Below are 111,291 nucleotides of genomic sequence, written 5' to 3'. Positions count from 1 at the left end.
CGCCCAGCTCCTTCGCGGCAAAATCCATCGCGCGTTCCAGCACATAGATCGCCTCGGGCCGTCCGGCCCCGCGATAGGCATCGACCTGCGTGGTGTTCGTGAACACGCCCGTCGACTTCATGTAGACGTCCTGCACGTCGTAGACACCCGACAGGATCCGGCTGAACAGGTCCGACTGGATGTTCTGCGCATAGCCCGAATTATACGCTCCCATGTTCGCGATATTGGTGGACCGATAGGCGATCAGCTTGTGATCGGCATCGAAGCCAAGCTCGGCCGTCTGGATCAGGTCGCGGCCCGCGTTGTCCGACAGCATCGATTCCGACCGGTCCCCCATCCAGCGCACGGGTTGCCCCAGCTTGCGCGCCGCATGGGCCACGAGGAACGTCTCGGGGTAATCCATCGACTTCATACCAAAGCCACCACCCACGTCGGGGTTGGTGACGCGCACGCTTTCCTTGTCGATGCCGAAGATGCGCGCGGCGGAGGTCTTGGTCCCCCAGACCCCCTGCCCGTTGACGCAGATGTGCAACCGGTCATCCACGACCTCTGCGTAGCAGCCGCGCGGCTCCATCGAGGCGACGATGATGCGGTTGTCGTTCACCTCCAGCTTGACGACATGCGCCGCACCGGACAGCGCCGCGTCCACCGCCGCCGCATCGCCCTTTTCCCAGACATAGGCCACGTTGTCCGGCGCCTCGTCATAGATCGTGGCCCCGCCCGGCGCGACATCCACCTTGACCGGCAGGGCGTCGATCTCGACCACGATGGCCTCGGCCGCGTCGCGCGCCTGTGCCAGGGTGTCGGCCACCACCATCGCGATCCCCTCACCCACGAAGCGCACGCGCCCGCGTGCCAGCATCGGCCGCAACGGCGTCACCCCGCGCGCGCCGTCGATCGGGTTCTTCGCCGCGGTGGTCGTCAAGCTGTTGTCCAGCCCGTCCGCCTCGATACTCTCGCTCGTCAGGATGGCGCGGACACCGGGCATTCCCTCGGCGTCGCTTACGTCCAGAACCGTCACATCCCCATGCGCTTCCTGCGCGCGCAGGACATAGGCGTGCAGCGCCCCCACCGGCGCGCGATCATCCACATAGGACCCACCCCCCGTCAAAAGGCGGGGGTCTTCGGACCGGCGGTTGGACTGGCTCAGGCCGAACTTTTCCATGGGGGATCCTCCGCTGGGAAAACATGCGTCTCGCTGAACCTTAACCCGCCGGTCGGGCCTGTCCAGCCAAACCCACCGACCGTGACGGGGCCGCGGCGGAAGGGCGCGCGCCTGCCCTTGTGGCGGCCGGGCCGGGCCGATCGGGTGCACGGGCTTTCCCTTGCGCGCCCGCCACGTTACTTGGCCTCAAGCGACAGGTGGAGTGACCGAGATGGCAATGGACAAGACCTTCAACGCGGCCGAGGCCGAGGCCCGGATCAGCGCAAAGTGGATCGAGGGTGGCTACTTCAAGGCGGGTGCCAATGCCACGCGCCCCGAAACGTTCAGCGTCGTCATCCCGCCGCCCAACGTCACCGGGTCGCTGCACATCGGGCACGCGTTCAACAACACGTTGCAGGACATCCTCGTCCGCTGGCACCGGATGCGCGGCTTCGACACGCTGTGGCAGCCGGGCACCGACCACGCGGGCATCGCCACCCAGATGGTCACCGAACGCGACATGGCCGCGAACGGCGAACCCACGCGTCAGGAAATGGGCCGCGACGCCTTCCTGAACCGCGTCTGGCAGCAAAAGCAGAAATCCCGCGGCACCATCATCGGTCAGCTTCAGCGCCTCGGCGCCTCCTGCGACTGGTCGCGCGAGGCGTTCACCATGGGCGGCGCCCCCGGCGACCCGGATCCGACCGATCAGAACTTCCACGATGCCGTCATCAAGGTCTTCGTCGAGATGTACGACAAGGGCCTGATCTATCGTGGCAAACGCCTCGTGAACTGGGATCCCCACTTCGAGACGGCGATTTCCGATCTGGAGGTCGAGAACACCGAGACCCCCGGCCACATGTGGCACTTCAAGTATCCGCTGGCTGGCGGGGCGACCTATACCTACACCGAACGCGACGAGGACGGAGAGATCCTGTTCGAGGAGGAGCGCGACTATATCTCCATCGCGACCACGCGCCCCGAAACCATGCTGGGCGACGGCGCCGTCGCCGTGCACCCCGATGACGATCGCTACGCCCCCATCGTCGGTCAGCTATGTGAAATCCCCGTCGGCCCCAAGGATCAGCGCCGCCTGATCCCGATCATCACCGACGAATACCCCGATCGCCATTTCGGGTCCGGCGCGGTCAAGATCACCGGCGCGCATGACTTCAACGACTACGCCGTCGCCAAGCGCGCGAACATCCCCTGCTTCCGCCTGATGGACACACGCGCGTCGATGCGCGCCGACGGCGCGCCCTACGCTGACGAGGCCGCAAAGGCCCAGGCCATCCTCGACGGGGCCGAAATGTCCGAGGCCGAAATCGACGCGATCAACCTCGTCCCCGAAGCCTATCGCGGCATGGACCGGTTCGAGGCGCGCGCCGCCGTCGTGGCCGACATCACCGCCGAGGGCCTCGCAGTCATGGTCCCCGAGACCGATTCCCGCCTTGGCCCGGTCAAGGCGCCGCTTGCGCCTGAAGAGGGTGGCGAAGCGCGCACGGAAGAGGAACAGCTGGTCCCGCTGGTCGAGGCCAAGCCGATCATGCAGCCCTACGGCGACCGGTCCAAGGTCGTGATCGAGCCGATGCTGACCGACCAATGGTTCGTCGACACCGCCCAGATCGTCGGCCCCGCGCTGGATGTCGTGCGCGACGGCACGATCGAAATCGTGCCGGAATCGGACCGCAAAGTCTATTTCCACTGGCTCGAGAACATCGAGCCGTGGTGCATCTCGCGCCAGTTGTGGTGGGGCCATCAGGTTCCCGTCTGGTACACGCTCGATCCCGCAGGCGGGACCGAGTGGCTGACCATCTGTGCAGCCACCGAAGACGAGGCCCGCGCCCGCATCGCCACCCTGCATGATGGTGCCGATGTGCGCTTCGTCAGCGACGAGGCCGCGGCCATCGGCATTCTGGCGCAGGACATGACCGCGCTGGACACACAAACCGAAGGCATGATCCGCCAACGTCAAGGCACCACCGTCATCCCGGCGTTCCGCGACCCCGATGTGCTGGACACGTGGTTCTCCTCCGGCCTCTGGCCGCTGGGCACTCTCGGGTGGCCGGCCGACACCGAAGAACTGGCCAAGTACTTCCCGACCTCCACGCTGATCACCGGCACCGACATCCTGTTCTTCTGGGTCGCGCGCATGGTGATGATGCAGCTTGCCGTCCTGCCCGACGATACCCCGATCAAGGACCGCATTCCTTTCAAGAAGGTGTACCTCCACGGCCTCGTGCGCGACGCCAAGGGCAAGAAGATGTCCAAGTCGACGGGCAACGTCGTCGACCCCCTCGACGTGATCGACGAATTTGGCGCCGACGCCTTGCGGTTCACCAATGCCGCGATGGCGTCCCTTGGTGGCGCGCTGAAACTCGATCCGCAGCGGATCGCAGGCTACCGCAACTTCGGCACCAAGCTCTGGAATGCCGTTCGCTTCGCGGAGATGTACGAGGTCGACTTCGTTCGGGCCGGCACCGCAGACCTGCCTGTCGATGTCACATCCACCGTCAACCGCTGGATCATCGGCGAGTTCGCCCGATGCCGGGAGGAGGTCGATACGGCCCTTGCCGCCTATCGTTTCGACGACGCCGCCGCCGCACTCTACCGGTTCGTGTGGAACGTCGTCTGCGACTGGTACGTGGAACTGTCCAAGCCGATCCTGCAGGGCGACGCGTCGGAGGCCAAGGCGGAAACGCAGGCTGTCATGGGCTGGGTCCTGACAGGTTGCATGAAGATGCTGCATCCCTTCATGCCGTTCATCACGGAAGAATTGTGGTCCGTGACCGGGCACGACGGAATGCTCGTCCACGGCACATGGCCCGAGAATGTCACCGCGCAAGCCGTTGATGCGGAAGCAGAACGCGAAATCCGTTGGGTCATCACCTTCATCGAGGCGATCCGTTCCGCCCGTGCGCAGATGAACGTCCCCGCCTCGGCCCAGATCCCGGTCGTCGCGGTCGACTGGACGAAGGACGCCGCGCAAGCCTATGAAACCAATGCGCAAATGATCTCTGCCCTTGCCCGGATCAGCGGCCTGACCGAGGGTGAGGCCCCCAAGGGATCGATCGCCGTAACGGCAGGCGGCGGGCGCTTTGCGCTGCCCCTCGGTGACGTTATCGACGTGGCCGCCGAACGGGCCCGGCTTGAAAAGTCGATGGGCAAGCTGTCGAAGGAGATCAAGGGCTTGCAGGGCAAGGTGAACAATCCGAAGTTCGCCGCCTCTGCCCCGCCCGAGGTGGTCGAGGAAAGCCGTGCCAACCTTGCCGCCCGCCTTGGCGAGGCCGCGGTCCTTCAATCAGCACTGGACAGCCTTGCCGAACTGGGCTGACCTGATCCGATGTCGTTCAACATCATGATCGTGGGCCAGGCGGGCCGTCTCATGCATGAGGCGGCCCTGTTTGCCGCGACCTTGCGGCACAACGCCCCCCGGTGGGACGGCCGCCTGATCTTGGCGGAGCCGCAGCCCGGGGGCCGATGGCCCGACGATCCCCGCATCCCCAATGGGCCTCAGCGCGACCTGCTGCTGTCCCTGGGGGCGGAGATCGTTCCGTTTGAAAACAGCCATTTCGGCGCGTCCTACCCACAGGGAAACAAGATCGAGGGGTTGAGCGCCTTGCCGGATGGCCCCTTCGTGTTCTTCGATACGGATACCGTGATCACGGACGAACTGACGGACCTTGAGATCGACTTCACCCGTCCCGCGGCAAGCATGCGGCGCGAGGATACATGGCCGAAGATCGAGCTGTATGGGCCTGATTACAAGGCGATATGGGGCGCTCTTCATGCGCGCATGGGCACGCGGCTTGCGGATACGCTCGACCTGTCATGGCCCGAAGATCATTGGCAACGGTACCTGTATTTCAACGCAGGCTGGTTCCTTGCCGAGGATGCGGCGGCCTTTCGACATGCCTTCCTCGACGCGGCCCTCATGCTGCGCGACGATCCGCCGCCCGAGGCCGCTATCCAGACGCTGGACCCATGGCTGGATCAGGCGGCCCTGCCACTTGTCGTCGCGGCGATGGGCGGCGGGCGCCCCGGTGACAGAGGTGGCATCGCGGACGGCCATTTCGATGGAAGCCACAGTTTTCATTATCGTTTCGTGCCGCTGATGTATGCGACGGCACCTGATCACGTGATCGACGCGGTCGAAGCCGCCGCCAAGCCGAATGCGATCAAGAAGGTTCTCAAGGAACACGAGCCGTTCAAGCGCTTCATCTTTCAGCCTAAGGGCGCGAAGGCGCGTGCCCTGTTCGACCGCAATGACCTGCCACGCAAGGAACAGGCCATTCGCAACCGGTTGAAGCGCGAGAACCTCTGGGCGCGCTAGCGTTCTATATTAATCACTTGCGACTAGAAGTTCGACAAGCTGGACGCGGCCGAGGCTGCAAAGCGCTCCATCAGGACCAGATCCCACATATCCGCCATTTCGGGTGTGTCCGCGTCGTGGGTCAACGTCAGGCGTGTGCCTGCCCCCTCCGGTTGAAACCGGACCGTGACGACGGATCCGTCTTCGGCCCCGAGGCGCCAGTCCAGTGTCAGATGCTGGCCCGGCACGACCTCCGTCACGCGTGCCCATGTGCCCGTCGTCCCGTCGAATAGCACCTCGGTCCAGACGGCGCCGTCCTCTGCGCCTGTCGTAACGGCCTGAGGCAGGGCGCCCTCGCTGCGGGCGGAGAGGGACACCACGGCAACGGGCCACCACAGGGCAAGGTCTTCGCAGAACAACTGCCATGTCTCGGCGGGGTTCAGGCGGACGGTGACACTGCGCGAAAGGCCGGTCTCGGCCGTCGGCTCGACCTTTGCCGACAGATCGCCGAGCCAGTCGACAAGGGGGCCGGCCCCACCATTCACGAGGCCATAAAGGTTGCGGCGGCCGTCCTTCGTCATGCTGACCAGACCGGCATCGACCAGAACGCGCAGATGCTGTGACACCGCGGGGCGGGACACCGGCAGAGGCTCCGCGATCTTGCCCACGGGCAAGGGACCTTGCCGCATCCGGTCGAGGATGGTGCGCCGTGTCGGATCGGCCAGCGCGGTCAGGATCATTCCGTAAGTCATGGCTTACATCCTATTCCAGCCTTCATCGCTCGGGTCAACCGCAGGTGATATGTCACGAGATGTCCGCATCCGCTTGAAGCCCCCGTCGCCCCGCCATAGGTTCCCGACCCAAGGCATCCTGCGACGGGCGCAGGACGGGCATATGAGGGCGAGAGCAGATGCAAGATCCAGTGGACAATTTCCAGAACAACCTCGTGCCGATGGTGGTCGAACAGACCAGCCGCGGAGAGCGGGCCTACGACATCTTTTCGCGCCTGCTGAAAGAACGCATCATCTTCGTGAACGGGCCGGTCCACGACGGCATGTCCCAGCTGATTGTGGCCCAGTTGCTGCACCTCGAGGCCGAGAACCCCTCGAAGGAAATCAGCATGTACATCAACAGCCCCGGCGGCAGCGTCGTGGCCGGCCTGTCGATCTATGACACGATGCAATACATCCGCCCCAAGGTGTCGACTCTCGTCTGTGGCATGGCCGCATCCATGGGGTCGGTCATCGCGATCGGCGGCGAAAAGGGCATGCGGTTCGCCCTGCCGAACTCCGAGGTGATGGTGCATCAGCCGTCCGGCGGATCGCAGGGCATGGCCTCGGACATTCTGATTTCGGCCAAGCACATCGAACTGACGCGCGAGCGGCTTTACCAGCTCTACGTCAAGCATTCGGGGCAGGACTACGAGACGGTCCGCACGGCCCTCGACCGCGACACGTGGATGACGCCGCAGGAGGCGAAGGATTGGGGCCACATCGACGAGATCGTCGAAAGCCGCGGCGCCGCTGGCGACGAAGACAAGGCCTGATCCCGCCGGGATCGACCCTTGGGCCTCCTGCAACGAAATCGCGGGAGGCCCGCACCCCACCCGAACCCCATCCAGCCCCGCGACAACCCTGCACGGTTTTTGGCATTGTGGCGCGGTGGGGTTCTTTCTAGGGTGGCGGGAAACGATGGAAACAACGCGCGGGACGGCTCTCCCGACGCAAGGCACCCGCAGGCATGGGTCGCCATCTAGGAGGCTTCGATCATGGCCAACAACAGCTCCGGGGATGGGAAAAACACCCTCTATTGCAGCTTCTGCGGCAAGTCGCAGCACGAGGTGCGCAAGCTGATCGCCGGTCCGACGGTGTTCATCTGCGATGAATGCGTCGAACTGTGCATGGATATCATCCGCGAGGAGACGAAGGCCGCAGGGCTGAAAACCTCCGAAGGGACGCCGACACCGCGCGAGATCTGCGGCGTTCTGGATGATTATGTCATCGGTCAGGAACACGCCAAGCGCGTTCTGTCGGTGGCCGTCCACAACCACTACAAACGTCTGGATCATGCCGGGAAATCCGACATCGAACTGGCCAAGTCGAACATCATGCTGATCGGCCCGACCGGTTGCGGCAAGACGCTTCTGGCACAGACGCTGGCGCGGATTCTCGACGTGCCGTTCACCATGGCGGATGCGACCACGCTGACCGAAGCCGGCTACGTGGGCGAGGATGTGGAGAACATCATCCTCAAGCTGCTTCAGGCGTCCGAATACAACGTGGAACGTGCGCAGCGCGGCATCGTCTACATCGACGAGGTCGACAAGATCACCCGCAAGTCGGACAACCCGTCGATCACCCGCGACGTGTCGGGCGAAGGCGTGCAGCAGGCCCTGCTCAAGATCATGGAAGGCACCGTCGCCTCCGTGCCGCCACAGGGCGGGCGCAAGCATCCGCAGCAGGAATTCCTTCAGGTCGACACGACGAACATCCTGTTCGTCTGTGGCGGCGCTTTTGCCGGTCTCGACAAGATCATCGCGCAGCGCGGCAAAGGCTCCTCCATGGGCTTTGGCGCGGACGTCAAGGCACCGGACGAAAAGACCGTCGGCGAGGCGTTCCTGGATCTGGAGCCTGAAGACCTGCTCAAGTTCGGCCTGATCCCGGAATTCGTCGGTCGTCTGCCCGTGATCGCGACGCTGACCGATCTGGATCAGGAGGCATTGGTGATCATCCTGACGCAGCCGAAGAACGCCCTCGTCAAGCAGTATCAGCGCCTGTTCGAGCTGGAGAACGTGCAGCTGACCTTCACGGACGACGCCCTGACGGCGATTGCCAAGCGCGCGATCGAGCGGAAGACCGGCGCCCGCGGCCTGCGTTCCATCATGGAAGATATCCTGCTCGACACGATGTTCGAGCTGCCGGGAATGGATACGGTGGACGAGGTCGTCGTCAACGAGGAGGCCGTTCGCCGCGAGGTGAAGCCGCTTCTGATCCACTCGGAAGACAAGGCCAAGAAGGAGCCTGCAACCGCAGGCTGATCTGTCGGCGGCATCCACGATCTGACGGGCGGCGGGACCTATCCCTGCCGCCCGTTTGCATTTGCGGTGAACGGCCCTGCGACGAAGGGGCGCGGGAAATGGGGGCGTATGGCATCCGCCCGGGGATGCCGGATGGCCAACCGCGCCTATCTGTCGGCCATGACACACTCCCCCACACCGACCCGCGCCGCCGCACTCGACCGTCTGGCCGGTTTCGCCCCCCGCTCCGGCCGCGCCTATGCATCTGGCCGCAACGCGGATCTGCCCGGCCATCCACACGTCAGCGGCCTGTCCCCCTATCTGCGCCACCGCACGGTGACGGAGGCCGAGGTGGTGCGCGCCGTTCTCGACCGCCATGCCCCCGCGACGGCCGAAAAGTTCCTGTCGGAGGTGATGTGGCGCAGCTACTTCAAGGGATGGCTGGAACGGCGTCCGCAAATTTGGGCCGACTACCGTGCCGGCGTCACGGCCGGTCGCAATCGGTTGGCCGTCGAATCCGGCTTGCGCGCCGCGTGGGAGGACGCCTGCGAAGGCCGCACCGGCATCGCGCCCTTCGACCATTGGGCGCGGGAACTGGTGAGTACCGGATATCTGCACAACCATGCGCGGATGTGGTTCGCCTCGATCTGGATGCACACCCTGCGCCTGCCTTGGGAATTGGGGGCGGACTTCTTCCTGCGGCATCTTCTGGACGGCGACCCGGCGTCCAATACGCTGTCTTGGCGATGGGTTGGCGGCCTGCATACGCGGGGCAAGGTGTATCGTGCGCGTGCATCGAACATCGCGAAATATACCGATGGCCGATGGGACGCGTCGACCCTTGGCCATCAACTCGCACGCGAGGATCAGGTCACGCCATTGGACGGGCCCGCCCATCCGGCGCCCGATCCCGTGCCCGTGGATGCGGAGTGGCAGCACGATCTGACCACGGGTCTTCTGTTGACCGAAGATGACCTGCACCCTGATTTCCTGCTGGCGCGTGGTCTGCGCCCCACGGCGGCCGCGGTCCTCGTGGCACCGTCCGAAAGGTCGCCGCTTGCGGTGTCGAGCCGGGTGCAGGGCTTTACACGCGATCTTGCGCAGGATGCTGCGGATCGCGTCGCGGACACATGCCCCTGCGCGCCCGTGACGAACGACCCGGACGCGGTCGTTGCCTGGGCCGAAACGGCGGGCCTTCAACAGCTGGTCGTGCCCTATACGCCGGTCGGGCCTGCCCGTGATGCCGTTGCCCGCATCCGCACGTCGCTGAGCATTCCTGTCGTGGAGCTGTTGCGCGCATGGGACGCGGCGGCATGGCCCCACACGACCGCGGGCTTCTTCAAGATCAAGGCGCGGATGTCACAGATATTCGAGGCGATCCCCCAAGATGTTGGGTCGCGGCCCTAGTGGCTTCACAGGTTTGCCGAACTGCGCTATGGTTCCCGCAAGGCAGGTCCGATCAACGAACCGCCATGGCAGTATCAGAGCACGGGGCGCAGGACAGTGCGACAGGCATTCCAAAGGGCAGGTGCGCCCAAAACCACCATTCGTCTTCTTACGTCCGCCGGTGCCTTGGCACTGCTTGCGGCCTGTCAGCCGGGCGGAACCTTCGGCGGCGGCGGGGGCAGCGATGCCACCCGCGGCTCGGGTCTGGGGACCAGCGTCCAGCTGATCGAACGCGACATCGAGGCGCCCGAGGTCTTTCAGGCCAACGACCGCGCCTTGTGGGACGGTCGGCCAAGTCTTGGCGGCGTCTGGGTCGCCGCCCCCGATGTGCGCGACCCGGAACGCGTGATCATCCGGAATGAGGCCAACGGAAAATTCGTCATCGGCGCCCTTTTCAAGCGGGAACGTGGAAACCCCGGCCCTGCCCTGCAATTGTCGTCCGACGCGGCAGCGGCACTGGGCATCATCGCCGGTGCGCCAACGACCATCGATGTCGTTGCCCTGCGCCGCGAAGAGGTGCCGGACCCCGCCGCGGCCCCCACGGTCAGCGCACCCGACGCCGTCGCCGATGCACAGCCCCCCGTCGCGGAAGACCGGATCATCCAGGCCTCTGCCGCGCCCGAGACCCCGGCGCAGCCCGAGGCCGCCGCTGCCGTCCCGGAGAGGACCGCCGCGGCTTCGATCGCATCGCAATCGCCCGAAACCGACGATTTCGAGACGGCCGCAGCGGACGCCGCATCGCCGCAGGAGTCGGCGCCAAAGCGGCAGAACTGGTTCCAGCGGACCTTTGGCAAGCGCAACGCAGATCCCGCCCCGCTGCCGACGCCGGCCTCCCTCGATGGGGACGCAGATATCGAGATGGCCAGCACCGCCGCACCGTCGTCCGTATCCGCCACTTCGCTGGACGCGCCGCGCGTGGCCGCGACGCCTGCTCGTGGCGCGGTGCCGCGCACCGGCTCGCTGGACCGCGCCTACATCCAGATCGGCATCTTCTCGGTCGAGCAGAACGCACGGGACACGGCCACGTCCCTGTCCAACGCGGGCGTCCTGCCGACCGTGTTGGAACAGGAAAGCCGCGGGCGCACGTTCTGGCGCGTGATCGTCGGTCCGTCGATGACCGCGTCGGACCGGGCGGCGGTTCTCCGCAAGGCAAAGTCGCTCGGCTTTACCGACGCCTATGCAGTCTCGGGCTAAGGTCCTATATCGGGGGAAATTCCCTCACGGAGAAGCTGCCACATGCTCCGCACCACTCTCGCGATCCTGACGATGACCTGCGCCCCCCTCTGGGCGCAGGAGTTCCAGACACAGGCCGGTTCGGCCATCGTCGTCGATCACAATACCGGTCAGGTCCTGCTGTCCAAGAACGCCGATGTGCCGTTGCCGCCTGCGTCGATGTCCAAGTTGATGACCCTGAACATGACGTTCGAGGCATTGCGTGACGGTCGACTGTCGCTGGACACCACCTTGCCCGTATCGACGGCGGCCGCGGCCTATGGCGGGTCGACGATGTTCCTCGACAGCCGTGATCGCGTTTCGGTCGAAGACCTGATCCGTGGCATCGTCGTCCTGTCCGGCAACGATGCCACCGCCGTTCTGGCCGAAGCCCTTTCGCCCGATGGGACCGAGGATGGGTTCGCCGCGATGATGACCGACCGCGCGCGCGAGTTGGGCATGATGAACAGCGTGTTTCGCAACTCCAACGGGTGGCCCGAGCCGGGTCACGTCATGTCGATGCGCGACCTGTCCATTCTGGCCGAGCGTCTGATCACCGAATTCCCGGAGTACTACGACTACTTCGATGAGCGGGAGTTCGCGTTCGACGGCCGCTCTCCTTCCAACAGGTTCAACCGCAACCCCTTGCTGCGGCTCGGCATCGGCGCCGACGGCCTGAAGACGGGCCATACGCAGGAGGCGGGCTATGGTCTGGTCGGCAGCGCCGTGCAGGGCGATCGCCGCGTGACCTTCGTGATTTCCGGCCTCGAGACCGAGGCGGCCCGCGCCGAAGAATCGGAGCGGATCGTGAATTGGTCATTCCGCCAGTTCGCCGAGGAAACGATGCTGGACGACCCGACCGAGGCGGTGATGCAGGCCGACGTTTTCATGGGCGAAGTTCCCTCCGTCGACCTTGTCCCGGCCGAAGGGGTGACGCTTCTTCTGCCCGTCACGGGCCGCGAGGCGGTGACCGGCACGATCACCTACGAAGGTCCGCTGCAGGCACCGATCGCCGCCGGGGATCGGCTTGGCACGCTGACGCTTGCGCATCCCGGTATCCCGTCGGTTGATGTTCCGCTTGTCGCGGGTCGGGATGTGCCGCGCGCGGGACCATGGCGGCGCATTCAGATCGCCGGGGCCGAGGTGGCCGAGACCGTTCTGGGCAGCGCATTGGCCCGGTTCGAGTGATCGCATGCCCCGAAGGCCGGGCCGCTTGGTCCGGTCCGATCAGGGCGGGCGATGCGGACAGGCTGCGGCACGCGGTACCAATGACGCACATGCCGGACGACAGCGGCGCAGGGCATCTTTCCCGGTGGCACAGGCCCTGTTAGGGGACGGCATGTTCATCTCGTTCGAAGGCATCGACGGCTGCGGCAAGTCCACACAGTCCAGACACCTGGCAGAGCGTCTGGGTAGCCGGGGCCAGCCCGTCGTCTGGACGCGGGAGCCGGGCGGCAGCCCCGGCGCCGAGGAGATTCGTCGCCTTCTGGTCGAAGGCGCGCCCGGTCGTTGGTCCGCCGAAACGGAACTGCTGCTGTTCACCGCCGCGCGCCGCGACCACCTCGAACGCCTGATCGATCCGGCCTTGGCGCGGGGGGATTGGGTGATCACCGATCGCTTTGCCGACAGCACCCGTGTCTATCAGGGCGCGACGCGCGGCGATCTGCGGGCCACGGTAGACCGCCTGCACAGCCTGATGATCGGGCGGGAACCGGACCTGACCCTCGTTCTGGATGTCGACCCCGAGGCCGCGCTGTCGCGTGGTCTGGCCCGCAGATCGGGTGAGGACCGGTTCGAGGATTTCGGCCTGCCGTTTCAACACAAGCTGCGCGCCGGTTTCCGGGCGCTTGCCCGGGATCTGCCGGGTCGGGTCCACCTGATCGATGGCAGTGGCACGCCCGAGGACGTCGCCGCGCGCGTCGATGCCATCCTTGCGGTACACGGGGCCGAGGCATGAGCGACGACCTGCCCGAAGCCGACCGCGCAGGTGACGCCCCGCACCCGCGCGACACACCTCAGCTGTTCGGACAGGAGGCGGCCGAGGCGGCCTTCCTTGACGCGTGGACGACGGGGCGGATGCATCACGGCTGGTTGCTGACCGGGCCGCGCGGGGTCGGCAAGGCGACGCTGGCTTGGCGTATCGCACGGTTTCTGCTGACCGATCCGTCGGCACAGGCCACGACCCTCGACCCGACGCCGGATCACCCTGCCCTGCGCCAGATTGGGGCCCTGTCCGCGCCGGGCCTGATGCTGTTGCGCCGTCCGTGGGACGAGAAGGCGAAACGCCTGTCGACGCAGATCACGGTGGACGAGGTGCGTCGGCTTGGCGGGTTCTTTTCCATGTCCGCCGGCGGGCGCCGCGTCGTGATCGTCGATGCCGCAGACGACCTGAACCCGAATGCCGCCAACGCCATCCTCAAGCTGTTGGAGGAACCGCCGGCCCGCACGACCCTGTTGCTGATCGCGCATCAGCCCGCGCGCCTGTTGCCCACCATCCGGTCCCGGTGCCGGGTTCTGCGGCTGACCGGCCTGGACCCCGATGCCCTGACCGCCGCCGTCGAGCAGGCGGGCGGTCAGGCGGATCCCACCCGACTGGCGCTGGCCGAAGGATCCGTGGGCGCGGCCCTTGCCCTCGCCACCGGGGGGGCGGAGATCTATGGGCGGCTGCTCGATCTGTTCACGCGCGCCCAGATGGATCGTGGTGCGGCGCGCGGTCTTGCGGATGCCTGCGCGGGCAAGGCCGGTGCCGAACGCCTGCAACAGACGCTGGATGCCATCGACCGATTGCTGCACCGCGCCGCGCGCGCGGGTCTGCTGGGCCCCCCGGCCGATGCCCCGACCCCCGAGGCGGAGGTGCTGGGCCGTCTGGCCCCCCATGATCGGGCGGCGCGGGCCTGGGCCGCGCTGGCACAGGATATCGGCGATCGGGCGGGCCACGCCCGGGCCGTCAACGTCGATGCCGCTGCGATCGTGTGGGATGCACTGGCCCGCATCGACGCGCAGGCCCGCGCAGTCTGAGGCGCGTGCCTCTGTCCCTTGCCCCGCGCGGCGTCAGGGCCTAGGTCGCGCATCATGGAACCGATGATCACAGACAGCCACTGCCACCTCGACTTTCCGCAGTTCGAGGGTGAATTGCCCGACCTGCTGAGCCGCGCGAATGCGGCAGGCGTCCACCGGATGGTGACGATCTGCACCAAGTTGCGGCAGACCCCGACGGTGCGCGCCCTTGCCGACGCCCATGCCCCGGTGTTCTGGGCGGCCGGCACGCACCCGATGTCCGCCGCGGATGAACCGATGGCGACAGTCGAGCAGCTTGTGGACCTTGCGCGGCATCCCAAGATGGTCGGCATCGGCGAAACGGGCCTCGACTATCACTACACTGCCGACAGCAAGGCGGTGCAGCAGGAAAGCCTGCGCATTCATATCGAGGCGTGCCGCCAAACCGGCCTGCCGTTGATCATCCATTCACGTGACGCCGACGACGACATGGCCCGCATCCTGACCGAGGAGCATCGCGCAGGACCCTATACCTGCGTCATGCATTGCTTCTCGTCCGGTCCGGCGCTGGCCAAAGCTGCGCTCGACCTCGGGTTCTACCTCTCGATGTCGGGCATCGCCGCCTTCCCGCGCAGTCAGGAGGTCAGGGACATCTTCGCCGGTGCGCCGCTGGACCGGGTGCTGGTGGAGACGGATGCCCCCTATCTTGCCCCGCCGCCGCATCGTGGCAAACGCAACGAGCCTTCCTTCGTGGCCCACGCCGCGCGCAAGGGCGCCGACGTGTTCGGCATCGACTACGCCGATTTTGCCGCCGCGACAGAAGCGAATTTCGAGCGGCTGTTCAGCAAGGCAGCATCCTGGACAGATGATGCCGCCGCAACGCCTTAGGGCACGGGCGAAGCATACCCAGCCTATCGCAGCGGATCGGGCGGCAGCTTGCGTCCCTCGCGTTCTTCCATCTGGGCCAGACAGGCGGCAAGGCTTCGATCCGGATGCGGCTCGAACCGTTCGGACAAGGCATCGAGCGATGCGATCCGGTCGAGGCGGAACATGCGGAAGTCCTCTCGCTTTTCGCACCATCCAACCAAGGTCCAGGTCCGCCCCCAGAACCAAAGGCCCAAAGGGTGCACGCGTCTTTCTGTCGTGATGCCAGCGGCATCGACATACCCCATGCTGACCACGCGGCCTTCGCGGATCTGCCGGTCTAGGTCATCCAGCCGCGTGCGATCGACGGTGGCCATTCCGGTCTGAAGGGCCGCGATCCGGGCGAGCGTATCGTCGACGTCCTCTGGGCGCGGCAAGATCGCCTCGATCTTGGACAGGGCATCGCGCGCGCCCCGCGCCATCTTCGGCCCGCCCCAGGCAACCACCATGCGCGCGCCGAGCGCGAGGGCGCCGACCTCTTCCTGCGTGAACATCAACGGCGGCAGGTCGAAACCTGCGCGCATGATGTATCCGACGCCCGCCGCGCCCTCGATCGGCACACCGGACGCCATCAGATCGGCGATGTCGCGATAGACGGTCCGCTCGGAGACCTCCATCTCCTCGGCCAGCCGCGCCGCCGTCCACAGCTTGCCACCGCGCATCACCTGCACGAGGCGGAACAGACGGTCGGCGCGGCGCATGCCGTCAGACCCGGAACAGGCTGAGCGAATTACCGTCGGGGTCGGTGGCATAGAAGAACCGACCGAAGGGGATGGTGATCACCTCGCCCAGAACCTTGCCGCCTGCCGTCCAGACCCGCTCCATCACTTGGGTCAGATCGTCGGTCACCAGCAGGCTGACCGTCGGGCCGCGACCGTCGCCTGCCGGTTTGCCCTCGTAGATGTGTCCCGAAACACCGGCCCCGCCGGCATAGGGAAAGACGGCGGCCATGTTCGGGCCCATCTGTTCCGCCTTCATGGTCACGCCCAGCACCGCCTCGTAGAAGGCCTGCCCCCGCGCGAGGTCGGTCACGGGAATCTCTGCCCAGACGACGGCATTCGGGGCGGCTGCGGCATCGGGCTCGGGGGCGAAATCATGGCTCTCGGTCATCTCGGCTCTCCTGTGACGGCCCCGGACGTCGGGGCGATGGAGAGGTGATCGCACAGCCCTCCTGACAGCATCCTGTCAGGAGGATGTCAGGCAGCCACGGTTTCTTCCAGCCCACCTTCGCGACGGATGAAGGCCACGATCTCCTCCACTCCGGTGCCCTGGCGCAGGGCGGCCATGACGAAGGGACGCCCGGCGCGCGCGACCTCCAGATCGCTGCGGGCAAGATCGAGGTCGACACCGACATGCGGGGCAAGATCCGTCTTGTTGATCACCAGCAGGTCCGATCGGGTCACACCCGGTCCGCGTTTGCGGGGAATGTCCTGTCCGGCTGCGGTGTCGATCAGGTAGATCGTCAGATCGGCAAGTTCGGGGCTGAAGGTGGCGGCAAGGTTGTCGCCGCCGCTTTCGATCAGGATGACATCAAGATCCGGATGCTGACCGCGCAGATCCGCGATGGCGGCCAGATTGATGCTGGCGTCTTCACGTATCGCGGTGTGGGGGCAACCACCGGTTTCCACGCCGCGAATGCGATCGGCGGGCAAGGCCTGCGCACGCAACAGGAATTCCGCATCCTCCCGCGTGTAGATGTCATTGGTGATCACCGCGATCGACAGGTCGCGCGACAGGGCACGGGCCAGGCATTCCGTCAGCGTCGTCTTGCCTGCCCCGACCGGGCCGCCGATCCCGACGCGAAGGGGTCCATTGGGCGAAGTCATTCGGCGTCCTCCTCGGCAAACACGTCCAGCGCGGCATTCAGGCCATTGATCGCAGAAGGCATGCCACCATACAGGGCCATCTGCCAGATGACGGCCCCGATCTCCTCCCGGCTGAGACCGGATTTCCGGGCACCCGCGATATTCACCTTCAGCTGCGGTATCGTGCCCTGCGCCGTCAGCACGGCGATGGTGGCGATGTAGCGGTCGCGCAGGGGCAGTGTTTCATCGGCGTAATGCCGTCCGTAGGCCCAGTCGACCACGCCTTCGGCGAGGCCGGGGACCAGATGGCCATAACGGGCGCGCAGGGCATCCTCCATTCCCGGATTGACCTGTTCGGACAGGGCCTTGCCGGCCTCGTAGGTGGTCATGTGCGAAAGATCCTCGGTTGCAGGGTTTCATGCGCCATAGCGTCAAGGTCCGGCAGGATGGCCGCGTTGCCTGGGGGATCGACGGGGTGTCTCGCGGCGACCTCGGCAATGACCGTGTGCAGGGCGCGCAGCACGGCCTGCGCCTCGGTCTGGCCCAGCGGCAGGAACCGCGTGGCGGCAGAGACGATCTGCCCCGCGAAGGATTGCAGATATAGGGTCACGACCAGTTCGGCATCCATCCCCCGCGCGCGCACACCAAGTGCCACAGGCAATGGCAAGTCGGCGAGCGGTGCGTCCCCCATGCCGGTCGTCACCTCGCAGAATGCGGCGCCCATGGCGTGCGTTTCCTCCCACCGCTCCGCGCATCCTGCGCGGGCATGGATCAAATCGCGCATCTCGTCCGCATCGGCGCCGCCCATCGTCTGCCGGATGACCCAGGCATCCAGCGCACCGGTTCCATGGCGCAGGACGGTTTCAGCCCATGCCTTGCATCCGGCGGCGTCCCGCACGCGACCACTGGCCATCGCAGCCTCCAGCCCGTGGGAATAGGCGTACCCCGACACCGGAAAGGCCGGTGACAACCATTGCGTCAGTCGCAGAATATCAGTGGTCATGGCCGTGATCGTGCCCCATCGTGCGCCCGTGCCCATACGCCCCGCCTTCGGGGCGGAAAGGCCGCGTATCCGGCGTGACCTTTGCGCCCAGACCTTCCAGCATGCCGCGCAGAACATGATCGTCCCGAATGATCAGATGATCGTCCTCGATCTGACAGGGTGTGTGCCGGTTGCCGATGTGCCATGCCAGCCGGGGCAGATTGCCTTCGACCACCAGAACCGGCTCCGCCGCCGCCTCCAGCGCGATCTCCGTCCCGTCGGACAGGCGCAGCCCGGCAAAATGGCTGAGGTCCGTCAGCTCGGCAAGGTCGAGCATCACGGCCCTGCCCCCGTCGGTGATCAGACGTTTGCGACGAACCAGCCGCGCATCGTAGTCCAGCCGGATGCTGTCGGCAGCGTGGTGGAGGTGATCGAGGAGGATAACGGCTGGCGGCTCAAGTATTTCGGACATCTCGTTTCTCTCGTGATTGGGGTGGCGGCACCGGACATGGGACGGGTCGCAAGATGACGGACCACCCGGCAATGCCCCTTGCGCACCGGATACGGCGGCCGCAGTGTGATCGGCGTCGGCGCGGCGTCCGTTGATCGCAACGCCGCCGTCGCCCCCGCCTCGTGGCGACCCTACGGGCACTGCCACTGGGCGTTCTGCGCGCGCCTTCGACGGTCGCAGGTCGTGGGGCAACTTTTCAAAACATGAAATACCGCTGAGCCATGGGTAGCTCGCTCGCCGGCTCGCAAGTCAGAAGTTCGCCGTTGGCCCGCACCTCGTAGGTTTCCGGATCGACTTCAACGTCGGGCGTCAAGTCATTCAGAACCATGTCTTTCTTGCCGATCCCACGCGTGCCCTTCACGGCCACGAGGGATTTGGCGAGGCCGAGCTGATCCTCGATACCGTCTTCGACCGCGGCGGCGCTTGTAAAGATGACGGCGCCCTTCTCGACCGAGCGGCCATAGCTGCCCCACATGGGGCGGGAATAGACGGGTTGCGGCGTCGGGATGGAGGCGTTGGGGTCGCCCATCTGCGCCATGGCGATTGTGCCGCCGACCAGAACCATCTCGGGCTTCACGCCGAAGAACGCGGGGTTCCACATCACGAGGTCCGCGCGTTTGCCCACCTCGATGCTGCCGATCTCGGTCGAGATGCCGTGCGCGATTGCCGGGTTGATCGTGTATTTCGCGATGTAGCGGCGGACGCGGATGTTGTCGTTGTCGCCCGTCTCCTCAGCCAGGCGGCCGCGCTGACGCTTCATCTTGTCGGCGGTCTGCCACGTGCGGATCAGAACCTCGCCCACGCGGCCCATCGCCTGGCTGTCCGACGCGATGATGCTGAACGCGCCCATGTCGTGCAGGATATCCTCGGCGGCGATCGTCTCCTTACGGATGCGCGACTCGGCGAAGGCGACATCCTCGGGGATGGATTTGTCGAGATGGTGACACACCATCAGCATGTCGAGGTGCTCTTCCAACGTGTTGACCGTATAGGGCCGTGTCGGGTTGGTGGACGACGGGATGACGTGGTCCAACCCGCAGACCTTGATGATGTCGGGCGCATGCCCACCGCCCGCGCCCTCGGTGTGGAAGGCGTGGATGGTGCGGCCCTTCATGGCGGCGACCGTGTTCTCGACGAAGCCGCTTTCGTTCAGCGTGTCGGTGTGGATCATCACCTGCACGTCCATGTCGTCGGCGACGGTCAGACAGGTGTCGATCGCCTCGGGCGTGGTGCCCCAATCCTCGTGCAGTTTCATCGCACAGGCACCGGCGCGGACCATTTCCTCCAACGGGGCCTTGCGCGAGGCGTTGCCCTTGCCCGACAGCGCGAGGTTGACCGGAAAGGCGTCCATCGCCTGCAACATGCGCCCGATGTGCCAAGGCCCCGGCGTGCAGGTCGTGGCCAGCGTACCGTGGGCGGGGCCGGTGCCGCCGCCGAGGAACGTCGTCACGCCAGAGTGCAGGCCGTCCTCCATCTGCTGCGGACAGATGAAGTGGATGTGGCTGTCGAAACCGCCCGCCGTCAGGATGCGCCCTTCACCCGCGATGGCCTCCGTCCCCGGTCCGATAATGATATCGACGCCCGGTTGCGTATCGGGGTTCCCCGCCTTGCCGATGGCCGCGATGCGCCCGTCACGCAGGCCGACGTCCGCCTTGTAGATGCCGGTGTGGTCCACGATCAGGGCGTTGGTGATGACGGTGTCCATCGCGCCCTCGGCGCGGGTGCGCTGCGACTGGCCCATGCCGTCGCGGATGACCTTGCCGCCGCCGAACTTGACCTCTTCGCCATAGGTGGTGTGATCCCGTTCCACCTCGATGAACAGTTCGGTATCGGCAAGGCGGACGCGGTCACCGGTGGTGGGGCCATACATGTCGGCATAGCTGCGGCGGGACAGGGTGGCAGGCATCGTCGGCTCCGGCTCTTGAATTCGAGCCCCAGTCAGACCCTGCACGGGCAGGATTGTCAAAGCCCCGCCGAGCGGATCGCGCCTGTTTGCCTATAACTTCAGCAGGGTATGAACGCGTGGCAATCACCTATGCGCCACACGGTGATGGCGCCCCTATGCGATCTTGCGCTTGGTCAGACGCATGGCGTTCGCGCGCGTTGTCTTGCCGATCGGCGTCAGGGCAAGGCCGTAGGCCTGCAACGGGGTCTTGCCCGCGATCATCGCGGCAGAGGCCGCGGCCCCGGCCCGCGCGAATGCCTTCTGCTTTTCCGAAACCATGCGGGATGTTTCACCTGCGTCCGAGGGCAGCACCCCCGCCATGCCCAGCATCCGAAGGCCGATCACGGTATTCGCCTCGACCATCATCTGTGCGGTGCGCATCTGCAGGTGAAACAGTTCGAGCATTATTCCAGGTCTCCGTTCACGACACCGTTGAACCCGAACACACGCCGATCGCCCGAAAGGGGAACGAGGTGCACGCGGCGTGTCTGCCCCGGTTCGAACCGGACTGCGGTGCCTGCAGCTATGTCCAACCGCTGACCGCGCGCTTTGTTCCGATCAAACGACAAAGCGCCATTCGTTTCGGCGAAATGATAATGGCTGCCGACCTGAACGGGCCTGTCGCCGGTGTTCGACACCTCGAGGGTCGTGACCTCGGCATCGGCGTTCAGCGTGATATCACCTGCCGCGGGCAGGACCTCTCCGGGGATCATATGGTTTCTCCAGGATGCATGATGCGTGACCAGAAACGTTTACCGAACAGGCCGACAAGTGCGCCCAAGGCCAGAAGGAAGGCAGAGCTGTCGATGCCCAGAACCGCGCAGACGACAGCCGCGGCCATCAGGATGACCAGCAGGGCGGCAAGGTCGAATTCGTGATCCGAGATCCCCATCCTGCCAAGCCAGATCGATTCGGCCCAGCTTTTCAACGCGCGCTCGACGCGAGGAACGGCCATGCCGGTCAGGATGCCGATGACGAGGTTCAGAAGGATCATGCCGCCTGCTCCGCCGGGCGGATGGGGTGATGAACCGTCACCAGCTTGGTGCCATCGGGAAACGTCGCCTCGACCTGGACGTCGTGGATCATGTCCGGAATGCCATCCATGCATTGATCGGCGCGCACCACATGCGCGGCCGCCTGCATCAGGTCCGAGACGGAGCGGCCATCGCGGGCGCCTTCGACGACGTAGTCCGTGATCAGCGCGATCGCCTCGGGATGGTTCAGCTTCACGCCGCGTTCGAGCCGGTTGCGGGCCACCATCGCAGCGAGGCTGACCAACAGCTTGTCCTTTTCACGGGGGGTCAGGTTCATGGGCGCGCCCTCTCAGATATCGCTTTGCCAGACGCGGGGGACGGGCCGACCGCGCAGGGTCACGATGGCGCGGATCAGCGCGCGACGCAACGGTGCGGCGTCCGCGGCCATCAACCGCGCGATCAGGCGGCCGTCCATGGCGCTGGCGTGTCCGTCCGCCCCTAGCGTATCGCGCAGCGGCCCGAGCGCGTCGCCGACGCCCTGCCCGACAAGGGTCAGCGTGGCCATGGCCCGCGCACCACCAAGGGCCGCGTCATCGGCCAGGGCATCCGCCGACAGGGCAAGATGTTCCTGATGGACAAGGCGACCGTCACGCCGAATGGTGCGAATATCGTCAAGCCGCGCATCGCGCAGGATCTCGCCATGGGCAGCCCGCCCCAGAACGACCGATTCGACCCCGAGGAACATCGCATCGCCGGCAAGCTCCACCTCGGTCACACGCCGCAGATGCGCGCCTTCGAACAGGATCACCTCCTGCGGCAACCAGTCGAGGCGCGCGCCGGTGCCGACGGACAGCCGGGTGGTGACGATGCCGGGATCGTCCCCTACGGCCCGATAGGCCCGTTCGGCGGTCTGGGTGGCCCCGGTCACGCGGGCCTGCGCACCGACGGACAGGGCATAGTCCAGCCTGTCACCACCGGTGACGCCGCCCGCCGTGTTCAGGAACACCACCTCCGGGTCGGGATCGTCGGTGCGCGGCAGCATCGCCTTGGCGCTGCCACGCTGGCGCAGGTCGGCCAGACCTGCGCGCGTCATGCGAACCGAGGCGCCACCGTGGACACGCTGCATCAGGTCGGACATGGTTCACCCCTTAGCCACCCGTGGTTTTCGCGTGGTATGACACGCCCCCCGCCGGGCCAAAAGAGCATCCGCCCTCTGGCCAAACAGGCACCCCCCGCGCTATGCCGCGCGACATGGATACCCTGACCCTTCGCCGCCCCGACGACTGGCACCTGCATCTGCGCGATGACGACATGCTGCGCCTCGTGGCGCCGCAATCCGCCCATTTCGCCCGCGCCATCGTGATGCCGAACCTCGTGCCGCCTGTCGTAACAGGGGCCGAGGCCGCCGCCTATCGCGACCGCATCCAAGCCGCGGGGTTTGCCCGTCCGCTGATGACGCTGTACCTGACCGAAGCGACCGATCCCGCCGATGTGGTGGCCGCACATGCCGCCGGCGTCATCACGGCGGTCAAGTTGTATCCGGCCGGGGCGACCACCAATTCCGCGTCCGGCGTGCGCGATTTCGACAAGGTCCGGCCGGTTCTGACCGCAATGGAGGAGGCGGGCATTCCGCTGTGCATCCACGGTGAGGTGACCGATCGCGACATCGACATCTTCGACCGCGAAGCGACGTTCATCGACCGCACCCTGACGCCGCTGCGCCGGGCGCATCCGGCGCTGAAGATCACGCTGGAGCATGTCACCACCGCCGAGGCCGTGGATTTCGTGCAAGGCAACGACAACACCGGCGCGACGATCACGGTTCAGCACCTGATGGCGAACCGGAACGACATGCTGGCGGGCGGAATGCGGCCGCACTTCTACTGCCTTCCGATCCTCAAGCGCGACACCCATCAGGCCCGGTTGCGACAGGTTGCGACCAACGGGGACACGCGCTTCTTTCTTGGCACGGACAGCGCCCCGCACCCGACGCATGCGAAGGAAGCGACCTGCTGCGCAGCCGGCTGCTTTACCGCACCGCACGCCCTGTCGTGCCTTGCGCATGTCTTCGAGGAAGAGGGCGCGCTGGACCGGCTGGAAGGGTTCGTCTCGCTCCACGGTCCGGCGCACTATGGTCTGGCCCCGAACGAGGACAGGATCACCCTGACCCGGGGCGCGGCCCTGTCCCTGCCCGACCGGATCGAAGGGCATGGGCAGACCGTGACCCTGTTCGACCCCGGCCATCCGCTGCATTGGCACGTCACCTGATTCATCGAAAGCGCACGACATGATCCCCACGTCCTATCCCCCCGCAGAAGAGATCGCCCGTCTGACGGCCCGCGCGTTGTTGGAGGTGAAGGCCGTGCATTTCAACGCGCGCGAGCCGTTCAAGCTGGCCAGTGGTCTGCCAAGCCCGACCTACATCGATTGCCGCAAGCTGATCTCCTATCCGCGCCTGCGCGCCACGCTGATGGATTTCCTGGCCGTGACGGTCATGCGCAACGCGGGGTTCGAGGCGTTCGACAATATCGCGGGCGGCGAGACGGCGGGCATTCCCTTTGCCGCCTTCGTCGCGGAACGCATGGCCCTGCCCATGTCCTATGTGCGTAAGAAGCCCAAGGGCTATGGCCGCAATGCCCGGATCGAGGGCAACATGACCGAAGGCCAGCGCGTCCTTCTGATCGAGGACATGACGACCGATGGCGGTTCCAAACTGTCGTTCGTCGATGCCATCCGCGACACCGGCGCCACCTGTGCGCATACCGGCGTCATCTTCAGCTATGGCATCTTCCCGGAGATTACCAAGACCCTGGGCGATCACGGCGTGACGCTGCATTCGCTGTGCACGTGGTGGGACGTTCTGGCCGAAGCCAAGGACAGCGCGGCCTTCGATGCGGAGACGCTGACCGGGGTCGAGGCCTTTCTGACCGATCCCCGGGGCTGGCAGGCGGCTCAGGGCGCCTGATCGACGGCCGGGCGGGCCCGGCAAGGGCGCGCCATGACAATGCAGACCGGAGGCCGGATTTTTTCTGCGTCCGGACAATGGTTTGCCGTTTCAGCCGCGCGTTACTCCCGGTATCCACAGGCCGGGAACATTGTCGCCCCCGCCCTGCAGGCGGTAAGATGACGGTATCAAGACATGGGGATTTGCGATGAACGAGATCATGCGATTGGATCAGGGTATCCCCGCGGCCGAAGATGGCACCCTGCCCCACAACGTCGAGGCCGAGCAGCAGTTGCTGGGCGCGCTTCTGACGGACAACGACCTGTATGACCGCGCGGCGAGTGTGATCCGGGCCGAGCATTTCTACGACCCCGTCCACGCCCGCATCTACGAGATCTGCGCCGCGCGCATCCAGAAGAACGCGCTGGCCTCGCCGGTGACGTTGAAGCCGTTCCTCGAAGACGATGAAGGCCTCGCCGCGTTGGGCGGGCCGTCGTACCTTGTGGCGCTGGCGGCATCGGCGGTCGCGGCCTATGCGGTGCGTGACTATGCGCAGATGATCTACGATCTTGCCGTGCGGCGGGAATTGATCAACCTCGGGCGCGATATCGCGGCACAGGCGACGGATGTGACCGTCGACAAGGAGCCCAGCGAACAGATCATCGACGCGGAATCCAAGCTCTATTCCCTTGCCGAACAGGGCAAGTCGTCTGGCGGGTTCCAGTCGTTCCTGTCCGCCATCAAGCAGGCCGTCGACGTGGCCAATGCCGCCTATCAACGCGACGGCGGGCTTGCCGGGATTTCGACCGGCCTCGTGGACATGGACAAGAAGCTGGGCGGCCTTCACCGGTCCGACCTTCTGATCCTCGCCGGACGTCCGTCGATGGGTAAGACCTCGCTGGCGACGAACATCGCGTTCAACGTGGCCAAGGCCTATAAGCGCGGCACGACCTATGACGGCCGCGATGGCGCGGTCGAGGGTGGCGTCGTGGGGTTCTATTCCCTCGAAATGTCGGCGGAGCAGCTTGCCGCCCGTGTCCTGTCCGAGGCATCCGAGGTGCCCAGCGAGCAGATCCGCAAGGGCGACATGACGGAGGCCGAGTTCCGCCGCTTCGTCGAGGCGGCCAAGGCGCTCGAATCCTGCCCTCTCTATATCGACGACACGCCTGCCCTGCCCATCGCGCAGCTGGCAGCACGGGCACGGCGGCAGAAACGGACCCATGGTCTGGACTTGTTGATCATCGACTATCTTCAGCTGGTCACCGCACCCGGCAAGGGCGACAGCCGCGTGAACGAGGTTTCGGCGATCACCCAAGGCTTGAAGGCCATCGCGAAGGAGTTGGACATCCCCGTGATCGCCCTGTCCCAGTTGTCGCGTCAGGTCGAAAGCCGGGAAGACAAGCGCCCGCAGTTGTCGGACCTTCGCGAATCCGGCTCGATCGAGCAGGATGCGGACGTCGTGATGTTCGTGTACCGCGAGGAATACTACAAGGAACGCGAAAAGCCGGGCGATCACCAGCTGGACAAGATGGCCGAATGGCAGGCCGCGATGGAGGCCGTGCATGGCAAGGCCGAGGTCGTCATCGGCAAGCAGCGTCACGGCCCCATCGGCACTGTCGAATTGTCGTTCGAGGGACGGTTCACGCGCTTCGGCAACCTCGTGAAACCCTGGCAGGACCGCGGATAGACCCGTCATGACACGGTCACGCTTGACCTGAGGGCCACGCCGTCCCATGAACCCGCCACGATGCCGACCGGAACCCTCCATATCGATCTCGAAGCCGTGGCTGCCAATTGGCGGGCGCTCGATCGTCTGTCGGGCGTCTCCTGCGAGACGGCCGCCGTCGTCAAGGCGGATGCCTATGGGCTGGGCCTTGGACAGGTGGCACCGCGCCTGATCGCCGAAGGCGTGCGGGCCTTCTTCGTGGCCACGGCTGACGAAGGTCTGGCCCTGCGCCGGACCCTCGGGCCGGAGCCGCGGATCTATGCGTTCTATGGGCACATGGCGGATGACACGCCGACCCTGCATCGCGCCGACGTCGTGCCGATGCTGACCTCCATCGAACAGATCACCCGCCACTTCGAGACGTTGCCGAACCATCCCTTCGGCCTGCAACTCGACACGGGCATGAACCGCCTCGGCCTCAAGCAGCCGGAGTGGGAGGCCGTAGCCGAACTGGTCCTTGCCGCCGATCCCGTCCTGCTGATGTCGCATCTTGCCAGCTCGGACATTCCCGACAGCGATCAGAACGCAAGACAGCTGGCGGCGTTCCACTACATGACGGACGGACTGGATATCCCGCGCAGCTTGGCCGCGACGGGTGGGACGCTTCTGGGGCCGGAATATCATTTCGACATGGTGCGGCCCGGTATCGGCCTTTACGGCGGCCTGCCGTTTGCCAAGGCCGAACCGGTCGTGTCGCTGGACCTGCCGGTAGTGGCCTGCTTCGACGTCGAACCCGGCGAGACCGTCGGCTACGCCGCCAGCTGGACCGCGAAGGCCCCGACACGGGTTGCGACCGTTGCAGGGGGCTATGCCGATGGCCTGCCCCGGTCGTTGCAGCCGGACATGTTCCTGATGGCCGGGCCCGTTGCCTGCGCGGCGATCGGACGCATTTCCATGGATCTGATCACTGTCGACATCTCTCATCTCGACCGTGACCCGACGCATATGTCGGTCCTCGGACCGCATCACAATGTCGACGAACTGGCACAGGCCTGCGGGACGATCGGCTATGAAATGCTGACATCTCTGGGCCATCGGTATCAGCGGCGCTACCGCGGCTCCGCGATCTGATTCCGGCCGGATAGTCCGGTCGCATCCCCCATCCCTTTGCCGCTTCACAAAGTGTTTCCAGAAAATTTGGAACTTTTCGGCAAAGTTATGCGTCGTATAGGCGGAAAGCTGCTAAACGTTGGTCGAGCAGCCAAGAAACCCAAAACGTTTTGCCATAATGGGGGTTGGCGATGACCAATACTGCACGGCACATGAATGTCGTCACAAGTCTGGTGCAACAACTGAGCACCTTTGTTCTGGTCCTCGCAGCGGTCGGGGCGACAGTCGCCACCGGTGCCGCTGTTTTCGGATATCTGCCGTGGATAGAATTGCCTGTCTCGCTGGGTGGTGAATCCGTCGTGAACGCGGGCATGTTCGCCCAGATCGGCGGAACGCTTCTGTTGATCGTGCTGGCCGGATTTCTGCCGTCCAACGCACGGGTCCGCCGGTTGGAAGTCACGAACCGCGATTTCCACCTTTCGATGGCGGACGTGGCGCAAGCCTATCAATACGTCCATCAGGCCGATCGCGACGGTGCCTTTCAGCTCAGCCGCGAATTCGATGCCATGCGGGACAGGATAGAATGGATGCGGCAGCATCCCGATCTTGCTTCGCTGGAACACGACGTGTTGCAGATCGCTGCGCAGATGTCCGTCGAGAGCCGGGAGCTGGCGCAGATCTATACCGACGAGAAGGTGGAGCGCGCACGATCCTTCCTGCGCCAGCGCCAGCAGGAGGTCGAGGACTACCGTCAGAAGATCTCCATGGCACAGGCGACCGTCAGCGAGATCAAACGCTGGATGCAGGCCGTTTCCGTCGAGGAAAGCATGGCTGAAAAGCAGTTGGAGCGGTTGCAGAAGGATTTGGCCGAAGTCACCGATGCCCTGAAGCTGACCGGTCACGACCGCCCGGCCAACGTCGTGGGCCTCGGCCGCACGACCCGCCGCGATGGCGGCGAAGCGATGGCCGCACCCGCCGAGTAAACCGGAACGCATGACGGGTATCGGGCCTTTCCCGGTCCGATGCCCCTTGCCATTGCCCCTCGCAAAGATCAAAACGAGAACATGGCAAAACCGGTTACTCAATTCGCCTGCACCGAATGCGGCGCCGTCCACAAGAAATGGTCGGGACGCTGCGATGGTTGCGGGGCATGGAACTCCATTCAGGAAGAGATCCCCCTGTCGCAGGGGCCATCCAAGAAGTCACTTGGCACCGCCAAGGGACGTCGCATGGCCCTGACCGATTTGCAGACCGAGGAGGCGCCGCCCCCCCGCACCCTGTCGCGCATGGGCGAATTGGACCGCGTGCTGGGCGGCGGCCTCGTGCCGGCCTCGGCCACCCTTGTCGGCGGCGATCCGGGCATCGGCAAATCGACGCTGCTGCTTCAGGCCGCCGCGGCCTTTGCCCGTGGCGGGGAATCGGTGGTCTATGTCTCGGGCGAGGAAGCAACAGCACAGGTTCGCATGCGGGCGCAGCGTCTGGGGCTGGGGGATGCGACCGTCAAACTGGCCTCGGAGACCAATCTGCGCGACGTGTTGACGACGCTGGAGGCGGAAAAACCCACCCTCGCGATCATCGACTCGATCCAGACGATGTGGGTCGACACGGTCGACGCCGCCCCCGGATCCGTCAGTCAGGTGCGGGCGTCGGCGCAGGAATTGACCAGTTTCGCAAAACGCCATGGCACGGCTGTCATCCTTGTCGGCCATGTCACCAAGGAAGGACAGATCGCGGGCCCCCGCGTCGTCGAACACATGGTCGATACGGTCCTTTATTTCGAAGGAGAGCGCGGGCACCAGTTCCGCATCCTGCGCGCCGTCAAGAACCGCTTCGGTCCGGCGGATGAGATCGGTGTGTTCGAGATGACCGGCGCAGGGCTGGCGGAGGTGGCGAACCCATCGGCCCTGTTCCTCGGTGATCGCGATGCCCCCGCCCCGGGGTCGGTGGTGTTCGCCGGGGTCGAGGGCACGCGCCCGGTTCTGGTCGAGATCCAGGCACTCGTCGCGCCCAGTCAGTTGTCCCAACCCCGCCGCGCGGTCGTCGGGTGGGACGGCAGCCGGCTTTCCATGATCCTCGCCGTTCTCGAGGCGCGGACCGGGATTTCGTTTCAGGGGCTGGATGTCTATCTCAACGTCGCCGGTGGTATCCGCATCAACGAACCGGCGGCGGATCTGGCCGTTGCCTGTGCTCTTCTGTCGGCGCGTGAAGATGCGGCAATTCCCCCCGAAACCGTGGTTTTCGGTGAACTCTCGCTGTCCGGGGCGCTTCGACCCGTGGCACAGGCGGAAAATCGGTTGAAAGAAGCGGCGAAACTTGGTTTTACCGCCGCCATGGCGCCCAAGGGGTGCAAGACGGGGGATGCAGGGGAAATGGCCCTGCGCTTGCTGCCCGACCTGACCACCCTGGTGGGCGAGGTTTTCGGCGCAGCTTGACCTCCGGGGTCCTCGACCCGAACGGAGCGGCAGGGCCATCCGGTCCGACACAAGGGGAAGACATGGAAGGTTTCACCATTGTCGACGGCGGGGCCGCCATCGTCATCGTCGTCTCGGCAATCCTGGCTTTCTCGCGCGGTCTCGTCCGCGAGGCCATGGCGATTGCCGGCTGGGTTCTCGCCGCAGTTCTCGCCTTTACCTTCGCCGGGGCAGCCGAGCCGCTGGTCCGGGAAATTCCGTATATTGGTGAAGTACTTGGCGACAGTTGCGAATTGGCGGTCATCGCCGCATTCGCGCTGGTCTTCGCGCTCTCGCTGGTTCTGACCAGTTTCTTCACCCCGCTGCTCAGCCAGGCCGTGCGGCATTCGGCGCTTGGCGCGGTGGATCAGGGTCTGGGCTTCCTGTTCGGCGTCTTGCGCGGTGTTCTTCTGATTGCCGTGGCCTTCGTGGTCTACGACCGGGTCATCGTGAACGAGGGCATCCCGGAGGTCGAGAACAGCCGCGCGGCCGCCATCTTCGGTCGGGCCAAAGGCGGTATCGAGGAACAGATCCCCGAGGATGCGCCCGGCTGGATCCTGTCGCGCTACGAAGCCCTTGTCGGTGAATGCGGCGCGCCCACGACCACCGTCGACTCGACTTTGCCTGCCGCGACAGCGAACTGATCGCATCCGGGCCGACGTGTCGGCAGGGACATGATCGCGTTCCCCGTTTCATGACAGACGGGTGACACGCGACTCGCCACGCTCTATGGGGGGGCGACCCCCTCAGTCCTCTCAAGGAATCGTATCCGATGTCCGATGGCCACTGGCACAGCACTCCGTTCGATGACGACAAGCTGAAGGAGGAATGCGGCATCTTCGGCGTCGTTGGCGTCGCTGAAGCGGCCAATTTTACCGCCCTAGGCCTGCATGCCCTGCAACATCGCGGGCAGGAAGCAGGCGGCATTGTCGTCCACCACCCGGAACAGGGTTTCAACTCCGTCCGGCGCTTCGGTTACGTGCGCGACAACTTCACCGATCAGGACACGATGGACATGTTGCCCGGCTCGCTTGCCATCGGGCACGTGCGCTATTCGACCAGCGGATCCAAGGGCGCGACCGCCATTCGGGATGTTCAGCCGTTTTTCGGAGAATTCGCGATGGGCGGTGCCGCCATCGCGCACAATGGCAACATCACGAATGCCGAGGCATTGCGGCGTGAGCTGATCGAACGCGGTTCGATCTTTCAGTCGTCCAGCGATTCCGAATGCATCATTCACCTGATGGCGCGCAGCCTTCAGCGCAACATTCCCGAGCGGATGAAGGATGCCCTGCGCCGCGTCGAAGGGGCGTTCAGCGTCGTCGCCATGACGCGCACGAAGCTGATCGGCGTGCGCGATCCCCTCGGCGTGCGCCCCCTCGTGCTGGGGCGGGTGGCCGACGGATGGGCATTGGCCTCGGAAACCTGCGCGCTGGACATCATCGGTGCAGAGTTCGTGCGGGAGATCGAACCGGGCGAGATGGTCGTGATCTCCGAAGCCGAGGGCGTCGTCAGCCATCGTCCCTTCGAGGCGAAGCGCCCGCGTTTCTGCATCTTCGAACACGTCTACTTCAGCCGCCCCGACAGCATCCTTGGCGGACGGTCCGTCTATTCCACCCGCGAAGCGATCGGTCGGGAACTGGCCAAGGAAGCGCCGGTCGACGCGGATCTGGTCTGTCCGGTCCCCGACAGCGGCACGCCGGCGGCGATCGGGTATGGCCTCGAATCCGGCATTCCCTACGCCATGGGAATCATCCGCAACCAATACATGGGCCGCACCTTCATCGAACCGACCGAGTCGATCCGAAACATGGGCGTGCGCCTCAAGCTGAACGTCAACCGCGCGCTGGTGCGCGGCAAGCGGATCATCCTTGTCGATGACAGCGTCGTGCGCGGAACGACGTCCCGCAAGATCAAGGAGATGATCCTCGATGCGGGCGCCAAGGAGGTGCACTTCCGCATCGCATCCCCGCCCACCGCGTGGCCCTGCTTCTATGGCGTGGATACGCCGCAGCGTGAAAAGCTGCTGGCGGCCACGATGTCGGAGGAGGAGATGCGCGCGCACCTTGGTGTCGATTCGCTGCGCTTCATCTCGCTTGATGGCCTCTACCGCGCGGTGGGCGAGGCGCAGGGGCGCGATCCCTCCGCCCCGCAGTATTGCGACGCCTGCTTCTCGGGGGAATATCCGGTCGAGCCGATGGATCAGCTGCAGCGTGGTTTCCGCCTGAAGGCCGCGGAATGATCCGGTGGCCACACGCCACCGGTCCGTAATTCAGTAAAATATTTTTGTTGCTCCGTGGCTTATGTCTGGGGCATCACGTGCCCCATGTTGATCCGCCTGCGCCGCCATCACATCCTGTGCTCCCTCGGCTTCGAGGGCGAGGGATATAGCGATGCCTTTGTCGCCAACATGGGCAACATCGTGAATCAGCATCTGCGCGCGGATGGTGGCGAGGCGACGATGATCCTGATCACCGACAGCGCGGACGCGATCTGTGCGCCCTGCCCCCGGCGGCGCGATGCAGGCTGCGAAAAGGGGCAGTTCATCGAAGATCTGGACAGCAGGCACGGTGCGCAGCTTGGCGTTTCACCGGATGACAGGCTGACGTGGGGCGAATGTCTGGACAGGGTTGCGGCGCATGTCGTGCCCGATGATCTGGATACGCTTTGCGAGGGGTGCAAATGGCTGCCCTTCGGGATGTGCAAATCCGCCGTCGCCCGCCTTGATGAAACGAAAAGGGGCCGCCCGAAGGCGACCCCCTGAAGTCGGGTGAACGTCTGTCCGGCTCAGGACTTGCGGGCCTGCAAGATCGACAGGCCGCCCGAAACGAGGATCGCCGCGATGACGGCCTTGACCATGTCACCGATCAGGAACGGCACCATGAAGACGTCAGCCAAAGCAGCGAAGGACAGGTCGGCGCCATAGACCGACAGACCCATCGCACCGGCAACGCCCATCGGCCATGCGAGGCCGGGAACATAAAGCGCCAGCGACGCGGCCATACCGACCAGCGACAGCTTCACCGGACCGGTGATCCCGCGATCGGTCGCCAGACCGGCGAGGAAGGCAAGGCCGACGAAACCGAAAAGGAAACCGGCGGTCGGGCCGACAAGCGCGGCACCATTGCCGAAGTTCGCGAAGACCGGCGCGCCGAGGGCACCTTCGGCGAGGTAGGTGATCAGGGTGATCGTGGCGAGGCGTGCGCCAAGCGCAAAGCCGACACCCAGAATGGCGAGTGTCTGCAGCGTCATCGGCACCGGAAAGAAGGGAACGCTGACCTGAGCGGCGATGGCGATCACCACCGTGCTCGCCAGAACAAGCGCGGCCTGCTTGGCAAGGGACAGTTGGGCCAGGGCCTGCCCGGGGGCCGTAAGGGTCGGGGTCATCTGCATCTCCTCAAGGATCTTTGCATGTCTGTCCCTGCCTTTTCCGCGCGGGCGCGGGGGCTGTCAACTTGATCCCGCTAACAGGACGTGCGACCGCAGCGCGAAACGGAGGCTCTGATGGACACCTATCCCCCCCTTGCCCTGATCACCGGCGCGTCGCGCGGGTTGGGCGCCGCCCTTGCCGAAACCCTGGCCGCACGCGGCACCCATGTCGTTGCCGTCGCGCGCACGCAAGGCGCGCTCGAAGAACTCGACGACCGCATTCAGGCCGCCGGAGGACAGGCGACCCTCGCCCCGATGGACATCACCGATGCGGGTGCGATGCAGCATCTGTGCCGGGGCCTGCATGACAGGTGGGGCGCCCTGCCCCTGTGGCTGCATGCGGCGGTCCACACGCCGCCGCTCTCGCCCGCGCATATGGTGAACGAAAAGGACATGGCGAAGACGGTGAACACCAATGTCACGGCCCTGTCCCGGCTGATTCCCTACGTCGCGCCGTTGCTTCAGGCGTCCGGCGGCGGGACGGCAGTGTTCTTCGATGACGACCGTGCTCTGAAATTCGCGGGCGCCTACATGGCGACCAAGGCCGCCCAACGTGCCATGGTCGAGGCATGGCAGCAGGAATCGACGACCGATCGTGCACCGCGCATCCATCTTCTGACGCCAAGGCCGATGGCCACCGCCGTCCGGGCGCGGTTCCATCCCGGCGAAGATCGCAGCCTTCTGGCGACCCCCATGTCGGAGGCCGCCCGCCTGCTGGACCTGATCTGACGGATCAGCCCGCCTTTCGGTCCGCTGCGAGGGCCGAAAGGACCTCGGCCTGTTCGGCCATCCGGGCCAGCCGTTCGATCGCGTCCTGAGGGAGGACTTCCTTCACGACTTCCTTGACGACTTCGACTTCCTTGATGACCTCGACGGGTTCGGGCTCGGGTCGGGACTGCATCTCGTCGAGCAGCTTGGACTGCTGTGCAAGGCGGCGGTCCATCGTGCGCAGTTCCTCCTCGGCCGAGATCGACTTGTCGGCCAGCATGAGGCCGGCCAGCAGCAGCATGCGTTCCTGCGTCAGCCGCGCACCGGCCGAGAGCAGCGTCTGCGCTTCGCGGTTAAGCAGTTCCGATGCCGCGGTCAGATAGCCTTCCTCGCCATCCTGACAGGCGACGGTAAAGGCGCGGCCGCCGATTTCGATGGTGATATCAGGCATGTGCACGCTCCAACATGGGTTCCAGTTCGGCCAGCAACGCCTGCATCTCGGCAAGATCCAGATCGCGCGCGGCGCGCAGCGTTTCCAATTCGGCCTTCAGGCTTGCATCCATGGCCCCCTCGGCGCCGGACCGCACGTCATCCAGCGCCTTGGACAATTTCGTGACCGCATCGCGCAGGCGGTCCACCTCGGCCTGATCGGTCGCGGTGGGCCCCGCGGGTTCGGGCACCTGCGACAGCGCCTGCTCGGCGGCCTCGGCGCGCGACGTGGCCGAGGCAAGGCGTGCCTCCGCGTCCTTGGCGGCATCCGCCCCCGCGGCCTCGGCCTCCTCGGCGCGGGCCATGGCGTGATCGACGCTGGCGCGCGTCGCGTCGAGATCCGCCTCGAGCGTCTTGATGTGTTCCTGCGCCACGGCCAGTTCGGCGCGCACCTCGTCCAGTTCCGAACTCAGGTCCGGTATTGCCTGTGCGGCCGTCATCTCGCGCGTGGCGGCCGCCAATGCGGCCTCCAACCGTGCGAGTGTTGCGTCCAACTCCGCCTGCTCTGCCATCCTCGATCCCTCTGTCCGGGTGTTTGCGCTATTCGACCGCAAGCGGCGGCGCTTGTCAAAGGCCCCACGCCCCTGCCCCTTGTCGCCGTGCTTGCACATGGGGGCCAGCCTGCTAACACATCGCGAACCCGTTTTACCCCTGCCGGAGGCCTGCCCCGTGAGCGATGACGCCAAAACACCCGATCTTGACGCCCTGCGCGCCGCGCATCCCGGTCACTGGCGCCGTGCCGCCGCGATCCGGACCCTGACGCTGGATGCCGTGGCCGCTGCCAATTCCGGTCACTCGGGCATGCCGATGGGCATGGCCGACGTTGCCACCGTGCTGTTCGAAAAGCACCTGAAGTTCGACGCCACCCGTCCGGAATGGCCGGACCGCGACCGGTTCGTCCTGTCCGCAGGCCACGGCTCCATGCTGCTCTACTCGCTGCTGCACCTGACCGGCTATCCGGAGATGACGATCGAACAGATCAGGAATTTCCGGCAGCTGGGCGCCATCACCGCAGGCCACCCGGAATACGGCCACGCGCCGGGGATCGAGGTCACGACCGGGCCCCTTGGCCAAGGCATCGCGACGGCCGTCGGGCTTGCCATCGCGGAAGAGATCCAGCGCGCGCGCTATGGCCGCAAGATCGTCGATCACAAGACATGGGTCATCGCAGGTGACGGATGCCTGATGGAGGGTGTCAGCCACGAGGCGATTGCCCTTGCCGGTCGTCAGCAGCTGTCGAACCTGATCGTGCTTTGGGACAACAACGGCATCACGATCGACGGCAAGGTATCGCTATCGGACACCACCGATCAGGTCGGCCGCTTCAAGGCAGCCGGCTGGCAGGTTCTGGAAGTCGACGGCCATGACCCGGAGGCGATCGACGCCGCACTGACGCAGGCCAAGAAGGGCCAGAAGCCCACGATGGTGGCCTGCAAGACGCATATCGCCATCGGCTCCTCCGCGCAGGATACGTCCAAGGGACATGGCGCGTTGACCAATGCCGACCTGATTGCGGCGACCAAGCGGGCCTACGGCTGGGATCACCCGGCATTCGAGATCCCCGCCGACCTCAAGGCGGAGTGGGAAGCCATCGGCACCCGTGGCAGCACCGCACGCGCCGAATGGGAAGTCCGCTTCGACGCGCTTGGCGGTGGCAAGAAGCGCGAGTTCGAGCGGGCCCTGGCCGGTGAGGCACCGCGCCGCCTCTCGGCGACGATCAAGGCGCTGAAGCGTCAGGTCGCCGAAGGCGCGCCCAAGGTCGCGACGCGCAAGTCGTCGGAAATGGTGCTGGAGGTCGTCAACCCGATCATGACCGAAACCATCGGCGGATCGGCGGACCTGACCGGCTCGAACAACACGCTGACCGAGGGCATGGGAACGTTTTCGCCCGAGGATCGCTCGGGGCGCTATGTCTACTACGGCATTCGCGAACACGGTATGGCCGCCGCGATGAACGGCATGGCTTTGCATGGCGGTGCAAGGTCTTACGGCGGGACGTTCATGTGCTTTACGGACTATGCCCGCCCCGCGATGCGCCTGTCGGCCCTGATGGGTGTGCCCGTCACCTACGTGATGACGCATGACAGCATCGGCCTTGGCGAAGACGGTCCGACGCACCAGCCGATCGAACACCTGGCGATCAGCCGGGCGACCCCGAACACCAACGTCTTCCGTCCCGCCGACACCGTCGAGACGGCCGAGGCGTGGGAACTTGCCCTGACATCCGAGCGGACGCCGTCCGTTCTGTCGCTGACGCGTCAGGGCCTGCCGACGGTGCGGACCGAGTTCACGAACAAGAACCTGACCGCACAGGGCGCCTACATCCTCGCAGAGGCCGAGGGGAAGCGCATGGTCATCCTGATGGCCACCGGATCCGAGGTGGAAATCGCGCTGAAGGCACGCGACATCCTGCAACAGGACGGTATCGGCACACGTGTCGTTTCCATGCCCTGCTGGGAGCTGTTCGAGCAGCAGGACGAGAAGTACCGCAAGAAGGTCCTGCCCGCCGGTCCGGTGCGCGTTGCCGTCGAAGCGGCCACTCAGTTCGGCTGGGACAAGTGGCTGTACGGAGAGCGGGGCCGCCGCGAAAAGGGCGCGTTCGTCGGCATGGACGGTTTCGGCGCCTCGGCGCCGGCAGACGTCCTGTTCGAACATTACGGCATCACGGCCGAAGCCGTGGCAAAGGCAGCGCGCGACCTGATCTGATCCTGTCGGACATCTTCAATTCATGGCGCGCCGGGAAACCGGCGCGCCTTTTTCGTTTCAGGTCACGATATGGCCGGATTTGGTTGCAACGCTTGCATCATGACCCTGCCAGACCCATTCCGCCCAAGCGACCGGGTCGCCATCCTTGTCGATGGCGAAAACCTGGGGCCGGCGCATCATCCGGCCATCCGTCAACAAGGCCGCGCCGCGGGGCATCTCGCCGTGTTCCATGTCTATGGCAATGCCCATCAATTGACAGGGTGGGAGGGGCGGCCCGGTGTTCGGGTCGTCCACAGCGGCACCGGCAAATGCGCAACCGACCTGCTGCTCTGCGTGGAGGCCATGGAACTGGTTCTGCGGGATGGGATCAGATCTGTCGTTCTGGCATCGTCGGACGGTGACTTCGTCCATCTGGTCCGCGCATTGTGCCGTCTGGGCGTGACGGTGCTTGGCCTTGGCGAAGCCAAGACGCCCGCAGCATACCGGACCGCCTGTTCGACCTTCGAGCAACTGGCGCCCACTACCGAGGCGACGGGCGGCAAACTCGATGACCAGATACTTGAAACCCTGAAAGGCCAATCGACCCGGACGGGCATGACCGTTCAGGCGTTCGCCCAGCGGATGAAACAGCGACACGATGTTTCCAAGACCGATCTGCCGGAAGGCGACTGGCACGCATATTTCAGCAACCGATTGAATGCATACACCGTCGATCCGCGTGGCCCGGACGCGCGCGTGCGGCTGCTGTCGAAAACGCCTTCGCCCACACCTGCCTAGTGCGCAGACTTGTCCTTCGAGGGGACCAGGCCAACCAACGGGATCAGGATGAAGCCGAGGATCAGCCCGACAATCCCATCCAGCACCGCCGTCACCAGCCATTCCACGAAACCAGCCGCCGCAGGAACCATCGCGGCGGCACCGACGGCGATGTCATGGATCAGGTCGTAGGGCGCGTGCCAGACGATTTCGCCCACCGCATGCACGACGATGTTGCCGCCCACCCAGATCATGGCCGCCGTGCCGACGATGGTCAGCGCCTTCATGAAACCCGGCATGCCCTTGACGATGGCCCGCCCCGCGGCTCGGGTTGCCCCCAGACGCCCGTTCGTCGCCATTGCAAGACCGACGTCATCCGCCTTCACGATCAAAGCGACGGCCCCGTAGACAGCTGCGGTGATCAGCAGACCGGCAAACCCCAGAACCATCGCCTCGAACCACCATTCGCTGCCGGCGTCGATGTTGGCGAGGATGATCGTCATGATTTCGGCCGACAGGATGAAGTCGGTCTTGATCGCGCCCTTGACGCGCTGCTCCTCGAGGTGAGTGGCATCGAGGGGGGTCGTTTCCGGGTCGATCACGCTCAGATCGTCATGGGGGACCAGCCAATGATAGACTTTCTCCGCCCCCTCGAAACACAGGTACAACCCGCCCAGCAACAGGAAATAGGGGATCAGCCAAGGCGCGAAGGTCGACAGGAGCATCGCGATCGGCAGAAGGATGACGATCTTGTTGAACATGCTGGCGCGCGCGATCTTCCACACGATCGGCAGTTCGCGGGCCGCCTGGAAGCCATGCACGTATTTCGGCGTCACGGCGGCATCGTCGATCACGGCGCCGGCCGCCTTGCTGCCCGCCTTGAGCGCCTGGCTGGCGATATCATCGATGGAGGCGCTGGCGACCTTGGCAATGGCCGCCACGTCGTCGAGAAGTGCCAGAAGTCCGCTCATGCCAATGCCCCGTCTGCCGAATCCGTATTGCTGCCTGCACAAAGACAGCGGTCAGCATCGCTCGTCAACGCAGGTCCCGGACGGAACGTTCCCCTCCGTTAGCGTTAACCGTTACCGCCACCATCGCGGTTTAACGCTAACAGTATGCGATCGCACACCTTTTTGACATTGTGAGGTCGCCTTTCGCGTCTATACCGCCCCCAAGGCCAACGCGCAGCGAGGAGAGAGCGATGACGGTGACGATCGGGATCAACGGGTTCGGCCGCATCGGCCGCTGCACCCTTGCACATATCGTGAGCGCGGCGCTCAACGATGTCGCCGTCGTGCGCATGAATGCGACCGGCCCGATCGAGACCAATGCGCATCTTCTGCGCTACGACAGCATCCATGGCCGCTACGGCGGCGAGGTCCGCGTCAAGGACAACACCATCGATCTGGGCGCGGGGCCCATCGACGTGATGTCGACCTACAACCCGGAGGAACTGGACTGGGACGGCGTGGATGTCGTTCTGGAATGCACCGGCAAATTCAACGACCGCGACGCCGCCGCCATCCACCTGTCGCGTGGGGCCAAGCGCGTGCTTGTGTCGGCCCCGGCCAAACGGGCCGACAAGACCGTCGTCTATGGCGTCAATCACCGCGAATTGACGCCTGATCATCACGTGGCATCCAACGCGTCCTGCACGACGAACTGCCTCGCCCCGGTGGCCAAGGTCCTCAACGACGCCATCGGCATCGAAAGCGGCATCATGACGACGGTGCACAGCTACACCGGCGATCAGCCGACGCTGGACCGGCGGCACGATGACCTCTACCGCGCCCGCGCCGCCGCGATGGCGATGATCCCGACCTCGACCGGTGCTGCCAAGGCCATCGGCGAGGTCGTGCCCGAACTGGACGGCAAGCTCGACGGATCCGCCCTGCGCGTGCCGACGCCGAACGTGTCCGCCGTCGACCTGACGTTCCAGGCAGCGCGCGACGTGACCGTGGCCGACGTGAACGAGATCATGGCAGAGGCCGCCGCCGGACACATGGGGGCCGTCCTTGCCTATGACCCCGCCCCGAAGGTCAGCATCGATTTCAACCACACGACGCACAGCAGCATTTTCGCCCCCGATCAGACCAAGGTCGTCGGCCGGACCGTGCGCGTGCTGGCATGGTACGACAACGAATGGGGTTTCTCGTGCCGCATGGCGGACGTTGCGGGCCATATGGGACGCCTGATCTGAGATCCGCACCATTCGCGAGAATGTCCGGGGCCTGACCATGCGGTCGGGCCCTTCTGCCTTTCGGGCGGCGCGCCGGTCGGGTCGGGGCTTGCATTGGCCGGGGCGCCTGCGATGGTCGCCCCATGAACCACAAGACCGCCCTGACGCTTGCCCTGATCATCGTCGCCTTCGTGACCGCCGACCTTCTGTTCAATGAACGCGAGGGCCTGCTGTTTCTGGCGCGCAAACTGTTCGACCTGATCGAAACCCTCGCCATCTGGCGCTAGCGGAGGTGAATGTTGCAGTGTGGGGTTCTGCCGTGCTAGCGCGACCTCGGAACTGTTAGCGGTAACGCCTCGTTGCCGCCAAGACACCGCAGTCATTTGCCGGAGGATTTCATGGTCAAGGTAGCAATCAACGGCTTCGGTCGCATCGGGCGCAACGTGTTGCGCGGCATTATCGAGTCGGGTCGCACCGATATCGAGGTGATCGCGATCAACGATCTGGGGCCCGTCGAGACCAACGCGCATCTTCTGCAATACGACAGTGTGCATGGCCGTTTCCCTGCAACCGTCACCACGGGCGACGACTGGATCGACGTGGGCCGCGGGCAGATGCGCGTCACGGCCATCCGCAATCCCGCCGACCTGCCGTGGTCGGATGTCGACGTCGTGATGGAATGCACCGGCATCTTCACGTCCAAGGAAAAGTGTCAGGCCCATCTCGACAACGGGTCGAGCCGCGTCCTGATCTCTGCCCCCGGCACGGATGCGGACAAGACGATCGTCTACGGCGTCAACCATGACACCCTGACGGCCGATGATCTGATCGTGTCGAATGCGTCCTGCACGACTAACTGCCTGACGCCGGTGGCCCATACGCTGCACGCCGCCGTCGGGATCGAGCGTGGCTTCATGACCACGATCCACAGCTATACCGGCGACCAGCCGACGCTGGATACGATGCACAAGGACCTGTATCGCGCCCGCGCCGCCGCGTTGTCGATGATCCCGACCTCGACCGGTGCCGCCAAGGCTGTCGGACTGGTCATGCCGGAACTGAACGGCAAGCTGGACGGCGTCGCGATCCGCGTGCCAACGCCGAACGTGTCGGTCGTGGACCTGACCTTTACCGCGTCCAAGGAAACCAGCGTCGAGGAGGTGAACGCCGCCGTCCGCGCCGCCGCCGACAGCGGACCGCTGAAGGGGATCCTCGGCTATACGGACAAGTCGCTGGTTTCCGTCGACTTCAACCATGATCCGCATTCGTCGATCTTCCACATGGATCAGACCAAGGTCATGGACGGTGGCAAGCTTGTCCGCATCCTGTCGTGGTATGACAACGAGTGGGGCTTCTCCAACCGGATGGCCGACACCGCCGTTGCCATGGGCAAACTGATCTGACGTACGGGGCGGATCGCTCCGCCCCTCCCGGGTCACATCGAAAGCCCCCGCCGCAAGCTGCGACGGGGGCTTTTTTCATGCAACGAGGGCGTTTTCCAGCAGGTCCAGGCCAGCCTGCGTCGCCTCGATCCCGCCGATGGACAGACGGCCGCCCCCAAGGTTCAGCGACACCGTGCCGTCGGTGACTTCGGAGTTGGCGGCAAGCCAATCGGACACCGACTGACCTTCGGCCAGCAGGCCGAGGTCCGCCAGATCGATGGTATCGCGATCCGTCCCCTCGACATCGAAGCCGAGGATGAAATCGGTCGACCCGTCCAGATCGTCCGCTGCGAACACGAAGGTATCGCCACCTGCGCCGCCATCCATGGTGTCGGATCCCTGTCCGCCGCGCAGGGTATCGGCGCCCTTGTTGCCATAGATGCGGTCGTCCCCGTTGTCGCCGGACAGGATGTCGTGACCCGCGCCGCCCCACAGCTTGTCCGCGCCGTCGCCGCCCCGCACGTCGTCAGCCCCGGCGCCGGACCAGATGTGGTCGTCACCGGCCCCGCCGGACATGACGTCACGACCCGTTCCACCGTTCATCTGATCGACGCCGGCCCCACCATCGAGGGTATCATCCCCCTGATAGCCCAGCAGGACGTCGTCCCCGTCGCTGCCGGTAAGGTCATCGCCACCGGCCCCGCCAAGCAGAAGGTCGTCGCCCTCCTCGCCGTCGATCGTGCCGTTGCCCTCGCTGGCGTGCAGACGGTCGTTCAGACCCAGCCACGGCTGAATGTCGAAGACATCGTCGTTGGTTTCGAACAACCAGCCGACCTTGCTGCGCTCGGCGTCGGCCTCGGATTTCAGGCCAAGATCGACCACCTCGGCCCCTGTTCCCGCCAGATCGACTTCGATGACGACATCGTCGAAATCCCAGTCGCCATTGTCCTTGATATCCTCGAAGCCCAGAACAACGCGGTTCGCGCTGAGCGTTTCGCCCAAGGCGTGATCCTTGCCGTCCGCGTTCATGCCGATGCCCTGCGCGGGATCATGGGTCGCGTGATAGGTCGTGTTGCCATAGCGGCCGTGCAGGAGGGTTTCCTGCCCGACGCTGTTGGCATGATACAACTTCAGGTTGCTGTCCGTCTGCACATTGCCGATCTGTCCCTCGGCGTTGCGCAGGTAGAACCTGTCGCCTTCGAACAGGCTCTTGTCCGCGTTCTGCGTGTATCCGTCCGGCAGGATGAAAAAGCCGAGCTGCGCACCGGCAGGCACGTCGATGTCTACGCTGGACCGGCCGACCACGAGGTCACCGCCGTCGTCCACCATCGAGGCATTCGCGAAAACGATGCGCACATTGCCGATCGTGCCGTCCTCGGCGATTTCGTACATGCCCAGCGTGTTGCGATAGTCTGCCGTCTCGCTCAGAAACGTCACCTTTGCCTTCGCCGCCTCGCCATCGGGCGAGGACCATCCGGCTTCGCTCTGGTCGGTGCCATCATAGATGCCGGAGTCGTTGATCGTCGCGCCACTGTCGCCGAGGTTGATGTTAAACATCACGTCATCGAAGTCACGGTCGCCCCCGTCGTAGATATCCTCGAAGCCGACGGTCACGCTGCCGTCGTATTTCAACTCGCCGCGCAGGTGATCCTGGTAGTCGACGTTGACGTCGATGCCTGCTTCGAGGTCGTGGTGCATGTGCCAGCTGGCGTTCCAGTTCGACCGGACCAACGTCTCGACCCCGGTGTCGGCATCGACCGCGAACAGGCGCAGACCCGTGTCGTGATAGATGTTGGCTTCCATGCCGCTCCAGCTGCGAAAGACATAGCTGTCGGCCTCGAAGACCGATTTGTCGCTGTTCTGGCCATACCCGTTCGGCAGGATGAAGAACCCGAGGTCGTCGCCCCATGCGGCATCGACCACGACGGTGCTTTCACCTGCGATGAGATCCCCGCCACTGCCTTGTGCTGACGCGTTGGCGAACACGATCTGGACATCCTCGATCGTGCCGTCCTCGGCGATCTTGTACATGCCGAACGTGTTCTGATAACCCGCGCCCTCGCCCATGAAGGTGACGGTCGACGGAACGGCAATGCCGCTGTCGCCCAGATCCGCCTCACCGTCGACATCCGGCAGGTCCGCACTTTCACGCACGGCTGGCGCAACCTGCGGCAGGCCCTCTGGCAGGGACGACATGAACGGCGCATCCGTCAGCAGCGTATTGCTTTCGATGTAGGCACCGCTGCCGGCAAGGTTCACGTTCAGCAGGACACCATCCGCGGCCCCACCGCCGTAGCTGTCGGAAAAGCCAATTGTGACGCTGCCGTCGTATTCCAGGACGCCGCTTGCGTGCGACAGACCATCGGCGTTCATTTCCAGCCCGGCGGCGCGGTCGTGGTTGAGATGCCACGTGGCATCGTTCCAGCGCGACTGCACGAGCGTCGACTCGCCGGTCGTGTCGTCAATTGCATATAGGCGCAGGGACGAATCCTCGAAGGCGTTCGCGGTGCTGCCGCCCCAGTCGCGCAGTTCGTAGCGATCGGCCTCGAAGACGGCTTCGGGGTTCAGACTGAAGGCATCCGGCATGACGAAGAAGCCCAGCCGGTCCCCTGCCTCAACGTCGAGCGCGACCGCGCTTTCGCCATCGACGAGGGTTCCGCCCGCATCGACGGAGGACGCATTCGAGAACAGCAGCTGAACGTCGCCGATCGTGCCGTCCTCCGCGATCTTGTACATGCCGACGGCATTCTTGAACCCGGCGTTTTCGCCGATGAATGTGACCCTCGGGCCGGTGAGTGTCGCTATGGTCATGGGGGACTCCGCGTTACCAGTGATTGCCGCCTTGGCTTAGCGGCCCCCCCGCCCAAGGGGACGCCCCGCGGGCGGATACTGGCCGGCGCGTCCGGGCAGGGTTGCTCTCGAAAGGATAGGAGGGCCTGAACAGAAGGGTGGCGAAACGGTTCCACCCGCGCCGATCCACGGGTAGGAAGGCGCAAACACGTGCCAATCCGGAGACGAACATGGCCTTCAAGACGCTCGACGATATCGACCTGAACGGGAAGGTCGTCCTGACCCGCGTGGACATCAACGTGCCCGTCGAGGACGGGCGTGTCACCGACACCACCCGGATCGACCGCATCGTTCCGACGGTGAAGGACATCATCGCCAAGGGTGGCAAGCCTGTCCTGCTGGCCCATTTCGGCCGCCCCAAGGGACAGGTCGTGCCCGACATGTCCCTGCGGCAGGTCGTTCCCGCCTTGTCCGCGGCCCTTGGAACAGAGGTGACATTCGCCGATGGCGATTACGGAAACACCGTCTCTTCCATGGCGGCGGGCGATGTCGTTCTGTTCGAGAACGTCCGCTTCAATCCGGGCGAGGAAAAAGACGATGACGGTTTCGCGTCACGTCTCGCCTCGATCGGCGATGTGTATTGCAACGACGCATTCTCGGCGGCGCATCGTGCCCATGCCACGACGCACGCACTTGCCCGCAAGCTGCCCGCCTGCGCCGGACGTCTGATGGAGGCGGAACTTACCGCACTCGAGGCCGCCCTCGGCACTCCAAAGCCCCCCGTCGCCGCCGTGGTCGGTGGGGCCAAGGTGTCGTCCAAGCTGGACCTGCTCGGCAATCTGGTCACCAAGGTGCAGCATCTGATCATCGGTGGGGGCATGGCGAACACGTTCCTCGCCGCGCAGGGTTTCGACGTAAAGAAGAGCCTTTGCGAACATGACCTTCTGGATACGGCCCGCGAGATCATCGCCAAGGCCGAGGCCGCAGGCTGCACCATCCTTTTGCCCCGCGATGTCGTCTGCGCGGCAGAGTTCCGGGCCGATCCCCCGGTCACGACGGTCAAGGTCGAAGACGTGCCGGACGGTCAGATGATCCTAGACGCCGGACCGGATTCGGTCGCCCATATCCGAACCGTCCTTGACGGCTGCGCCACGCTGATCTGGAACGGTCCGCTGGGTGCGTTCGAGATGACGCCATTCGATGCGGCGACCAACGCGGCGGCCAGCCACGCCGCCGACCTGACCCGCGCGGGCAAGCTGATCTCCGTCGCGGGTGGGGGCGATACGGTCGCCGCCCTGAACCAGGCAGGGGCAGCCGAGCATTTCACCTATATCTCCACCGCCGGGGGCGCGTTCCTCGAATGGATGGAAGGCAAGGAACTGCCTGGCGTCGCGGCCCTTTCCGCCTGAACCACGCCGGATGACAAGGCCCCGCCCCCCGGCAACCGGGGGCGGGGTTCGTGATCTTCCTGGGGGATCCGGTCATCCATGCCGGAGGGCACCGCCCTGCCCGGCCCCGCACAGGGACGCGAAACGACAAAGATAGCGGGCCCTTGCGCGACCGTTAGCGCAACCAGTCCCTTGCGGCAGTATGGGACGCAAACTACTCAATTGCTCACAAACATTTCCACCGGAGAGCATGAATGACCCAGACCGACAAAGCCGCCAAGATCCGCGCCGGACAGGGGTTCATCGCCGCACTTGACCAATCCGGTGGATCCACGCCAAAGGCCCTGCGCCTGTATGGCATCACCGAAGACCGCTATTCCGGCGAGCAGGAGATGTTCGACCTGATCCATGGCATGCGCGCCCGCATCGTGCGCGCGCCAGAGTTCACGGGCGACAAGGTCGTGGGCGCCATCCTGTTCGAACAGACGATGGACCGCGATTTCGAGGGCGCCCCGTCGGCCACGTATCTTTGGGAAACGAAGGGTGTCGTCCCCTTCCTCAAGATCGACAAGGGGTTGGAGGAACCGTCCAAGGGCGTCCAACTGATGAAGCCGATGCCCGATCTGGATGCGACGCTGGAACGCGCGCGGGAAAAGGGCGTGTTCGGCACCAAGGAGCGTTCGGTCATCGGTGCCGCAGATGCCAATGGGGTCGAGGCCATCGTCGCGCAGCAGTTCGATGTCGGCAATCAGGTGCTGTCCCACGGCATGATCCCGATCCTCGAACCCGAGGTGACGATCAGCATCGCCGACAAGGCCGCCGCCGAGGGCCTTCTGCGCGATGCCATCCTGCGCCATCTGGACGGCCTGCCCGAGGGGCAGGAAATCATGCTGAAGCTGACGCTGCCCGAAGAAGACGGCTTCTATGCGCCGCTGGTCGATCATCCCAAGGTCATGCGCGTCGTGGCCCTGTCGGGTGGCTATTCGCGCGATGAGGCGAACGCCCGCCTGTCCCGCAACCGCGGTGTCATCGCCAGCTTCAGCCGCGCCCTGACCGAAGGTCTGTCTGACGATCAGGACGATGCGACGTTCAACAGCGAACTCGGCCGCACGATCGAGAGCATTCGCGCCGCATCCGTCGCCGGCTGATCCGACGATCAGGCGTGTCGGCAAGGCAACGCGCCACACAAGACCATGATTTCAACGCCGAGGGGATTCCCTCGGCGTTCTGCGCATGACATAGTCGACGCAAGAATGGCCCGTCAGAGGCCGCATGAGCAGGACTATGTCGATGAAGCGCAAGACACCGGGCTATGGCCTGATCCTTCCCGTCGCGTTGTTCGGGTTCGGGGGCTACTTCGCCTTTGCCGCTGTCCAGGGCGAATATGGCGTCTTTCGGCGGGTGGAGCTGGAGGCGGAACGCGCCGTGCTCGATGCCGAACTCTCGATGCTGAGCTCCGAGGTCACGCGCATGCAGGACCGCACGCGCCGCCTGTCGGACAACTACCTCGACCTCGATCTGCTGGATGAACGGGCGCGGATCGTTCTGGGCGTTGCCCGTGTCGATGAGATCGTCATCGAATAGACGGACGGCATCCACCTGCCCCGTCTGCTTTTATCCGCGACCATCTGCCCGGATCGGCCGGACCGGACCTTGTGCCTTTGCGTTTTGCATGCCACTGGTTTACCAGATCGTTTAACGTTGAACGTTTTTTTGGACCGGAGGAAGCTCACCCATGGCCACACGCAAGGCGCCCGAAAAGGCCCAGCCCAACGTCTCCAAGGAAGACCTGCTTCAATACTACAGTGACATGCTGCTCATCCGGCGCTTCGAAGAGAAGGCCGGCCAGTTGTACGGGATGGGTCTGATCGGGGGGTTCTGCCACCTCTACATCGGACAGGAGGCTGTCGTCGTGGGGCTGGAGGCTGCGGCCAAGGAAGGCGACAAGCGCGTCACCTCCTACCGCGATCACGGTCACATGCTGGCCTGTGGAATGGATCCGAACGGCGTCATGGCCGAGTTGACCGGCCGCGAAGGGGGATACTCCAAGGGCAAGGGCGGCTCGATGCACATGTTCTCCAAGGAGAAGCATTTCTACGGCGGCCACGGCATCGTCGGCGCACAGGTACCGATCGGCGCCGGGCTTGCCTTCGCCGACAAGTACAAGGGCAATGACAACGTCACCTTCACCTACTTCGGCGACGGTGCCGCCAACCAGGGTCAGGTCTACGAAACCTACAACATGGCCAAGCTATGGGACCTGCCTTGTGTTTTCGTGATCGAGAACAACCAGTATGCCATGGGCACCTCGACCCAGCGGTCGACGCATTCGCCGTCCTACTGGGAGCGTGGCGTGGCCTACGGCATCAAGGGTGAGGAAGTGGACGGCATGGACGTGCTTGCCGTCAAGGCCGCCGGCGAGAAGGCCGTTGCCGCCTGCCGCGCGGGCGAAGGCCCCTATATCCTTGAGATCAAGACATATCGGTATCGTGGTCACTCCATGTCGGATCCGGCCAAGTACCGGACGCGCGACGAGGTTCAGAAAATGCGCGAGGAGCGGGATGCCATCGAGATGGTCCGCCAGATGCTGCTGACCGGGGATCACGCGACCGAAGAAGACCTCAAGGCGATCGACAAGAAGATCAAGGACGTGGTCAACGCCTCGGCCGAGTTCGCCAAGGAAAGCCCGGAGCCCGCGCTCGAAGAGTTGTGGACCGACATCTATGCAGACGAAATTCCGCAGGAGGCCGTGTAAATGGCGACCGAAATCCTGATGCCCGCCCTCTCCCCCACGATGGAGGAAGGCACGCTCGCGAAATGGCTGGTCAAGGAAGGCGACACCGTTGCATCCGGTGACATCCTTGCCGAAATCGAAACCGACAAGGCCACGATGGAATTCGAGGCCGTGGACGAAGGCACGATCGGCAAGATCATCGTCGCCGAAGGCACCGAAGGGGTGAAGGTGAACTCCCCCATCGCGGTCCTTCTGGAAGATGGCGAAAGCGCGGACGACATCGCCACCACGTCAGAGGCCCCGTCGCAGGACGCCAAGGAGGAAGCGGCAACGCCCGCCCCCGCCGCCGCCCGCGTAGCCGATGAGGAACCCGCGCCGCAGTCTAACGCCTCGCCCGATTGGCCCGAAGGCACCGAAATGGTGACGCAGACCGTCCGCGAGGCGATCCGCGACGCCATGTCCGAGGAAATGCGCCGCGACGAGGATGTCTTCCTGATGGGCGAGGAAGTCGCCGAGTATCAGGGCGCCTACAAGATCAGCCAGGGAATGCTGGACGAGTTCGGCGACAAGCGCGTCATCGACACGCCGATCACCGAGCACGGCTTTACCGGCATCGCCGTCGGCGCGGCCTTTGGTGGTCTCAAGCCGATCGTCGAGTTCATGACCTTCAACTTCGCCATGCAGGCGATCGATCAGATCATCAACTCGGCGGCCAAGACGCTGTACATGTCCGGTGGCCAGATGGGCGCGCCCATGGTGTTCCGTGGTCCCAACGGGGCAGCCGCCCGCGTCGGCGCGCAGCACAGTCAGGATTATGCCGCCTGGTATGCATCAATTCCCGGCCTGAAGGTGGTGATGCCATACTCGGCAGCGGACGCCAAAGGCCTGATGAAGACGGCCATCCGTGACCCCAACCCGGTCATCTTCCTCGAGAACGAGATCCTCTACGGCAAGTCCTTCGAAGTGCCGAAGCTGGATGATTTCACCGTGCCATTCGGCAAGGCGAAGATCTGGCGGGAAGGCGGCGATGTCACCATCGTCAGCTGGGGCATCGGCATGACCTACGCGCTGGAAGCTGCCGAAAAGCTGGCCGCCGACGGCATCGAAGCCGAGGTCATCGACCTGCGGACCCTGCGTCCCGTCGACTATGACACGGTGCTGGCATCGGTGATGAAGACGAACCGCTGCATCCTCGTCGAGGAAGGTTTCCCCGTCGCATCCTTCAGCGATCACATGGCGTCGACCATCATGCAGCGTGCGTTCGATTATCTCGACGCTCCCGTCGTGACCTGCACCGGCAAGGACGTTCCGATGCCCTATGCCGCCAACCTCGAAAAGCTGGCACTGGTGACCACGGACGAGGTCGTCGAAGCCGTCAAAAAAGTCACCTACCGTTAAGGGGTCCGAGATATGGCAACCGAAATCCTGATGCCCGCCCTCTCCCCCACGATGGAGGAAGGGACACTTGCGAAATGGCTGGTCAAGGAGGGGGATACCGTATCCTCTGGTGACCTCCTGGCAGAGATCGAAACCGACAAGGCCACGATGGAGTTTGAGGCCGTCGACGAGGGCACGATTGGCAAGATCCTCGTGGAAGAAGGCACCGAAGGGGTGAAGGTCAACTCGCCCATCGCCGTGCTGCTGGAGGAGGGCGAAGACGCCTCCGCCATCGATAGCGCATCGTCGACTTCGTCCAGCAACGCCGCGCCGGCCGAAGCACCGGAAGAGGTCGCGCCCGCCAAAGGCTATGGCCGTGACGGCGAAGCCGCGGCCGGGGACAAGGCACCGTCTGCACCCCCAGCTGCCGACAAGGGCGAGCGTATCTTCGCGACGCCCGTGGCCCGCCGCATTGCCGCGGACAAGGGTCTCGACCTCAGCCAGATCACCGGTAGCGGACCTCGCGGCCGGATCGTGAAGGCTGACGTGGAAGCTGCGCAACCCGGTGCGACCAAACCGGCAGCCGAGGCCACCAAGGCCCCGAAAGCGACTGCCGTCGAAGGACAGAAGCCGTCGATGCCTGCCGGTATGGGCGCCGAGGCCGTGGCCAAGATGTACGAGGGTCGGGAGTACGAAGAGGTCAAGCTGGACGGGATGCGCAAGACGATCGCGGCTCGCCTGACGGAAGCAAAACAGACCATTCCGCACTTCTATCTGCGTCGCGATATCCAGCTGGATGCCCTGCTCAAGTTCCGCAGCCAGCTGAACAAGCAGCTGGAAGGGCGCGGGGTCAAACTGTCGGTGAACGACTTCATCATCAAGGCCGGCGCATTGGCCTTGCAGGCGGTGCCGGATGCGAATGCCGTCTGGGCCGGTGATCGGGTTCTGAAACTCAAGCCGTCCGACGTTGCCGTGGCCGTGGCCATCGAAGGCGGCCTGTTCACACCCGTCCTGAAGGATGCGCACCTGAAATCCTTGTCGGCCCTGTCGGCGGAGATGAAGGACCTCGCTGGCCGGGCACGCGACCGAAAGCTCGCCCCCCACGAATATCAGGGTGGAAGCTTCGCCATTTCCAACCTCGGCATGTTCGGGATCGACAACTTCGATGCTGTCATCAACCCGCCGCATGGCTCGATCCTTGCGGTCGGCGCCGGTGTGAAGAAGCCGGTGATCGGTTCTGACGGCGAGATCACGGCAGCTACCGTGATGTCGGTCACCCTCAGCGTGGATCACCGTGTGATCGACGGGGCCTTGGGTGCGGATTTCCTCAAGGCGCTTGCCGAGAATCTGGAAAACCCGATGGTGATGCTGGCCTGATAGGGCCACAAAAAAGGGCCACGCCTTTCGCGTGGCCCTTCTCTCAAGGTGCATGTCAGTCTTCTGATCCGCGTATGCCTATCAGCTGATCCATCGTGACAGAGGGCTGCGCGCAACCCGCCTCCCCGACGATCCTTGCCGGAACACCGGCAACTGTCTTCATCGGCGGAACATCCGACAAGACGACTGACCCGGCGGCAATGCGGCTGCAATGGCCGATTTGGATATTGCCCAACACTTTGGCCCCTGCCCCGATCAGAACACCCTCGCCGATCTTCGGGTGACGGTCATCGTCCTCCTTGCCCGTTCCGCCAAGGGTGACCGAATGGAGCATCGACACGTTGTCTCCGACCACCGCGGTTTCACCAATCACGATGGAATGCGCGTGATCGATCATGATGCCCCGGCCGATTTTCGCGCCCGGATGGATATCGACGCCGAAGGCTTCGCTAACCCGCATCTGCACGAAATAGGCCAGGTCCTTGCGCCCCGTTCGCCACAGCCAATTTCCGATCCGATATGCCTGTATGGCCTGAAACCCCTTGAAAAACATCAAGGGTTGCAGGAACCGGTGGCACGCTGGATCGCGTTCGTAAACCGCGACGATGTCAGCCCGCGCCGCTTGCACCAGACTGCTGTCAGCCTCGTAGGCCGCGTCAGACACCTCACGCAGAAGCTGGGCACTCATTTCGGTCGAGGCCAGCTTCTGTGCAAACCGATACGCCAATGCCTTCACGAGCGAGTCGTGATGCAAGACCGAGGCATGGATCAAACCGCCCAGCAGCGGCTCTTCCTCGATTGCGACCATCGCCTCCTGCCGCGTCTGCTCCCAGACGAAGTCGACGGATCTCACGCTGCTTTTCGGAAGGGTCATGGCTTTCGTCCTCGTCGTGTCCTCCGTCACTTAGTGCGGATGGGCCTACCGCGCAAATCAGGATCCGTGATCATGTCAAAAAGTGACTGTGGACTCATGTCCGGCTCCATATGTATCAGACAGTTGCGCAACGGTCGCCGTCCCCCCTGCCTCGCCAAACCCAAGTGAAGCAAACTCTGCGGCTGATATCGAAAGACTGGCGGTTGGCGTTTCCGTCTCGAACGCGACGGTTCCATCCAGGCGGAGCAACCGAAGGCGATACGCCTCAGTCGCCTCGGCGAGCGCGACATCCGCCGCGCCCCACGCCTCTCCTACGGCACGGGATCGGCGGATCCAGTCAAAGCGATATTCGCCTGCGTGTTGCCTGACCCGAAAATGTGCAGGGGCATAGGGGCGCAATCCTTCGGCCCCTGCCACCGCCGTTCGGTAGACATAGCTTTCGTGATCGAGCGGCAGCCGGGCAGGACCGATACGATAGTGTCGTTCCAATCCGACCGCATCCGTCGTCAAATCGATCTGATCGATAGCACCGTCCAATAGAACGACTATACTGCCAATCGGCCACGACACCGGCATAACACTATCAGTCCCCCGTTGCCCGCGTAGCCGCATGGACAACCCCCAAACACCGTTGTCGATCAGGCGGACGTCCCGGAACTGCAAGATCTCCCACCCCGAGATGCTGCCATTGCCGATTGCCAGTGCATTGGCTCCGGAGAGCAAGGCCAGGTCGGACACACCACTCAGCGAACCGCCTTGCATTTCCACGATCAATTCAGGCCCCCGATCCCAGATCGCAGGCGTTGCAGCCTCTAGAACGGTTTGGGTCCGACCGATGACCGACGGGCCATCGATGATCGTATTCAGACGATAGCCTGCATCTTCCACCGATGCATAGGCCGCGACCGAGCCGGGCCATGGGCGGGCCGAAATCGCGAGATAAGGCGCATGGGGCACCTCGTTCCCGGTCAGCAGGGGCAGGTCCAAAAACACGGCCTGCACCGGCAGAGCCGCGAGCGGTCGGACCGCGCCGGCCCCATCTTCTACGGCGTCGCTCGGCTCGAAAACCGACTTCTCCACCCGCACCGCTTCCAGACGGCGGTGCCCGACGTCTTCAACGCGATCTACGCGCCATCGGTCCGAACCGACGTCCAGACTGATATGATCGCCCAGCTGGACGGACCGGTTTGACGGCGGCAACGAGACGCGCAGCGTGTCTCGTGCAACGAGGGATTCAGACAGGAACCGTTCGGCCAGCGCATGCCCCTCACCGGCTGTCAGCGACAGGGGCAGTTCGCTCTCGGCCACGGGCAAGACACCTTCACCGGGCCGGACGGCATCGCCCACCCGTGTTTCGAATCCGCCGGCAGCATCGATATGACTGACACGAACACGACCGGATACTTCGGCATCGGGCGATCGCTGATAGGATACGACAGCGTCCTTTTCGCGCACCATGTCTTCGCTGGCGACACGCCATTCCTTGGCGTTCGCGCGCATGAAAAAGCACAGCTTTCCCTCTCGCTCAACGGCGTCAATGCCATAGGCCAACATCAAAGGTTGCAGATCCGCGCGCCCGGTCTGCACATCCTGGGCGACATATCCACGCACGACGCCATACACCTCGCTTACGTCGAAATCCGTCAGCCCATGCCTCATGCAGATTTCGGCGATGACGGTGGCGAGGGGTTGCCCGGCAGAACGCCCGTTGATCCAATGCCCGCGCTGATAATTTACGCCATCGCTCCAGAACGACAGAAGATCGGGAAACGCGGGCCAAGGGCGTGTGTCCCACGCCCAGGCAAAACTATGGGCCATGTCGATCATCGGCCCGCCGTAGGATTCCGACCGGGGATTGTTCGCGATATCCGTCCAGTGGTCGTTCATGGCCCGCAAGTACTGCATCTGCAATGCATCGTCCCGCCGGCCATTCGAAAAATGCGGCAGGCTGGATTCAGACGACTTCGGATCAAGGAACTTGTTTGGCTGGTTCGTGCCCTTGTCCACCGCCGCACAGCCATACTCGGTAAAGCGGATCGGTTTCGACCGGGGTTCCCAGGCCGTTGGGACTGCACTTCGACCGTCAGGGCCGCGTTCGTGATGCGCGTTCTCCCACCACGCCTTCAGGTCCTTGTAGCGATAGACCCACGGCTCTCCGTAGGCGCCATCCTCGATGGCCACACGCCTCTGCGACGCGCGCGCCTCCGGCGTTGGATAATACCAATCGAACCCTTCCCCGCCCTCGATATTGTCCTTCAGATACTCAAGATTCTGGATGCTCCGATATTTCGCGTCCAGATGATCATCCCCGTCGCGCCAATCAGAAAGCGGCATGTAGTTGTCGATGCCGACAAAATCGATCTCCTCGGCGGACCAGAGCGGATCGAGATGGAAATGGACGGCCCCCGTATCGGCGGGGTGATATCCGTAATACTCGGACCAATCGGCCGCATAGCCAAGTTTGGCCGCAGGAAGAAGTCGACGAACCTCACGGGCAAGTTCGACCAGCGCGGCCACTGCCGGAAAGGTATCACCAGCGCCCCGGATCCGGGTCAGGGATCGCATCTCAGACCCGATGCAAAACGCCTCGACCCCGCCCGCCGCAGCGCAGAGCGCGGCATAATGCAGGATAAAGCGGCGATAGCTGAATTCCTCGGGACCGGAATACACCACCGCGCCATCCTCGACGGAAAAATCATCCGCCGTAGCAGCCCCGAAAAACGCGGCCACTTCGCCGTCTGCCGATCCGGTGCGATCCGTCGTTCCCGGCTGTCCCGGCGCTTGCTCCGTCGTGATCCTACCCCGCCAAGGCAGAACGGCCTGCTCTTCGGCTCCCCACGGATCAGGCAGACCGTTCTGCGCAAGTTGCGTCATCAGGATGAAGGGATAGAAGGTCACATCGATCCCCCGCGTTGTCAGGTCGCGGATGGCCTCGACAACGGATATATCCGACGGTGTGCCGCCATAGACCGGTCGGTCCTCCAATACCGGCACCGCACCCGCAGTTGCCCGGTCCAACCCGCTCACCCTCCAGGTATGAGGAACACCTTCTGCTTCCGCCTGTTCGGCCAAGGGGCGCAGTTGGCAGTGACCACATCGCAGATCATTGCCGAACCACGACACCACCAAGGACGCGGCACCGACGTTTGGCATCTCCTCGGCCAGATCGCGGATGGAGACGTTGAAGTCGGACGTGTCCTGAATGGTGCTCACGTTGGCGGAATCCCTTGCCCCGCCACCCTGTTCGTAATGCACCGACGTCGTCGACAAGGCGTATTCCCCCGTGCCGGGCACCAGCGCGACCCCCTGCACGACATCGGACATGCCACCGACCTGCCCATCCGCAACCGCCGCACGCACAACTTCGAAGGACAGCTGCGGGACACGGTTGCCGAACGGGGCAAGGTCCAGATCCTCGATCACGACATAGGCCGTGCCGCGAAATGCGGGCGCTGCTTCGTGCCCCTCGACCGCTTCGATCAGCGCATCGGGCAGCTGATCTTCGCGGCCATGATAGACACGCAGGTTCAGGCTGTTTCGCGCAATCTCGGATCCATCGGCCCAGATCCGTCCGACCCGCGTGATCTCTCCCTCGCAAAGGGCCAAGGCCAAGGAGACGCTATAGCTGAAGCTGGTCGTCTGTGCCGAAGGCGCAGCCCCCTTGCCGCCCCCCCCCCCGGATACGGTGCGCATTTCCCTGAACCGCGTGGCCCAGATCACCTGCCCGCCCAGACGCACACGGCCGACCACCCGCGGGATCGCGGCCCCCTCCGACGCGCCTGTCAGACGGAACCTGTCGATCCGCCCGTGTTCGACGGCTTGCGCCCCGGTTCCCAGAATGCGCTGATCGATCATCCGCCCGACGGTCGCACCGGCGGCGCGGCCTATGACGGCTGCGCTCAGACCCAGGACCGATCCACCAAGGCTCCCGCCGATAGCGGCGCCTGCTGCTCCAAGAACCAAAGTAGCCATGGATTAAACCTCCGGGTCGTCTGTGGCGGGAAAATCGAAGCGCGCCGCGATACGACGCACCCAAGGGGCCGACAGGCCGCTTTCGACGACCCCATGACCCGAATAGGCATGGATGAACGCCGGGGTATCCCCGGCGCGGCTCAGGATTCCGAGGTGCTTTGCAACCGCCCCATCCCGCATTCGAAACAGTAGGCATTCACCCGGAATGAACGCGCGCCCCGGCGGAACACGCACCATATGCCGCGCAGCCGCAGACCAGAGGACCTCCTGCTTCTGCGGCTCCGACCAATCGGCCGTATAGGCCGGCACTGCCTCCGGCTCCGCCCCGTAGACCGCCGTCCAGACGCCCCGGATCAGCCCCAGGCAATCGGTCCCTGCACCGCGCACGGCCCCCTGATGCACATACGGTGTCCCGATCCATGACCGCGCGGTCCGCACGATCACGCTCATAGCTTGCCACCATCATTGACCGACGTGGATGTCGGATAGGCCATCAGCCAGTCTTCGCCGGGAATGTTCGGAAATCCTCGAAAGTTGAGCAGGTTGTCGAATTTGAAACGACAGGTTCCATGCGTTTTGTCACAACCGGCCTGCAGGCGGATGCGGTTGCCGGGTTCGATCCCATCCCGCAAGGCTGACCAAAGCTCGACGCGCCGCATGCCGTCTTTCACACGATCGGTCTTGACGCGTCCGCTTGCCCCTTCCGAGGCACCATCGAGAACGGTCACAAGGCCACGCTCGAACCACTTCGGCGCATAAAGGTCCAGCACAGGCAGGTGCAGGACGCGGTTGTCCTCGACAGCATCCACAAGCACGTCGACGGTAAAGATCTCATCCGACAGGTCGCGCCGGCACCGCCCATCCCCCAGAACGGCGTCGCAACGCGCCTGATAGACGCGCCCCTGCACCATGTTCAACGCTTCGGACAGGCTGCGCAGCTCGACCGAAAAGGCACCTTCCCCCCAGCTCGCCTCGCCGAGCGTGCCGCGAAACAGAACCTCGAACGCATCCGGCGCGGCCCAGTTCACGAGATAGGTCGTAACAGACGCATCATCCCATTTCCCGGCGCGCAGATCGGCCTCGGTAATGGCATCATGGCTCAGGGCACCCACGGCTTCGCTATTGTCAACCGACAGACCGGTTGCCCGCTGCAAGGCACCCGCCGCCATGCCCGAGGACGCAACACAGGGCACGCCATCGACCGTCAAAGGCCGGTCGTGATCAGTAAAGCCATAGAGACGGCCGTCGACGCGGCGCAAAACCCAAGCCCGGCAAACCGTCGTGATCCCGGGGCCCATGTGGTCTGCAAGCGCGCTCATATCCGGATCTCCACGACGGGAACATCCGGCACTTCGCCCGCCTGAAAGGTCGCGACCGATGTCTGGATGAGATCCGCGTCGAACCGCACCGGGACGTCGAACTCGAACCCCGCGGTGACATCGACGCCCAGGTCGGGGGCGGTTTCGAATGTCACCACCCCGCTGACGACATCGACCGTGTAGTGGATCGTGTCCTTCAGTTCATCGTTCTGAATACCAACACGAACAGACCCAAGCACCGGTTTCGCGATCGGCCTGCGATAGCTTTCGGTCCCGGACACGTAGGTCTTGCTCAGCTGAAAGCGCTCCGTGACGCCGTCGCCGATCCCGATGACCTGATCGTCGAACCGGGGCTGTCGCGACGGCGCACAGGATTTGTGATCGGACCAGTCCTTCCAACGAAACCCGTGCAATCGTCCGCGCCGCGCCTCGAAGAAAGCGATCAGATCGGCGATATCGTCCAGCGACCGCATTCCCACACCGGCATCATAACGGCGACGCGAATGGGCCCAGGGCGTGTTCCGCTCCTCGAAGCCGTTTGCCAGCGCGACCACTTCGGTCAGGCGTTCCGGCCCGCCGACACTGCCCAGCGACAGGCGCGGCGGGAACTGTATTTCGTGAAAGGACATGGGCCGCTCTCCTCAACGGTTACGGGCACCGCGCGCCAGGGCGCGGGACATTTCGGCGGCAATCTGGCTGCGCGACTGACGGAACCCGGCGGCATCCGGGGTCGAGATGTTCATCGTGACGTTTACGCTGCCACCGCCGCCCTGCATCTCGACACCAAGCCGCCCATTCGGGCCGCGGGTCAGCGGCATGATCGCCTCGGGCCCGGCTTCGCCCATCAGGCCGGTGCCCCCGCGCATGGGAAACGTGGTCGGGGACGATACGATGCCACCGCGTGCAAATGGCATCACGCGCCCCTGGGCAAAGGTGCCGCCATCGGCAAACGGCAGGATCGTGTTAACCCCATTCGCAAGCGCGCCGCCCAAGGCGGATTGTACGGGTTTCATCGCCGTGTTGTAGGCGGCGTTGACCATCGATTTCGCCAGACCGCTCAACGCGTCCGACAGCTTCATGCCGTCGAACACCACACCGTCGAACGCGCGCTTCAGGCTGCTGCCAAAGGACGTCGACAGCTTCTTCACCTCCTTCTGGGTGAACAGCATCTGACCTTCCAATGTCCCCAGCTCGGCGGTGAAACGCGACACGACGTTGTGCCCCCCGCCCAGCCGCGCCTCCAGCGCGGCGACGGATTCCTCGAACCCGTCAAGATCGTTGTCACTCATCCTTCATCTCCCATGCTGTCGGGGAAGCGGGCCGCCAAGGCCTCCAACCCCGCGCGATCCATCGGCAATTTTCCGTCACCATGGCCCAGCAGGAACGCCAACTCCGCCGGGGTCAGGGCCCAGAAATCACGCGGGGCAAGGCCAAGCCCCCGCATCCCCACGGCCATCAGGGCGGGCCAGTCGAACGTCGCATCGCTCATGCGCCGGGCAACGCGAACGCCCTCCCGAGCAACAGGGCCGCAACGCGGGTACATTCCAGCGGCCCGCCCTCGATATCCGCATCCACGAGGGTCGCGGACGTCCCCTCCCACCCCCCGCCTCGCAAGCCGGCCAACAGAAGCGCGATCACGTCACGGGCCGAAAACTGCGCCGTCTCGAACCTCTCGACCAACGCCACAAGGCTGTCGGCCCGCATCCCGGCCTCCAGTTCCGCCAACGCCCCAAGGGTCAGTTTCAGAACCCGGCGCTCCCCGTTCAGGGTCAGCGCCACCTCACCCGCAAACGGGTTGCCATCCCCCATCAGAGCGGCGTGAAGGTCATCTCGCCGGCCGAGGCGAGCGAGATTTCGTAGCTGGCCTCGCCATCATGGCTTCCGGCATATTCCAGCGAGGTGATCTGGAATGCCCCCTGCACCACGCCGAAGTCGGGAATGATGACCTGGAATGCGGGTACTTCCCCGTCGAAGAACAACTGCCGGGCCCGGGTGTCCGTATCCGCGTCCCGAAACACGCCAGAGCCCGAGATGGAGGCCGTCTTTACCCCACCGCCGGACAAAAGCTCGCGCCAACCGCCGGAACTGTCCAGCGATGTCACGTCGATCGACCCCGCGTTGAACGTCAGGCGCGTCGCCCGCAGGCCTGCCATGGTGGCAAAGACGCCTGTGCCATCCAGATCGACCTTCAACAAAAGATCCTTGCCGCTTTGAACTGTCATTGATCCACTCCTCAGGAATTGTCGTCGTCAAGTCGCGCCCGAAACCACAGGTCGATGCGCCGGGTGCCTTCGCCCTCGTCCCGCCGTGCACGGGCCTTCAGAAACCGCATGGACACGACGTGCCCCCGCGTCAGAACAAGGTCGGCGGACAGCAGGCTGTCTGACACGCGCGCCGCCGCGCGTTTCGCGGCCATGTAACCGCCACGCGTCGTCACCACGCTGATCATCATGTCATGGCGTGATCCGTCGCCGCTTTGGTCGGATCGATCCGTGACCTGCTCGGGCCCCAACGCCACGAACAGATCCGGCGCCATCTGGGGCACCGCATCGAAGACCGCGCCGGACACCAAATCGTCCAGCGGCCCATCGGACGCGAGGCGACTGTAGACCGCCATCTGCAGACCATCGCTCAGGGCATAGGTCATGGCGCGTCCTCCTGCTCGGTCATCTCGGTCGCCAGAATGGTCAGGTACCGCCCGGCGCCCTCGCTTTCCTGCACCGCATCGACCACGAAGGACCGCGCACCATCATCCAGACGATGTCCCGGCCACGGTCGCGCGGCGTGGTCCTGCGGGACGGCATGGGTCGTGATCCGGACACGCAGGCGCGGCGTCCGGCCGAACTCCGTCGTTTTCAGATCACCGGACCGCATCCGCATGGCACACCAGATCGCGCCACGCTCCTGCCAAAGCGTCGTGAACCCGCCCGCACCATCCGACACCCGCTCGGGGACCAGATGGACAAGACGCCGCGTGAACGCCCGCGCCATCATGCCATCCCCCCGATCCGCCGCTGCCGCCACGGGGCAATCAGTTGCTCGACCATCGGCATCAGATCATCGGTCGTGCCCGTATCCAGCGCCTGGGCCACCATCAGAACGGCCTGCGCCAGCGGTGCCGGCACCGCGTCCCATGCCCCCCAACCGGCCATGACCCGCACCTCGATCGGCGTACCGGTCGACGGAATACGCGGCAGGACAAGGGTCGGACGATGCGGATCATCGAACAGCGTCGCCCCCGTGATCGCCGCACTGGTCCCGTTGACCGATTGCTGCACCTCGATGACATCGGACACCGGTGCCACCGGCACCTTCAGCCGGTCGTCGCCGCCTGCCGTCCCCTGCAACACGACTTCCCGCGCGATCAGGATCTTGCCGGTCCGCCGTTCGACCGACTGGATCGCGGCGCGCAGGCATTGCTGCAACCGCGCCTCCTGTCCGGGAACGGCGGCGTATCCTTCGGGCAACCGCATCAGGGCCGTCAACCGGGCGACAGGCAACGCCGCATCGACCAGCGCTTCAGTATCACGCACCATCAGAACCATCGGGGGTCCTCCGCAGTATGAGTATTGGAAATGACGGAACCGGCACGCCGCGCGTGCGGACCAAGCCGGAGACCTGCCGGCCCCGTCACCCCGACCCCTCGAAAGGACCCGGGGATATCAGCCCCATTCAGGGGCCGGATGCCTCAGACGACCGAGAACTTGAGCAGTTTGATCGCCGCGAAATCCGTCACGTCGCCGCCGACCCGCTTGGTCGCATAGAACAGGACATGCGGCTTGGCGCTGAACGGATCGCGCAGCACGCGCAGGTCGGGCCGCTCCGCGATGGTATAGCCTGCGCCGAAATCCCCGAAGGCGATGGCCACCGCATCCGTCCCGATGTCGGGCATGTCCTCAGCGATCAGCACCGGATACCCCATCAGCTGCGCCGATTGCCCCGCCGTCAGACTGTCGGTCCACAGGAAGCGGCCGTCGGCGTCCTTCATCTTGCGGACAGCCCCCGCGGTCTTGGAGTTCATGACGAAGGCCGCGTTCGCGCGGTATTTCGCACCAAGCGCATAGACCAGGTCGACGATCGCATCCGCCGGCTGCGACGTGTCGAAATCATCGGCCGCACCCGTCGCGACATAGCCAAGGCTGCCCCAGGTCCAGGACGCCTCGTCGACCGCAGGATAGGTCAGGAACCCCTTGGGCTTGTCGATCCCGTCGCCCCCGATGAACGCCGCCGCCTCGGACGTGGCGAACTTGTCGGCAATGCGTCCGGCCAGCCAGCCCTCGATATCGAACGCCGCATCATCCAGCAGGCGCTGGGACGCCTTCGGCATGGCCGACAATTCGTGCAAGGCGATCGAGATGCGGTCGAACTGGGGCGAATCCGTCTCGACGATCGACCCGTTCTCGGATGCCCAGCCTGCCCCCATCTCGGTATGATCGACCAGCACGTCGTAGGACGTCGCCTCGACGTTCACGACCGATGCGATGGCGCGCAAGGACGCGGAAGACGACAGGACCGACTGCACCGTCTCGGCCGTGGCCGGATCGACGAGGTAGCCGCCTTCGGCAGCGACGGCCGTGTTCATCGACTTGCCCGACAGGGTCAGGGCGCGCAGCCCGTCATCGTCACCGGACCGCAGATAGGAATCCATCGCCTTCTGGTGCGGGACGGATGCGTCGGTTACGGTTTCCAGCTGGGGACGTTGGGACTTGTAGGACATGTTCAGGCGCTCTTCCTGTTGCTGCAACTTCTGGGTGATATTCTGGCGAAAGCCTTTGAAATCGCTGACCAGACCGGCCAGCGCTTCCGTGACTTCCCCGACGCCGTCATGGCTCATCGGTCTCTCCTCTTGATGGATGATCGGCGGCATCAGTCGCGCGCCAGTTCCAGACGCGCGGCGCGAAGCGCCCGCGCCACGTCACGCATCGGGTCCGCCTTGGCCCCCACACGCGCGCTGGGCAGCATCGGGAACGTCACCAAGGACACCTCCCAAAGCTCCAGCTCCTTCAGAAGCCTGCGCCCCTGAGTATCCTTGACGGCCCGCTTGACCGTGTATCCGATGGACAGCCCGTCCAGCGCCCCCGCCTCGATCAGGGCTGCCGCCTCGCGCGCCTTCTCGACGCCGGGCAACAGGCGGCCCTCGACGTACAACCCGCGCTTGTCCTCCCGGACCACGTCCCAGACGCCGATCACGACGGCCGGGTCGTGCTGCCACAGCATCTTGATGCCCCGCCCCTCGGCGGCACAGCGCGCCAGGCTGTCGCAATAGGCGCCCGCCTCGACCACGTCGCGCCCCGTGTCCTCGATCCCGAACCACGACGCATAGCCCGTGATGCGGGCACCCTCCTCCAGCCGCACGGGGGTTGTCCCGTGCGCGAACTTCTTTTCCAGCCCCATGAAGGCCCCCCTTACAGTGAAATCAGATAGTTGACGCCTTGGGCCAGGACGGCCCCGGCGACGCCCATCACCGCCAGCCATAGCCGCCGCTCCAGCCGGTCAAGCGTCCCTTCGATCTGTTGCAATCGAAACGTCAGCGCGTCCCAACGTTCTTCCAATACCCGTTCGTTCGCTTCGATCCGTGCATTTGCCGCATCGAACGGAGCGTACAGAAATCGCGAACCACCGGCTTTCGGCCCACTCATGCGCCCTCCAACGGGGGAAGGCCCAGCATCCGCCGCTTTTCGTCCGGGGTCAGGAAATCGGCTTTGGCGATCCTGCCCCATTCCGCGTCCCGCTCCGCCTGAAGGGCGGGCACGCGGTCACGGTCCGCCTCGATCCGCAGCGTCTCACCTGCGTGCAGGCCCAGCCAGTGTGACAGCGCCTCGACCACCTTGCCCACCAGTGGCAGAACCGTAAGGCGATAGAACGCCCGGTTTGCCTCGACGTAGTTTGCATAGGTCGCGTCGCCGGGTATCCCCAGCATCATCGGCGGCACACCGAAGGCGGTCGCGATCTCCCGCGCGGCGGCTTCCTTGGTTTTCTGGAATTCCATGTCGCTGGGCGAAAAGCCCATCGGCTTCCAGTCAAGCCCCCCTTCCAGCAACATCGGCCGCCCGGCATTGCGCGCGCCCTGATGGTTGGCTTCCAACTCCATGCTCAGGCGATCGAACTGATCCGGCGACAACTCGGCCTCGCCCTGATGGACGATCGCACCGGACGGACGCGCCGCGTTGTCCAGCAAACCCTTCGACCACCGCGATGCGGCGTTGTGCACATCCACGGCACTTGCCGCCGCCTGCATTGGCGACAGGCCGTAATGATCGTCCTGCGGATGGAACGACCGGACATGGCAAACCGGGGACAGGTCAGCGACCTTGAACCGATGCGTCCGGCCTCCGACGGCATAATCATAGGCTACGGGCCAGCCATCTGTCCCCGGAACAACGGACATCCTGTCCGATCGCAGCACATGAAGCTCTGCCGGAAGGCCGCCATTACCAACCGCCTCGACATACGCGTCGCCCGACAACAGCAGCTGACCAAACAGCGCCTCGAACCACTCGGCCCGCCCCTGCGCCCCATTCGGACGCCCGATCAGGTCGAGAACAGGATGCACGTCGAACCGTGCGCGCCCGTCTCCACACACCAGGGGCACAGCGGCCGCTGCCTCGGCGATCAACTTGACCGCCCGAAAGCCGACCGGGTTTCCGCTGAACCCCGACCGGACCAGCGTTCCCGTATCACGCGGCGACCAGACCGACCGGCCCGCCGTGCCCCAGGCGACAACCCGTCCCGTGGCCGAGGCTTTCGCCTCCGCCGGGCCACCGTCCTTCTTGCCAAATCCGAACATCCCGCGTCCTTCCACATCTGCCCATGAAAAAGGGCGCCTCTGGGGGCGCCCGTCTCGTCCGTTTCAAAGAACCCGCATCCGCGGTCCCGTTCGCATGCGCGCCGGGTCCAGCATCGCCTCCCACATCGCCCAGACCAGCGCATCGACCCGGTCCGGCGATCCGCGGCCCTGAAACCCCGTGGTTCCCATGCGGCACATCTGATCCTCCAGCCGGGACAGGCCGCGCCCGTGACGCACCCGTCCCTGCTCGTACAAGGCCGCAACCGGTTCGGCGCGCACGCCTTTCGCCTGCCGCGCCGTGACCTTGCGATAGGACACAAGCGGCGCGACCTGCCGCAAGACGGCTTCAATCATTTCACCGCCTTGGTTGCCTTCCGCGACCACGCGATGCGCGTTGTGCCGGGCATAGGCATCGGCGACCGCTTCGGCCCATTCGGTGGGCGACGCGGCAGAGACGCTGGCGTCCTCGATCACCCAGGCCCGCCAATCCTTGGGCGCCCCTTTCGTGACGGCGCCGACGACGACGATCCCCGTTTCATCCGATGCGCCGCCCGAAGTGACGGCCGGATCCACCCCGACGATCACCCGGTCAAACGCCTCGGGCATCTTGTCGACCCGGATGCCGTCCAACCCGCTCGTGGTCCAGAACGCGCCCTCCATGTCCTCCAGCAGCATCCCGTCCAGTTCCTGACGCCCCAATCGCGTGCCCTCGTATCGCGCCCGCACTTCCTCCAGAAAGCCGCGCGCCAGATGAGCGCGGTTGGCTTCGGTCGGGGCGTGGGTCGACACCGTCGAGGGCCGCGCCAGCAGATCCTTGAGCACATCGACATTGCGCGGCGTCGTCGTGACGCACACCCGTGGATCGGACCCGAGGCGCAAACAGAATTGCAGGTTGTCCCATGTCTCCTGCCCCCTTTTCCACTTGGCCAGCTCATCGACCCATGCGGCGTCGAACTGCGGCCCCCGCAAGGCCTCGGGGTCATGGGCGGAAAACGCCTGCGCCTCCGCCCCGTTCTGCCAGACCAGCTTCCGCTGCCCAGCCTTCCAGATTGGCCTCCGGTCCGGCGGGGAACAGGCCAGAATCCCGCTGTCCCCCTCGATCATCACGTCCCGGACCTGTTCGTATGTCTCACCGACAAGCGCCACGCGCCGTGCGGCCCCTGCCTGTCGCGGACGCGCGCCCTCGACCTGACTGCGCACCCATTCGGCACCGGCGCGGGTTTTCCCCGCGCCGTGCCCCCCCAATATGACCCAGGTCCGCCAATCCCCTGCAGGGGGAACCTGGTGATCCAAGGCCCAGAAATCGAACAACCACGGCAAGGCCGCCAAGGCGTTGTCGCTCAGCCCGTCGATGAACCGGTCACGCTCCGCCTCGCTCAAGCAACAGATCGAGACGGCGCCGGACTTCAGCCCGCGCACCGGCCAGATCAAGCCCGTCTCCTTCGCTTGCGTCACGCCTGGCATCCGCCACCTTCCCTTCCTGTTCGACCGCCAACGTCACGGCCTTTGCAAGTTCGCGCTGCAACCGCAGCAGGTCGTCGGGTTTCAGCCCGTCGACCGGAGCCTGCTCCAGCTCCGCCACCTTGCGGTCCAATACATCCCGGAGCGTCTCCATGCTCCGCAGCGCCGATGCAGCGCGCGAGTCCAGCCGTTCCGAAACGTCGCTCCGGCCCGTCGTTTTGGTGTCAATCTTCACAAAGTCGCTCCCGTGCAGGTTTCCCCGGTCCGCACGACAGAAACGAAAAAGGCGCCAATCCGGGTCAGTCCCGTCTTCGCGCCTCGCCCATTTCTTCCAGCTTGACCTAAACATGATTTTGAGCGTTCGGTGGGTCAACTACCTATTTGACCAAGTTCAACATTTACTTTCACCTACCTGTTTTCAAACAATAATTTCAAAATTTCCCTGTGAAAATTATCTGTTTGACACGCGCTGATTTTTGTAGACTTGTCCGAAAAACAGGGATAGTGGCGCTGATCATCACAAATGATCGAACAGCAGATTTCCTCCGGTTCGAACCATCTTACTAGAGTAGAAACATGAAAAACCTTGCCCTCGCCCTCATCGCTGCGACCGCTTTCGTCGCCACTCCGGCGCTCGCTCAGCCGATCGTGCTGACCGACACCGCGGGCACCGGTCCGGTCATCATTCGCGGCAGCCGCGTGATCAGCGACGTCAAGCCGATCGACATGAACCTGACCCCCGTTCCCGGCAGCCGCTATGCCTACACGAACGATGCCGGTCAGATCGTGATTCAGGCTTCGCGCTTCAACTCGATCAACGTCACCAAGAACTGAACCCCGATCGATCCTACTGAAAAGGCGGCTTCGGCCGCCTTTTTTCGTTTCTGCCGTCGTGGTGGCCTGACAGATCCCGTGCCCATACCGCCTGTGGCACCGCACCTGAAAACCGCAAAAACCAGCCTTTATAATGGCTTGCAGCGCCAGGAATGGCCCCGCGCAAGATTCATCGCCAAGCTGTGGAACAAATCGACCTGCTCGAACCTTCTCTCTCCATACAGCGGCTGTCGCACAGAACAGTCAGCAACCAGAAGAAATGAGGTTCACAATGACCAATCGAATCCTTGCCGCCGCCACCGTGACGCTGTTCGCCGCAAGCCCCGCCGCCTTCGCCCAGGCCGTCGCGCCGATCGCATCGGGCGTCGTCTACGAAAACGGTGCCGTCACCACCGACAACGAACTGATCGACCGCGCCGCAATGGTCAGCCCGACGGACGCCGATGCCGTCCTCACCGACGCCGCCAGCCTCGACCCTGTCGTCATCCAGAACGGCGAAGTCGTGAGCTTGGCACAGCCCATCGACATGGACCTGACGCCGGTTGCCGGCACGAACTACGCGTTCACGAATGCCGCCGGTCAGGTTGTCATCATGGCGCCGAACTCCCGCGACATCGCGGTCGTCAAGCGCTGATCGCAGAACGACCTGCAAACAAAGGAAAGGGGCGGATCATCCGCCCCTTTTTTCGTGTCCGACATCAATTCGCGCTGGTTGCGTCCCGTGCGGCTTCGATCGCGCGCCATTCGGCAACGTTGCGGTTGTGTTCCGCAAGCGTCTCGGCAAAGGCATGCCCGCCCGTCCCGTCGGCCACGAAGAAGATGTAGTTCGTGTCCTCCGGATCCATCGCCGCGCGGATCGCCGCGGCGGACGGATTGGCGATCGGTCCCGGCGGCAGCCCATCGATCCGATAGGTGTTGTAGGGCGTTTCCCGGTCCAGTTCCGACCGGCGCAGACCACGCCCAAGCCCGCCCTGCCCGCGCGTGATGCCATAGATCACCGTCGGGTCCGTCTGCAGGCGCATGCCCTGGTTCAGACGGTTGATGAACACGCCGGACACCAGGCGCCTTTCTTCGGCGACACCGGTTTCCTTCTCGATGATCGACGCAAGGGTCAACGCCTCCTGCGGGGTTTCGATCGGCAGGCCGGGAACGCGATTGGCCCAGGCCTCCGCCAGCACCCGCTCCTGCGCGACACGCATCCGCTGAACCACATCGCCCGCGTCGGACCCGCGCGCCACGTCATAGGTGTCCGGCGCCAATGCCCCCTCCGGCGGAACCTCCAACGCGTCGGCCCCCTCAAGGAAATCGGCCGACTTCAGGCCTTCGATAACCTCCCACGACGTCAGACCGGGGGCGACCGACACGCGCCACGTGATCGGCACGCCGCTGTCGACAAGCGCGGTATACGCGTCGGGCACCGCATCGACGCCCGGCTCGAATGTCGCGACTTCAACCGCAGTTTCCTGACCCGGCACTCGCTCGCGCACACGCACCTCGGGTCCGCTCGCGCGCAGAAGGTAGGTGACGGTATACGGGAAAACCGAGGGCCCGCCCGCCGTGATGATATCCAGCACATCCGGCATCGTCGCACCGGCGGGAATCTCGTAGGTGCCGAACTTCAGTTCATCGTCCCGCTCGGCGTATTTCACGCCAAGGCGAAAGATGCTGTCCGAACTGACGATCCCCTTTTCCGCCAGATCCTCGCTGACCCGGTTCAGGGTGGCGCCGCGGGGCACCTCGAAGAACGTCGCCTCCGTCAATGGTCCCGTCTCGGCCCACCGTGTCTTGCCCAGTTGGATGACCCCCGCCAGACAGGCGATCAGCACGATCCCAAGGGTCAGGGCGTTGGCCGCGATATGTTTCCACATCAGAGGGTTCCAATCAGAAGTTAACGTGGCTTCGACATGATGAGCGTCGCGTTCGTACCGCCGAATCCGAAGGAGTTCGACAGCACGACATCGATCTTGCGCTTCTCGGCGGCGTTCGGCGCAAGCGACACCTTCGGCGATACCGCAGGGTTGTCGAGGTTCAGGGTCGGCGGTGCGACCTGATCGCGCAGCGCGAGGATACAGAAGATCGCCTCGACCGATCCGGCAGCCCCCAACAGGTGACCGATGGCCGATTTGGTCGACGACATCGTGACGTTCGGCGCGTGATCGCCCAACACCCGCTCGACGGCGCCCAGCTCGATGGTGTCGGCCATCGTCGAGGTGCCATGCGAATTGATGTAGTCGATCTGCCCCGGCTCCATCCCGGCATTCTTCAGCGCGGCGCGCATCGCCCGCTCACCACCTTCGCCATCCTCGGACGGGGCCGTGATGTGATAGGCGTCGCCGGACAGGCCATAGCCCCGGACTTCGGCATAGATCTTGGCTCCGCGCGCCTTCGCATGCTCGTATTCTTCCAGCACGATGACACCGGCCCCTTCGCCCATGACAAAACCGTCCCGGTCTTCGTCATAGGGACGCGAGGCCGCCTTGGGATCATCGCCGCGCTTGGTGGACAGGGCCTTGCAGGCGTTGAAGCCCGCGACACCAATCTCGGAGATCGGGCTTTCCGCGCCGCCCGCGACCATGACATCGGCATCGCCCAGCATGATCAGACGGGCCGCATCGCCGATGGCATGCGCGCCTGTCGAACAGGCCGTCACGACCGCGTGGTTCGGGCCCTTGAAGCCGTAGCGGATGCTGACCTGACCGGACACGAGGTTGATCAAAGCCGAGGGGATGAAGAACGGCGAAACGCGGCGCGGCCCCCGTTCCTTGAGCAGGACAGCCGTTTCCGCGATGGTCTGCAAACCACCGATGCCGGATCCGATCATCACGCCGGTGCGCAGCTTGCCTTCCTCGCCGGGGGTCCAGCCGCTGTCCTCGACGGCCTGAACCGCCGCGGCCATCCCGTACAGGATGAAGTCATCGACCTTGCGCTGTTCCTTCGGCGCCATCCAGTCGTCGGGGTTGAAGGTCCCGTCCGTCCCGTCGCCGCGCGGTATCTCGCAGGCGTAGGTGGTGGACAGGTGGCTGGCGTCGAAGCGGGAAATGGTTCCCGCGCCGGACTGCCCGTCAATCAGAAGTCGCCACGTCTCCTCGACGCCGCAGGCAAGCGGCGTCACCATTCCCAGTCCTGTCACGACAACTCGGCGCAATTCCATCGGTGCAATCTCCCGGCATTTGGCGCCTGATACGACGCACAGTCGACCGGGGGCAAGGTGCTGACACGGTCAGTCTCGGATTGGCGCTAGCGGCCCTCGAAACTGGCCGGGCGCTTCTCCAGAAAGGCCAGGACGCCTTCCTTGAAATCGCGGGTCTGTCCGGCCTGCCCCTGCAATTGCGCCTCCAACGCCAGCTGATCGTCCAGCGTATTGTCGAAACTGCCCCGAATGGCCGTCTTGACGGCCGCGTAGGCGAGGGACGGCCCCGAGGCAAGGTGTCGCGCACGCTCGTTCCAGACCTCGGCAAAGCGGTCGTCGGCCACGGCCTCCCAGATCATGCCCCAGTCGCTCGCCTGCTGCGCCGTGACGGGTTCGGCGAACAGAGCGGCCCCCATCGCCTTGGCCGTGCCGATCTGACGCGGCAACCAATAGGTGCCGCCCGCATCGGGGATCAGGCCGATGCGGGTAAACGCCTGCAGGAAGACCGCGCTCTGCGTCGCGATCACGACGTCGCAGGCCAGCGCAAGGTTCGCCCCGGCGCCCGCCGCCGGCCCGTTGACCGCGGCGATCGTCGGGATCTTGCAGTCGAAGATGGCGCGCAGCATCGGCTCATATTCGTCGCGCAGGGTGCGCTCCAGATTGAGGGTGTTCATGTTGGCCCGATCGCCCAGATCCTGCCCCGAGCAGAAGCATTTGCCCTTGCCGGTCATCACCAGAACGCGGGCGTTCGCCTCCGAATGCTTGACCGCATGCAGGATCTCGGCCCGCATCTGCGTCGACAGGGCATTCATCACGTCCGGACGGTTGAGTTGGAGCACGGCGATATCGTCGCGGATGCTCAGGCGGATCGTCTCATAGTCCATGGGCCACTCCCTCGTTTGCGCGACCCTAGGCCGGGTGGCCACGGGACGAAAGCACGACCTGACGGAACAATTCCCGTGCCCGCCTAGCCGTCGGACCTGTCGTCCAGCATCGCCTTGAGGCGCGCCTCCTCCTCCTCCGACAGGCCTGCCGCCTGCGGGGCGCGTTTCTGGCCCGACACGTGGGCGACGGCCACGCCGCCCCCCAGCAGCAACAGGGCAAGCGGCGCCCCCCAAAGCAGCAGGGTGGATCCCGTTGCCGGTGGGTTCAGCAGGACATATTCGCCATAACGATCCACGAGGTAGTCGATCACCTGCGCATCGGTATCGCCCGCCACCAGCCGTTCACGCACCAAAAGGCGCAGGTCGCGGGCCAGTTCGGCGTTGCTTTCGTCGATGCTCTCGTTGCGACAGACAAGACACCGCAGACCCTGCGACAGATCACGGGCCCGCGCCTCCAGCGCGGGATCGTCCAGCACCTCGTCAGGCAGAACGGCAAGGCCCGGCGTTGCCAGCAGGGCAAGGCAGGCGGCGGTCAGAAGCGCCCTCATTCCGCGGGCACCCCGGTGACAGGCGCGGCCTTCTTGCGCCGCGCGCCCCCCGCCACACGATAGCGGCGATCCATCAGGGAAACGATGCCGCCAAGCGCCATGATGATCGCGCCCCCCCAGATCCAGTTGGCGAAGGGTTTGATATAGACGCGCACGGCATAGCCACCGCCCTGTTGCGGATCACCGATCACGGCATAGACGTCGCGGGTGAACCCGCTGTCGATCCCGGCCTCGGTCGTGGGCATCTGTGCCACCGGATAGACACGCTTTTCCGGCAGCAGGACACCGATGTCCCGACCGCCCTCGAAGACGTGCATGCGCGCCATCGTCGAGATGTAGTTCGGTCCCTGAACTCGGCTGACATCCTCCAGCACGACTTCGTAGCGGCCAAGTTCCATCCGGTCGCCGATGTCCAGAACCTCGATCCCTTCCTGCTGCCACGCGGTCAGGCCGGCAACGCCGAAGATCGTGATGCCCAGCCCGCCATGGGCCAGTGCCTTGCCCCAATCGGCCCCCGGCAGGCGGCGCAGGCGTCCGATGCGGTCGGCCAAGGCCCCGCGCCCGGTCCGGGTCGCCAGATCGACGCCCGCACCGACCACCAGCCATACGCCAAGCGCCGCACCCAAGGGTCCGCCGAGCGAGTCGCCCGTCTGCATCGCCCAGACGAGTCCGGCAAGCGCCAGCGACAGGACGGCCACCGGCATGAGCTTGCGCCACAACGCGCCATTCCCGCGCTTCCACGGCAGGATGGAGCCGAGAGGCACCAGCGCCGCCAAGGCAATGACGAAGGGTGTGAAGGCGGCGTTGAAGAACGGCGGGCCGACCGACAGCTTCCGATCGAAGGCCACTTCGGCCACGAGGGGCCAGATCGTGCCGATGAATACCACGAAGCAGCTGACCGCCAGCAACAGGTTGTTGGCCACCAATGCCGATTCCCGCGACACGACGCCGAACACGCCCTTGGCCTGCATCGCAGGGGCGCGCAACGCATAGAGCAGCAGCGCGCCACCGGTAAAGATGCCGAGGATGGCAAGGATATAGACCCCGCGCTCCGGATCGTTGGCAAAGGCATGCACGGAGGTCAGGACACCGGAGCGCACGATGAAAGTGCCGACCAGCGAAAAGCCGAACGCAAGGATGGCGAGCAGGATCGTCCAGGCCTTCAAAGCCTCGCGCTTTTCGACCACGATGGCCGAGTGCAGCAGCGCCGCCGCGATCAGCCAGGGCATGAAGGACGCGTTCTCCACCGGATCCCAGAACCAGAACCCGCCCCAGCCAAGCTCGTAATACGCCCACCAGGAGCCGAGCGCGATGCCAATGGTCAGGAACAGCCAGGCGGCCAGCGTCCAGGGCCGCACCCAGCGGCCCCATGCGGCGTCGACGCGCCCTTCCAGAAGGGCCGCGACCGCGAAGCTGAAAGCCATGCTCAGGCCGACGTAGCCGAGATAGAGAAATGGTGGGTGAAACGCCAGGCCGGGGTCCTGCAGCAACGGGTTCAGGTCTTCGCCGTTGAACGGCGGCACGGCCAGACGCTCGAACGGGTTGGAGGTAAACAGGATGAACGCATAGAACGCCACGCCGACCGACGCCTGAACGCCAAGGACGCGCGCACGCAACGTCGTGGGCAGTTGCCCCCCGAACCACGCGGCAGCCGCCCCGAACAGCGCGAGAATCAGAACCCACAGCAACAGCGAGCCTTCGTGGTTCCCCCACACGCCGGACACCTTGTAGAGCATCGGCTTGTCGGTGTGAGAGTTCAGAACCACCAGCTTGAGCGAAAAGTCGGATGTCACGAAGGCATAGGTCAGCGCGGCAAAGCTGAACCCGACCAGCAGCACCTGAATCGTCGCGGCGGGCGACGCCATGGCCATCCAGCCGCTCCATCGGAAATGGGCCCCGACAAGCGGAACGACCGTCTGCGCGATGGCAACGGCAAAGGCGAGGATCAGGGCGAAGTGACCGAGTTCAATAATCATGGTCCGGGGTATAGACCCCGGACCGCAGTCCGCCAATGGGGTGCGGCGTCACGCCTGCATCACGTTGTTGTCCGACTGGCCAGCCATTCCGCCAGTGCCGGGTTGTCCGTGGCATCCGCCGCCCTTTCGACCGGGGCCGCATGCACCAGAACCTCGGCCACGCGCGGCGTTGTCGCCTGCGATGCGGCAACGGCCCGCGCCTCGGGGTCCATGGCCCCGGCGGGCGGCGCCCACGCCGAGACGGTGGTTGAATGCGCGCCGGGGGCTGCAGGCTCGGGGCGGCGCAGGTAATGCAATTCCCGCGCCCCGAAATAGAAGCTGACGATGGCCCCCAGCAGCCACCACAAGGGCTCCGGCACATAGGCCAGCCCTTCCATCCGCGCGGCGAATGCAGGGGGCGAGACCATTGCGAAGGTGAACAGGCCCAGCGTGCCAAGCGCCATCAACGGGCGTGGCAGCCGGTTCAACCCGTCGACGATGCTGTCGAACGGTCCGCGCATCTTGCGTGCGAACTCGGCCCCCAGTTGGTCAAGGGCCGCGCGATGGGCCGCATGTTCCAGCGATTGCATGGCGGTCGCATTCGGAACGAACACCTCCGACAGCTCCTTTGCCGCCGCCCCCAGCGAGGTCACGCCCCCTGCCCCGCGCACCAGATTCCCGATCATCCCCATGCTGCGACCCTCGCTTTGTGTTGATCCGCGCTCAGGTGAAACCGCGGGCTGATGAATTCCTCGGCGCGGGTGATCCAGCCACCCTTGCCCCCGTCCCGCCTGCGGGCATATTTGCGCGACGCGGCGCGCCTGTCCGCCAGGGCATAGTAGTAGTTGCGCCGCGCAATCCCGTAGGCATCGGCGATATGGTGGGGCGCGACATCCGCAGCGGCGCGGGCGGCGGCGATCGTCCTTGGGCCGATAACCCCATCCACGGCCACCCGCTGTCCCATGCGGTTCAGAAGCCTCTGAAGGATGCGCGCCGCATTGGCACCCGCATTGACGTACATGTCGAAGACCGAAGGCTGCAGAACCTCAGGCAAGTCCGACACGCGGGGGCGGTCGAAATAATGCTCGACGAAGATGTCCGTGGCCTTGGCGCGGGTCAGACGACGCACATCCCGGGCATCGACGATCCCGTTGCCATCCAGATCGAGGCCAAGGCGGCGCATCGTATGGATAGTGACGCCGTAATTCGTGGCCCCGCCCGGATCGTCGGGGTCATTCACATAGCCGCCCTCCCGGGCGACGATCTGTTCGGCAATGGACCTGACCGTCTGCATGGTCAGCCTCCCCTTTGATGGTTCAAGAGAAGGCGAAGGTTCGGTCGAGCGGTTAACGAAAAGTTAGGCGGACAGACGCGCGGACGCACCGGTTAAGCAAAGGTGAACGCGTGCCCCCGGCGCGCGGTCACTCATCGCGCCGCGCAACCAGATCGACCGAAACCTCGACGGCGAAACCCACGCTGCTCTCGTCCGGATAGGTCTCGCCCATGGCAAAGGTCCTGCGGTCCAGCGTCACGCCGCCCGACATGGTGGCCCGCCCCTCGTCCAGCGTCAGGGTGAATGGCAGGCTCAGCGGAACCTCGACCCCGCGCAGCGACAGCGTGCCCTCGGCGACATAGTTTTCCCCACCCGGCAAAAGGACGGCCTCGAACACGGCCTGCGGAAAGGCCTCGGAGGCAAGGAAATCCGCCCCCGTCGCCTGATCGCTGACTGATCCGAGGGTCAGCGACCCCGTCGCGACGGCAACCTCGACCGTGCCCAGCGACCCATCCGCACGCGGCGCCTCGTCGAAGGCGATCGCCGCCTGCCAGTCCGCGAAGGTCCCCGTGACCGCGCTGCCCAATTGCTGCACCGTGATGGCCAGCGTCCCCTCTTCCACGGTCCAGTCGGACGGGGCGCTGACGCTGGCCACACCTGTCGCGCTCGCCGTGGCCGGGTGCGGCGACAGCCACAGCCCCACACCAAGCGCCATAGCCCAGATCACGACGGCCCCGGCCAGGGGGGCCAGATGACGGCCAGCCCCCGTCAGCGGGCCGGGATCGACACCGCGCCACATCCGCTGAAAGGTCGAATCCCTGTCGACCCAGCTGTGCTTGATCGTGCCGACGATGTGCAACAGCAGTGCCGCCACCATCACGCGTTCGAACACCATGTGCAGGGTGGCCAGGGTGGCCGACAGGTCGGCATCCTTTGGCAGGAACGGCAGGGATTGCCCGAAAGGCCACAGGATCGGCGCGAACCCTTCGGACGTCGCGTGATGCGCCCAGCCCAGCAATGGCACGAGGACCAGTGATCCATACAAAAGCCAGTGCACCAGCGACGCCAGCGCCGTTTCCGCACGCCTTTCCGGATGCAGCGCCGCCGGCCGCGGCTGGCTCGCGGCCCATAGAATGCGCGCAAGGGCAACGAAGAAGATCGTCACGCCCACCGTCTTGTGCAGGGAAAACAGCATTGCCTTGCGCGCAAGGGCCGCATCTGTGTCGAACGCCATGTCATGCGCGATGACGCCAAGCGCGATGGCCGTCGGGATCAGCAGGGCAATGGCCCAATGGAATCCACGTTCGACCCATCCATAGGCAGATGTCGTGTTCGTCGCGGCCGTGCGGCGCGCGGGCGGTGTCTGGACGGTCATCGGCGTCTCTCCGAAAGGTGGCATGGCGGTTCCGACCGACCATAGCAGCCGGACGCGCAATCCATAGACCAACCTGCGCACAGGCCCCCTGCGCAAAGGTCACCTGGCGGGCAAACCGACGGGCGTGCCCACCCCCGGTCCGGGTCTGTTCAGGCCTCTGCGCGACAGGCTCGGACTTGAGGCGCAGGCCGCCGCGGCGTAAGGGGGCGGTCAGCAATTCACGGGAGGGGTCATGACCCGCGCATTCGTTTTCCCGGGCCAGGGGGCCCAGACCATCGGCATGGGGCGTGATCTTGCCGAAACCTATCCAGCTGCGCGCGCCGTCTTCGATGCGGTCGATACGGCCTTGGGCGAAGACCTGTCCGGCCTGATCTGGTCGGGCGAGGCCGCCGACCTGCAACTGACCCGCAACGCGCAACCCGCGCTGATGGCGACATCCATCGCCGCGCTGCGCGCGCTGGAGGCCGAGGGCGTCGAGGTCGCGCGCGACGCGGCTTTCGTCGCGGGTCATTCGCTGGGCGAATATACGGCCCTCGTGGCCGCTGGCGCGCTGGACCTCGGGGATGCGGCCCGCCTGCTGCGGATCCGCGGCGATGCGATGCAGGCGGCGGTGCCCGTCGGCGTCGGCGCGATGGCGGCCCTGCTGGGGATGGGATTCGATGACGCCCAGTCCGTCGCGCAGGAGGCATCGCAGGGTCAGGTCTGTCAGGCCGCGAACGACAACGACCCGACGCAGGTCGTGATTTCCGGTCACAAGGATGCGGTCGAGCGTGCGCTGGTCATCGCCAAGGAACGTGGCGCCAAGCGTGCGATGCTGTTGCCCGTGTCGGCCCCCTTCCATTGCGACCTGATGGAACCGGCGGCCCGCGTCATGGCCAACGCGCTGGACGACGTGGACCTGAATGCGCCTGTCGTGCCCCTGATGGCCAATGTCACCGCGACCCCGGTGCAGGACCCGACGCGCATCCGGTCGCTGCTGGTGGATCAGGTCACCGGCTCCGTCCGCTGGCGGGAAAGCGTGCAGGCGATGGCCGAGGCCGGCGTGACCGAGATCTGGGAAATCGGTGCGGGCAAGGCCCTGTCCGGAATGGTACGCCGCATCGACAAGACGATTGCCTGCCGTGCGATCGGACAGGCGGCCGACGTGACCGATGCACGAAATTCACTTGAAGAAAGCCTCTGATATGTTTGATCTGACTGGTAAATCCGCCCTCGTCACTGGCGCATCCGGTGGTATCGGCGCCGAAATCGCGCGCACGTTGCATGGGGCCGGGGCAACCGTCGGCCTGTCGGGCACGCGCGTCGACCCGCTTCAGGCACTGGCCGACGAACTGGGCGACCGCGCCCATGTCCTGCCGTGCAACCTTGGCGACGCAGATGCCGTGAACGCCCTGCCCAAGCAGGCGACCGAAGCAATGGGATCCGTCGACATTCTGGTGAACAACGCCGGGATCACCCGCGACAACCTGTTCATGCGCATGTCGGAGGACGAGTGGCTGGACGTCCTGAACGTCAACCTGACCAGCGCATTCCGCCTGTCGAAAGGCGTCATGCGCGGGATGATGAAGGCGCGCTGGGGCCGGATCGTCAACATATCCTCGATCGTGGGTGCAACCGGCAATCCGGGTCAGGCGAACTATGCCGCGTCCAAGGCGGGCATGGTCGGCATGGCCAAGTCGCTGGCCTACGAGGTCGCCTCGCGCGGCATCACGGTGAACGCGGTCGCCCCCGGCTTCATTGCCACGGCCATGACCGACAAGCTGACCGACGACCAGAAGGACAAGATCAACGTGCAGATCCCGGCGGGCCGCATGGGCACCCCGGCCGAGATCGCGGCGGCCACGCTTTATCTGGCGTCGCCCGAGGCGGCCTATGTCACCGGCACCGTCCTGCACGTCAACGGCGGGATGGCTATGCTGTGAGGCGGAACATCCCCTCAGGCAGCTACCTGGAGCCGATCATGGGCTTCAGCCGGGCCGTGCGCGTGGGCAACCACGTCGCGGTTGCGGGCACCGGCCCGATCGGGACGGAGGCGACGGATACCTATGGCCAGCTGGTCCGCTGTTTCGAGATCACGCGCACCGCGCTGGAGGAGGCGGGCGCCTCCATGCAGGACGTGGTGCGCACCCGTATCCTGCTGACAGACATAGCCGACTGGCAGGAAGCGGCCCGCGCCCACGGCGAGGTCTTCCGCGACATCCGCCCCGTCATCACCGTCATGCAGGTCAGCGCCTTCGTCGACCCGGCCTGGCGTGTGGAAACCGAGGTGGATGCCATCATCGGCACGGCGGCGCCCGCCGCCTGACAAAGGATTTGCCATCCCCGCCCCCCATGATATAGGCGGCGCACAAATCGGGGGGCTTGAACGGTCGCCCGGCGTTCACACCTACGTGAGCGGCCCCGCTTATAAGGGCACAGGGACATCGAAACGGCCGTAGATGGCCACCGAAGTGAGGTAGAGACATGAGCGACATCGAGGACCGCGTCCGCAAGAAAGTCGTAGAGCATCTGGGCGTCGAAGAAGACAAGGTCGTTCCGAACGCCTCGTTCATCGACGATCTGGGCGCAGACTCGCTCGACACCGTCGAGCTGGTCATGGCATTCGAGGAAGAGTTCGGGATCGAGATCCCCGATGACGCCGCCGAGTCCATCCAGACGTTCGGTGACGCAGTCGACTTCATCTCGAAGAACGTCTGATCGCCTTACCGGCTTTCGCGAAATGATCGGGCGCCCCGCGGGGCGCCTTTTTCGTTGCCCGTCCGGCAGGGCGTGTCTTGATACCGCCTGTCGGCCCTGACACCATCATGTCATGAAACACAGCATCGCTCGCGACATCTCCTATGCCAGTTCGGCGCGCACCCGGCGCGGCAAGCTCCTCGTGCGGGGGCTGGAGGCGCTGACAGGTCGTCACAGCCTGTTGTTGCGCGCCAAGGGGTATGATCAGGCCATCGGCCAGGGCGCCATCTTCTGGGAGGAGATGGCCCAGAGATACGGCCTGCAACTGGAGGTGCTGCGCGGAACACTGGACATGATTCCGTCGACCGGACCCGTCGTGGTCGTGGCGAACCACCCATACGGCATTCTCGACGGTCTCATCCTGTCGCTGCTGTTGTCGCGGACACGGGGCGCGGACGGGTTCAAGGTCATCGCGAACGATGTGTTCCTGCGCGCGCCAGACCTTGCCAACGTGATCCTGCCCGTGAATTTCGACGAAACGCGCGCCGCGCAGGCGATCAACCTGCAGATGCGCAAGACGGCACTGGCCTATCTGGCCGGTGGGGGCGCGGTTGGCGTATTCCCCGGTGGCGCCGTCTCGACCCCCGCGCGGCCCTTCGGCCCCGCCAAGGATCCCTATTGGCGCGGGTTCTCGGCCAAGCTGATCCGGCAATCGGGCGCGACCGTGGTTCCCATTCATTTCGAGGGCGCGAACTCGCGCCTGTTCCAACTGGCCAGCCACCTGCACTCGACCCTTCGGCTTGGCCTGTTCGTGCGCGAATTCCGGGCCCGGACGGATGGCCCCGTGCGCCTGTCGGTGGGAACGCCGATCTCTCCGCAGGAAATCGCCGCCCATCCCGGCAATCAGTCCGAGTTGATGGACTGGCTGCGCGGACGGACCTATGCCGCCGGTGGGGACGATGCGGAGCTGGGCTTCGACTGGGATACCCAGAAGGCCGGCTGCACATGACGCCCGGCAGAAAAGGACGACCAACATGAGTGTCGGCATATTCGACAGTGGCCTTGGCGGTCTGACGGTGTGGGACGCGGTGACGCGGCGCCTGCCCGATCTTGCCGTGACCTATTACGGGGACAATGCGAATGCCCCCTATGGCACGCGCACGTCCGAGGACGTGCACCGCCTGACCCGCCGCGCGGTCGAGGCGATGTGGGACGGTGGCTGCGACCTTGTCGTGCTTGCCTGCAACACCGCCAGCGCCGCGGCCCTGCGCCGGATGCAGGAAGATGGCGTCCCCGAAGGCAAGCGCGTGCTGGGCGTCTTCGTTCCGTTGATCGAGGCGATGACCGAACGCAACTGGGGCGACAATTCCCCCCCGCGCGAAGTCGCCGTCAATCAGGTTGCCCTGTTCGCCACACCCGCCACCGTGGCCAGCCGTGCGTTTCAGCGAGAGCTGGCGTTCCGCGCCATCGGTGTCGACGTCGAGGCACAGGCCTGCGGCGGCGTGGTCGACGCGATCGAGGATGGCGACATGATCCTGGCCGAAGCGCTCGTGCGGTCCCATGTGGACGCGCTCAAGCGCAAGATGCCGACGCCCAATGCCGCGATCCTCGGGTGCACCCATTATCCGCTTGTCCAAGACGCGTTTCAGGCGGCACTGGGCGCGGACGTCAAGGTGTTCAGTCAGGCGGACATTGTCGCGGAGAGCCTGGCGGACTACCTGTCACGCAGGCCGGCGATGGCAGCGGGCGGAACGTCCCGGATGCTGACGACCGGCGATCCGGAGAAGGTGTCCGCGCGCGCGACGCAATTCCTGCGCCGGGGCATCACGTTTCAGGCTGCCTGAGGGAGAAGACGACCATGCGTTCACTCAAGAAGACACGCCGCATTCAGGTGATCGCACTGGCCGCCGTGGCATTGGCCGGGTCTGCCGCGCTGATCGGCTATGGCTTTCGCGATGGTATCAACTTCTTCCGCTCGCCCAGTCAGGTCGCCGAAGCGCCGCCGCCCCCGTCCGAGGTGTTCCGCATCGGTGGTCTTGTCGAGGACGGCAGCCTGACGCGCGGGGCCGGAACGACGGTCACATTCGCCGTGACCGATGGCGGGGCGAGCGTGCCCGTCACCTACACCGGGGTCCTGCCCGATCTGTTCGGTGAGGGCGAAGGCATGGTCGGCACCGGCAGCTTCATCAACGGCACCTTCGTGGCGACGGAAATCCTTGCCCGCCACGACGAGACCTACATGCCCAAGGAAGTGATCGATGCGCTGAAGGACCAAGGCGTCTATCAGGCCCCCGAAAGCTGACCTGCTGAAAGCGACTGCAATGACTTCCCCCGTTCGGTCGACGACCCTGTTGGCCGCCCTCTGGATGCTGGGCAGCATTGCATCCTTCACCTTCATGGCCATCGGCGGGCGCGCGGTCGCGGATGTGCATGACACCTTCGAGATCATGCTCTACCGGTCTGCGGTCGGCGTCATCGTCGTGATCGGCGTCGGGATGGCGACGGGGCGCATGGGTCAGGTCACGACCCGCAACCTGCCGTTTCAGGTGCTGCGCAACATGGCGCATTTCACCGGACAGAACCTTTGGTTCCTCGCCGTGACCCTCGTGCCGCTTGCGCAGGTTTTCGCGTTGGAGTTCACGTCCCCCCTCTGGGTGCTACTGCTTGCGCCGCTGATCCTTGGCGAGCGGGTGCGGCCCGCGCAATATGCCGTGGCGGCCATCGGGTTCGCCGGGGTGCTGATCGTGGCCCAGCCGTTTTCCGGCAGCTTCGAGACAGGCCTGATCTGGGCGGGCCTTGCGGCGGTGTTCTTTGCGCTGACCAACCTCATGACACGTCGCCTGACGCGGGATGAGACGGTGATGGGCATCCTGTTCTGGCTGACGGTGCTGCAACTCGTGTTCGGCCTGATCACCGCAGGGTATGACGGCGACATCGCCCTGCCGACCGTGTCGACCCTGCCGTGGGTCGTGACGATCGGGCTTGCGGGCCTGTGCGCGCACTTCTGCCTGACGAACGCATTGTCGCTTGCACCCGCCTCGACGGTGATGCCGGTGGATTTTGCACGTCTGCCGATCGTCGCCCTGATCGGGGCCCTGTTCTACGCCGAACCGCTCGACCCGCTGATTCTGCTGGGCGGCGGCGTGATCGTGGCGGCGGCCTGGGCGAACCTGCGATTGGCCAGACCCGTGTGACATTCGGGCGAAGGGTGCCCTGCTGTTGCGTGGATGCAACCCGGACCGCATCCGCACCGCTTTCCTGTCTTGTTACGCTGCGTCGGATTTGATTACGGCGGTCGGGTTTTTACTACTGGGCCGACGTATCACGTCTGCCGGAGCGCACTCCGGTGGTGGCCCCCTCACAGGCCATCGATCTAGGGAGGATCAAATGAATCGCTTTACACTCGCTGCGGTCGCTTCGATCGCTGGCGCCGGTACCGGCTTTGCCGGTGGTCTCGACCGCTCCGGTCAATCCGTTCTGGCCGTCTTCGATGACGCGAATACCGCGTCGCTGGGCCTGAGCTACGTCAACCCCAACCTGACGGGCAGCGACACGGGCGGCGGCACCGGCAGCTATGACGCCGGCAATTCCTACAGCTCCTACAGCTGGAGCTTCGCGAACGAACTGAACGATCGCTTCAGCTATGCCGTGATCGGGGATCAGCCGTTCGGCGCAGACATTTTTTACAACGACACGCCGCAGACCTCGAACCTCGGCGGCACCACGGCCGATCTGACGTCCGATGCCATCAGCTTCATCGGCAAGTATCAGTTCACCGACCGCATCAGCGTGTTCGGCGGCCTGCGCGCGGAACGCGCGGGCGGCACCGTCGCCCTGAACGGTCAGGCCTATGCCCGCGCGCTGAGCGTGGCATCCGTGGCGAGCGCTGCGGGAACGACGTCGGCCACGCTGGGCGCCGCCCTGCTGGGCGACCCGACCGCGGCCGCGGCCCTTGGTGGCGCCGGCAATGTTGCGGCCCTCGGGGCGCAGGTCAGCGCACTGGGAACCGAGTTTCTGACACCGGGCGTCAACGGGTTCACCGGCTACGACGTGGAAATCGAAGAAAGCTGGGGCGCGGGCGTCACCGTCGGTGCGGCCTATGAAATTCCCGAAATCGCGCTGCGCCTTGCCGTGACCTACCATTCCGAAGTCACCCACACGGGCGACGCGACCGAACGGTTCGGCTTCAACGCGGCTGGCGCCGGCACGCCGATCCCCGGCACCCTGACGTTCCAGTCGCCGCAATCGGTCAACATCGACTTCCAGACCGGCATCAATGAAAAGACGCTGCTGCTTGCCTCGATGCGCTGGACCGACTGGGACGATTTCGACGTCATCCCGACGCAGCTTGGTGCGGACCTTGCCAATATCGACGACAGCTACCGCTGGACCGTCGGCGTGGCGCGTCGCTTCACGCCCGCGCTGGTCGGCCTCGCCTCGGTCACCTACGAAAAGGACGGCGGCGGGGCCACCATTTCCCCCCTCGGGCCGACCGACGGTCAGATCGGTCTTTCGGTCGGGGCGCGCTACACCTCGGGCAACATGAACATCTCCGGCGGTGTCAACTACACCATGGTCGGCGATGCCTTTGCCGGTGTCGGCGGTCAGCCGGTAGCCAGCTTCACGGGCGGCAGCGCAGTCGGCGTCGGCCTGAAGGTCGCCTACAAGTTCTGAGATCGATCCATCAGATCGTGCACAGCGCCCCGTCCCATCGACGGGGCGCATTTCGTTCGGGTCACCAAACCGCAGGAAACGGGTGGCGGGACGCCGCCCCCTGCCGTAGCCCGTCGCCATGAGCACCCGTGACATGACCACCCGCGCCTGGGGCGAACTCGGCCTGCTAGCCCTGATCTGGGGTGGCAGCTTCCTTTCGATCCGCGTCGCGCTGGACGAGATCCCGTTCGTCACCTCCGTCGCCTATAGGGTGGGCGTTGCCGCGTTGATCCTGTGGGTCTACGTCGCCCTGCGCCGCCTGCCCGTCCCGTCCGACTGGCGGACATGGGGGGCGCTTTTGGTGATGGGTCTGCTCAACAACGTCTTTCCGTTCCTCCTGATGGCGTGGGGCCAGTTGCACATCGAGACCGGCCTGACCTCCATCCTGAACGCGGCGACGGCGATCTTCGGTGTTCTTGTGGCCGCGCTGCTGCTTGCCGACGAAAACCTGACGTGGCGCCGCGGAATCGGCGTGTCTATCGGGTTCCTCGGGGTGGCGACTGCCATCGGGTTGCACAACCTCGCGTCCTTCGATCTGCGGTCGGCTGCGCAACTGGCGGTCGTGACGGGCACGATCAGCTATGCTTTCGCATCGGTCTGGGCGCGCGTGCGCCTGACGGGGTTGTCGCCGCAGGTGCAGGCGGCGGGCATGCTGACGGGATCGTCGCTTGTCATGATCCCGCTGGCCCTGACCCTCGACGGGATCGTCGTGCCGACGCAGGGCGATACGATCCTGGCCATCGCCTATTACGCCGTCATCGCCACGGCGGTCGCCTACCTTCTGTATTTCCGCGTCCTCGCCATGGTCGGCAGCGGAAACACCATGCTGTGCACCCTGATGGTCGCGCCGGTTGCCATCCTGCTGGGCGCGTGGCTGCGCGACGAGGTGCTGTCCGCGAATGTCTACCTCGGGTTTGGCCTGCTGGTGGCGGGCCTTCTGATCATCGACGGGCGCGTCCTGCGGGTGCTGATGCGCCGTTGACGCCGCCGGGGGCCACGGCTACGCGAGGGGCCATGTTCTACGACAGCGTATCAGACTGGCGCGATGCCGCCTCCCGCAGGGTGACGTTCTTTGGCATGTCCGGTCTTGGCAAGACGCACGTCAGCCAGATCCTGCGCGACTCCGGGGCGTGGTTCCACTACTCCATCGATTACCGCATCGGCACCGCCTACATGGGCGAGCATATCAACGACAACCTCAAGCGCGAGGCGATGCGCGTGCCTTTCCTTGCGCAACTTCTGCGCACCGACAGCATCTACATCGGCTCCAACATCAGTTTCGGGAACCTCGCCCCGCTGTCGGCATACCTTGGCCAACCGGGCGATCCCGCGCGCGGCGGCCTGCCGATGGCCGAATACGAACGGCGGCAGGAACTGCATGTGCGCGCCGAGATCAACGCCCTGCTGGACACGCCCCATTTCATCGAACGGGCGCGGGACATCTATGGCTACGACAATTTCGTATGCGACACCGGTGGATCCATCTGCGAGGTCGTGGACCCGGAGGATCCGGCCGACCCTGCGTTGACGGCATTGTCGCAAAACTCCCTCATGGTCTGGATCGAAGGGACGCCCGACCATACGCAGACCCTGATCAACCGCTTTGCCCGCGACCCCAAGCCGATGTGCTATCGCCCGGCATTCCTTGCACAGCAGTGGCAGGCGTATCTCGACATGACCGGCACCGCGCCGGATGCGGTGGACCCGCGCGCCTTCGCGGTGCACGCCTATGGGGCGGCGATCGCCGAACGCCACCCCCGCTATGCCGCGATGGCCGCGAACTGGGGCGTGACGACCACCGCCGCCGAGGTCGCGAGCGTCCGTGATGCCGATGACGTGACCGAGCTTGTGTCCGCGGCCCTTGGCAGGGCGGGCAAGGGCGCCTAACTCTTCCGTCCCACGACACCGGAACCGACCATGCCCATTACCCTGCCCCGCGACCTGCCCGCCTACAACGTTCTCGGATCCGAGGGTGTGATGGTGATGTCGGATGCGGATGCCACGCGGCAGGACATTCGCGCGCTGCGCATCGGGTTGCTGAACCTGATGCCGATGAAGATCACCACCGAGACACAGTTCGCCCGCCTGATCGGCGCGACCCCGCTGCAGATCGACCTGACGCTGATCCGCATGACGGAGCACAAGTCGCGCCATACCGCGCCCGAGCACATGGAAAGCTTCTACCGCACCTTTCAGGAGGTGAAGGACCAGAAGTTCGACGGCCTGATCATCACCGGTTCCCCCATCGAACACCTCCCCTTCGAAGAGGTGACCTACTGGGACGAGCTGCGCGAGATCATGGACTGGACGCAGACCAACGTGCATTCCACCTTCGGCGTCTGCTGGGGCGGGATGGCGATGGCCTGGCATTTCCACAAGGTGCACAAGCACATCCTGCCGCAAAAGCACTTCGGCTGTTTCCGGGTTCAGAACGAGGATCCGTCTTCCCCCTATCTGCGCGGGTTTTCCGACGATTGCGTGATCCCGGTGTCGCGCTGGACCGAGGTGCGGCGCGACGAGGTGGAGGCCGCGGGCATGCGCGTCCTGCTCGGGTCCGAGGAAACGGGCCCCTGTCTGATCGAGGACAAGGCCCACCGCGCGATCCACATCTTCAACCACTTCGAATACGACAGCGACACGCTGCAGAAGGAATATGAGCGTGACGTCGCCAATGGCACCCCGATCAACGTGCCCGGCAACTATTATCCCGACGATGATCCCAGCCGCGCGCCCGTCAACCACTGGCGCAGTCACGCACATCTTCTATACGGGAACTGGATCAACGAGATCTATCAGACGACCCCGTTCGACATGTCGCTGATCGGCACGCACCGTCAGGTGCTTGGCGGTCCGACCGAACAGCTGTGATGCCCCGGCGCGCCTTGATCGCGGGTGGCGCATCGGTGGGCCTGACCGCGCTGATCGGGGGCGGCATCGCACGGCGCGCCGCCGCGCGCGAGGCGGCGGCCGAAGCGGCCTTCCCCCCCAGCGGAACGATCCACGACATCGGCGGCGTGCCTGTTCACATGGTCGTCGAGGGTACCGGCCCGGACCTTGTGATGATCCACGGCGCATCCGGCAACCTGCGCGAATGGACGTTCGACCTGATCCCGCGCCTGCGCGACCGCTATCGTTGCATTGCCATCGACCGTCCGGGGCTTGGCTATACCGGGCGCACGAACCCGACCTATGACGCGGCCTGGACCTCCCGCGCCGAAAGCCCGATGGAACAGGCCGCCCTTCTGGCGGCCGCCTACGATACGGTGCGCGCGGACGATGGCGCGCCCATCGTTCTGGGGCACAGTTTCGGGGGCGCCGTCGCGCTGGCTTGGGCATTGGACCATGCAACGCGCGGGCTGGTCCTGCTGGCGCCGGCGGCAATGCGGTGGCAGGGCGGCTTGGGCCCGCTATATGCGGTCAACGCCTCGGCGCCCGGCGGGGCCGTCGCCGTGCCCGCGATCACCGCGATGGTGCCAGACACCAAGATCGACGACATCACCCGCGCCATCTTTCGCCCCGACCCGATGCCGACCGGGTATCTCGACCATATCGGCGGGCAGCTGACGTTGCGGCGGCGGTCGTTGCGCGCAAATGCGCGGCAGGTGAATGGCCTCAAGCCGCATATCACCGCGATGCAGGCGCGCTATACCGGCCTGACCCTGCCGATCGAATGGCTGCACGGCACCGCCGACACGATCGTCCCGGCCTCCGTCCACGCGCATCCGTTCAAGCAGATCGTGCCCCACACCAATCTGACGCTGCTGGAGGGTACGGGCCACATGCCGCATCATGTGCACCCCGACGCCGTCATCGACGCGATCGACCGCATCGACGGCGCCGCGTAGCCCCCGGCCCGTCGCCCTAACGGCGGGGCAGATGTTGGGGGGCTGGCCGTGCGCGCGCAGCCTCTCCATATAGGACAGACCGAGGAAAGGACGCGCCCCATGGAAAAACCCTTCGACGCCGCCATCACCCGCTACTACGAGGACGCGGCCCCGGAGGAGATCCGCCGCGCCATCGAGGAGGGGTCGAAGAAGGACATCCTGACCGATGACTTTCCTTACGACCGCTGGATGGAAAAGGACGACTACGAAGAGCAACTAGCCGATCTTCAGATCGAGCTGGTCAAGTGTCAGGCGTGGCTGCGCGACAGCAAGACGCGCGTCGCGGTGGTGTTCGAAGGCCGTGATGCCGCCGGCAAGGGCGGGACGATCAAGCGGATGCGCGAAAACCTGAACCCGCGGATCGCGCGGGTCGTGGCCCTGCAAAAGCCGACGGACCGCGAAGCCGGCCAATGGTATTTTCAGCGCTACGTCTGCCACCTGCCCGCGCACGGCGAGATGGTCCTGTTCGACCGCAGCTGGTACAATCGGGCGGTCGTGGAACATGTCTTCGACTTCTGCACGCCGGAGCAGCGCGAGGTCTTTTTCGGACAGGTCCCCGATTTCGAGCGGATGCAGGTCGAGGAAGGCACGACGTTGATCAAGGTCTGGCTGAACGTCGGGCGGGCCGAGCAGCTGCGCCGGTTCCTCGCCCGCGAGGAGGACGCGCTCAAGCATTGGAAGCTGTCGTGGATCGACGTGGAGGGGTTGTCCCGCTGGGATGCCTATACGGTCGCGATCCACGAAACCTTCGAGCGCACCCATACCGCCACCGCCCCCTGGACGGTCGTACGGTCCGACGACAAGCGGCGCGCGCGGTTGGAGACCATTCGGTCCGTTCTGTGCCGTATCGAATATGCCGGTCGGGACGACAGCAAGCTGATCATCGATCCGGCGATTGCCGGCGGGCCGGAGCTTTGGCTGAACGGTGCCTAAACGCGGCTATCATCACGGCAACCTGCGACAGGCCTTGGTCGATGCTGCCCTTTCCCTGATCGAGGAAAAGGGCCCGACCGGCTTTACCCTGTCGGAGGCGGCGAAACAGGCGGGCGTCACGCCAGCCGCGGTCTATCGCCATTTCGAGGGGCGAGAGGACCTGATCATCGAATGCGCCCTTCAGGGCCACGAGATCTTTGGCGACCTGATGGAATATGCCTTCGAATCCGGTCAGCCTTCGGCGCTGTCGGCATTCGAGGCGACGGGCCGGGCCTATCTTGCCTTTGCGCGCAAGCATCCCGGTCACTACATGGCGATGTTCGAAAGCGGCTTGTCCCGCCATGCGACGCCCGAACTGAGCCGTGCGGTGAACCGGTCGCGGGGGGTTCTGGAACAGGCCGCCGAGAACCTGTCACGCCACATCCCCGAGGATCGCCGCCCCCCCGCGGCCATGGTCAGCGCCCATATCTGGGCGATGTCGCACGGCGTGGTGGAGCTGTTCGCGCGGGGCAAGCCGGGCGCGAACACGCCGTTCCCGCCCGAGGATCTGCTGGAAGCGGGGATCGGTGTGTATCTTCGCGGTCTGGGGTTGGTCGCCGCCGAATCCTGACGCACCTGCGCGCCTTCGGTGTCCGCCTGAAAGAGCGACCGCAGAACACCTTTCGCCCGGTTTTGTTCCCCGGAGTCCTTCCGTTTTCACGCCTGTGTGTGCCGTTCTCGCGCGTTGGTGAAGTTGGTGCAAAGCGGCTTTCTGGATGTGCATGGGCGCACCCTTATCGCTTCTTTATCACGCTTCCGTTCATTGAAGGCGGGTCGGGGCAGGTCTAAATCCAACTCATCGGCAGGCAATGATGCCAAGCCACACAGAGACCAACAGCCCCGGCGCACAATCGCGGGGCGCACAGACAAGGAACAAGACCATGAAAACGCTTATCGCTTCTGCCCTGATCGCAACCGCTGGCCTGTCCGGCGCCGCCACCGCGCAGACCGTCAATGCCGGTCCGCTGGCCGCGATCCAGCACTTCAACCAGGATATCGACAGCAAGAACGAACGCGCCACGCCCGTCGGCGGTGTCGCAGGCGATTCCACCGCCTCCAGCCGTTCGGGTTCGTTCGACGAAGCCTACCGTCAGTTCAACCAGGACGCCGACAACCGCAACGAACTGCGCGGTGTGAACGGGTCCACCACGGTTCAGTCGCAGGCAACCTATGGTTCGGACATCTTCGCACGTATCGATGCCGAGAGCCGCGAAAACGACTGATATGGGTCGCTGACACCGGGGGCTTCCCCAGCCCCGGAATGCAGCCAGACGATACCCCTCGCCCGATCCCTCGGGGCGAGGGGTATTTTCGTTCAGCCGCCCAGCGTTCCCAGGATCCGTGCCCAGCATCGTGCGCCGACGTGGAATGACGACACGTCGTATTTCTCGTTCGGGGAATGGATCGCGTCCGACGATTTGGCGAACCCGGTCAGCATCGAATCCATCCCGAGGATGGTCTGGAAATGGGTTGCGATCGGAATGGACCCCGCGCCGCCCGTCAGGGTGGCAGGCATTCCCCACTCGACCCCAAGCGCATCGCGGGCGGCGTCGAAGGCCGGATGCTCCATCGTCATCGTCGCTGCGGCCCCTGCCCCGTGGTCCGCGAATGTCACGCGGCAATCGCCGGGCATCTGGGCAAGTACCCAGTCACGGAACGATTCCCGAATGCGGGCCGGATCCTGTCCACCCACAAGGCGAAAGCTGACCTTGGCCCGCGCCTCTGACGGCAGAACCGTCTTGAAGCCCGCCCCGGTATAGCCCGAGGACAGGCCATTGATCTCGGCCGTCGGACGCGACCACAGCATCTCCAGCGCCGTGCGCCCCTTTTCCCCGGCAAGGTCCGCCAGCCCCACCTCGCCAAGGAACGCCTCGGCCGAGAAGTTCAGGCCGCGCCAGCCCTCCATCACCTCTTGCGGCACCTCGGCCACGCCGTCGTAGAAGCCCGGAAGCGTGACCGCGCCGTCATCGTCGTGCAGCCCCCCGAGGATACGCGTCAGAACGCGGGCCGGATTCATGGCGGGGCCGCCATACATGCCCGAATGCAGATCGCGATCCGGGCCCGTAACCGTGATCTCCTCGCCGACGAGGCCGCGCAGACTGCTCAGGATGGTGGGTTCGCGGTCATCGAACAGGCCCGTGTCGCAGATCAACGCGACCTCCGCGCGCAGCTCCTCGGCATTGTCCTTCAGGAACGGCACCAGCGAAGGTGAGCCGGACTCCTCCTCCCCCTCGATCAGGACCGTGATCCGGCAGGGCAGCGAACCGGTCTCATCGCGCCAGGCGCGGCAGGCTTCGAGGAAGGTCATCAACTGGCCCTTGTCGTCGCTGGCCCCCCGTGCCCGGATGACCGGTCCGTTGGCCGTCTCTTCGACCACCGGGTCGAACGGATCGCGCGTCCACAGGGCCAGCGGGTCCACCGGCTGCACGTCGTAGTGGCCATAGAACAGGACATGCCGGTCCCCCGCACCGCCGTGCGCCACGACCATCGGGTGTCCGGGGGTGGGCCGCTTCGACGCCTCGAATCCGAGGTCCGTCAATTCGGCCACCAGCCAGTCGGCCGCCGCCTCGCAATCGCCCGCATGCGCCGGATCGGTCGAGATGGAGGGGATGCGCAGAAGCGCGGTCAGACGGTCGAGCGCGGCGGATTGGCCCGCATCCAGACGGTCGAGAACGGCGGGGATCGGATCGGACATCGAATGGCCTATGGGTTGGAGTGTTTCGCTGGCGAACGTGCGCCCTGTCGTGGAAGGTGTCCAGAGGTGCCGACGCGGCACGACCATCTGCGCAAGCGCACTGGGCAAATGCCCGGTTTCGCGCTAAGTCGCCCAGCACGACGACAATCGCGGAGGCCCAGATGCGCAACCCGACATCCCTTCTGACGCCGGTTCTGCTGGCCATGTCACTGGCGATGCCAGCCTCGGCACAGGATGTGCCGGACCAGAGGACGGCCAAGCGGGAGCTGTTCGGAACCCGCAATTCGGACATGTCGATCCTGCAGCATCCTTCCCTGTCCGATCTCGACCTTGCCACGCTGCGCGAGATGCCGCGCCTTGCATCGCTCAAGTATTACGGGGCGCTGGCGATTGCACCCGATGCGGGTCTGCAGGCGGATACCTCGACCGGTGCGTTCAACTATCATTCCCTGCAGGCGGCGCGCGCCGCCGCGGTTGCCGGGTGTAACGACAAGCGGTCCGGCGGTGCGGCCTGTGTGGTTGTGGCCGAAGTGACGCCGCGCCGCTACGAGGCCGGCCGCGCCCTGACGCTGAGCCAGGATGCCAGTCGCGCCGTAGACGGCCGCGATTTCGGGCGTGCGGGTGCCAATGCGGCCCTTGCGATCAGTCCGGGCACCGGAGCATGGGGCCTCGGCGATGGCGGTGCCGCGGCAATTTCGACCTGCGCGGCCTCGGGTGCGGGCGACTGCACCGTTGCGGTTGCGAAGTGACCGGCGCTTTGCGCGACAAACTGTAACCTGTTCTCGACAGGTTGGGGGCACTACATGCCCAAGAACCGACGGGCGGGATGGCCCACACGAAAAGGACGACCGTATGACCGATTATGCGCTGGCGCTGGACAAGGCGATTGCTGCCCTCCACGAAGAAGGCCGCTACCGGACCTTCATCGATATCGAGCGTCACCGCGGTCAATTCCCCCACGCCACCTGGAACAAGGCCGACGGCACCACGCAGGAGATTACCGTCTGGTGCGGGAACGACTACCTCGGGATGGGTCAGCATCCCGTCGTTCTGTCGGCGATGCATGACGCAATCGAGGCGACGGGCGCGGGCTCGGGTGGGACGCGCAACATCTCGGGCACGACGGTGTTCCACAAGGAACTGGAATCGGAGCTTGCCGACCTGCACGGCAAGGAGGCGGCGCTGGTCTTCACCTCGGCCTACATCGCCAACGACGCCACGCTGTCGACCCTGCCCAAGCTGTTCCCCGGCCTGATCATCTATTCCGACGCCCTGAACCATGCCTCGATGATCGAAGGCGTGCGCCGCAACGGCGGGGCCAAGCGCATCTTCCGCCACAACGATCTGGCCCACCTGCGCGAGCTTCTGGAAGCGGACGATCCGCAGGCGCCCAAGCTGATCGCCTTCGAATCGATCTATTCGATGGACGGCGACTTCGGCCTGATTGCCGAAATCTGTGACCTTGCCGATGAATTCGGTGCGCTGACCTACATCGACGAGGTGCACGCCGTCGGCATGTATGGCCCCCGCGGTGGCGGTGTCGCCGAACGCGATGGTCTGATGGACCGGCTGGACATCATCAATGGCACGTTGGCCAAGGCCTATGGCGTGATGGGCGGCTATATCGCGGCCTCGGCCCGCATGTGCGATGCGATCCGCAGCTATGCGCCCGGTTTCATCTTCACGACGTCGATCCCGCCCGCGATCGCCGCCGGTGCGGCGGCCAGTGTCCGTCACCTCAAGACAGATCAGGCGCTGCGTGATCTGCATCAGGAACGCGCGGCCGTCCTGAAGCTGCGCCTGCGCGGCCTCGGCCTGCCGATCATCGACCACGGCAGCCATATCGTGCCGGTCCATGTCGGCGATCCGGTCAAGTGCAAGATGATCTCGGACCGGCTTCTGTCGGACCACGGCGTCTATGTGCAGCCGATCAATTACCCCACCGTTCCACGCGGGACGGAACGCCTCCGCTTCACCCCTTCACCCGTGCACAATCCGCCAATGATTGACGCACTCGTGCGCGGGATGGACGATCTGTGGTCGCATTGTGCGCTAAATCGTGCCCAAGCCGCAGGTTGATTGAAACCGTGCATTGTAGGTCGATAGGTGCTAGCCTAAGGCTGGCAGTGGGGTAACGACTGGGGAGTCGGAGCCCATATCGAGACGGAATCGCGCACAAAGAGGCGCGACCACAATCTTCGAGGGGCAGGCTTATGTTTTTCCGTAAGTCGAAATTCATCTCTAAAGTCATGAGCCCTGATCGGGGTTTCGATTCCTATGAGATGCGACTGGGCGACGAAATGCGTGGAGAGCGCGCGACCTTGGGCAAATCGCTCATGGATGTGCAGCGGGAGCTTCGCATTCGCGCCAGTTACATCGCCGCTATCGAAAACGCGGATCTGTCCGCATTCGACAGTCAGTCCTTCGTCGCCGGTTATGTCCGCAGCTATGCGCGCTATCTCGCCATGGACCCCGAGATCGTGTTCGCGCGGTTCTGCGAGGAATCCGGCTTTGGCGGCATCTCGGCCCTCAAACCGATGGAATCGGAAATTCCGCGCAAGACGGGCCTTGGGCCCCTGCCCGCGCTTGGTGCCGTCGCCTCGGGCACTTTGGCCAAGAAGAACAAGGCCGCAGCGCCGGTCGATCCGTTGATGGGATCCGGCAATCCGTTCGCCAACAAGGCTACACCGGTTTTCGCAGGGTTCGAGCCCGGCGCATTGGGATCGCTTGCCGTTCTGGCCCTGTTGGTCGGCGGTCTCGGCTACGGTGGCTGGACCCTCGTGCAGGAGATTCAGCGCGTGCAGGTCGCGCCGGTGGAACAGGCGCCCGAACTGGTGGCGGAACTCGACCCCCTCGCCCCGACCCTTGCGCAAAGCGACACGCCCGAGGTTGTTGGCGTCGATGTGCCCGCGCCGTCCGATGCGCTGACCCGTCTGTACCGGCCCCAGGCCCTTGATGCGCCGATCCTGACCGCGCGCGATGCGCCGATCGCGACGATCCGTCCGGGCACGACCGGGGCGCTCGCCTCGGCCACGCCAACCACCGATTCCGATGCCTTCGGCACCGCCATCGACCGCGCCCTTGCCGAAGCCGTGGCCGTTGACGCCACCGTTGACACACCCGCAGGTCCGACCACGCCCAAGGTTCTGGCATCCGCGCCCGATGCCGTCGTGATCGTGGCCGCCCGCAATGCATGGGTCCGCGTCCGCACCGCCGATGGGCAGGAGCTGTTGCAGCGGGAATTGGCCGCCGGCGATACGTTCGAGATCCCGGCAACGGATTCCCCCGTGTCCCTGCGCACCGGCAACACCGGCGCGGTCTTCTTTTCCGTCGCGGGTCAGACATATGGCCCCATCGCTCCCGGCGCACAGGTCCTGACCACGGACATCTCGGCCGAGCTGGTGACGGAGACCTATGCCCTTGCCGACCTGACGGACGACAGCGACATCGCCCGCGTCGTGGCCGAACTGGCGGCGGAACCCGCCCTTCCGGGTGCTGACACAACGGCCGAGTGACCGGTTGCGCCGCGCCCTGCGGGGCCTTACCTCGGTAGGGTAATCCGCAGACGAGGCCGCAAATGTCCCTTCACGCCATCCGCCCCTGGCGACAGATCGACCGCCGGAAATCCCGTCAGATCATGGTCGGCAACGTGCCCGTCGGTGGCGATGCGCCGATCACCGTCCAGACGATGACCAACACGTTGACCACCGATGTGGCGGCGACCATCGCGCAGGTGCAGGCGGCGGCCGAGGCGGGCGCCGACATCGTCCGCGTCTCCGTCCCCGATGAGGCGTCATCCAAGGCCCTTAAGGAGATCGTGCGCGAAAGCCCGGTCCCGATCGTCGCCGACATCCATTTCCACTACAAACGCGGGATCGAGGCCGCCGAGGCCGGGGCCGCCTGCCTGCGGATCAACCCCGGCAACATCGGTGATGCCACCCGCGTGGCCGAAGTGATCAAGGCCGCGCGCGATCATGCCTGCTCGATCCGCATTGGCGTGAATGCGGGTAGCCTTGAAAAGCATCTGCTTGAAAAATACGGAGAACCCTGCCCCGATGCGATGATCGAAAGCGGGCTGGACCATATTCGCATCCTCGAGGACAACGATTTCCACGAGTACAAGATCAGCTGCAAGGCATCGGACGTCTTCATGGCCGCCGCCGCCTATCAGGGTCTGGCCGAACAGACCGACGCACCGATCCACCTGGGCATCACCGAGGCTGGTGGCCTGACCTCCGGCACGATCAAGTCGGCGATCGGCCTTGGCAACCTCTTGTGGATGGGGATCGGTGACACGATCCGCGTTTCCCTGTCTGCGGACCCGGTGGAGGAGGTCAAGGTCGGTTACGAGATCCTGAAATCCCTCGGCCTGCGTCACCGGGGCGTCAACGTCATCTCCTGCCCGTCGTGCGCGCGTCAGGGGTTCGACGTGATCAAGACGGTCGAGGCGCTGGAAAAGCGGCTGGAACACATCAAGACGCCCATGTCCCTTTCCATCATCGGCTGCGTCGTCAACGGCCCCGGTGAGGCCCTGATGACCGATGTCGGCTTCACCGGTGGCGGCAACGGGGCGGGCATGGTCTATCTGGCCGGCAAGCAGAGCCACAAGCTGTCCAACGACCAGATGGTCGACCACATCGTCGAACAGGTCGAGAAGCGCGCCGCCCAGATCGAGGCGCAGAACACCGCGACAGCCGCCGCCGAATAGTCGCGCCACTGGCGTTCCTGATACCGCAGAAAAAAAAACCGGGGGGCCTGACAGCCCCCCGGTTCTTTCGTTCGCCGGTGGCGGCGCCTACCGCTCCGGGATCAGCCCCTTGGGCGAGAACCGAAGCACCAGCAGCAGGATCGCCCCCATCGTCAGCAACCGCATATGCGCGACCGAGTCGATCAGATGCCCCTTGAGCCACGATCCATCGGCCATGCCGGCGGTGACGGCATTCATGATCATGAAGCCGATAGGCTCTACCTGAACCCACAGCCACCAGACAAGGAACCCGCCCAGAACGGCGCCCCAATTGTTGCCGGACCCGCCGACGATCACCATCACCCAGACAAGGAAGGTGTAGCGCAGCGGCTGATAGGTGCCCGGCGTCAGCTGTCCGTCGAGGGTGGTCATCATCGCCCCTGCCAGGCCGCAGACCGCCGATCCCAGCACGAAGATCTGCAGGTGACGGCGGGTGACGTCCTTGCCCATCGCCTCTGCCGCATCCTCGTTGTCGCGAATGGCGCGCATCATCCGCCCCCATGGCGAGGCAAGGGCCGCCTGCGCCAGCCAGAGCAGGATCGCGAGGACCGCCAGGAACAAGGCCGTATAGCCCAGCTTGACCGTGATCGACGAGGCCGTCACCGGGTCGAACCCCCAGGCGGTCATGCGCGCCACGAAGGCTTCGGAGTTCTGAAGGTCGATCTCATAGGGAACGGGGCGCGGCAGGCCGATCACGTTCTTGACGCCGCGCGACATCCAATCCTCGTGCTTGAGGACCGCGATGATGATTTCCGCGATGCCAAGCGTCGCAATCGCAAGATAGTCCGAGCGCAGGCCAAGGGCGGTCTTGCCGATGATCCACGCCGCCCCAGCCGCCAACGCACCGCCAACGGGCCAGGACAGGATCACGGGCAGGCCAAGACCACCAAGGTAGCCGGTCGCAGCGGGGTCCACAGACTCGATCGCTGCCACGCCCTGATCGAAGACGGACCGGAAGATGAAGAAGCCGGCAATCAGGATGACGGCCACGACCACGCCGCGATAGCGCGTGATCCGCGACCAGACGAGGATCGCGGCGATGACCGTTGCGCCGCCAAGGGCCAGCCCCGCCAGAACACGCGCGCCGCCCACGGCCCATGCCTCGCCCGTCGGGGGCATCGACACGAGAACGGCACCCAGACCGCCAAGGGCGACAAACCCCATGATGCCGACATTGAAGAGGCCCGCATAGCCCCACTGCATGTTCACCCCGAGCGCCATGATCGCCGAGATCAGGCCCATGTTCAGGATCGTCAGCGTAAGGTTCCATGACTGCAGCAAGCCAGTCGCCACGAACAGGACGATGACGAAGGCGAACAGGGCAAGGTCGCGTGGACGCAGCGTATTCATACCGATTTCCCCGCGAACAATCCGGTGGGCCGGAACAAAAGGACGATCAGAAGGATCATGAAGCTGACCGCGAACTTGTAGTCCGTGGACAGAAGCTGGACGAGGTTGTCGGGTTCCCATGCCTCCGGCAGGGCGTATCCCAGCACCTTCTTGAGGGGATAGGTGATCGTCACTTCCGCGAAGGCAATGACGAACCCGCCCGCGATCGCCCCGAGCGGCGACCCGAGCCCCCCCACGATCGCGGCCGCGAATATCGGCAGCAAAAGTTGGAAATAGGTGAAGGGCTTGAAGGACTTGTCGAGACCATAGAGCGTGCCGGCGATGGTCGCCAAGGCCGCCACGATCAACCAGGTATAGACCACCACCCGTTCCGGGTTGATACCCGACAACAGGGCCAGATCCTCGTTATCGGAAAAGGCGCGCATCGATTTTCCGGTCCGCGTCTTGTTGAGGAACCAGAACAGCAAGGCGACGACGACGATCGCGACGATCACCGTGATCACCTGCGTCGTGCGGACCGCCAAGCCTTCGTCCAGCCCGGTCAAAGTCTTGAAATCGCGGGCCGAGATCAGGAAACGCTCGCCATCCGCGAACCTCTGGTCATCGGGACCGATGATGAACCGCACGAGACCGTTCATCACGAACATCACGCCAAGCGATGCGATGACGAAGGTCACGGGCGCCGCCTTGGTCCGGCGATAAAAGCGATAGACCAGGCGATCGGTGCCCAGCACCAGCAGGGACGCCGCGGCGATCCCCACGGGCAATGCAAGCAACGCCGTCGGAAGCGGCCCGAACGACACGCCGGCGGCCTGCAGGCCCCATGTGCACAGGATCACGGCCATCGTCCCGAAGGCCATCGTGTCACCATGGGCGAAATTCGAAAACCGCAGGATCCCGTAGACGAGCGTGACGCCAAGCGCGCCCAAGGCCAGTTGGGAACCATAGGCAATCGCCGGAACCAACACGAAGTTGGCCAGGACGATGAATGCATTCAGAAGGTCCATCACAGTGCCTCCGTTTTCTGACAGGAGCCGAAGCTCTGGATGGCGACAATGTCTTCGCGAAAGACCGAATGGCTGGAATGGACGGCGCGCCCGTTCGACAGGACCGTCGTCGCCCGGATCCGACCGGCGACGTCCTGCACGAAGCTGACGACACCCTTACCGGCGGAGGCGGTGACGGCGTGGTCGCGGATCGGGTTGACGGACCAGGCAGAGCCGTCATCGTCAAGCCTGTAGACCATGTCACGCGCTGGATCGCTCTGCGTGCAGGTATGCGCCGAACAGGTGGTTTCGAACCGACATTCGTAGACGAGGGACGCCGCGATGGACGGCCCGGTCGACAGGATCGACAGCGCGACGGCAAGAAGGACAGGACGCATGTTCTAGCCCCCCAGAAAGCTGCGCCGGACCTCGGGGTCCGCCAGCAGTTCTTTGCCCGTGCCGGTATGCGCGTTGCGCCCCTGCACCAGCACATAGCCCTTGTCCGCAATGGCCAGCGCCTGACGTGCGTTCTGTTCAACCATCAGGATCGAGATGCCCGTTCGGGCGACCTCGATGATGCGGTCGAAAAGTTCGTCCATGACGATGGGCGAGACACCCGCCGTCGGCTCATCCAGCATCAGAACGGTCGGCTGCGTCATCAGGGCACGGCCCACGGCGACCTGCTGCCGCTGGCCACCGGACAGTTCCCCGGCGGCCTGACGCCGCTTGTCGCGCAGGATCGGGAACAGGTCGTAGATCTGCTCCATCGTCCCACGAATGTCGTCGCGCCGCAGGAAAGCGCCCATCTCAAGGTTCTCCTCGACCGTCATGGAGGTGAAGATGTTGGACGTCTGCGGCACGAAGGCCATGCCCTTGGCCACCCGGTCCTGCGGCGACAGGGCGGTGATGTCCTCGCCGTCCAACCGCACGCCGCCCTTGCGCAGGTTCAACATGCCGAACACGGCCTTCATGCCCGTCGACTTGCCCGCCCCGTTCGGCCCGACAATCACGGCGATCTCGCCCTTTTCGACCGCGATGGTGCAATCGTGCAGGATGTCGGCGCCACTGCCGTAGCCGCCCGTCATGCTGTCCCCGATCAGGAAGGCATTCGCCGTATGCGCGCGATCCTGCGGCGCATGCCCGGACTGCATCGTGCCACCGGCACGCGGGTTGACGATGCTGGCGTCCTTGTTGCCACGCGGCTCCACTCCACCGGTCATGCCACCGCATCCTTGTTCTTCAGCCCCGTGCCCAGATAGGCCTCGATCACCTGTTCGTTGGCCTTGATTTCAGGCAGCGACCCTTCGGCCAGCACGCGCCCTTCGGCCATGCAGATGACGTGGTCACTGATCTTGCCGATGAAATCCATATCATGCTCGATCACGACGAAGGTATAGTTCCGCTCCTGGTTGAGGCGCAGGATCGCGTCGCCAATGGTGTTGAGCAGCGTGCGGTTCACGCCTGCCCCGACCTCATCCAGAAAGACGATGCGCGCATCGACCATCATCGTGCGCCCCAGTTCCAGCAGCTTTTTCTGACCGCCGGAAATCTGGCCCGCCTTCTGTTCGGCAAGGTGTTCGACCGTCAGGAATTCCAGCACCTGATCGGCCTTGGCGCGCAGCGCGCGTTCCTCGTCCGCGATGCGTTTGCGCCCGAACCACGTGTTCCACAGGGTCTCGCCCGATTGCCCGCCCGGAACCATCATCAGGTTCTCGCGACAGGTCATCGACGAGAACTCGTGCGCGATCTGGAAAGTGCGCAACAGACCCATGTGGAACAGGTCGTGCGGCGGCAGGCCGGTGATGTCCTCGCCCGCCATCGTGACGCGCCCGGAGGTCGGTTTAAGAACGCCCGCTATGACATTGAACAGCGTCGTCTTTCCCGCGCCATTCGGCCCGATCAACCCGGTGATCGATCCTTCCTTGATGGCGAGACTGGCGCCATCGACCGCGCGAAAACCGCCGAAATGACGGTGCAGGTCGTGAACCTCGATCATGGGGGGCCCTTCTTGCTGAAACGGCCCCGGCACGTCATGCCGGGGCCGCCTTGTGTCATTCTATCCGATTCAGCGGTAGCCGACCGTGGTGTCCTTGCCGTCGACGACTTCCAGCTCGCGATAGCGACCGGCGCTTTCGCCGCCACCGATCAGCTCGACCGAGGTCGCGCCGTCGTAGTCGATTTCGCCGCCGTCCGCGAGGATCTGCAGGCCCTTGGCCAACTCACCCGGCAGGATCTTTTCCCCCGGTGCGTTTGCCACGTCCAGGATCGATCCGACATATTCCGCGGGATCGGTCGAACCCGCCGCCTGCATCGCCAGGGCGAACAGGGCCGCCGCGTCATAGCTTTCGGGCGTATAGGCGGAGGTTCCGTCGAAACCAGCTTCCGTCGCCATTTCGGCAAGAATGGCTGCGCCGTCCGAATCCGAACCCGCGATCTGTCCGAAAGAGCCTTCGAGATCGGTGCCGAGCGCTTCGAAGATCGACGCGCCGATCATGCCGCCCGGCAGGACGAACTGTTCGAACGCACCGGAGTCGAGCGAGGAGCGGATGATGCCCAGGCCGCCCTGGTCAAGGTAGCCGGCCACCACGAGGATGTCGCCGCCCGCAGCGGACAGCGCCCCGACTTCGGCCGAGTAGTCAGCCTTGCCGTCTTCATGCGCGGTGGAAATCGTGACTTCGCCGCCCGCTTCCTCGAAGGAGCTTTGGAACGCGTCGGCAAGACCCTTGCCGTAGTCGTTGTTGGTGTAGGTCAGCGCGACGGAGTCGAAGCCGCGCTCCAGCAGGATCTCGGTCATGACCTGACCTTCGCGGGCATCCGACGGCGCCGTGCGGAAGAACAGATCGTTGTCTTCGACCGTCGACAGCGCGGGCGAGGTCGCCGAAGGCGAGATCATCGGCATGCCGTTCGGAATCGCCACGTTCGACAGGATGGCCCCCGTCACGCCCGAGCAGTCGCCGCCGATGATGCCGACGATACCGTCGGAGGTGATCTGGCGTTCGGCCACGGCGGTGGCGGCAGCGGCGTCCACACAGGTCGAATCGCCGCGGACACCTTCGAGCATGATGCCACCGGCAACACCGCCGGCTTCGTTCACCTCGGCGATGGCCAGTTCCGCACCGGCCGCCATGTGGCCCGTCAGCGATTCAATCGGGCCCGTGTACCCGAGGATGATGCCCAGCTTGGCGGGCGAATGACCGTCGGCAAATGCGGCGGTGGTGGCAAGCGTGGCGGCAGAAGCCAGCAGCAGCTTTTTCATTGTCGTCTCCCTGTTGGCGACCCTGTCGCGGGCCGTTCCAGCAAAAAGCCTATGATGGGATTTTTCCATTGGAAAGGGCGATCAGGCCCTTCCCCGGCGCCATTTGCCGAATAAAAAGGCAGTCAGACCGCGATGCCGTGACGACCTGCAAGATCCGTGAAGAATTGCCATGCGACACGACCCGATCGCGACCCGCGTGTCGCCTGCCATTCGATCGCCTCGGCGCGCAGGGCATCGTCCGTGATCTGCAGGCCGTGGGCGTCGCAATAGCCCCGGATCATTGCCAGATAGGCATCCTGATCGCACGGGTGGAAGCCAAGCCAGAGGCCGAAACGATCGGAGAGAGAGACCTTCTCCTCCACCGCCTCGGCGGGGTTGATGGCCGATCCGCGCTCATTCTCGATCATGTCGCGGGGCATCAGGTGGCGGCGGTTCGACGTGGCGTAGAAGATCACGTTGCCCGGTCGCCCTTCGATCCCCCCATCCAGAACCGCCTTCAGCGACTTGTAGGCCGCGTCATCGTGGCTGAAGCTGAGGTCATCGCAATAGAGGACGAACCGGTGCGGCGCGTCGCGCAACAGCGACAGCAGGCGACCGACCGTCTGGATGTCCTCGCGCTGCAACTCCACGAGCTTGAGGCCGGTCGCTTCAAGTTCGCCATGGATCGCCTTGACGAGGCTTGATTTTCCCATGCCACGCGCACCCCACAACAGCGCGTTGTTCGCAGGCAAGCCTTCCGCGAAACGTCGCGTGTTCTCCAACAGGGTATCACGTGCCCGATCGATCCCCAGCAGCAGGTTCAGCGGAATGCGGTTCACCCGATCGACGGGCACGAGGCGGTCGGGCGACGTGTCCCAGACATAAGCCGATGCAGAAAAATCCGGGGCCGCCTGCGGTGCGGGGGCAAGACGCTCCAACGCCTCCGCGATCCGCTGCAACATCTGGTCACTCAAAGGTCTTCGTCCTCATCCAACAGGCCTTCGGCGCGCATCCGTTTCAGGCGCGATGCCTCGACCCAACGAACCAGCCAGATCGACACCTCGTAGAGGCCGAACACCACGACGAACAGAATGACCTGCGTGATGACATCCGGCGGCGTGACCAGCGCGGCCAGCAGCAGAATGCCGACCACGGCATATTTGCGAACCGAGGCAAGTCCCTCGGCCGAGACCAGCCCCGCCTTGCCCATCAGCGTCAGCAACACCGGCAGCTGAAAGCACAGACCGAAAGCGACGATCATCTTGAGGGTGATGTCCAGCGACTCGTTCACCTTGCCCGCGAAGGTGATGGCGATTCCCCCCGGCTCCACCGCCTGCGGGACGACCGGAAGGTCGGGCGCGACGATCGTGACCCCTTCGGGAACCTCGGTCGGGATCGCATCGACGATCACCTGACGCACGTCCGCGAAACCAAGGAAGAACTGCATCGCCAGCGGCACGACCACGAAATGCGCAAAGGCCGCGCCCAGCGTGAACAGCAGCGGCGATGCGATGAGGAACGGCAGAAACGCGTTCTTCTCGTTGCGGTAGAGGCCGGGGGCGACGAAGCGCCAGAGCTGATGGGCGATCACCGGAAAGGAAACGATCAGACCACCGACCACGGAGACACGCACGAGGGTGAAGAAATACTCCTGCGGGGCGGTATAGATCATCTGCGGATTGGGGTCGCCGAGGGCGCGCATCGTCGCCTCGATCGGGCCAAGCAGGAATTCGAGGATCTGTTCGCCGACCGTGAAGCACAGGATCATACCGATCAGGAACCCGGCGACCGCCCGGATCAAGCGGGTGCGCAGCTCGGCCAGGTGTTCGATCAACGGGGCGGAGCTGTCTTCGATCTCGTCCGTCGTGCTCATGCCTTGGTGCTTTCCGCTGCGGATGCCGCAGGTTCAGGGGCCGCCGGATCCGGGATCAGGTCCGGTTCATCGGCCAGTTCTGCCGCTTCGGATGCCTCGCGCAGCTTGCGCTCCTCTGCCATCCGGGCGGCGTTTTCGGCGATCTTTTCCTTGGCGGCGGCGCGCTTTTCGGCAAGGTCGCGGGTGGCCGGACCGGTCGTGTCGTCCGGCGTCCAGGCCTTCAGGTCCGAGGTCGCTTCCTTGATCTTGTCGATCCCGTATTTCTTGGGGTTGGCGACCTTGCGCAGGTCGCCCGCGATGTCGCCCACGCCGGTATCGTCAGCCGCCTTGTTCATGGCGGACTGGAATTCGCGCGCCATGCGGCGCGCCTTGCCCGTGAATTCCCCCAAGGTGCGGAACATGCGCGGCAGGTCCTTTGGACCCACCACGATCAATGCCACCACGCCCACGACGAGCATTTCGCTCCAGCCGATATCGAACATCAGGTCAGCCCCCGATCCGTCTCAGACAGGTTTCAGACCTTGTCCTTTTCGGTGGTTTCCGGCGTGACGTCGCGCGGGGTGCCGTCGGCCAGAGCCGCATCGTCATCCTTGCCGCCATCGTCGACGCCCTTCTTGAAGGCGGTGATGCCCTTGCCGACTTCGCCCATGAGAGAGCTAATCTTGCCACGCCCGAACAGGACGAGCACGACGACGGCGATAAGAAGAAGGCCTGGCAGGCCGATGTTGTTGAGCATTTCTCAAACTCCCAAAAAGTCGGACCTGTTCCGGCCCATGCCTCTGTTACCCTGTCCCTTACTTACGCACTGCCGCCATGATGTAAAAGCACCGGCGCGCACATTAGGGGCGACAGACTGTCCGTGCGGTGCCGTTCAGCGCAACAGGGGTTCCGGATCGACGGCATCGAAACCACGACGCACCTCGAAATGCAGGAACGACGGATCGCCGCCGCCGACACTGGCCAGCCTTTGGCCCGCGCGGACCGTGTCGTCCTTCTTGACCTGAATGTCCTTGATGTTCGCATAGACGGTCAGCAGCCCCCCCTCGTGCCGAAGGACGAGGATCGGAACCTGATCGGTATCCCGCGTGATCGCGGCCACCGTCCCGGCGGCGGCGGCGGATACCGCGCTGCCCTCGGCCGCGCGGAAATCGACGCCCTCGTTGCGCGACGAGAACGGGCGCAGGACGTCCCCGGACACCGGGCGCCGCAAGGCGGACGGCTCGCTTGCTACCTCGACCGCGGGTGTGACGGCCGGTTCGGGGTCCGGTGCCGCGCTGGCCTCGGTCCGAAACTGGTCGAGGTCAGGGCTGGCCGGCAGCACCGCTTCCTCCACCGTTTCGGGCAGGGCCGAACTGGCCGATGGGGGAACGGGGGTTTGCGTGCCGACACCGGGCGACGGCGTGGCGATTTCCGCCGCACCACTGTCCGAAATCACCAGCGGGATCAGAAGGTACTGCCCCTCGCGCACGTTCAGATCACTGTCGAGACCGTTCCATTCCGCAAGGGCGGCCGGGCTGACCCCGTAAAGGCGCGAGATGGAGAATGCCGTCTCGCCACGCGCAACGCGGTGGCGCACGGGTTCTTGCCCGCCCTGCACGGCGACGGTCGCAACGGGGGCCGCGCCATCGGCGCGGTCGATCGCGGCGCCCGCGATCTGCGTGATGTCGGGCCTTGCCGCGGCGCTGCTGCCGGGGGTGACGCGACGGGGCAAGGCCAGCACCGCCTCGCGGTTCAGGGGCGAGTCGACCTGGAGGCCATTGAAGCGGGCAAGTTCCTCCGGGGCGATCCCGATGCGTGTCGCCACGGTCGTGACGGTATCGCCGCGCCGTGCCACAGCCACCTGATAGTTCGGATAGGTGATCAGACCGTTCGCATCGGGCCTTGGTCGGTCGGCAGCCGCCTGCCGCGCCGCGCTGGAGGTATCGAGCCCCCCGGGCGCATTGTTGCGCAGATCCAAGTCCAGTTCGGACAAGGCCCCATTGCATCCCGCCAACATGGCCATCGCGACCACCGCGCCTGCACCTCGGGTCGCCAAAAATCCTGCGGACATCGCTGTCCCTCCGTCCTGCCCAGTTTCGGGTGACCCGGTCTTCAGCCGGGTTCGACCCCTTCGACCAGTGGCACGAAGCGCACCGGCATGTTCAGATCCTCATGGTCATAACCGGTAGCCGTGCGTGTGACGATGACCAGCTGCTGCATATGGTCGGATACGCCGACCGGCACCACCATGCTACCCCCCACGCGCAACTGTGCCAACAGCGTCCCGGGGGGGTCTTCGGCGGCTGCGGTCACGAGGATGCGGTCGAATGGCGCCTGTTCCGGCAGACCGTGGCTGCCGTCCCCGGAAATGACGGTGATGTTCGTCAGGCCCAGACGGTTATGCGTGGCCGTCGCGATGCGGGCCAGCGCGCGGTGCCGCTCCACCGAATAGAGCCGCCGCGCCAGATGTGACAGGATCGCGGCCTGATACCCGGTGCCGGTCCCGACCTCCAAGACCTTGTCACGCGGCTGAACGTTCAGGGCCTGCGTCATGAAACCGACGACGGATGGCTGGCTTATGGTCTGACCGCTGGCGATGGGCAGGGGCACATCCTCGTAGGCGCGTGCCTTGAACGTGTCGGACACGAAATCCGCACGGTCCGTCCGCTCCATCGCCGTCAGGACACGGCTGTCCGTCACCCCGCGCGAGCGGAGCGTCACGAGCAGGCGCATCGTCTCCTCGGGGGTCATCGGGGATCAGTCCTTGTAATCGGGCAGCACCGCCCGAAGATCGTCCAGCGCCGCGCGGTCGGTCAGGTCGCACCGCATCGGTGTGACGCTGACCCATCCATCGACGTTGGCGCGTACGTCCGTGCCGGGGGCCGTGCGCTCACCCTGCGCCGATCCGCCGATCCACAGATACTTGCGCCCCGAAGGCGCGGTCTGGGGATGCACCCGCATCCGCCCGTCACCGCGATACCCCTGCGCCACGGCGGCCGTGCCCTTGACCAGACGCGCGGGCACGGGCGGAAAATTGACGTTGTAGAACAGCTTGTAGGTGTCACCACCCCACGGCGCATCGGTCAGAAGACGCTGAACCAGACCTGCGCCATGCATGCGCGCGGCATCGAACGGGTCGTCCAGATCGACGTTCAGCGGGCCATAGAACTGCGACATCGCAATGGCCGGAATGCCCTGCAACGCCCCTTCGATCGCGGCCCCGATCGTGCCGGAATACATCGTGTTCTCACCGGCGTTGTTGCCCCGGTTCACCCCCGACAGGATCAGGTCGACCTTGCCGTCCACCAACTCTCCAATCCCGGCAAGAACACAGTCGGCCGGGCTGCCTTCGATGGCGAAGCGACGCGGCCCCAACTGCGAGATCATCGACGGTTTGACATAGTTGATGCAGTGCCCGACGCCCGATTGTTCGAACGCGGGCGCCACGCACCAGACCTCACCGTCATCGCCGGCAACCGTCGCGGCGATTTCGGACAGCACCTCGAGGCCCGGTGCAGAGATGCCGTCGTCGTTGGTGATCAAGATGCGCATGTGACAAGCCCCGTAAACTCCGCAGCCTTGTGCGGAAAGGGCCGCCTCATGTCCAGCGCGGCGCGCGTTTTTCCAGAAAGGCCTGTATCCCTTCTGCCGTGTCCGCATCGGCAAGGTTCGCCACCATCGCGTCACGGGTCAGGGCATAGGCCTCGTCCAGCGGCCTTTCCAACTGGGCATAGAAGGCGCCTTTTCCGATCCGTTGCGCCGTTGTCAGCTTGCTTGCGACCACCTCGGCCAGCGCGCGGGTTTCCGCCACCAGCCGGTCGGCGGGCACCGCGCGGTTGATCAGGCCCACCTCGGCGGCGCGGGCGGCGGACAGGAACGCGCCGGTTGTCAACATCTCCATCGCCTGCTTTCTGGGCACGTTGCGCGACAAGGCGACCATCGGCGTAGAACAGAACAGCCCGATATTGACCCCGTTCACCGCGAATTTCACGTCCTCTGCCGCGATCGCCATGTCGCAGGTCGCGACAAGCTGACATCCGGCGGCGGTGGCCAGCCCGTGAACCTGCGCGATGACCGGCTGCGGCAGGTCGCGGATCTGCGTCATGACGCGCGAGCAGCGATCGAACAGATCGGCAAAGGCCGCTGCCCCGCCATCCTCGGCCCCGCGCATGGCCTGCATCTGCCGCAGGTGGTGACCGGCACAGAACGCCCTGCCCTCGGCGGCGATCACGACGACATGCGCGTCCCCCGCCGCGATGTCGGTCAGGGCATCCGACAGGGCCGACAGCATCTCATCCGACAGGGCGTTCAACGTACCCGGGTCGTTCAACGTCAGCGTCGTGATTCCCCCCGCGTCGCCGCGCAACAGAATATCGGACATTTGCGATCCCCCCTACGGTCGTTAGGGAAGGGTGCGAAGACAGAGGGGAATTTGCAATGTTGAAGATGACCGCGCCCGAACTGGAGGCCTTTCTGGCACGCGATTTCCCTCAGGTCGGGGAGGATTTCGTCATCGATCATGTGGACGAGGGCGGATTGATCGTCCGGCTCAAGGTGGCCGACCGTCACCTGCGCCCGGGCGGCACCGTGTCGGGCCCGTCTATGTTCGCCCTTGCAGATGTCGGGATATATCTGGCGATCCTGTCCCGCCTCGGACCGGTCGCCCTTGCCGTCACGACGAATTGTTCAATCGATTTCATGCGCAAACCCGCGGCGGGTGCCGACATCCTGTGCGAGGCGCGTCTGCTGAAGCTGGGGCGCGTTCTGGCCGTCGGGGATTGCCTGCTGCGGTCCGAAGGGTCGCAGGCGCCGGTTGCGCGCGCCTCGCTGACGTACTCCATTCCGCCAAACGTATCGATACAATAAAAAAGAGGCCGGATGCTGTCGCGATCCGGCCCCAGGGGGGAAGAGAACAGGGTCGGCGGTTCAGCCCCGCCAGAAGGGTTTGGCGACCTCACGCAGGACTTCGGCGGTGGTCAGCCCGATATCACCATACAAGGCGGGGTCCATATCCTTCAGGGCACGGCGCGTCTTTGCCCGCATCTCCCAGACAGACACGGTCACCGCGAAGGACATCGCCAGCTGCGACAGCGGCGAACGGGCAGCGACGGCATGGGCGTTGAAAGCGGGATTGTCGAATGCGAGGGCGGTCATGACATGTATCCTTTCGGGATCGGAACCTTCGGTATGTGCGTTGCAGTTTGTATTGATACAATCGAGCGTTTAAGCTACGATCAATAGATACAATTCAACCATCCCCAAATCCAGCGATACATTGTCATGGGTACAATAACAGATACGAATATCATCCAGGTCGATTTCGGTGCCGACAGCCGCCCAAAGTACCTGGTTCTGGAGGCGGCGGTGCGTGATGCGATCGCGCGCGGCGCGATGCCCCCCGGCACCCGCCTGCCGCCCGTGCGGGATCTTGCGTGGAAGATCGGGGTCACGCCCGGCACGATCGCACGGGCCTACGCGCGCCTGACCGACAGCGGGGTGCTGGTCGCTCAGACGGGCCGGGGCACCTTCGTTGCCGAGGCGCGCGGCCCTGCCCCGATCTATCAGGAGTTCCAGACGCTGGAGGTCGATTCGACCCCGCATCTGACCGGTGGGGACAGCTACGAGGTGAACCTGCTGTCGCCTCACCTGCCGTCTGTCGGGCAGGCCCGCCTGATCCGGTCGCTGCTGGCCGAGGTGGCCGAAGCCCCGCCGTCGGGAATGATGCATTATCCCGGCCACAAGAGCGAACGTGCCGCCCGCGAGGCGGCGCAGCAGTTTCTCGCCGATCCGTTGCTGGGCCCGATCGATTCCGACGACATTGCCCTGACGCATGGCGGACAGCACGGCATTTCCCTGATCATGCAGGCCGTCCTGACCGGGCGCCGCCCCGTGGTCCTGCTGGAGGAGCTGACCTATCCCGGCTTTCGCCGCATGGCCGAAACCCTGCGCGCCGAGATCCTGACCGTTCCGATGGACGAACACGGCCTGATCCCCGAAGCGCTGGAGGCGGCGGCCAGACAGACCGATGTCCAACTGCTGTGCACGACGCCGGGCGTTCACAACCCCACCTGCACGGCAACACCCGAATCGCGCCGCCGCGAGATCGTGGCCGTCGCGCGGGCCACCAACATCCAGATCCTCGAAGACGACTGCTATCAGATGATGCGCTGCGACACGCCCAGCTATCGCCTGCTGGCGCCGGAGCGGACGTGGCACATATCCTCCATCGCGAAGACCGTGACCCCTGCCCTCAGGGTCGGCTTCGCGATCGCCCCGCGTGACCGGCGCCTCGCCCTGCGCCGGGTGGCGGAATACAATTCGTTCGGGATGGCTACACCGATCAGCGATCTGTGCGCCAAACTGCTGGCCCACCCGGACCTACCCGACCTGATGGCCGAGACCCGCGAAGTCGTCAGCACATATGTCACCGCGGCCGCCGAGATCCTGGACGGCTACAATCTGGCATGGCGGCAGGATGTCTCGTTCCTGTGGCTGACCCTGCCGAGCGGATGGCGCGCCTCCGGTTTCTGCCGTGCGGCAGAGGCAGCGGGCATCAAGCTGCGCGCGGCCGAGGAATACATGGGCCGGGACGCGAACGCGCCCCACTGCGTGAGGTTCGCCATCAACACCGGCGTATCCCTGACCAGTTTCCGGGCGGCGATTCAGCGACTCCGCGACCTGTTGGACCAACCTGCGGACGGTTTGGGCGTGTAGTGGTGTGGGGTAAAATTAAACCCCAATGACAACACGTTGTTTAACAACGATTTTCCCAAGATGACGCGCATTGACGCCGACCGCCACGGCTATATAAGCCGCGCATCCGGGGCAGTCGCCCCACCGTCTTTCCACGATCAGATAGGAATTGGGCCGTGAAAACTTTCACCATGACCCCCGACCAGATCGACAAGAAGTGGATCCTGATCGACGCCGAAGGCGTGGTTCTGGGTCGCCTCGCCTCGATCATCGCCATGCGCCTGCGCGGCAAGCACAAGGCCACCTTCACGCCGTCCATGGACATGGGCGACAATGTCATCGTGATCAACGCCGACAAGGTTCAGATCACCGGCAAGAAGCGTGACAAGGAAAACTACTGGCACACCGGGTATCCGGGCGGCATCAAGTCGCGCACGACCGGTCAGATCCTCGAGGGCAAGTACCCCGAGCGTGTCCTGACGCAGGCCGTCAAGCGCATGCTGCCGGGCAACAAGCTGTCGCGTCAGCTGATGACCAACCTGCGCGTCTACGCGTCGGCCGATCACCCGCACGAAGCCCAGTCGCCCGAAGTCCTCGACGTCAAGGCGTTGAACCCCAAGAACACACGGAGCGCTTGATCATGGCCGAGCAACTGAACTCCCTCGAAGACCTCAAGGGCGCCGTCGACACCTCCGGTGCCGCCTCCGCCGGTGAAGAGGTCCTGCTGGACACCTCCGTTCCCCGCGAACCCGTTCGTGACGAGCTGGGCCGTTCCTATGCCACGGGCAAGCGCAAGGACGCGGTCGCCCGCGTCTGGATCCGCCCCGGTTCCGGCAAGGTCACCGTCAACGGCAAGGACGTGAACGCCTATTTCGCGCGTCCCGTTCTGCAGATGATCCTCAAGCAGCCGTTCGAGATCACCGATCGCGAAGGTCAGTTCGACGTCATGGCCACCGTCAAGGGCGGCGGTCTGACCGGTCAGGCCGGTGCCGTGAAGCACGGTGTTTCCAAAGCGCTGCAATTGTATGAGCCCGGCCTGCGCGGTGCCCTGAAAGCAGCCGGTTTCCTGACCCGCGACAGCCGCGTCGTCGAGCGGAAGAAGTACGGCAAGGCGAAAGCCCGTAAGAGCTTCCAGTTCTCGAAGCGTTAAGCTACACGATTTGGTGTGGGGCCATCCATGTGGTGGCCCTATGCTATTCAAGACCTCGAAAAGCGGACGGTTTCGGCACATGGCTTTTGACGATCAGACGCCCAATCCGCAGCGCCGTTTTCTGGTGACGACCCTTCTGGCCGTCCCGTTTCTGGCAGCCTGCAACACAGTTACACGCCCGCGGTCTACCCGCCTCGAAGACGAGGTGACGGACGCGATTCGCACTGACGCCTTCGACGGTCGCTACGAGATCGTCATCAGCCGTCTGCGCGTCGGGCTGGAGCCCGATGGCTCGACCCCGAAATTGCGCGAACTGGCCAAGGTGACAGTTCGGGCCGTGCGCGGTCAACTCTCCGTTCTCAATATCAGCGATCAGGCCAGCGGTCAGAACTACACCGATCTTCAGGGGTTGTTCTCGGTCGGCGGGCGGCTGCGCATGACGATGACGGCGGGCTATCTGACGGGAAGCGTTGGACAATCGGTGTTGTCGATGGACGATATCGTCGGAAACACCTTGCTGCGCGGTCAGACGATCACGTTGCAGCCGGAAGGTTTCGGCGAGAATTATACCCCCGTGGTGACGGTCCGCTACCTCGGGGCGTAAACGCCGCCGGGGTCACCTCACTCTCACAACATTTGGGCACATCCGACCGACATGCCTGTCGGCCGGTGCGTTGTTGATTCGCCGCCCCTTGCGGCGGCCGACCATTCTGGCATCTAGGTGGCGTGATGTATTCGCCTTTCTCCCGCGTGGCCCTGTTCCTCGTCGCCATCTGCGGCTGGGCCGTCCTGTTCTTCGGTGGCTGGATCGCTGTCCGGGGGTTGTTCTTCTATTCCGGGGACCCTGTTCTGATGGGCACGGGCGGGGGGCTTGCCGTAGGCGGCCTACTCGTCGTGGCCCTGACCGTCGGCGCGGGGGCGCAGGTCTCGACCGCCCGTGACACCTTTGCCATGCGCCAGATGATGGAGGCCGAGGCGAAGCGCGCCGCAGGGCGCCCCACGTCCCCCGTGGCGCGCACCGGCATGGCCCCGCCCCCGCCGGTTGCCGCCACCCCGCAGGACGCCAAGGCAAAGCCCGCTTTGCGGGCAGATCCCCCCATCGGACGCGCGAAATCCTGAGCCGCTGCTCATTCCGGCTTGCCCCTGCCGCAGCCAGACGCAATCCTGCGCATG

120 protein-coding genes (1 of these 120 only partly in view) are annotated in these 111,291 nt (G+C 64.9%); 59 read left to right on the top strand and 61 right to left on the bottom strand.

The window, feature by feature from the left end:
* Positions 1 to 1,165, bottom strand: partial view of a xanthine dehydrogenase family protein molybdopterin-binding subunit gene (locus V6N07_RS02510; protein WP_371153781.1) — the 5' portion only. 1,136 nt of this gene lie to the left of the window's left edge; only the first 1,165 of its 2,301 coding nucleotides appear in the window; the start codon lies at positions 1,163 to 1,165; its stop codon lies beyond the left edge, outside the window.
* A gap of 211 nt (positions 1,166 to 1,376) precedes the next feature.
* On the opposite strand from V6N07_RS02510, the gene V6N07_RS02505 reads away from it, so the two are divergent.
* Positions 1,377 to 4,478 carry a valine--tRNA ligase gene (locus tag V6N07_RS02505; protein WP_371153779.1) on the top strand — a complete coding sequence of 1,034 codons (3,102 nt, stop codon included), beginning with the start codon at positions 1,377 to 1,379 and terminating at the stop codon, positions 4,476 to 4,478.
* Between the two features lie 9 nt (positions 4,479 to 4,487).
* Positions 4,488 to 5,477 carry a hypothetical protein gene (locus V6N07_RS02500; protein ID WP_371153778.1) on the top strand — a complete coding sequence of 330 codons (990 nt, stop codon included), beginning with the start codon at positions 4,488 to 4,490 and terminating at the stop codon, positions 5,475 to 5,477.
* Between the two features lie 23 nt (positions 5,478 to 5,500).
* Here V6N07_RS02500 and V6N07_RS02495 read toward each other — a convergent pair whose 3' ends face one another.
* Entirely contained in the window at positions 5,501 to 6,208 is a 708-nt protein-coding gene (locus V6N07_RS02495; RefSeq protein WP_371153776.1) for a metalloregulator ArsR/SmtB family transcription factor, read from the bottom strand.
* A gap of 158 nt (positions 6,209 to 6,366) precedes the next feature.
* Between V6N07_RS02495 and V6N07_RS02490 the strand changes: the two genes are divergently transcribed.
* The 8 genes from V6N07_RS02490 to V6N07_RS02455 all read left to right on the top strand — a co-directional run bounded on the left by V6N07_RS02490 (position 6,367) and on the right by V6N07_RS02455 (position 15,015).
* Positions 6,367 to 7,002, top strand: coding sequence for an ATP-dependent Clp protease proteolytic subunit (locus V6N07_RS02490; protein WP_371153774.1), 636 nt, complete (start codon positions 6,367 to 6,369; stop codon positions 7,000 to 7,002).
* A 222-nt stretch (positions 7,003 to 7,224) separates the two neighbouring features.
* Positions 7,225 to 8,493 (top strand): ATP-dependent Clp protease ATP-binding subunit ClpX, encoded by a 1,269-nt coding sequence (gene clpX, locus V6N07_RS02485; protein ID WP_371153772.1) that lies wholly within the window; start codon positions 7,225 to 7,227, stop codon positions 8,491 to 8,493.
* A gap of 159 nt (positions 8,494 to 8,652) precedes the next feature.
* A complete protein-coding gene (locus V6N07_RS02480; protein ID WP_371153771.1) occupies positions 8,653 to 9,879 on the top strand; it encodes an FAD-binding domain-containing protein in 1,227 nt (408 codons plus the stop codon).
* A gap of 165 nt (positions 9,880 to 10,044) precedes the next feature.
* On the top strand, positions 10,045 to 11,112 hold the full coding sequence (locus V6N07_RS02475; RefSeq protein WP_371153769.1) for an SPOR domain-containing protein: 1,068 nt from the start codon (positions 10,045 to 10,047) through the stop codon (positions 11,110 to 11,112).
* Between the two features lie 42 nt (positions 11,113 to 11,154).
* Entirely contained in the window at positions 11,155 to 12,318 is a 1,164-nt protein-coding gene (locus tag V6N07_RS02470; protein WP_371153768.1) for a D-alanyl-D-alanine carboxypeptidase family protein, read from the top strand.
* A 151-nt stretch (positions 12,319 to 12,469) separates the two neighbouring features.
* Entirely contained in the window at positions 12,470 to 13,087 is a 618-nt protein-coding gene (tmk, locus tag V6N07_RS02465; protein WP_371153767.1) for a dTMP kinase, read from the top strand.
* On the top strand, positions 13,084 to 14,148 hold the full coding sequence (locus V6N07_RS02460; protein ID WP_371153766.1) for a DNA polymerase III subunit delta': 1,065 nt from the start codon (positions 13,084 to 13,086) through the stop codon (positions 14,146 to 14,148). Before tmk ends, V6N07_RS02460 begins: the two co-directional genes overlap by 4 nt.
* A gap of 54 nt (positions 14,149 to 14,202) precedes the next feature.
* On the top strand, positions 14,203 to 15,015 hold the full coding sequence (locus tag V6N07_RS02455; RefSeq protein ID WP_371153765.1) for a TatD family hydrolase: 813 nt from the start codon (positions 14,203 to 14,205) through the stop codon (positions 15,013 to 15,015).
* A 23-nt stretch (positions 15,016 to 15,038) separates the two neighbouring features.
* Here V6N07_RS02455 and V6N07_RS02450 read toward each other — a convergent pair whose 3' ends face one another.
* From V6N07_RS02450 to V6N07_RS02395, 12 genes are all read right to left on the bottom strand, one after another.
* Positions 15,039 to 15,752, bottom strand: coding sequence for a helix-turn-helix transcriptional regulator (locus tag V6N07_RS02450; RefSeq protein ID WP_371153764.1), 714 nt, complete (start codon positions 15,750 to 15,752; stop codon positions 15,039 to 15,041).
* A 4-nt stretch (positions 15,753 to 15,756) separates the two neighbouring features.
* Positions 15,757 to 16,161 (bottom strand): VOC family protein, encoded by a 405-nt coding sequence (locus V6N07_RS02445; RefSeq protein WP_371153763.1) that lies wholly within the window; start codon positions 16,159 to 16,161, stop codon positions 15,757 to 15,759.
* A gap of 86 nt (positions 16,162 to 16,247) precedes the next feature.
* Positions 16,248 to 16,877: an urease accessory protein UreG gene (gene ureG / locus V6N07_RS02440; protein ID WP_371153761.1), complete on the bottom strand. Its 630-nt coding sequence runs from the start codon at positions 16,875 to 16,877 to the stop codon at positions 16,248 to 16,250.
* On the bottom strand, positions 16,874 to 17,245 hold the full coding sequence (locus V6N07_RS02435; protein WP_371153759.1) for a carboxymuconolactone decarboxylase family protein: 372 nt from the start codon (positions 17,243 to 17,245) through the stop codon (positions 16,874 to 16,876). Before V6N07_RS02435 ends, ureG begins: the two co-directional genes overlap by 4 nt.
* A complete protein-coding gene (locus V6N07_RS02430) occupies positions 17,242 to 17,859 on the bottom strand; it encodes an urease accessory protein UreF (protein ID WP_371153757.1) in 618 nt (205 codons plus the stop codon). The genes V6N07_RS02435 and V6N07_RS02430 overlap by 4 nt, the downstream gene beginning before the upstream one ends.
* A complete protein-coding gene (locus V6N07_RS02425) occupies positions 17,849 to 18,310 on the bottom strand; it encodes an urease accessory protein UreE (RefSeq protein ID WP_371153755.1) in 462 nt (153 codons plus the stop codon). Before V6N07_RS02425 ends, V6N07_RS02430 begins: the two co-directional genes overlap by 11 nt.
* A 235-nt stretch (positions 18,311 to 18,545) precedes the next feature.
* Complete coding sequence (ureC, locus tag V6N07_RS02420; RefSeq protein ID WP_371153754.1) at positions 18,546 to 20,255, bottom strand: urease subunit alpha; 1,710 nt, start codon at positions 20,253 to 20,255, stop codon at positions 18,546 to 18,548.
* A 153-nt stretch (positions 20,256 to 20,408) separates the two neighbouring features.
* Complete coding sequence (locus tag V6N07_RS02415; protein ID WP_371153753.1) at positions 20,409 to 20,699, bottom strand: antifreeze protein; 291 nt, start codon at positions 20,697 to 20,699, stop codon at positions 20,409 to 20,411.
* Positions 20,699 to 21,007, bottom strand: a complete 309-nt coding sequence (locus V6N07_RS02410; RefSeq protein WP_371153751.1) for an urease subunit beta — start codon at positions 21,005 to 21,007, stop codon at positions 20,699 to 20,701. Before V6N07_RS02410 ends, V6N07_RS02415 begins: the two co-directional genes overlap by 1 nt.
* The gene (locus tag V6N07_RS02405) at positions 21,004 to 21,288 is read right to left on the bottom strand and encodes a hypothetical protein (protein ID WP_371153748.1); all 285 of its coding nucleotides are present in this window, start codon (positions 21,286 to 21,288) and stop codon (positions 21,004 to 21,006) included. Before V6N07_RS02405 ends, V6N07_RS02410 begins: the two co-directional genes overlap by 4 nt.
* The gene (locus tag V6N07_RS02400; RefSeq protein ID WP_371153746.1) at positions 21,285 to 21,605 is read right to left on the bottom strand and encodes an urease subunit gamma; all 321 of its coding nucleotides are present in this window, start codon (positions 21,603 to 21,605) and stop codon (positions 21,285 to 21,287) included. Before V6N07_RS02400 ends, V6N07_RS02405 begins: the two co-directional genes overlap by 4 nt.
* A 12-nt stretch (positions 21,606 to 21,617) precedes the next feature.
* Positions 21,618 to 22,406: an urease accessory protein UreD gene (locus V6N07_RS02395; protein ID WP_371153744.1), complete on the bottom strand. Its 789-nt coding sequence runs from the start codon at positions 22,404 to 22,406 to the stop codon at positions 21,618 to 21,620.
* Positions 22,407 to 22,519: 113 nt separating this feature from the next.
* Here V6N07_RS02395 and pyrC point away from each other — a divergent pair, with 113 nt between their 5' ends.
* The 9 genes from pyrC (at position 22,520) to V6N07_RS02350 (ending at position 32,202) form a co-directional block, all read left to right on the top strand.
* Positions 22,520 to 23,536, top strand: a complete 1,017-nt coding sequence (pyrC, locus tag V6N07_RS02390) for a dihydroorotase (protein WP_371153742.1) — start codon at positions 22,520 to 22,522, stop codon at positions 23,534 to 23,536.
* 19 nt (positions 23,537 to 23,555) lie between these two features.
* Positions 23,556 to 24,233: an orotate phosphoribosyltransferase gene (locus V6N07_RS02385; protein WP_371153741.1), complete on the top strand. Its 678-nt coding sequence runs from the start codon at positions 23,556 to 23,558 to the stop codon at positions 24,231 to 24,233.
* A 187-nt stretch (positions 24,234 to 24,420) separates the two neighbouring features.
* Positions 24,421 to 25,899, top strand: coding sequence for a replicative DNA helicase (locus tag V6N07_RS02380; protein ID WP_371153739.1), 1,479 nt, complete (start codon positions 24,421 to 24,423; stop codon positions 25,897 to 25,899).
* Positions 25,900 to 25,959: 60 nt separating this feature from the next.
* Positions 25,960 to 27,009 (top strand): alanine racemase, encoded by a 1,050-nt coding sequence (alr, locus tag V6N07_RS02375; protein WP_371153737.1) that lies wholly within the window; start codon positions 25,960 to 25,962, stop codon positions 27,007 to 27,009.
* A 170-nt stretch (positions 27,010 to 27,179) separates the two neighbouring features.
* Positions 27,180 to 27,971, top strand: coding sequence for a DNA repair protein (locus V6N07_RS02370; RefSeq protein WP_371153736.1), 792 nt, complete (start codon positions 27,180 to 27,182; stop codon positions 27,969 to 27,971).
* Positions 27,972 to 28,052: 81 nt separating this feature from the next.
* Positions 28,053 to 29,420: a DNA repair protein RadA gene (gene radA / locus V6N07_RS02365; protein WP_371153734.1), complete on the top strand. Its 1,368-nt coding sequence runs from the start codon at positions 28,053 to 28,055 to the stop codon at positions 29,418 to 29,420.
* A gap of 62 nt (positions 29,421 to 29,482) precedes the next feature.
* A complete protein-coding gene (locus V6N07_RS02360) occupies positions 29,483 to 30,082 on the top strand; it encodes a CvpA family protein (protein WP_371153732.1) in 600 nt (199 codons plus the stop codon).
* A gap of 128 nt (positions 30,083 to 30,210) precedes the next feature.
* Positions 30,211 to 31,680, top strand: coding sequence for an amidophosphoribosyltransferase (purF, locus tag V6N07_RS02355; RefSeq protein ID WP_371153731.1), 1,470 nt, complete (start codon positions 30,211 to 30,213; stop codon positions 31,678 to 31,680).
* Positions 31,681 to 31,764: 84 nt separating this feature from the next.
* Positions 31,765 to 32,202, top strand: a complete 438-nt coding sequence (locus tag V6N07_RS02350; RefSeq protein WP_371153730.1) for a DUF1284 domain-containing protein — start codon at positions 31,765 to 31,767, stop codon at positions 32,200 to 32,202.
* 23 nt (positions 32,203 to 32,225) lie between these two features.
* Here the strand turns inward: V6N07_RS02350 and V6N07_RS02345 are convergent, their stop codons facing one another.
* On the bottom strand, positions 32,226 to 32,825 hold the full coding sequence (locus tag V6N07_RS02345) for a biotin transporter BioY (protein WP_371153729.1): 600 nt from the start codon (positions 32,823 to 32,825) through the stop codon (positions 32,226 to 32,228).
* A 117-nt stretch (positions 32,826 to 32,942) separates the two neighbouring features.
* On the opposite strand from V6N07_RS02345, the gene V6N07_RS02340 reads away from it, so the two are divergent.
* The gene (locus V6N07_RS02340; protein ID WP_371153727.1) at positions 32,943 to 33,596 is read left to right on the top strand and encodes an SDR family NAD(P)-dependent oxidoreductase; all 654 of its coding nucleotides are present in this window, start codon (positions 32,943 to 32,945) and stop codon (positions 33,594 to 33,596) included.
* Positions 33,597 to 33,600: 4 nt separating this feature from the next.
* On the opposite strand, the gene V6N07_RS02335 is transcribed toward V6N07_RS02340, so the two are convergent.
* On the bottom strand, positions 33,601 to 34,026 hold the full coding sequence (locus tag V6N07_RS02335) for a cell division protein ZapA (protein WP_371153725.1): 426 nt from the start codon (positions 34,024 to 34,026) through the stop codon (positions 33,601 to 33,603).
* Entirely contained in the window at positions 34,019 to 34,576 is a 558-nt protein-coding gene (locus tag V6N07_RS02330) for a hypothetical protein (protein ID WP_371153723.1), read from the bottom strand. Before V6N07_RS02330 ends, V6N07_RS02335 begins: the two co-directional genes overlap by 8 nt.
* A gap of 97 nt (positions 34,577 to 34,673) precedes the next feature.
* Here V6N07_RS02330 and tkt point away from each other — a divergent pair, with 97 nt between their 5' ends.
* Together tkt and V6N07_RS02320 are read left to right on the top strand one after the other, a co-directional pair.
* Positions 34,674 to 36,770, top strand: coding sequence for a transketolase (gene tkt, locus V6N07_RS02325; protein ID WP_371153722.1), 2,097 nt, complete (start codon positions 34,674 to 34,676; stop codon positions 36,768 to 36,770).
* 99 nt (positions 36,771 to 36,869) lie between these two features.
* Complete coding sequence (locus V6N07_RS02320) at positions 36,870 to 37,547, top strand: NYN domain-containing protein (RefSeq protein WP_371153721.1); 678 nt, start codon at positions 36,870 to 36,872, stop codon at positions 37,545 to 37,547.
* Here V6N07_RS02320 and V6N07_RS02315 read toward each other — a convergent pair.
* Entirely contained in the window at positions 37,544 to 38,497 is a 954-nt protein-coding gene (locus V6N07_RS02315; RefSeq protein WP_371153720.1) for a DUF808 domain-containing protein, read from the bottom strand. The genes V6N07_RS02320 and V6N07_RS02315 overlap by 4 nt on opposite strands.
* 230 nt (positions 38,498 to 38,727) lie before the next feature.
* Here V6N07_RS02315 and gap (V6N07_RS02310) point away from each other — a divergent pair, with 230 nt between their 5' ends.
* The 3 genes from gap (V6N07_RS02310) to gap (V6N07_RS02300) all read left to right on the top strand — a co-directional run bounded on the left by gap (V6N07_RS02310) (position 38,728) and on the right by gap (V6N07_RS02300) (position 41,108).
* Entirely contained in the window at positions 38,728 to 39,726 is a 999-nt protein-coding gene (gene gap, locus V6N07_RS02310) for a type I glyceraldehyde-3-phosphate dehydrogenase (RefSeq protein WP_371153719.1), read from the top strand.
* Between the two features lie 122 nt (positions 39,727 to 39,848).
* On the top strand, positions 39,849 to 39,992 hold the full coding sequence (locus V6N07_RS02305) for a hypothetical protein (protein WP_371153717.1): 144 nt from the start codon (positions 39,849 to 39,851) through the stop codon (positions 39,990 to 39,992).
* 111 nt (positions 39,993 to 40,103) lie between these two features.
* Positions 40,104 to 41,108, top strand: a complete 1,005-nt coding sequence (gene gap, locus V6N07_RS02300) for a type I glyceraldehyde-3-phosphate dehydrogenase (RefSeq protein WP_371153715.1) — start codon at positions 40,104 to 40,106, stop codon at positions 41,106 to 41,108.
* Positions 41,109 to 41,183: 75 nt separating this feature from the next.
* Here gap (V6N07_RS02300) and V6N07_RS02295 read toward each other — a convergent pair whose 3' ends face one another.
* Positions 41,184 to 43,898 carry a hypothetical protein gene (locus tag V6N07_RS02295; protein ID WP_371153713.1) on the bottom strand — a complete coding sequence of 905 codons (2,715 nt, stop codon included), beginning with the start codon at positions 43,896 to 43,898 and terminating at the stop codon, positions 41,184 to 41,186.
* Positions 43,899 to 44,107: 209 nt separating this feature from the next.
* Between V6N07_RS02295 and pgk the strand changes: the two genes are divergently transcribed.
* The 6 genes from pgk (at position 44,108) to V6N07_RS02265 (ending at position 50,753) form a co-directional block, all read left to right on the top strand.
* Positions 44,108 to 45,286, top strand: coding sequence for a phosphoglycerate kinase (gene pgk / locus V6N07_RS02290; protein WP_371153711.1), 1,179 nt, complete (start codon positions 44,108 to 44,110; stop codon positions 45,284 to 45,286).
* Positions 45,287 to 45,519: 233 nt separating this feature from the next.
* The gene (locus V6N07_RS02285; RefSeq protein ID WP_371153710.1) at positions 45,520 to 46,413 is read left to right on the top strand and encodes a fructose bisphosphate aldolase; all 894 of its coding nucleotides are present in this window, start codon (positions 45,520 to 45,522) and stop codon (positions 46,411 to 46,413) included.
* Positions 46,414 to 46,537: 124 nt separating this feature from the next.
* Positions 46,538 to 46,849, top strand: coding sequence for a septum formation initiator family protein (locus V6N07_RS02280; protein WP_371153709.1), 312 nt, complete (start codon positions 46,538 to 46,540; stop codon positions 46,847 to 46,849).
* A 151-nt stretch (positions 46,850 to 47,000) separates the two neighbouring features.
* Positions 47,001 to 48,020: a pyruvate dehydrogenase (acetyl-transferring) E1 component subunit alpha gene (gene pdhA / locus V6N07_RS02275; RefSeq protein ID WP_371153707.1), complete on the top strand. Its 1,020-nt coding sequence runs from the start codon at positions 47,001 to 47,003 to the stop codon at positions 48,018 to 48,020.
* Entirely contained in the window at positions 48,021 to 49,397 is a 1,377-nt protein-coding gene (locus V6N07_RS02270; RefSeq protein WP_371153705.1) for a pyruvate dehydrogenase complex E1 component subunit beta, read from the top strand.
* A 12-nt stretch (positions 49,398 to 49,409) separates the two neighbouring features.
* Complete coding sequence (locus tag V6N07_RS02265; RefSeq protein WP_371153703.1) at positions 49,410 to 50,753, top strand: pyruvate dehydrogenase complex dihydrolipoamide acetyltransferase; 1,344 nt, start codon at positions 49,410 to 49,412, stop codon at positions 50,751 to 50,753.
* A 55-nt stretch (positions 50,754 to 50,808) separates the two neighbouring features.
* On the opposite strand, the gene cysE is transcribed toward V6N07_RS02265, so the two are convergent.
* The 18 genes from cysE to V6N07_RS02175 all read right to left on the bottom strand — a co-directional run bounded on the left by cysE (position 50,809) and on the right by V6N07_RS02175 (position 65,401).
* Positions 50,809 to 51,627 (bottom strand): serine O-acetyltransferase, encoded by an 819-nt coding sequence (gene cysE, locus V6N07_RS02260; protein ID WP_371153701.1) that lies wholly within the window; start codon positions 51,625 to 51,627, stop codon positions 50,809 to 50,811.
* Positions 51,628 to 51,702: 75 nt separating this feature from the next.
* Complete coding sequence (locus tag V6N07_RS02255; RefSeq protein ID WP_371153700.1) at positions 51,703 to 55,599, bottom strand: glycoside hydrolase/phage tail family protein; 3,897 nt, start codon at positions 55,597 to 55,599, stop codon at positions 51,703 to 51,705.
* Between the two features lie 3 nt (positions 55,600 to 55,602).
* Positions 55,603 to 56,049, bottom strand: coding sequence for a peptidase (locus V6N07_RS02250; RefSeq protein ID WP_371153698.1), 447 nt, complete (start codon positions 56,047 to 56,049; stop codon positions 55,603 to 55,605).
* Positions 56,046 to 56,918, bottom strand: coding sequence for a DUF2163 domain-containing protein (locus V6N07_RS02245; RefSeq protein WP_371153696.1), 873 nt, complete (start codon positions 56,916 to 56,918; stop codon positions 56,046 to 56,048). The genes V6N07_RS02250 and V6N07_RS02245 overlap by 4 nt, the downstream gene beginning before the upstream one ends.
* Positions 56,915 to 57,547: a TIGR02217 family protein gene (locus V6N07_RS02240; RefSeq protein ID WP_371153694.1), complete on the bottom strand. Its 633-nt coding sequence runs from the start codon at positions 57,545 to 57,547 to the stop codon at positions 56,915 to 56,917. The genes V6N07_RS02245 and V6N07_RS02240 overlap by 4 nt, the downstream gene beginning before the upstream one ends.
* A 12-nt stretch (positions 57,548 to 57,559) precedes the next feature.
* Positions 57,560 to 58,207 carry a phage tail tape measure protein gene (locus tag V6N07_RS02235; RefSeq protein WP_371153692.1) on the bottom strand — a complete coding sequence of 216 codons (648 nt, stop codon included), beginning with the start codon at positions 58,205 to 58,207 and terminating at the stop codon, positions 57,560 to 57,562.
* Positions 58,204 to 58,407, bottom strand: a complete 204-nt coding sequence (locus tag V6N07_RS02230) for a rcc01693 family protein (RefSeq protein ID WP_371153690.1) — start codon at positions 58,405 to 58,407, stop codon at positions 58,204 to 58,206. The genes V6N07_RS02235 and V6N07_RS02230 overlap by 4 nt, the downstream gene beginning before the upstream one ends.
* Positions 58,404 to 58,727 (bottom strand): gene transfer agent family protein, encoded by a 324-nt coding sequence (locus V6N07_RS02225; RefSeq protein WP_371153689.1) that lies wholly within the window; start codon positions 58,725 to 58,727, stop codon positions 58,404 to 58,406. The genes V6N07_RS02230 and V6N07_RS02225 overlap by 4 nt, the downstream gene beginning before the upstream one ends.
* Positions 58,727 to 59,140 carry a phage major tail protein, TP901-1 family gene (locus V6N07_RS02220; RefSeq protein WP_371153687.1) on the bottom strand — a complete coding sequence of 138 codons (414 nt, stop codon included), beginning with the start codon at positions 59,138 to 59,140 and terminating at the stop codon, positions 58,727 to 58,729. The genes V6N07_RS02225 and V6N07_RS02220 overlap by 1 nt, the downstream gene beginning before the upstream one ends.
* A gap of 11 nt (positions 59,141 to 59,151) precedes the next feature.
* Complete coding sequence (locus tag V6N07_RS02215) at positions 59,152 to 59,565, bottom strand: DUF3168 domain-containing protein (protein ID WP_371153685.1); 414 nt, start codon at positions 59,563 to 59,565, stop codon at positions 59,152 to 59,154.
* Complete coding sequence (locus tag V6N07_RS02210) at positions 59,562 to 59,912, bottom strand: head-tail adaptor protein (RefSeq protein WP_371153683.1); 351 nt, start codon at positions 59,910 to 59,912, stop codon at positions 59,562 to 59,564. The genes V6N07_RS02215 and V6N07_RS02210 overlap by 4 nt, the downstream gene beginning before the upstream one ends.
* On the bottom strand, positions 59,909 to 60,463 hold the full coding sequence (locus V6N07_RS02205; RefSeq protein WP_371153682.1) for a hypothetical protein: 555 nt from the start codon (positions 60,461 to 60,463) through the stop codon (positions 59,909 to 59,911). Before V6N07_RS02205 ends, V6N07_RS02210 begins: the two co-directional genes overlap by 4 nt.
* Positions 60,464 to 60,606: 143 nt before the next feature.
* Positions 60,607 to 61,752: a phage major capsid protein gene (locus V6N07_RS02200; RefSeq protein ID WP_371153680.1), complete on the bottom strand. Its 1,146-nt coding sequence runs from the start codon at positions 61,750 to 61,752 to the stop codon at positions 60,607 to 60,609.
* 32 nt (positions 61,753 to 61,784) lie between these two features.
* On the bottom strand, positions 61,785 to 62,312 hold the full coding sequence (locus tag V6N07_RS02195; RefSeq protein WP_371153679.1) for an HK97 family phage prohead protease: 528 nt from the start codon (positions 62,310 to 62,312) through the stop codon (positions 61,785 to 61,787).
* Between the two features lie 11 nt (positions 62,313 to 62,323).
* Positions 62,324 to 62,557, bottom strand: coding sequence for a hypothetical protein (locus V6N07_RS02190; protein WP_371153678.1), 234 nt, complete (start codon positions 62,555 to 62,557; stop codon positions 62,324 to 62,326).
* Positions 62,554 to 63,705 carry a phage portal protein gene (locus tag V6N07_RS02185; RefSeq protein ID WP_371153677.1) on the bottom strand — a complete coding sequence of 384 codons (1,152 nt, stop codon included), beginning with the start codon at positions 63,703 to 63,705 and terminating at the stop codon, positions 62,554 to 62,556. The genes V6N07_RS02190 and V6N07_RS02185 overlap by 4 nt, the downstream gene beginning before the upstream one ends.
* Positions 63,706 to 63,768: 63 nt before the next feature.
* The gene (locus tag V6N07_RS02180) at positions 63,769 to 65,169 is read right to left on the bottom strand and encodes a DNA-packaging protein (protein ID WP_371153675.1); all 1,401 of its coding nucleotides are present in this window, start codon (positions 65,167 to 65,169) and stop codon (positions 63,769 to 63,771) included.
* Positions 65,066 to 65,401 (bottom strand): hypothetical protein, encoded by a 336-nt coding sequence (locus V6N07_RS02175; protein ID WP_371153674.1) that lies wholly within the window; start codon positions 65,399 to 65,401, stop codon positions 65,066 to 65,068. Before V6N07_RS02175 ends, V6N07_RS02180 begins: the two co-directional genes overlap by 104 nt.
* Positions 65,402 to 65,742: 341 nt before the next feature.
* On the opposite strand from V6N07_RS02175, the gene V6N07_RS02170 reads away from it, so the two are divergent.
* Entirely contained in the window at positions 65,743 to 66,000 is a 258-nt protein-coding gene (locus V6N07_RS02170; RefSeq protein WP_371153673.1) for a hypothetical protein, read from the top strand.
* A 271-nt stretch (positions 66,001 to 66,271) separates the two neighbouring features.
* Positions 66,272 to 66,634, top strand: coding sequence for a hypothetical protein (locus V6N07_RS02165; RefSeq protein WP_371153672.1), 363 nt, complete (start codon positions 66,272 to 66,274; stop codon positions 66,632 to 66,634).
* Positions 66,635 to 66,698: 64 nt separating this feature from the next.
* Here the strand turns inward: V6N07_RS02165 and mltG are convergent, their stop codons facing one another.
* The 8 genes from mltG to V6N07_RS02125 form a co-directional block, all read right to left on the bottom strand.
* Entirely contained in the window at positions 66,699 to 67,868 is a 1,170-nt protein-coding gene (gene mltG / locus V6N07_RS02160) for an endolytic transglycosylase MltG (protein WP_371153671.1), read from the bottom strand.
* 20 nt (positions 67,869 to 67,888) lie between these two features.
* Positions 67,889 to 69,145 (bottom strand): beta-ketoacyl-ACP synthase II, encoded by a 1,257-nt coding sequence (gene fabF, locus V6N07_RS02155; protein WP_371155369.1) that lies wholly within the window; start codon positions 69,143 to 69,145, stop codon positions 67,889 to 67,891.
* 92 nt (positions 69,146 to 69,237) lie between these two features.
* Positions 69,238 to 70,014 carry an enoyl-CoA hydratase-related protein gene (locus V6N07_RS02150; protein WP_371153670.1) on the bottom strand — a complete coding sequence of 259 codons (777 nt, stop codon included), beginning with the start codon at positions 70,012 to 70,014 and terminating at the stop codon, positions 69,238 to 69,240.
* Positions 70,015 to 70,097: 83 nt separating this feature from the next.
* The gene (locus tag V6N07_RS02145; protein WP_371153668.1) at positions 70,098 to 70,562 is read right to left on the bottom strand and encodes a cytochrome c-type biogenesis protein CcmH; all 465 of its coding nucleotides are present in this window, start codon (positions 70,560 to 70,562) and stop codon (positions 70,098 to 70,100) included.
* A complete protein-coding gene (locus V6N07_RS02140) occupies positions 70,559 to 72,538 on the bottom strand; it encodes a heme lyase CcmF/NrfE family subunit (RefSeq protein WP_371153666.1) in 1,980 nt (659 codons plus the stop codon). The genes V6N07_RS02145 and V6N07_RS02140 overlap by 4 nt, the downstream gene beginning before the upstream one ends.
* Before the next feature lie 59 nt (positions 72,539 to 72,597).
* Positions 72,598 to 73,203, bottom strand: a complete 606-nt coding sequence (locus V6N07_RS02135) for a holin family protein (RefSeq protein WP_371153664.1) — start codon at positions 73,201 to 73,203, stop codon at positions 72,598 to 72,600.
* A complete protein-coding gene (locus V6N07_RS02130; RefSeq protein ID WP_371153663.1) occupies positions 73,200 to 73,811 on the bottom strand; it encodes a holin-associated N-acetylmuramidase in 612 nt (203 codons plus the stop codon). The genes V6N07_RS02135 and V6N07_RS02130 overlap by 4 nt, the downstream gene beginning before the upstream one ends.
* A 127-nt stretch (positions 73,812 to 73,938) precedes the next feature.
* Entirely contained in the window at positions 73,939 to 75,165 is a 1,227-nt protein-coding gene (locus tag V6N07_RS02125) for a cytochrome b/b6 domain-containing protein (protein WP_371153662.1), read from the bottom strand.
* Positions 75,166 to 75,397: 232 nt separating this feature from the next.
* Between V6N07_RS02125 and fabD the strand changes: the two genes are divergently transcribed.
* The 16 genes from fabD to V6N07_RS02045 all read left to right on the top strand — a co-directional run bounded on the left by fabD (position 75,398) and on the right by V6N07_RS02045 (position 88,633).
* The gene (fabD, locus tag V6N07_RS02120) at positions 75,398 to 76,348 is read left to right on the top strand and encodes an ACP S-malonyltransferase (RefSeq protein ID WP_371153661.1); all 951 of its coding nucleotides are present in this window, start codon (positions 75,398 to 75,400) and stop codon (positions 76,346 to 76,348) included.
* Position 76,349: 1 nt separating this feature from the next.
* Positions 76,350 to 77,087, top strand: coding sequence for a 3-oxoacyl-[acyl-carrier-protein] reductase (gene fabG, locus V6N07_RS02115; RefSeq protein WP_371153659.1), 738 nt, complete (start codon positions 76,350 to 76,352; stop codon positions 77,085 to 77,087).
* Positions 77,084 to 77,470, top strand: a complete 387-nt coding sequence (locus tag V6N07_RS02110) for a RidA family protein (protein ID WP_371153657.1) — start codon at positions 77,084 to 77,086, stop codon at positions 77,468 to 77,470. Before fabG ends, V6N07_RS02110 begins: the two co-directional genes overlap by 4 nt.
* A gap of 158 nt (positions 77,471 to 77,628) precedes the next feature.
* Positions 77,629 to 77,862 (top strand): acyl carrier protein, encoded by a 234-nt coding sequence (locus tag V6N07_RS02105; protein ID WP_371153656.1) that lies wholly within the window; start codon positions 77,629 to 77,631, stop codon positions 77,860 to 77,862.
* Positions 77,863 to 77,974: 112 nt separating this feature from the next.
* Positions 77,975 to 78,850, top strand: coding sequence for a lysophospholipid acyltransferase family protein (locus tag V6N07_RS02100; RefSeq protein ID WP_371153655.1), 876 nt, complete (start codon positions 77,975 to 77,977; stop codon positions 78,848 to 78,850).
* Positions 78,851 to 78,875: 25 nt separating this feature from the next.
* The gene (locus tag V6N07_RS02095; protein WP_371153653.1) at positions 78,876 to 79,685 is read left to right on the top strand and encodes a glutamate racemase; all 810 of its coding nucleotides are present in this window, start codon (positions 78,876 to 78,878) and stop codon (positions 79,683 to 79,685) included.
* A 14-nt stretch (positions 79,686 to 79,699) separates the two neighbouring features.
* Complete coding sequence (ccmE, locus tag V6N07_RS02090; RefSeq protein ID WP_371153651.1) at positions 79,700 to 80,143, top strand: cytochrome c maturation protein CcmE; 444 nt, start codon at positions 79,700 to 79,702, stop codon at positions 80,141 to 80,143.
* A gap of 19 nt (positions 80,144 to 80,162) precedes the next feature.
* Complete coding sequence (locus tag V6N07_RS02085; RefSeq protein WP_371153649.1) at positions 80,163 to 81,035, top strand: DMT family transporter; 873 nt, start codon at positions 80,163 to 80,165, stop codon at positions 81,033 to 81,035.
* 193 nt (positions 81,036 to 81,228) lie between these two features.
* Complete coding sequence (locus V6N07_RS02080) at positions 81,229 to 82,515, top strand: OmpP1/FadL family transporter (RefSeq protein WP_371153647.1); 1,287 nt, start codon at positions 81,229 to 81,231, stop codon at positions 82,513 to 82,515.
* 118 nt (positions 82,516 to 82,633) lie between these two features.
* The gene (locus tag V6N07_RS02075) at positions 82,634 to 83,536 is read left to right on the top strand and encodes a DMT family transporter (protein WP_371153645.1); all 903 of its coding nucleotides are present in this window, start codon (positions 82,634 to 82,636) and stop codon (positions 83,534 to 83,536) included.
* Positions 83,537 to 83,568: 32 nt separating this feature from the next.
* On the top strand, positions 83,569 to 84,441 hold the full coding sequence (locus tag V6N07_RS02070) for an ATPase (RefSeq protein ID WP_371153643.1): 873 nt from the start codon (positions 83,569 to 83,571) through the stop codon (positions 84,439 to 84,441).
* A gap of 30 nt (positions 84,442 to 84,471) precedes the next feature.
* A complete protein-coding gene (metA, locus tag V6N07_RS02065) occupies positions 84,472 to 85,422 on the top strand; it encodes a homoserine O-succinyltransferase (protein ID WP_371153641.1) in 951 nt (316 codons plus the stop codon).
* Positions 85,422 to 86,399: an alpha/beta fold hydrolase gene (locus V6N07_RS02060; protein WP_371153639.1), complete on the top strand. Its 978-nt coding sequence runs from the start codon at positions 85,422 to 85,424 to the stop codon at positions 86,397 to 86,399. The genes metA and V6N07_RS02060 overlap by 1 nt, the downstream gene beginning before the upstream one ends.
* 99 nt (positions 86,400 to 86,498) lie before the next feature.
* Positions 86,499 to 87,371 carry a polyphosphate kinase 2 gene (gene ppk2, locus V6N07_RS02055; RefSeq protein ID WP_371153638.1) on the top strand — a complete coding sequence of 291 codons (873 nt, stop codon included), beginning with the start codon at positions 86,499 to 86,501 and terminating at the stop codon, positions 87,369 to 87,371.
* Positions 87,364 to 87,981 (top strand): TetR/AcrR family transcriptional regulator, encoded by a 618-nt coding sequence (locus V6N07_RS02050; protein ID WP_371153636.1) that lies wholly within the window; start codon positions 87,364 to 87,366, stop codon positions 87,979 to 87,981. The genes ppk2 and V6N07_RS02050 overlap by 8 nt, the downstream gene beginning before the upstream one ends.
* 310 nt (positions 87,982 to 88,291) lie before the next feature.
* On the top strand, positions 88,292 to 88,633 hold the full coding sequence (locus V6N07_RS02045) for a hypothetical protein (protein WP_371153635.1): 342 nt from the start codon (positions 88,292 to 88,294) through the stop codon (positions 88,631 to 88,633).
* Between the two features lie 92 nt (positions 88,634 to 88,725).
* On the opposite strand, the gene V6N07_RS02040 is transcribed toward V6N07_RS02045, so the two are convergent.
* Positions 88,726 to 90,105, bottom strand: coding sequence for a M20/M25/M40 family metallo-hydrolase (locus V6N07_RS02040; protein WP_371153633.1), 1,380 nt, complete (start codon positions 90,103 to 90,105; stop codon positions 88,726 to 88,728).
* A gap of 161 nt (positions 90,106 to 90,266) precedes the next feature.
* Here V6N07_RS02040 and V6N07_RS02035 point away from each other — a divergent pair, with 161 nt between their 5' ends.
* From V6N07_RS02035 to ispG, 4 genes are all read left to right on the top strand, one after another.
* Positions 90,267 to 90,854 (top strand): 5-aminolevulic acid synthase, encoded by a 588-nt coding sequence (locus V6N07_RS02035; RefSeq protein WP_371153631.1) that lies wholly within the window; start codon positions 90,267 to 90,269, stop codon positions 90,852 to 90,854.
* Positions 90,855 to 90,957: 103 nt separating this feature from the next.
* On the top strand, positions 90,958 to 92,184 hold the full coding sequence (gene hemA / locus V6N07_RS02030; protein WP_371153629.1) for a 5-aminolevulinate synthase: 1,227 nt from the start codon (positions 90,958 to 90,960) through the stop codon (positions 92,182 to 92,184).
* A 170-nt stretch (positions 92,185 to 92,354) separates the two neighbouring features.
* Entirely contained in the window at positions 92,355 to 93,620 is a 1,266-nt protein-coding gene (locus V6N07_RS02025; RefSeq protein ID WP_371153627.1) for a helix-turn-helix domain-containing protein, read from the top strand.
* 62 nt (positions 93,621 to 93,682) lie between these two features.
* Positions 93,683 to 94,813: a flavodoxin-dependent (E)-4-hydroxy-3-methylbut-2-enyl-diphosphate synthase gene (gene ispG / locus V6N07_RS02020; protein ID WP_371153625.1), complete on the top strand. Its 1,131-nt coding sequence runs from the start codon at positions 93,683 to 93,685 to the stop codon at positions 94,811 to 94,813.
* Between the two features lie 87 nt (positions 94,814 to 94,900).
* Here the strand turns inward: ispG and V6N07_RS02015 are convergent, their stop codons facing one another.
* The 14 genes from V6N07_RS02015 to V6N07_RS01950 all read right to left on the bottom strand — a co-directional run bounded on the left by V6N07_RS02015 (position 94,901) and on the right by V6N07_RS01950 (position 106,656).
* Positions 94,901 to 96,202 carry a branched-chain amino acid ABC transporter permease gene (locus V6N07_RS02015; protein WP_371153624.1) on the bottom strand — a complete coding sequence of 434 codons (1,302 nt, stop codon included), beginning with the start codon at positions 96,200 to 96,202 and terminating at the stop codon, positions 94,901 to 94,903.
* Positions 96,199 to 97,209, bottom strand: coding sequence for a branched-chain amino acid ABC transporter permease (locus tag V6N07_RS02010; protein ID WP_371153623.1), 1,011 nt, complete (start codon positions 97,207 to 97,209; stop codon positions 96,199 to 96,201). The genes V6N07_RS02015 and V6N07_RS02010 overlap by 4 nt, the downstream gene beginning before the upstream one ends.
* Positions 97,209 to 97,586 (bottom strand): hypothetical protein, encoded by a 378-nt coding sequence (locus tag V6N07_RS02005; protein WP_371153622.1) that lies wholly within the window; start codon positions 97,584 to 97,586, stop codon positions 97,209 to 97,211. The genes V6N07_RS02010 and V6N07_RS02005 overlap by 1 nt, the downstream gene beginning before the upstream one ends.
* 3 nt (positions 97,587 to 97,589) lie before the next feature.
* A complete protein-coding gene (locus V6N07_RS02000) occupies positions 97,590 to 98,408 on the bottom strand; it encodes an ABC transporter ATP-binding protein (protein ID WP_371153621.1) in 819 nt (272 codons plus the stop codon).
* Entirely contained in the window at positions 98,405 to 99,184 is a 780-nt protein-coding gene (locus V6N07_RS01995; RefSeq protein WP_371153620.1) for an ABC transporter ATP-binding protein, read from the bottom strand. Before V6N07_RS01995 ends, V6N07_RS02000 begins: the two co-directional genes overlap by 4 nt.
* A 69-nt stretch (positions 99,185 to 99,253) precedes the next feature.
* Positions 99,254 to 100,444 (bottom strand): ABC transporter substrate-binding protein, encoded by a 1,191-nt coding sequence (locus tag V6N07_RS01990; protein ID WP_371153619.1) that lies wholly within the window; start codon positions 100,442 to 100,444, stop codon positions 99,254 to 99,256.
* Between the two features lie 122 nt (positions 100,445 to 100,566).
* Positions 100,567 to 101,385, bottom strand: a complete 819-nt coding sequence (locus tag V6N07_RS01985) for an ATP-binding protein (protein ID WP_371155367.1) — start codon at positions 101,383 to 101,385, stop codon at positions 100,567 to 100,569.
* An 8-nt stretch (positions 101,386 to 101,393) separates the two neighbouring features.
* Positions 101,394 to 102,296, bottom strand: a complete 903-nt coding sequence (tatC, locus tag V6N07_RS01980) for a twin-arginine translocase subunit TatC (protein WP_371153618.1) — start codon at positions 102,294 to 102,296, stop codon at positions 101,394 to 101,396.
* Positions 102,293 to 102,778 (bottom strand): Sec-independent protein translocase protein TatB, encoded by a 486-nt coding sequence (tatB, locus tag V6N07_RS01975; protein ID WP_371153617.1) that lies wholly within the window; start codon positions 102,776 to 102,778, stop codon positions 102,293 to 102,295. Before tatB ends, tatC begins: the two co-directional genes overlap by 4 nt.
* Positions 102,779 to 102,810: 32 nt before the next feature.
* A complete protein-coding gene (locus V6N07_RS01970) occupies positions 102,811 to 103,032 on the bottom strand; it encodes a twin-arginine translocase TatA/TatE family subunit (protein WP_371153616.1) in 222 nt (73 codons plus the stop codon).
* A 135-nt stretch (positions 103,033 to 103,167) separates the two neighbouring features.
* Positions 103,168 to 104,346 (bottom strand): peptidoglycan DD-metalloendopeptidase family protein, encoded by a 1,179-nt coding sequence (locus V6N07_RS01965; protein ID WP_371153615.1) that lies wholly within the window; start codon positions 104,344 to 104,346, stop codon positions 103,168 to 103,170.
* A 41-nt stretch (positions 104,347 to 104,387) separates the two neighbouring features.
* Positions 104,388 to 105,026, bottom strand: a complete 639-nt coding sequence (locus tag V6N07_RS01960) for a protein-L-isoaspartate(D-aspartate) O-methyltransferase (RefSeq protein ID WP_371153614.1) — start codon at positions 105,024 to 105,026, stop codon at positions 104,388 to 104,390.
* A gap of 6 nt (positions 105,027 to 105,032) precedes the next feature.
* Entirely contained in the window at positions 105,033 to 105,827 is a 795-nt protein-coding gene (surE, locus tag V6N07_RS01955) for a 5'/3'-nucleotidase SurE (RefSeq protein WP_371153613.1), read from the bottom strand.
* 46 nt (positions 105,828 to 105,873) lie between these two features.
* Positions 105,874 to 106,656, bottom strand: a complete 783-nt coding sequence (locus V6N07_RS01950; protein WP_371153612.1) for an enoyl-CoA hydratase — start codon at positions 106,654 to 106,656, stop codon at positions 105,874 to 105,876.
* A 56-nt stretch (positions 106,657 to 106,712) separates the two neighbouring features.
* Here V6N07_RS01950 and V6N07_RS01945 point away from each other — a divergent pair, with 56 nt between their 5' ends.
* The gene (locus V6N07_RS01945; protein WP_371153610.1) at positions 106,713 to 107,141 is read left to right on the top strand and encodes a PaaI family thioesterase; all 429 of its coding nucleotides are present in this window, start codon (positions 106,713 to 106,715) and stop codon (positions 107,139 to 107,141) included.
* 60 nt (positions 107,142 to 107,201) lie between these two features.
* On the opposite strand, the gene V6N07_RS01940 is transcribed toward V6N07_RS01945, so the two are convergent.
* On the bottom strand, positions 107,202 to 107,429 hold the full coding sequence (locus tag V6N07_RS01940) for a DUF1127 domain-containing protein (RefSeq protein WP_371153608.1): 228 nt from the start codon (positions 107,427 to 107,429) through the stop codon (positions 107,202 to 107,204).
* 126 nt (positions 107,430 to 107,555) lie between these two features.
* Here V6N07_RS01940 and V6N07_RS01935 point away from each other — a divergent pair, with 126 nt between their 5' ends.
* From V6N07_RS01935 to V6N07_RS01915, 5 genes are all read left to right on the top strand, one after another.
* Positions 107,556 to 108,989: a PLP-dependent aminotransferase family protein gene (locus tag V6N07_RS01935; protein WP_371153607.1), complete on the top strand. Its 1,434-nt coding sequence runs from the start codon at positions 107,556 to 107,558 to the stop codon at positions 108,987 to 108,989.
* Between the two features lie 155 nt (positions 108,990 to 109,144).
* A complete protein-coding gene (gene rplM / locus V6N07_RS01930) occupies positions 109,145 to 109,606 on the top strand; it encodes a 50S ribosomal protein L13 (protein ID WP_371153606.1) in 462 nt (153 codons plus the stop codon).
* Between the two features lie 2 nt (positions 109,607 to 109,608).
* Positions 109,609 to 110,118 (top strand): 30S ribosomal protein S9, encoded by a 510-nt coding sequence (rpsI, locus tag V6N07_RS01925; RefSeq protein WP_371153604.1) that lies wholly within the window; start codon positions 109,609 to 109,611, stop codon positions 110,116 to 110,118.
* A 79-nt stretch (positions 110,119 to 110,197) separates the two neighbouring features.
* A complete protein-coding gene (locus tag V6N07_RS01920) occupies positions 110,198 to 110,722 on the top strand; it encodes a hypothetical protein (protein WP_371153603.1) in 525 nt (174 codons plus the stop codon).
* A 125-nt stretch (positions 110,723 to 110,847) separates the two neighbouring features.
* Positions 110,848 to 111,237: a hypothetical protein gene (locus tag V6N07_RS01915; protein ID WP_371153602.1), complete on the top strand. Its 390-nt coding sequence runs from the start codon at positions 110,848 to 110,850 to the stop codon at positions 111,235 to 111,237.
* Positions 111,238 to 111,291: the final 54 nt, after the last annotated feature.

The sequence above is a fragment of the Jannaschia sp. 2305UL9-9 genome (assembly GCF_041403465.1).
Lineage (GTDB): Bacteria > Pseudomonadota > Alphaproteobacteria > Rhodobacterales > Rhodobacteraceae > Jannaschia.
The sequence above is the reverse complement of the archived record's forward strand: the minus strand, read 5'-3'. Positions and strand labels throughout refer to the sequence as shown.

Bases quoted from the DNA above. Each gene is read 5' to 3' on its own strand.
- V6N07_RS02505 (WP_371153779.1), top strand. From the start codon at position 1,377: ATGGCAATGGACAAGACCTTCAACGCGGCCGAGGCCGAGGCCCGGATC.
- V6N07_RS02500 (WP_371153778.1), top strand. From the start codon at position 4,488: ATGTCGTTCAACATCATGATCGTGGGCCAGGCGGGCCGTCTCATGCAT.
- V6N07_RS02495 (WP_371153776.1), bottom strand. From the start codon at position 6,208: ATGACTTACGGAATGATCCTGACCGCGCTGGCCGATCCGACACGGCGC.
- V6N07_RS02490 (WP_371153774.1), top strand. From the start codon at position 6,367: ATGCAAGATCCAGTGGACAATTTCCAGAACAACCTCGTGCCGATGGTG.
- clpX (WP_371153772.1), top strand. From the start codon at position 7,225: ATGGCCAACAACAGCTCCGGGGATGGGAAAAACACCCTCTATTGCAGC.
- V6N07_RS02480 (WP_371153771.1), top strand. From the start codon at position 8,653: ATGACACACTCCCCCACACCGACCCGCGCCGCCGCACTCGACCGTCTG.
- V6N07_RS02470 (WP_371153768.1), top strand. From the start codon at position 11,155: ATGCTCCGCACCACTCTCGCGATCCTGACGATGACCTGCGCCCCCCTC.
- tmk (WP_371153767.1), top strand. From the start codon at position 12,470: ATGTTCATCTCGTTCGAAGGCATCGACGGCTGCGGCAAGTCCACACAG.
- V6N07_RS02460 (WP_371153766.1), top strand. From the start codon at position 13,084: ATGAGCGACGACCTGCCCGAAGCCGACCGCGCAGGTGACGCCCCGCAC.
- V6N07_RS02455 (WP_371153765.1), top strand. From the start codon at position 14,203: ATGGAACCGATGATCACAGACAGCCACTGCCACCTCGACTTTCCGCAG.
- V6N07_RS02450 (WP_371153764.1), bottom strand. From the start codon at position 15,752: ATGCGCCGCGCCGACCGTCTGTTCCGCCTCGTGCAGGTGATGCGCGGT.
- V6N07_RS02445 (WP_371153763.1), bottom strand. From the start codon at position 16,161: ATGACCGAGAGCCATGATTTCGCCCCCGAGCCCGATGCCGCAGCCGCC.
- ureG (WP_371153761.1), bottom strand. From the start codon at position 16,877: ATGACTTCGCCCAATGGACCCCTTCGCGTCGGGATCGGCGGCCCGGTC.
- V6N07_RS02435 (WP_371153759.1), bottom strand. From the start codon at position 17,245: ATGACCACCTACGAGGCCGGCAAGGCCCTGTCCGAACAGGTCAATCCG.
- V6N07_RS02430 (WP_371153757.1), bottom strand. From the start codon at position 17,859: ATGACCACTGATATTCTGCGACTGACGCAATGGTTGTCACCGGCCTTT.
- V6N07_RS02425 (WP_371153755.1), bottom strand. From the start codon at position 18,310: ATGTCCGAAATACTTGAGCCGCCAGCCGTTATCCTCCTCGATCACCTC.
- ureC (WP_371153754.1), bottom strand. From the start codon at position 20,255: ATGCCTGCCACCCTGTCCCGCCGCAGCTATGCCGACATGTATGGCCCC.
- V6N07_RS02415 (WP_371153753.1), bottom strand. From the start codon at position 20,699: ATGCTCGAACTGTTTCACCTGCAGATGCGCACCGCACAGATGATGGTC.
- V6N07_RS02410 (WP_371153751.1), bottom strand. From the start codon at position 21,007: ATGATCCCCGGAGAGGTCCTGCCCGCGGCAGGTGATATCACGCTGAAC.
- V6N07_RS02405 (WP_371153748.1), bottom strand. From the start codon at position 21,288: ATGATCCTTCTGAACCTCGTCATCGGCATCCTGACCGGCATGGCCGTT.
- V6N07_RS02400 (WP_371153746.1), bottom strand. From the start codon at position 21,605: ATGAACCTGACCCCCCGTGAAAAGGACAAGCTGTTGGTCAGCCTCGCT.
- V6N07_RS02395 (WP_371153744.1), bottom strand. From the start codon at position 22,406: ATGTCCGACCTGATGCAGCGTGTCCACGGTGGCGCCTCGGTTCGCATG.
- pyrC (WP_371153742.1), top strand. From the start codon at position 22,520: ATGGATACCCTGACCCTTCGCCGCCCCGACGACTGGCACCTGCATCTG.
- V6N07_RS02385 (WP_371153741.1), top strand. From the start codon at position 23,556: ATGATCCCCACGTCCTATCCCCCCGCAGAAGAGATCGCCCGTCTGACG.
- V6N07_RS02380 (WP_371153739.1), top strand. From the start codon at position 24,421: ATGAACGAGATCATGCGATTGGATCAGGGTATCCCCGCGGCCGAAGAT.
- alr (WP_371153737.1), top strand. From the start codon at position 25,960: ATGCCGACCGGAACCCTCCATATCGATCTCGAAGCCGTGGCTGCCAAT.
- V6N07_RS02370 (WP_371153736.1), top strand. From the start codon at position 27,180: ATGACCAATACTGCACGGCACATGAATGTCGTCACAAGTCTGGTGCAA.
- radA (WP_371153734.1), top strand. From the start codon at position 28,053: ATGGCAAAACCGGTTACTCAATTCGCCTGCACCGAATGCGGCGCCGTC.
- V6N07_RS02360 (WP_371153732.1), top strand. From the start codon at position 29,483: ATGGAAGGTTTCACCATTGTCGACGGCGGGGCCGCCATCGTCATCGTC.
- purF (WP_371153731.1), top strand. From the start codon at position 30,211: ATGTCCGATGGCCACTGGCACAGCACTCCGTTCGATGACGACAAGCTG.
- V6N07_RS02350 (WP_371153730.1), top strand. From the start codon at position 31,765: ATGTTGATCCGCCTGCGCCGCCATCACATCCTGTGCTCCCTCGGCTTC.
- V6N07_RS02345 (WP_371153729.1), bottom strand. From the start codon at position 32,825: ATGACCCCGACCCTTACGGCCCCCGGGCAGGCCCTGGCCCAACTGTCC.
- V6N07_RS02340 (WP_371153727.1), top strand. From the start codon at position 32,943: ATGGACACCTATCCCCCCCTTGCCCTGATCACCGGCGCGTCGCGCGGG.
- V6N07_RS02335 (WP_371153725.1), bottom strand. From the start codon at position 34,026: ATGCCTGATATCACCATCGAAATCGGCGGCCGCGCCTTTACCGTCGCC.
- V6N07_RS02330 (WP_371153723.1), bottom strand. From the start codon at position 34,576: ATGGCAGAGCAGGCGGAGTTGGACGCAACACTCGCACGGTTGGAGGCC.
- tkt (WP_371153722.1), top strand. From the start codon at position 34,674: ATGGGGGCCAGCCTGCTAACACATCGCGAACCCGTTTTACCCCTGCCG.
- V6N07_RS02320 (WP_371153721.1), top strand. From the start codon at position 36,870: ATGACCCTGCCAGACCCATTCCGCCCAAGCGACCGGGTCGCCATCCTT.
- V6N07_RS02315 (WP_371153720.1), bottom strand. From the start codon at position 38,497: ATGAGCGGACTTCTGGCACTTCTCGACGACGTGGCGGCCATTGCCAAG.
- gap (WP_371153719.1), top strand. From the start codon at position 38,728: ATGACGGTGACGATCGGGATCAACGGGTTCGGCCGCATCGGCCGCTGC.
- V6N07_RS02305 (WP_371153717.1), top strand. From the start codon at position 39,849: ATGAACCACAAGACCGCCCTGACGCTTGCCCTGATCATCGTCGCCTTC.
- gap (WP_371153715.1), top strand. From the start codon at position 40,104: ATGGTCAAGGTAGCAATCAACGGCTTCGGTCGCATCGGGCGCAACGTG.
- V6N07_RS02295 (WP_371153713.1), bottom strand. From the start codon at position 43,898: ATGACCATAGCGACACTCACCGGCCCGAGGGTCACATTCATCGGCGAA.
- pgk (WP_371153711.1), top strand. From the start codon at position 44,108: ATGGCCTTCAAGACGCTCGACGATATCGACCTGAACGGGAAGGTCGTC.
- V6N07_RS02285 (WP_371153710.1), top strand. From the start codon at position 45,520: ATGACCCAGACCGACAAAGCCGCCAAGATCCGCGCCGGACAGGGGTTC.
- V6N07_RS02280 (WP_371153709.1), top strand. From the start codon at position 46,538: ATGAGCAGGACTATGTCGATGAAGCGCAAGACACCGGGCTATGGCCTG.
- pdhA (WP_371153707.1), top strand. From the start codon at position 47,001: ATGGCCACACGCAAGGCGCCCGAAAAGGCCCAGCCCAACGTCTCCAAG.
- V6N07_RS02270 (WP_371153705.1), top strand. From the start codon at position 48,021: ATGGCGACCGAAATCCTGATGCCCGCCCTCTCCCCCACGATGGAGGAA.
- V6N07_RS02265 (WP_371153703.1), top strand. From the start codon at position 49,410: ATGGCAACCGAAATCCTGATGCCCGCCCTCTCCCCCACGATGGAGGAA.
- cysE (WP_371153701.1), bottom strand. From the start codon at position 51,627: ATGACCCTTCCGAAAAGCAGCGTGAGATCCGTCGACTTCGTCTGGGAG.
- V6N07_RS02255 (WP_371153700.1), bottom strand. From the start codon at position 55,599: ATGGCTACTTTGGTTCTTGGAGCAGCAGGCGCCGCTATCGGCGGGAGC.
- V6N07_RS02250 (WP_371153698.1), bottom strand. From the start codon at position 56,049: ATGAGCGTGATCGTGCGGACCGCGCGGTCATGGATCGGGACACCGTAT.
- V6N07_RS02245 (WP_371153696.1), bottom strand. From the start codon at position 56,918: ATGAGCGCGCTTGCAGACCACATGGGCCCCGGGATCACGACGGTTTGC.
- V6N07_RS02240 (WP_371153694.1), bottom strand. From the start codon at position 57,547: ATGTCCTTTCACGAAATACAGTTCCCGCCGCGCCTGTCGCTGGGCAGT.
- V6N07_RS02235 (WP_371153692.1), bottom strand. From the start codon at position 58,207: ATGAGTGACAACGATCTTGACGGGTTCGAGGAATCCGTCGCCGCGCTG.
- V6N07_RS02230 (WP_371153690.1), bottom strand. From the start codon at position 58,407: ATGAGCGATGCGACGTTCGACTGGCCCGCCCTGATGGCCGTGGGGATG.
- V6N07_RS02225 (WP_371153689.1), bottom strand. From the start codon at position 58,727: ATGGGGGATGGCAACCCGTTTGCGGGTGAGGTGGCGCTGACCCTGAAC.
- V6N07_RS02220 (WP_371153687.1), bottom strand. From the start codon at position 59,140: ATGACAGTTCAAAGCGGCAAGGATCTTTTGTTGAAGGTCGATCTGGAT.
- V6N07_RS02215 (WP_371153685.1), bottom strand. From the start codon at position 59,565: ATGACCTATGCCCTGAGCGATGGTCTGCAGATGGCGGTCTACAGTCGC.
- V6N07_RS02210 (WP_371153683.1), bottom strand. From the start codon at position 59,912: ATGATGGCGCGGGCGTTCACGCGGCGTCTTGTCCATCTGGTCCCCGAG.
- V6N07_RS02205 (WP_371153682.1), bottom strand. From the start codon at position 60,463: ATGGTTCTGATGGTGCGTGATACTGAAGCGCTGGTCGATGCGGCGTTG.
- V6N07_RS02200 (WP_371153680.1), bottom strand. From the start codon at position 61,752: ATGAGCCATGACGGCGTCGGGGAAGTCACGGAAGCGCTGGCCGGTCTG.
- V6N07_RS02195 (WP_371153679.1), bottom strand. From the start codon at position 62,312: ATGGGGCTGGAAAAGAAGTTCGCGCACGGGACAACCCCCGTGCGGCTG.
- V6N07_RS02190 (WP_371153678.1), bottom strand. From the start codon at position 62,557: ATGAGTGGGCCGAAAGCCGGTGGTTCGCGATTTCTGTACGCTCCGTTC.
- V6N07_RS02185 (WP_371153677.1), bottom strand. From the start codon at position 63,705: ATGTTCGGATTTGGCAAGAAGGACGGTGGCCCGGCGGAGGCGAAAGCC.
- V6N07_RS02180 (WP_371153675.1), bottom strand. From the start codon at position 65,169: ATGCCAGGCGTGACGCAAGCGAAGGAGACGGGCTTGATCTGGCCGGTG.
- V6N07_RS02170 (WP_371153673.1), top strand. From the start codon at position 65,743: ATGAAAAACCTTGCCCTCGCCCTCATCGCTGCGACCGCTTTCGTCGCC.
- V6N07_RS02165 (WP_371153672.1), top strand. From the start codon at position 66,272: ATGACCAATCGAATCCTTGCCGCCGCCACCGTGACGCTGTTCGCCGCA.
- mltG (WP_371153671.1), bottom strand. From the start codon at position 67,868: ATGTGGAAACATATCGCGGCCAACGCCCTGACCCTTGGGATCGTGCTG.
- V6N07_RS02150 (WP_371153670.1), bottom strand. From the start codon at position 70,014: ATGGACTATGAGACGATCCGCCTGAGCATCCGCGACGATATCGCCGTG.
- V6N07_RS02145 (WP_371153668.1), bottom strand. From the start codon at position 70,562: ATGAGGGCGCTTCTGACCGCCGCCTGCCTTGCCCTGCTGGCAACGCCG.
- V6N07_RS02140 (WP_371153666.1), bottom strand. From the start codon at position 72,538: ATGATTATTGAACTCGGTCACTTCGCCCTGATCCTCGCCTTTGCCGTT.
- V6N07_RS02135 (WP_371153664.1), bottom strand. From the start codon at position 73,203: ATGATCGGGAATCTGGTGCGCGGGGCAGGGGGCGTGACCTCGCTGGGG.
- V6N07_RS02130 (WP_371153663.1), bottom strand. From the start codon at position 73,811: ATGCAGACGGTCAGGTCCATTGCCGAACAGATCGTCGCCCGGGAGGGC.
- V6N07_RS02125 (WP_371153662.1), bottom strand. From the start codon at position 75,165: ATGACCGTCCAGACACCGCCCGCGCGCCGCACGGCCGCGACGAACACG.
- fabD (WP_371153661.1), top strand. From the start codon at position 75,398: ATGACCCGCGCATTCGTTTTCCCGGGCCAGGGGGCCCAGACCATCGGC.
- fabG (WP_371153659.1), top strand. From the start codon at position 76,350: ATGTTTGATCTGACTGGTAAATCCGCCCTCGTCACTGGCGCATCCGGT.
- V6N07_RS02105 (WP_371153656.1), top strand. From the start codon at position 77,629: ATGAGCGACATCGAGGACCGCGTCCGCAAGAAAGTCGTAGAGCATCTG.
- V6N07_RS02100 (WP_371153655.1), top strand. From the start codon at position 77,975: ATGAAACACAGCATCGCTCGCGACATCTCCTATGCCAGTTCGGCGCGC.
- V6N07_RS02095 (WP_371153653.1), top strand. From the start codon at position 78,876: ATGAGTGTCGGCATATTCGACAGTGGCCTTGGCGGTCTGACGGTGTGG.
- ccmE (WP_371153651.1), top strand. From the start codon at position 79,700: ATGCGTTCACTCAAGAAGACACGCCGCATTCAGGTGATCGCACTGGCC.
- V6N07_RS02085 (WP_371153649.1), top strand. From the start codon at position 80,163: ATGACTTCCCCCGTTCGGTCGACGACCCTGTTGGCCGCCCTCTGGATG.
- V6N07_RS02080 (WP_371153647.1), top strand. From the start codon at position 81,229: ATGAATCGCTTTACACTCGCTGCGGTCGCTTCGATCGCTGGCGCCGGT.
- V6N07_RS02075 (WP_371153645.1), top strand. From the start codon at position 82,634: ATGAGCACCCGTGACATGACCACCCGCGCCTGGGGCGAACTCGGCCTG.
- V6N07_RS02070 (WP_371153643.1), top strand. From the start codon at position 83,569: ATGTTCTACGACAGCGTATCAGACTGGCGCGATGCCGCCTCCCGCAGG.
- metA (WP_371153641.1), top strand. From the start codon at position 84,472: ATGCCCATTACCCTGCCCCGCGACCTGCCCGCCTACAACGTTCTCGGA.
- V6N07_RS02060 (WP_371153639.1), top strand. From the start codon at position 85,422: ATGCCCCGGCGCGCCTTGATCGCGGGTGGCGCATCGGTGGGCCTGACC.
- ppk2 (WP_371153638.1), top strand. From the start codon at position 86,499: ATGGAAAAACCCTTCGACGCCGCCATCACCCGCTACTACGAGGACGCG.
- V6N07_RS02045 (WP_371153635.1), top strand. From the start codon at position 88,292: ATGAAAACGCTTATCGCTTCTGCCCTGATCGCAACCGCTGGCCTGTCC.
- V6N07_RS02040 (WP_371153633.1), bottom strand. From the start codon at position 90,105: ATGTCCGATCCGATCCCCGCCGTTCTCGACCGTCTGGATGCGGGCCAA.
- V6N07_RS02035 (WP_371153631.1), top strand. From the start codon at position 90,267: ATGCGCAACCCGACATCCCTTCTGACGCCGGTTCTGCTGGCCATGTCA.
- hemA (WP_371153629.1), top strand. From the start codon at position 90,958: ATGACCGATTATGCGCTGGCGCTGGACAAGGCGATTGCTGCCCTCCAC.
- V6N07_RS02025 (WP_371153627.1), top strand. From the start codon at position 92,355: ATGAGCCCTGATCGGGGTTTCGATTCCTATGAGATGCGACTGGGCGAC.
- ispG (WP_371153625.1), top strand. From the start codon at position 93,683: ATGTCCCTTCACGCCATCCGCCCCTGGCGACAGATCGACCGCCGGAAA.
- V6N07_RS02015 (WP_371153624.1), bottom strand. From the start codon at position 96,202: ATGAATACGCTGCGTCCACGCGACCTTGCCCTGTTCGCCTTCGTCATC.
- V6N07_RS02010 (WP_371153623.1), bottom strand. From the start codon at position 97,209: ATGGACCTTCTGAATGCATTCATCGTCCTGGCCAACTTCGTGTTGGTT.
- V6N07_RS02005 (WP_371153622.1), bottom strand. From the start codon at position 97,586: ATGCGTCCTGTCCTTCTTGCCGTCGCGCTGTCGATCCTGTCGACCGGG.
- V6N07_RS02000 (WP_371153621.1), bottom strand. From the start codon at position 98,408: ATGACCGGTGGAGTGGAGCCGCGTGGCAACAAGGACGCCAGCATCGTC.
- V6N07_RS01995 (WP_371153620.1), bottom strand. From the start codon at position 99,184: ATGATCGAGGTTCACGACCTGCACCGTCATTTCGGCGGTTTTCGCGCG.
- V6N07_RS01990 (WP_371153619.1), bottom strand. From the start codon at position 100,444: ATGAAAAAGCTGCTGCTGGCTTCTGCCGCCACGCTTGCCACCACCGCC.
- V6N07_RS01985 (WP_371155367.1), bottom strand. From the start codon at position 101,385: ATGTTGCAGCGGATCGCGGAGGCGTTGGAGCGTCTTGCCCCCGCACCG.
- tatC (WP_371153618.1), bottom strand. From the start codon at position 102,296: ATGAGCACGACGGACGAGATCGAAGACAGCTCCGCCCCGTTGATCGAA.
- tatB (WP_371153617.1), bottom strand. From the start codon at position 102,778: ATGTTCGATATCGGCTGGAGCGAAATGCTCGTCGTGGGCGTGGTGGCA.
- V6N07_RS01970 (WP_371153616.1), bottom strand. From the start codon at position 103,032: ATGCTCAACAACATCGGCCTGCCAGGCCTTCTTCTTATCGCCGTCGTC.
- V6N07_RS01965 (WP_371153615.1), bottom strand. From the start codon at position 104,346: ATGTCCGCAGGATTTTTGGCGACCCGAGGTGCAGGCGCGGTGGTCGCG.
- V6N07_RS01960 (WP_371153614.1), bottom strand. From the start codon at position 105,026: ATGACCCCCGAGGAGACGATGCGCCTGCTCGTGACGCTCCGCTCGCGC.
- surE (WP_371153613.1), bottom strand. From the start codon at position 105,827: ATGCGCATCTTGATCACCAACGACGACGGCATCTCTGCACCGGGCCTC.
- V6N07_RS01950 (WP_371153612.1), bottom strand. From the start codon at position 106,656: ATGTCCGATATTCTGTTGCGCGGCGACGCGGGGGGAATCACGACGCTG.
- V6N07_RS01945 (WP_371153610.1), top strand. From the start codon at position 106,713: ATGTTGAAGATGACCGCGCCCGAACTGGAGGCCTTTCTGGCACGCGAT.
- V6N07_RS01940 (WP_371153608.1), bottom strand. From the start codon at position 107,429: ATGACCGCCCTCGCATTCGACAATCCCGCTTTCAACGCCCATGCCGTC.
- V6N07_RS01935 (WP_371153607.1), top strand. From the start codon at position 107,556: ATGGGTACAATAACAGATACGAATATCATCCAGGTCGATTTCGGTGCC.
- rpsI (WP_371153604.1), top strand. From the start codon at position 109,609: ATGGCCGAGCAACTGAACTCCCTCGAAGACCTCAAGGGCGCCGTCGAC.
- V6N07_RS01920 (WP_371153603.1), top strand. From the start codon at position 110,198: ATGGCTTTTGACGATCAGACGCCCAATCCGCAGCGCCGTTTTCTGGTG.
- V6N07_RS01915 (WP_371153602.1), top strand. From the start codon at position 110,848: ATGTATTCGCCTTTCTCCCGCGTGGCCCTGTTCCTCGTCGCCATCTGC.